General features: G+C 72.7%; 104 protein-coding genes and 8 pseudogenes (2 of these 112 cut by a window edge). 51 read left to right on the forward strand and 61 right to left on the reverse strand.

What is annotated here, in order from left to right:
- The 3 genes from G7070_RS06805 to G7070_RS06815 all read right to left on the reverse strand — a co-directional run.
- Positions 1-101: the 5' portion of a sulfatase family protein gene (locus G7070_RS06805; RefSeq protein ID WP_166232996.1), read on the reverse strand. 1,459 nt of this gene lie to the left of the window's left edge; 101 of the gene's 1,560 nt are visible here — the first part of the coding sequence; the start codon lies at positions 99-101; its stop codon lies beyond the left edge, outside the window.
- Between the two features lie 173 nt (positions 102-274).
- Positions 275-1,123: a sugar phosphate isomerase/epimerase family protein gene (locus tag G7070_RS06810; protein ID WP_166232998.1), complete on the reverse strand. Its 849-nt coding sequence runs from the start codon at positions 1,121-1,123 to the stop codon at positions 275-277.
- 36 nt (positions 1,124-1,159) lie between these two features.
- Positions 1,160-2,326: a Gfo/Idh/MocA family protein gene (locus G7070_RS06815; RefSeq protein WP_166233000.1), complete on the reverse strand. Its 1,167-nt coding sequence runs from the start codon at positions 2,324-2,326 to the stop codon at positions 1,160-1,162.
- Positions 2,327-2,452: 126 nt separating this feature from the next.
- Here G7070_RS06815 and G7070_RS06820 point away from each other — a divergent pair, with 126 nt between their 5' ends.
- Positions 2,453-3,244, forward strand: coding sequence for a maleylpyruvate isomerase family mycothiol-dependent enzyme (locus tag G7070_RS06820; protein ID WP_166233002.1), 792 nt, complete (start codon positions 2,453-2,455; stop codon positions 3,242-3,244).
- A gap of 18 nt (positions 3,245-3,262) precedes the next feature.
- Here G7070_RS06820 and G7070_RS06825 read toward each other — a convergent pair whose 3' ends face one another.
- The 4 genes from G7070_RS06825 to G7070_RS06840 all read right to left on the reverse strand — a co-directional run bounded on the left by G7070_RS06825 (position 3,263) and on the right by G7070_RS06840 (position 8,966).
- Positions 3,263-5,818, reverse strand: a complete 2,556-nt coding sequence (locus G7070_RS06825; protein WP_166233004.1) for a DUF4132 domain-containing protein — start codon at positions 5,816-5,818, stop codon at positions 3,263-3,265.
- 188 nt (positions 5,819-6,006) lie between these two features.
- Positions 6,007-7,047: a Gfo/Idh/MocA family protein gene (locus G7070_RS06830; RefSeq protein WP_206079993.1), complete on the reverse strand. Its 1,041-nt coding sequence runs from the start codon at positions 7,045-7,047 to the stop codon at positions 6,007-6,009.
- A 132-nt stretch (positions 7,048-7,179) separates the two neighbouring features.
- Positions 7,180-8,529, reverse strand: coding sequence for a glycosyltransferase 87 family protein (locus G7070_RS06835; RefSeq protein WP_166233006.1), 1,350 nt, complete (start codon positions 8,527-8,529; stop codon positions 7,180-7,182).
- A 44-nt stretch (positions 8,530-8,573) separates the two neighbouring features.
- Positions 8,574-8,966 (reverse strand): VOC family protein, encoded by a 393-nt coding sequence (locus tag G7070_RS06840; protein WP_166233008.1) that lies wholly within the window; start codon positions 8,964-8,966, stop codon positions 8,574-8,576.
- An 86-nt stretch (positions 8,967-9,052) separates the two neighbouring features.
- Between G7070_RS06840 and cysE the strand changes: the two genes are divergently transcribed.
- The 3 genes from cysE (at position 9,053) to G7070_RS06855 (ending at position 12,365) form a co-directional block, all read left to right on the forward strand.
- Positions 9,053-9,889, forward strand: a complete 837-nt coding sequence (cysE, locus tag G7070_RS06845; RefSeq protein WP_166233010.1) for a serine O-acetyltransferase — start codon at positions 9,053-9,055, stop codon at positions 9,887-9,889.
- 72 nt (positions 9,890-9,961) lie between these two features.
- The gene (locus G7070_RS06850) at positions 9,962-10,792 is read left to right on the forward strand and encodes an NAD-dependent protein deacetylase (RefSeq protein ID WP_166233012.1); all 831 of its coding nucleotides are present in this window, start codon (positions 9,962-9,964) and stop codon (positions 10,790-10,792) included.
- Between the two features lie 202 nt (positions 10,793-10,994).
- Positions 10,995-12,365, forward strand: coding sequence for an MFS transporter (locus G7070_RS06855; RefSeq protein ID WP_166233014.1), 1,371 nt, complete (start codon positions 10,995-10,997; stop codon positions 12,363-12,365).
- 25 nt (positions 12,366-12,390) lie between these two features.
- On the opposite strand, the gene G7070_RS06860 is transcribed toward G7070_RS06855, so the two are convergent.
- On the reverse strand, positions 12,391-13,716 hold the full coding sequence (locus tag G7070_RS06860; protein ID WP_166233016.1) for an MFS transporter: 1,326 nt from the start codon (positions 13,714-13,716) through the stop codon (positions 12,391-12,393).
- A 65-nt stretch (positions 13,717-13,781) separates the two neighbouring features.
- Between G7070_RS06860 and G7070_RS06865 the strand changes: the two genes are divergently transcribed.
- On the forward strand, positions 13,782-14,384 hold the full coding sequence (locus G7070_RS06865; protein ID WP_166233018.1) for a GntR family transcriptional regulator: 603 nt from the start codon (positions 13,782-13,784) through the stop codon (positions 14,382-14,384).
- A 313-nt stretch (positions 14,385-14,697) separates the two neighbouring features.
- Here G7070_RS06865 and ppsR read toward each other — a convergent pair whose 3' ends face one another.
- Positions 14,698-15,807 (reverse strand): pyruvate, water dikinase regulatory protein, encoded by a 1,110-nt coding sequence (gene ppsR / locus G7070_RS06870; protein WP_166233020.1) that lies wholly within the window; start codon positions 15,805-15,807, stop codon positions 14,698-14,700.
- Positions 15,807-16,238 (reverse strand): hypothetical protein, encoded by a 432-nt coding sequence (locus G7070_RS06875; RefSeq protein ID WP_166233022.1) that lies wholly within the window; start codon positions 16,236-16,238, stop codon positions 15,807-15,809. The genes ppsR and G7070_RS06875 overlap by 1 nt, the downstream gene beginning before the upstream one ends.
- A 128-nt stretch (positions 16,239-16,366) precedes the next feature.
- Between G7070_RS06875 and G7070_RS18510 the strand changes: the two are divergent.
- The 4 genes and pseudogenes from G7070_RS18510 (at position 16,367) to G7070_RS06895 (ending at position 21,318) form a co-directional block, all read left to right on the forward strand.
- Positions 16,367-17,189: pseudogene (locus G7070_RS18510) on the forward strand (nucleotidyltransferase domain-containing protein).
- A 167-nt stretch (positions 17,190-17,356) separates the two neighbouring features.
- Positions 17,357-19,597 carry a formate C-acetyltransferase gene (gene pflB, locus G7070_RS06885; RefSeq protein WP_166235069.1) on the forward strand — a complete coding sequence of 747 codons (2,241 nt, stop codon included), beginning with the start codon at positions 17,357-17,359 and terminating at the stop codon, positions 19,595-19,597.
- An 82-nt stretch (positions 19,598-19,679) separates the two neighbouring features.
- A complete protein-coding gene (pflA, locus tag G7070_RS06890) occupies positions 19,680-20,474 on the forward strand; it encodes a pyruvate formate-lyase-activating protein (RefSeq protein WP_166233024.1) in 795 nt (264 codons plus the stop codon).
- Between the two features lie 16 nt (positions 20,475-20,490).
- Positions 20,491-21,318, forward strand: a complete 828-nt coding sequence (locus G7070_RS06895; RefSeq protein ID WP_166233026.1) for a formate/nitrite transporter family protein — start codon at positions 20,491-20,493, stop codon at positions 21,316-21,318.
- Positions 21,319-21,720: 402 nt separating this feature from the next.
- On the opposite strand, the gene G7070_RS06900 is transcribed toward G7070_RS06895, so the two are convergent.
- From G7070_RS06900 to G7070_RS06920, 5 genes are all read right to left on the reverse strand, one after another.
- A complete protein-coding gene (locus G7070_RS06900; RefSeq protein ID WP_166233028.1) occupies positions 21,721-22,302 on the reverse strand; it encodes a carboxymuconolactone decarboxylase family protein in 582 nt (193 codons plus the stop codon).
- 192 nt (positions 22,303-22,494) lie between these two features.
- Positions 22,495-23,148 (reverse strand): hypothetical protein, encoded by a 654-nt coding sequence (locus tag G7070_RS06905; RefSeq protein WP_166233030.1) that lies wholly within the window; start codon positions 23,146-23,148, stop codon positions 22,495-22,497.
- Between the two features lie 161 nt (positions 23,149-23,309).
- The gene (locus G7070_RS06910; protein WP_206079996.1) at positions 23,310-24,191 is read right to left on the reverse strand and encodes a diacylglycerol/lipid kinase family protein; all 882 of its coding nucleotides are present in this window, start codon (positions 24,189-24,191) and stop codon (positions 23,310-23,312) included.
- Positions 24,192-24,502: 311 nt separating this feature from the next.
- Positions 24,503-25,072 (reverse strand): GNAT family N-acetyltransferase, encoded by a 570-nt coding sequence (locus G7070_RS06915; protein WP_166233032.1) that lies wholly within the window; start codon positions 25,070-25,072, stop codon positions 24,503-24,505.
- Positions 25,069-25,500, reverse strand: coding sequence for a VOC family protein (locus G7070_RS06920; RefSeq protein WP_166233034.1), 432 nt, complete (start codon positions 25,498-25,500; stop codon positions 25,069-25,071). The genes G7070_RS06915 and G7070_RS06920 overlap by 4 nt, the downstream gene beginning before the upstream one ends.
- Positions 25,501-25,691: 191 nt before the next feature.
- Here G7070_RS06920 and G7070_RS06925 point away from each other — a divergent pair, with 191 nt between their 5' ends.
- Positions 25,692-26,933, forward strand: coding sequence for a YibE/F family protein (locus G7070_RS06925; RefSeq protein WP_166233036.1), 1,242 nt, complete (start codon positions 25,692-25,694; stop codon positions 26,931-26,933).
- Positions 26,934-26,949: 16 nt separating this feature from the next.
- Here G7070_RS06925 and G7070_RS06930 read toward each other — a convergent pair whose 3' ends face one another.
- A complete protein-coding gene (locus tag G7070_RS06930) occupies positions 26,950-27,417 on the reverse strand; it encodes a hypothetical protein (RefSeq protein WP_166233038.1) in 468 nt (155 codons plus the stop codon).
- Positions 27,418-27,535: 118 nt separating this feature from the next.
- Here G7070_RS06930 and G7070_RS06935 point away from each other — a divergent pair, with 118 nt between their 5' ends.
- Positions 27,536-28,549: a M48 family metallopeptidase gene (locus tag G7070_RS06935; RefSeq protein ID WP_166233040.1), complete on the forward strand. Its 1,014-nt coding sequence runs from the start codon at positions 27,536-27,538 to the stop codon at positions 28,547-28,549.
- A 25-nt stretch (positions 28,550-28,574) separates the two neighbouring features.
- On the opposite strand, the gene G7070_RS06940 is transcribed toward G7070_RS06935, so the two are convergent.
- On the reverse strand, positions 28,575-29,372 hold the full coding sequence (locus tag G7070_RS06940) for a hypothetical protein (RefSeq protein WP_166233042.1): 798 nt from the start codon (positions 29,370-29,372) through the stop codon (positions 28,575-28,577).
- A gap of 173 nt (positions 29,373-29,545) precedes the next feature.
- On the opposite strand from G7070_RS06940, the gene G7070_RS06945 reads away from it, so the two are divergent.
- The gene (locus G7070_RS06945; RefSeq protein WP_166233044.1) at positions 29,546-30,820 is read left to right on the forward strand and encodes an MFS transporter; all 1,275 of its coding nucleotides are present in this window, start codon (positions 29,546-29,548) and stop codon (positions 30,818-30,820) included.
- Here the strand turns inward: G7070_RS06945 and G7070_RS06950 are convergent.
- Positions 30,795-31,325: an alpha/beta fold hydrolase gene (locus G7070_RS06950; RefSeq protein WP_166233046.1), complete on the reverse strand. Its 531-nt coding sequence runs from the start codon at positions 31,323-31,325 to the stop codon at positions 30,795-30,797. The genes G7070_RS06945 and G7070_RS06950 overlap by 26 nt on opposite strands.
- A 115-nt stretch (positions 31,326-31,440) precedes the next feature.
- Between G7070_RS06950 and G7070_RS06955 the strand changes: the two genes are divergently transcribed.
- The gene (locus G7070_RS06955; protein ID WP_206079997.1) at positions 31,441-31,983 is read left to right on the forward strand and encodes a nucleotide-binding protein; all 543 of its coding nucleotides are present in this window, start codon (positions 31,441-31,443) and stop codon (positions 31,981-31,983) included.
- Between the two features lie 65 nt (positions 31,984-32,048).
- On the opposite strand, the gene G7070_RS06960 is transcribed toward G7070_RS06955, so the two are convergent.
- Complete coding sequence (locus tag G7070_RS06960) at positions 32,049-32,399, reverse strand: DUF5997 family protein (protein ID WP_246227462.1); 351 nt, start codon at positions 32,397-32,399, stop codon at positions 32,049-32,051.
- 35 nt (positions 32,400-32,434) lie between these two features.
- Here G7070_RS06960 and G7070_RS06965 point away from each other — a divergent pair, with 35 nt between their 5' ends.
- Positions 32,435-33,163 (forward strand): LysR substrate-binding domain-containing protein, encoded by a 729-nt coding sequence (locus G7070_RS06965; protein ID WP_166233050.1) that lies wholly within the window; start codon positions 32,435-32,437, stop codon positions 33,161-33,163.
- A 775-nt stretch (positions 33,164-33,938) separates the two neighbouring features.
- On the opposite strand, the gene G7070_RS06970 is transcribed toward G7070_RS06965, so the two are convergent.
- Positions 33,939-34,370, reverse strand: coding sequence for a hypothetical protein (locus tag G7070_RS06970; RefSeq protein WP_166233052.1), 432 nt, complete (start codon positions 34,368-34,370; stop codon positions 33,939-33,941).
- A gap of 923 nt (positions 34,371-35,293) precedes the next feature.
- Positions 35,294-35,740: pseudogene (locus G7070_RS06975) on the reverse strand (integrase core domain-containing protein); the annotation flags it as partial.
- Positions 35,741-35,758: 18 nt separating this feature from the next.
- Here G7070_RS06975 and G7070_RS06980 point away from each other — a divergent pair.
- A pseudogene (locus tag G7070_RS06980) lies at positions 35,759-36,168 on the forward strand (transposase); the annotation flags it as partial.
- A 169-nt stretch (positions 36,169-36,337) separates the two neighbouring features.
- On the opposite strand, the gene G7070_RS06990 reads toward G7070_RS06980, so the two are convergent.
- The 6 genes from G7070_RS06990 to G7070_RS07015 all read right to left on the reverse strand — a co-directional run bounded on the left by G7070_RS06990 (position 36,338) and on the right by G7070_RS07015 (position 42,455).
- A complete protein-coding gene (locus tag G7070_RS06990; protein WP_246227463.1) occupies positions 36,338-37,015 on the reverse strand; it encodes a recombinase family protein in 678 nt (225 codons plus the stop codon).
- A gap of 174 nt (positions 37,016-37,189) precedes the next feature.
- Positions 37,190-38,272, reverse strand: coding sequence for an ABC transporter permease (locus G7070_RS06995; protein WP_166233056.1), 1,083 nt, complete (start codon positions 38,270-38,272; stop codon positions 37,190-37,192).
- Positions 38,269-38,922: an ABC transporter ATP-binding protein gene (locus G7070_RS07000; protein ID WP_166233058.1), complete on the reverse strand. Its 654-nt coding sequence runs from the start codon at positions 38,920-38,922 to the stop codon at positions 38,269-38,271. Before G7070_RS07000 ends, G7070_RS06995 begins: the two co-directional genes overlap by 4 nt.
- A complete protein-coding gene (locus G7070_RS07005) occupies positions 38,919-39,938 on the reverse strand; it encodes a peptidoglycan-binding domain-containing protein (protein WP_166233060.1) in 1,020 nt (339 codons plus the stop codon). Before G7070_RS07005 ends, G7070_RS07000 begins: the two co-directional genes overlap by 4 nt.
- A gap of 53 nt (positions 39,939-39,991) precedes the next feature.
- Positions 39,992-40,354, reverse strand: coding sequence for a hypothetical protein (locus G7070_RS07010; protein WP_166233062.1), 363 nt, complete (start codon positions 40,352-40,354; stop codon positions 39,992-39,994).
- Positions 40,355-41,309: 955 nt separating this feature from the next.
- The gene (locus G7070_RS07015) at positions 41,310-42,455 is read right to left on the reverse strand and encodes a PDZ domain-containing protein (RefSeq protein ID WP_166233064.1); all 1,146 of its coding nucleotides are present in this window, start codon (positions 42,453-42,455) and stop codon (positions 41,310-41,312) included.
- Positions 42,456-42,688: 233 nt separating this feature from the next.
- Here G7070_RS07015 and G7070_RS07020 point away from each other — a divergent pair, with 233 nt between their 5' ends.
- The gene (locus tag G7070_RS07020) at positions 42,689-42,916 is read left to right on the forward strand and encodes a hypothetical protein (RefSeq protein WP_166233066.1); all 228 of its coding nucleotides are present in this window, start codon (positions 42,689-42,691) and stop codon (positions 42,914-42,916) included.
- Positions 42,917-43,001: 85 nt separating this feature from the next.
- On the forward strand, positions 43,002-43,253 hold the full coding sequence (locus G7070_RS07025; RefSeq protein ID WP_166233068.1) for a hypothetical protein: 252 nt from the start codon (positions 43,002-43,004) through the stop codon (positions 43,251-43,253).
- Between the two features lie 51 nt (positions 43,254-43,304).
- Here G7070_RS07025 and G7070_RS07030 read toward each other — a convergent pair whose 3' ends face one another.
- Positions 43,305-43,607: a hypothetical protein gene (locus tag G7070_RS07030; RefSeq protein ID WP_166233070.1), complete on the reverse strand. Its 303-nt coding sequence runs from the start codon at positions 43,605-43,607 to the stop codon at positions 43,305-43,307.
- A gap of 347 nt (positions 43,608-43,954) precedes the next feature.
- Between G7070_RS07030 and G7070_RS07035 the strand changes: the two genes are divergently transcribed.
- The 3 genes from G7070_RS07035 to G7070_RS07045 all read left to right on the forward strand — a co-directional run bounded on the left by G7070_RS07035 (position 43,955) and on the right by G7070_RS07045 (position 46,164).
- Positions 43,955-44,236: a hypothetical protein gene (locus G7070_RS07035; protein ID WP_166233072.1), complete on the forward strand. Its 282-nt coding sequence runs from the start codon at positions 43,955-43,957 to the stop codon at positions 44,234-44,236.
- A 32-nt stretch (positions 44,237-44,268) separates the two neighbouring features.
- Complete coding sequence (locus tag G7070_RS07040; RefSeq protein WP_166233074.1) at positions 44,269-44,721, forward strand: hypothetical protein; 453 nt, start codon at positions 44,269-44,271, stop codon at positions 44,719-44,721.
- Between the two features lie 216 nt (positions 44,722-44,937).
- Positions 44,938-46,164, forward strand: coding sequence for an IS110 family RNA-guided transposase (locus G7070_RS07045; RefSeq protein ID WP_166233076.1), 1,227 nt, complete (start codon positions 44,938-44,940; stop codon positions 46,162-46,164).
- A 111-nt stretch (positions 46,165-46,275) separates the two neighbouring features.
- Here the strand turns inward: G7070_RS07045 and G7070_RS07050 are convergent, their stop codons facing one another.
- The 3 genes from G7070_RS07050 to G7070_RS07060 all read right to left on the reverse strand — a co-directional run bounded on the left by G7070_RS07050 (position 46,276) and on the right by G7070_RS07060 (position 49,378).
- A complete protein-coding gene (locus G7070_RS07050) occupies positions 46,276-46,959 on the reverse strand; it encodes a hypothetical protein (RefSeq protein WP_166233078.1) in 684 nt (227 codons plus the stop codon).
- A 222-nt stretch (positions 46,960-47,181) separates the two neighbouring features.
- A complete protein-coding gene (locus G7070_RS07055; RefSeq protein ID WP_166233080.1) occupies positions 47,182-48,891 on the reverse strand; it encodes an ABC-F family ATP-binding cassette domain-containing protein in 1,710 nt (569 codons plus the stop codon).
- 64 nt (positions 48,892-48,955) lie between these two features.
- Complete coding sequence (locus tag G7070_RS07060) at positions 48,956-49,378, reverse strand: low affinity iron permease family protein (RefSeq protein ID WP_166233082.1); 423 nt, start codon at positions 49,376-49,378, stop codon at positions 48,956-48,958.
- Between the two features lie 270 nt (positions 49,379-49,648).
- Here G7070_RS07060 and G7070_RS07065 point away from each other — a divergent pair, with 270 nt between their 5' ends.
- The 6 genes from G7070_RS07065 to G7070_RS07090 all read left to right on the forward strand — a co-directional run bounded on the left by G7070_RS07065 (position 49,649) and on the right by G7070_RS07090 (position 58,303).
- Positions 49,649-49,843 carry an RNA-binding S4 domain-containing protein gene (locus G7070_RS07065; RefSeq protein WP_431977935.1) on the forward strand — a complete coding sequence of 65 codons (195 nt, stop codon included), beginning with the start codon at positions 49,649-49,651 and terminating at the stop codon, positions 49,841-49,843.
- 45 nt (positions 49,844-49,888) lie between these two features.
- Positions 49,889-50,671, forward strand: coding sequence for a phosphotransferase family protein (locus tag G7070_RS07070; protein WP_166233086.1), 783 nt, complete (start codon positions 49,889-49,891; stop codon positions 50,669-50,671).
- Positions 50,665-50,898: a hypothetical protein gene (locus G7070_RS07075; protein ID WP_166233088.1), complete on the forward strand. Its 234-nt coding sequence runs from the start codon at positions 50,665-50,667 to the stop codon at positions 50,896-50,898. The genes G7070_RS07070 and G7070_RS07075 overlap by 7 nt, the downstream gene beginning before the upstream one ends.
- 481 nt (positions 50,899-51,379) lie before the next feature.
- The gene (locus tag G7070_RS07080; RefSeq protein WP_166233090.1) at positions 51,380-52,972 is read left to right on the forward strand and encodes a TROVE domain-containing protein; all 1,593 of its coding nucleotides are present in this window, start codon (positions 51,380-51,382) and stop codon (positions 52,970-52,972) included.
- A complete protein-coding gene (locus tag G7070_RS07085; RefSeq protein ID WP_206079999.1) occupies positions 52,962-53,282 on the forward strand; it encodes a hypothetical protein in 321 nt (106 codons plus the stop codon). The genes G7070_RS07080 and G7070_RS07085 overlap by 11 nt, the downstream gene beginning before the upstream one ends.
- A 218-nt stretch (positions 53,283-53,500) precedes the next feature.
- Positions 53,501-58,303, forward strand: a complete 4,803-nt coding sequence (locus G7070_RS07090) for an Lhr family ATP-dependent helicase (protein WP_206080000.1) — start codon at positions 53,501-53,503, stop codon at positions 58,301-58,303.
- 33 nt (positions 58,304-58,336) lie between these two features.
- Here the strand turns inward: G7070_RS07090 and G7070_RS07095 are convergent, their stop codons facing one another.
- Positions 58,337-58,675 (reverse strand): VOC family protein, encoded by a 339-nt coding sequence (locus G7070_RS07095; protein ID WP_166233092.1) that lies wholly within the window; start codon positions 58,673-58,675, stop codon positions 58,337-58,339.
- A gap of 807 nt (positions 58,676-59,482) precedes the next feature.
- Between G7070_RS07095 and G7070_RS07100 the strand changes: the two are divergent.
- Together G7070_RS07100 and G7070_RS07105 are read left to right on the forward strand one after the other, a co-directional pair.
- Positions 59,483-60,852, forward strand: a pseudogene (locus G7070_RS07100) (L-serine ammonia-lyase).
- Between the two features lie 70 nt (positions 60,853-60,922).
- Positions 60,923-61,828 carry a hypothetical protein gene (locus G7070_RS07105; RefSeq protein WP_166233094.1) on the forward strand — a complete coding sequence of 302 codons (906 nt, stop codon included), beginning with the start codon at positions 60,923-60,925 and terminating at the stop codon, positions 61,826-61,828.
- 41 nt (positions 61,829-61,869) lie between these two features.
- Here G7070_RS07105 and G7070_RS07110 read toward each other — a convergent pair whose 3' ends face one another.
- The 3 genes from G7070_RS07110 to G7070_RS07120 form a co-directional block, all read right to left on the reverse strand.
- A complete protein-coding gene (locus G7070_RS07110; protein ID WP_166233096.1) occupies positions 61,870-63,864 on the reverse strand; it encodes a M3 family metallopeptidase in 1,995 nt (664 codons plus the stop codon).
- A 114-nt stretch (positions 63,865-63,978) separates the two neighbouring features.
- Positions 63,979-64,479, reverse strand: coding sequence for a hypothetical protein (locus tag G7070_RS07115; RefSeq protein WP_166233098.1), 501 nt, complete (start codon positions 64,477-64,479; stop codon positions 63,979-63,981).
- A gap of 8 nt (positions 64,480-64,487) precedes the next feature.
- A complete protein-coding gene (locus tag G7070_RS07120) occupies positions 64,488-65,675 on the reverse strand; it encodes a serine/threonine-protein kinase (protein ID WP_431977936.1) in 1,188 nt (395 codons plus the stop codon).
- A 129-nt stretch (positions 65,676-65,804) separates the two neighbouring features.
- Here G7070_RS07120 and G7070_RS07125 point away from each other — a divergent pair, with 129 nt between their 5' ends.
- Entirely contained in the window at positions 65,805-66,593 is a 789-nt protein-coding gene (locus G7070_RS07125) for an SDR family oxidoreductase (protein WP_246227465.1), read from the forward strand.
- Here the strand turns inward: G7070_RS07125 and G7070_RS07130 are convergent.
- Positions 66,583-67,008, reverse strand: a complete 426-nt coding sequence (locus tag G7070_RS07130) for an EVE domain-containing protein (RefSeq protein ID WP_166233104.1) — start codon at positions 67,006-67,008, stop codon at positions 66,583-66,585. The two genes, G7070_RS07125 and G7070_RS07130, sit on opposite strands and share 11 nt — an antisense overlap.
- 296 nt (positions 67,009-67,304) lie before the next feature.
- Entirely contained in the window at positions 67,305-68,198 is an 894-nt protein-coding gene (locus tag G7070_RS07135) for an EamA family transporter (RefSeq protein ID WP_166233106.1), read from the reverse strand.
- A 47-nt stretch (positions 68,199-68,245) separates the two neighbouring features.
- On the opposite strand from G7070_RS07135, the gene G7070_RS07140 reads away from it, so the two are divergent.
- The gene (locus G7070_RS07140; protein WP_166233108.1) at positions 68,246-68,746 is read left to right on the forward strand and encodes a MarR family winged helix-turn-helix transcriptional regulator; all 501 of its coding nucleotides are present in this window, start codon (positions 68,246-68,248) and stop codon (positions 68,744-68,746) included.
- A 232-nt stretch (positions 68,747-68,978) separates the two neighbouring features.
- Here the strand turns inward: G7070_RS07140 and G7070_RS07145 are convergent, their stop codons facing one another.
- Positions 68,979-70,370 (reverse strand): GntP family permease, encoded by a 1,392-nt coding sequence (locus tag G7070_RS07145; protein WP_166233110.1) that lies wholly within the window; start codon positions 70,368-70,370, stop codon positions 68,979-68,981.
- A gap of 267 nt (positions 70,371-70,637) precedes the next feature.
- On the opposite strand from G7070_RS07145, the gene G7070_RS19545 reads away from it, so the two are divergent.
- The 4 genes from G7070_RS19545 to G7070_RS07165 all read left to right on the forward strand — a co-directional run bounded on the left by G7070_RS19545 (position 70,638) and on the right by G7070_RS07165 (position 73,149).
- On the forward strand, positions 70,638-70,868 hold the full coding sequence (locus tag G7070_RS19545; RefSeq protein ID WP_348981488.1) for an ArsR/SmtB family transcription factor: 231 nt from the start codon (positions 70,638-70,640) through the stop codon (positions 70,866-70,868).
- Positions 70,865-71,776, forward strand: coding sequence for a cation diffusion facilitator family transporter (locus G7070_RS07155; protein WP_166233112.1), 912 nt, complete (start codon positions 70,865-70,867; stop codon positions 71,774-71,776). The genes G7070_RS19545 and G7070_RS07155 overlap by 4 nt, the downstream gene beginning before the upstream one ends.
- 16 nt (positions 71,777-71,792) lie before the next feature.
- The gene (locus tag G7070_RS07160; RefSeq protein WP_166233114.1) at positions 71,793-72,326 is read left to right on the forward strand and encodes a hypothetical protein; all 534 of its coding nucleotides are present in this window, start codon (positions 71,793-71,795) and stop codon (positions 72,324-72,326) included.
- Between the two features lie 67 nt (positions 72,327-72,393).
- Positions 72,394-73,149, forward strand: coding sequence for a phosphotransferase (locus tag G7070_RS07165; protein ID WP_166233116.1), 756 nt, complete (start codon positions 72,394-72,396; stop codon positions 73,147-73,149).
- Between the two features lie 122 nt (positions 73,150-73,271).
- Here G7070_RS07165 and G7070_RS07170 read toward each other — a convergent pair whose 3' ends face one another.
- Complete coding sequence (locus G7070_RS07170) at positions 73,272-73,577, reverse strand: SHOCT domain-containing protein (RefSeq protein ID WP_166233118.1); 306 nt, start codon at positions 73,575-73,577, stop codon at positions 73,272-73,274.
- 3 nt (positions 73,578-73,580) lie between these two features.
- On the reverse strand, positions 73,581-73,916 hold the full coding sequence (locus G7070_RS07175) for an SHOCT domain-containing protein (protein ID WP_206080001.1): 336 nt from the start codon (positions 73,914-73,916) through the stop codon (positions 73,581-73,583).
- Positions 73,917-74,161: 245 nt separating this feature from the next.
- Between G7070_RS07175 and G7070_RS07180 the strand changes: the two genes are divergently transcribed.
- The 4 genes and pseudogenes from G7070_RS07180 to G7070_RS19825 form a co-directional block, all read left to right on the forward strand.
- Positions 74,162-75,325 (forward strand): sensor histidine kinase, encoded by a 1,164-nt coding sequence (locus G7070_RS07180; RefSeq protein WP_166233121.1) that lies wholly within the window; start codon positions 74,162-74,164, stop codon positions 75,323-75,325.
- Complete coding sequence (locus tag G7070_RS07185; RefSeq protein WP_166233123.1) at positions 75,322-75,984, forward strand: response regulator; 663 nt, start codon at positions 75,322-75,324, stop codon at positions 75,982-75,984. The genes G7070_RS07180 and G7070_RS07185 overlap by 4 nt, the downstream gene beginning before the upstream one ends.
- Positions 75,985-76,051: 67 nt before the next feature.
- Positions 76,052-77,161, forward strand: a complete 1,110-nt coding sequence (locus tag G7070_RS07190) for an FAD-dependent oxidoreductase (protein ID WP_166233125.1) — start codon at positions 76,052-76,054, stop codon at positions 77,159-77,161.
- 7 nt (positions 77,162-77,168) lie between these two features.
- Positions 77,169-77,567, forward strand: a pseudogene (locus G7070_RS19825) (sigma factor); the annotation flags it as partial.
- Here the strand turns inward: G7070_RS19825 and G7070_RS07200 are convergent.
- The 4 genes and pseudogenes from G7070_RS07200 to G7070_RS07215 all read right to left on the reverse strand — a co-directional run bounded on the left by G7070_RS07200 (position 77,552) and on the right by G7070_RS07215 (position 79,453).
- A complete protein-coding gene (locus tag G7070_RS07200; RefSeq protein WP_166233127.1) occupies positions 77,552-77,845 on the reverse strand; it encodes a hypothetical protein in 294 nt (97 codons plus the stop codon). The pseudogene G7070_RS19825 and the gene G7070_RS07200 overlap by 16 nt on opposite strands.
- A 185-nt stretch (positions 77,846-78,030) precedes the next feature.
- Positions 78,031-78,612 (reverse strand): pirin-like C-terminal cupin domain-containing protein, encoded by a 582-nt coding sequence (locus G7070_RS07205; protein ID WP_246227467.1) that lies wholly within the window; start codon positions 78,610-78,612, stop codon positions 78,031-78,033.
- Between the two features lie 29 nt (positions 78,613-78,641).
- Positions 78,642-78,959 (reverse strand): annotated as a pseudogene (locus G7070_RS19830) (pirin family protein); the annotation flags it as partial.
- Positions 78,944-79,453: a glycine cleavage system transcriptional repressor gene (locus G7070_RS07215; RefSeq protein ID WP_166233132.1), complete on the reverse strand. Its 510-nt coding sequence runs from the start codon at positions 79,451-79,453 to the stop codon at positions 78,944-78,946. The gene G7070_RS07215 and the pseudogene G7070_RS19830, both read right to left, overlap by 16 nt.
- A gap of 137 nt (positions 79,454-79,590) precedes the next feature.
- On the opposite strand from G7070_RS07215, the gene G7070_RS07220 reads away from it, so the two are divergent.
- From G7070_RS07220 to G7070_RS17680, 3 genes are all read left to right on the forward strand, one after another.
- Entirely contained in the window at positions 79,591-80,208 is a 618-nt protein-coding gene (locus tag G7070_RS07220; RefSeq protein WP_166233134.1) for a hypothetical protein, read from the forward strand.
- Between the two features lie 95 nt (positions 80,209-80,303).
- Entirely contained in the window at positions 80,304-81,062 is a 759-nt protein-coding gene (locus tag G7070_RS17675; protein WP_206080002.1) for an MFS transporter, read from the forward strand.
- The gene (locus G7070_RS17680; protein ID WP_206080003.1) at positions 81,020-81,475 is read left to right on the forward strand and encodes an MFS transporter; all 456 of its coding nucleotides are present in this window, start codon (positions 81,020-81,022) and stop codon (positions 81,473-81,475) included. The genes G7070_RS17675 and G7070_RS17680 overlap by 43 nt, the downstream gene beginning before the upstream one ends.
- 6 nt (positions 81,476-81,481) lie before the next feature.
- Here the strand turns inward: G7070_RS17680 and G7070_RS07230 are convergent, their stop codons facing one another.
- Positions 81,482-82,327 (reverse strand): siderophore-interacting protein, encoded by an 846-nt coding sequence (locus G7070_RS07230; protein WP_166233136.1) that lies wholly within the window; start codon positions 82,325-82,327, stop codon positions 81,482-81,484.
- Positions 82,328-82,405: 78 nt separating this feature from the next.
- Between G7070_RS07230 and G7070_RS07235 the strand changes: the two genes are divergently transcribed.
- The gene (locus G7070_RS07235; protein WP_166233138.1) at positions 82,406-83,122 is read left to right on the forward strand and encodes a helix-turn-helix transcriptional regulator; all 717 of its coding nucleotides are present in this window, start codon (positions 82,406-82,408) and stop codon (positions 83,120-83,122) included.
- 742 nt (positions 83,123-83,864) lie between these two features.
- On the opposite strand, the gene serB is transcribed toward G7070_RS07235, so the two are convergent.
- Positions 83,865-85,067, reverse strand: a complete 1,203-nt coding sequence (gene serB, locus G7070_RS07240) for a phosphoserine phosphatase SerB (protein ID WP_348981489.1) — start codon at positions 85,065-85,067, stop codon at positions 83,865-83,867.
- Positions 85,068-85,339: 272 nt separating this feature from the next.
- Here serB and G7070_RS07245 point away from each other — a divergent pair, with 272 nt between their 5' ends.
- From G7070_RS07245 to ilvD, 4 genes and pseudogenes are all read left to right on the forward strand, one after another.
- Positions 85,340-86,164: a DUF4253 domain-containing protein gene (locus G7070_RS07245; protein WP_166233140.1), complete on the forward strand. Its 825-nt coding sequence runs from the start codon at positions 85,340-85,342 to the stop codon at positions 86,162-86,164.
- 86 nt (positions 86,165-86,250) lie between these two features.
- On the forward strand, positions 86,251-87,090 hold the full coding sequence (locus tag G7070_RS07250) for a DUF4253 domain-containing protein (protein WP_166233142.1): 840 nt from the start codon (positions 86,251-86,253) through the stop codon (positions 87,088-87,090).
- Positions 87,087-87,581 carry a hotdog fold domain-containing protein gene (locus G7070_RS07255; RefSeq protein ID WP_166233144.1) on the forward strand — a complete coding sequence of 165 codons (495 nt, stop codon included), beginning with the start codon at positions 87,087-87,089 and terminating at the stop codon, positions 87,579-87,581. The genes G7070_RS07250 and G7070_RS07255 overlap by 4 nt, the downstream gene beginning before the upstream one ends.
- A 97-nt stretch (positions 87,582-87,678) precedes the next feature.
- A pseudogene (ilvD, locus tag G7070_RS19835) lies at positions 87,679-89,539 on the forward strand (dihydroxy-acid dehydratase).
- 26 nt (positions 89,540-89,565) lie between these two features.
- Here the strand turns inward: ilvD and G7070_RS07265 are convergent.
- From G7070_RS07265 to G7070_RS07285, 6 genes and pseudogenes are all read right to left on the reverse strand, one after another.
- Positions 89,566-90,276, reverse strand: a complete 711-nt coding sequence (locus G7070_RS07265) for a hypothetical protein (protein WP_166233146.1) — start codon at positions 90,274-90,276, stop codon at positions 89,566-89,568.
- Positions 90,277-90,400: 124 nt separating this feature from the next.
- The gene (locus G7070_RS07270) at positions 90,401-91,549 is read right to left on the reverse strand and encodes a cytochrome P450 (protein ID WP_166233148.1); all 1,149 of its coding nucleotides are present in this window, start codon (positions 91,547-91,549) and stop codon (positions 90,401-90,403) included.
- An 88-nt stretch (positions 91,550-91,637) separates the two neighbouring features.
- Positions 91,638-91,796 (reverse strand): DUF6576 domain-containing protein, encoded by a 159-nt coding sequence (locus G7070_RS19840; RefSeq protein WP_431977937.1) that lies wholly within the window; start codon positions 91,794-91,796, stop codon positions 91,638-91,640.
- 77 nt (positions 91,797-91,873) lie between these two features.
- Positions 91,874-92,449, reverse strand: a pseudogene (locus G7070_RS07275) (rhomboid family intramembrane serine protease); the annotation flags it as partial.
- A gap of 30 nt (positions 92,450-92,479) precedes the next feature.
- Complete coding sequence (locus G7070_RS07280) at positions 92,480-92,887, reverse strand: hypothetical protein (RefSeq protein WP_166233152.1); 408 nt, start codon at positions 92,885-92,887, stop codon at positions 92,480-92,482.
- A 75-nt stretch (positions 92,888-92,962) separates the two neighbouring features.
- A complete protein-coding gene (locus G7070_RS07285; RefSeq protein WP_166233154.1) occupies positions 92,963-93,685 on the reverse strand; it encodes a hydroxyethylthiazole kinase in 723 nt (240 codons plus the stop codon).
- Positions 93,686-93,813: 128 nt separating this feature from the next.
- Between G7070_RS07285 and G7070_RS07290 the strand changes: the two genes are divergently transcribed.
- Both G7070_RS07290 and G7070_RS07295 read left to right on the forward strand, forming a co-directional pair.
- Complete coding sequence (locus tag G7070_RS07290; RefSeq protein ID WP_166233156.1) at positions 93,814-95,217, forward strand: DUF2252 domain-containing protein; 1,404 nt, start codon at positions 93,814-93,816, stop codon at positions 95,215-95,217.
- A 69-nt stretch (positions 95,218-95,286) separates the two neighbouring features.
- The gene (locus tag G7070_RS07295) at positions 95,287-96,117 is read left to right on the forward strand and encodes a shikimate 5-dehydrogenase (RefSeq protein ID WP_166233158.1); all 831 of its coding nucleotides are present in this window, start codon (positions 95,287-95,289) and stop codon (positions 96,115-96,117) included.
- A gap of 48 nt (positions 96,118-96,165) precedes the next feature.
- On the opposite strand, the gene pdxH is transcribed toward G7070_RS07295, so the two are convergent.
- Positions 96,166-96,798 carry a pyridoxamine 5'-phosphate oxidase gene (gene pdxH, locus G7070_RS07300; protein ID WP_166233160.1) on the reverse strand — a complete coding sequence of 211 codons (633 nt, stop codon included), beginning with the start codon at positions 96,796-96,798 and terminating at the stop codon, positions 96,166-96,168.
- A gap of 114 nt (positions 96,799-96,912) precedes the next feature.
- Here pdxH and G7070_RS07305 point away from each other — a divergent pair, with 114 nt between their 5' ends.
- Positions 96,913-99,459 (forward strand): PEP/pyruvate-binding domain-containing protein, encoded by a 2,547-nt coding sequence (locus tag G7070_RS07305; protein ID WP_166233162.1) that lies wholly within the window; start codon positions 96,913-96,915, stop codon positions 99,457-99,459.
- On the opposite strand, the gene G7070_RS07310 is transcribed toward G7070_RS07305, so the two are convergent.
- The 6 genes from G7070_RS07310 to G7070_RS07335 all read right to left on the reverse strand — a co-directional run bounded on the left by G7070_RS07310 (position 99,443) and on the right by G7070_RS07335 (position 108,522).
- Positions 99,443-102,283 carry a hypothetical protein gene (locus tag G7070_RS07310; protein ID WP_166233164.1) on the reverse strand — a complete coding sequence of 947 codons (2,841 nt, stop codon included), beginning with the start codon at positions 102,281-102,283 and terminating at the stop codon, positions 99,443-99,445. The two genes, G7070_RS07305 and G7070_RS07310, sit on opposite strands and share 17 nt — an antisense overlap.
- 78 nt (positions 102,284-102,361) lie before the next feature.
- Positions 102,362-103,621: an MFS transporter gene (locus G7070_RS07315; protein WP_166233166.1), complete on the reverse strand. Its 1,260-nt coding sequence runs from the start codon at positions 103,619-103,621 to the stop codon at positions 102,362-102,364.
- Positions 103,622-103,749: 128 nt separating this feature from the next.
- A complete protein-coding gene (locus G7070_RS07320) occupies positions 103,750-104,010 on the reverse strand; it encodes a hypothetical protein (RefSeq protein WP_166233168.1) in 261 nt (86 codons plus the stop codon).
- Complete coding sequence (locus tag G7070_RS07325; RefSeq protein ID WP_431977938.1) at positions 103,992-104,507, reverse strand: TMEM175 family protein; 516 nt, start codon at positions 104,505-104,507, stop codon at positions 103,992-103,994. The genes G7070_RS07320 and G7070_RS07325 overlap by 19 nt, the downstream gene beginning before the upstream one ends.
- Positions 104,508-104,546: 39 nt before the next feature.
- Entirely contained in the window at positions 104,547-107,924 is a 3,378-nt protein-coding gene (locus G7070_RS07330; protein WP_166233172.1) for a pyruvate carboxylase, read from the reverse strand.
- 82 nt (positions 107,925-108,006) lie between these two features.
- Positions 108,007-108,522, reverse strand: a complete 516-nt coding sequence (locus tag G7070_RS07335; protein WP_166233174.1) for a PH domain-containing protein — start codon at positions 108,520-108,522, stop codon at positions 108,007-108,009.
- A gap of 104 nt (positions 108,523-108,626) precedes the next feature.
- Between G7070_RS07335 and G7070_RS07340 the strand changes: the two genes are divergently transcribed.
- Positions 108,627-109,235, forward strand: coding sequence for a hypothetical protein (locus G7070_RS07340; RefSeq protein WP_166233176.1), 609 nt, complete (start codon positions 108,627-108,629; stop codon positions 109,233-109,235).
- On the opposite strand, the gene G7070_RS07345 is transcribed toward G7070_RS07340, so the two are convergent.
- Both G7070_RS07345 and G7070_RS07350 read right to left on the reverse strand, forming a co-directional pair.
- Complete coding sequence (locus tag G7070_RS07345) at positions 109,201-109,806, reverse strand: protein-L-isoaspartate O-methyltransferase family protein (protein ID WP_166233178.1); 606 nt, start codon at positions 109,804-109,806, stop codon at positions 109,201-109,203. The two genes, G7070_RS07340 and G7070_RS07345, sit on opposite strands and share 35 nt — an antisense overlap.
- Before the next feature lie 57 nt (positions 109,807-109,863).
- Positions 109,864-111,552 carry a fumarate hydratase gene (locus tag G7070_RS07350; protein WP_166233180.1) on the reverse strand — a complete coding sequence of 563 codons (1,689 nt, stop codon included), beginning with the start codon at positions 111,550-111,552 and terminating at the stop codon, positions 109,864-109,866.
- Positions 111,553-111,689: 137 nt separating this feature from the next.
- Here G7070_RS07350 and G7070_RS07355 point away from each other — a divergent pair, with 137 nt between their 5' ends.
- Positions 111,690-112,349: the 5' portion of a glycerophosphodiester phosphodiesterase family protein gene (locus tag G7070_RS07355; protein ID WP_166233182.1), read on the forward strand. Its footprint extends 201 nt past the window's final position; the window shows 660 of its 861 coding nt (coding positions 1-660); the start codon lies at positions 111,690-111,692; its stop codon lies off the right edge, out of view.

Here is a 112,349-nt window from a genome sequence, read left to right on the forward strand (position 1 = left end):
CGCAGCGTCGGCATGACGGGACCGGCCTCACCGGCCGCCCACGTGAGATCGGCCCGGTGCTGGTCCGTCATCACCCACACGATGTTGGGTCGCTTCGCCATCGATCGCCTCCCCCTCGATGCGAGGGAGTCTTGCACAGATTTGCAGCGCTGCAAAGGGGTGCCGCCGCACCCCTTGACCCGGGCTCGGATGCAGCCACACCTCGCCGCTCGCCCGGACGCGGGTCGGCCCGCGGCGTCCGGGACGCCGCGGGCCGATCAGGGAGAGGTGTCGGTCAGTAGCCGATCGAGGCCAGGTAGGCGCGCGAGTCGGCGATGCAGTCGAACGGGTCGCGACCGTAGGTGTCGTCCTGCTCGATGAAGAAGAACTCCGCCCCCGCCTTCTCCGCGGCGGGCAGCAGCTGCGGCCAGTTCATGTTGCCCTGGCCGACCTCGGCGAACTGCACGATGTTGTTGAACAGCGACTGGAAGGTCGCCCGGTCACCGGACTCGATCGCGTCGAGGGCCTCGGCGGGCAGCGGCTGCACGCGGAAGTCCTTGACGTGGATGATCTTGCAGACGCCCGAGTAGAGCTCCAGCATGTCCAGCGGCGCCATGCCGCCCCGCTGCACCCAGTGGAGGTCCACCTCGAAGTAGAGGCTCGGCGCGACGCGACGGACGATGTCGAAGATCCGCTCGCCGTCGAACTGCGCCAGGTCCACGTGGTGGTTGTGGTAGCACAGCGTGATCCCCTCGGCGGCCAGCCGCTGCGCGGCCTGCTCGCACTCGGCCGCCCACGCCTCGCAGGCCTCCTTCGAGGCCATCGCGCGGTGCGGCATCATGCCGATCCGGACGAACTTCGTGCCGAGGCGCTTGCAGTCGGAGACGATCTTGTCGAAGTTCTCCTCCAGGTTGTCGCCGGTCGCGGTGGGCCCGGGCTTGAGCGCCACCGAGAGGGCGCCCACGATCATCCCGAGCTCCTTCACCGCGCGCTCGAGGTCGGCGGTGTTCTCCTCGCTCATCGGGATCTGGCTTACCTCGACCGCGTCGATGTCCAGATCCTTGATCCGCTGCAGGACGGCGAACATGCCCTGCTCCGCCACCTGGTTCTTGACCATCATCATCATGACGCCCAGAACGGCCATGGTTGTCTTTCCTTCCGTAGGTTTCGGTGACGGCGCTCAGGCGCGCGTCGGGTACTTGCCCTCGTCGGCGATGCGCTTGTTCAGCTCGGCCATGTAGGCGTCCTCGTCGAAGTTCTCGATGGACACCTCCTGGTCCAGCCAGCTGGACAGGTGGATCGCGTTCGCCAGCCGGACGCCGTGGATGCCGTCGCCGCCGGGCGCCAGCAGTTCCTCGGTGCCCTTGACGGCCTCGGTGAAGTTGCGGAGGACCTCGACGTGCTGCACGCCCCAGACGGTCCCGTAGTCCTTGGTCTCCTCGCTCATCAGGGTGTCCTTGTCGAGCTCGCCGCGGAACAGCTTGCGCACCGTGGAGACGTCCATGCCGTCCGAGAGCGTCCGCTCGTCGTCGGTCAGGCGCGTGATGGTCGCGATCTTGGAGTTCTCCACGACGATCTTGCCGCGGTCGCACAGGATCTCCAGGCGGTCGGTGCCGGCCATGTCGTGGGTGCAGGTGATGAACGAGCCGGTGGCGCCGTCGCCGAAGTCGACCAGGGCGTTCACCTCGTCCTCCACGACGATGTCGCGCCGGAAGCCGTACGCACACTTGGCGAACACCGACTTCGGGACACCGCACAGCCACTGCCACAGGTCGAGCTGGTGCGGGGCCTGGTTCACCAGGACGCCACCGCCCTCACCGCCCCACGTGGCGCGCCAGTCGGACTGCTCGTAGTAACCCTGCGGCCGCCACCACGTCGTGATGATCCAGGAGGTGTGACGCAGGGCGCCGAGCTCACCGGAGTCCAGGAGGGCCTTGAGGTCCTTGTACAGCGGGTTGGTGCGCTGGTTGAAGAACACCCCGAAGGTCAGCTCGGGGTGCTGGGCGGCGAGGTCGATCAGCTCGCGCGCCTGCTTGGTGTAGACGCCGACCGGCTTCTCCACGAGCGTGTGCACGCCGTGCTCGAGGGCGTAGATGCCCATCTCGGGGTGCAGGTAGTGCGGGACGGTCGTGACCACGGCGTTGACGTCACCGGAGTCGATCATCGCCCGGTAGTCGTCGTAGAACGGGACCCCCAGCTTCTCGGCGTCGGCCCGCTTGCTCTCGTCGATGTCGCAGATCGCGCCGATCGTCATGTCGGGCACCTTGCCCTCGGACAGGAAGGTGGCGTACATGTTGCCCTCGGTCCCCAGGCCGATGATGCCCAGCCGGACGTGGTCCGTTGCCATGGAATGCTCCTTTGCTCGCCTACGGTGGTCTCACTCTAGGAAAGCGCTGCCCGCAAGGGGAGCCGGTTGCACGATTAAGCGCCGATTGGCTTCCCCTGGCCTGCAACCTGGTGGCAACATCGGGGAATGCTGGACCTGACCACCGTGATCGAAGCAGAATCCCGCCGATTCGCCGACGCCATCGCCCAGGCCGCTCCGGACGCCGCCGTCCCGACCTGCCCCGGCTGGACCGCCGACGACCTCGCCTGGCACCTCACCGAGGTCCACGGCTTCTGGGCCCGCGTGCTGACCAGCGGCGCCCAGACCGACGAGGAGTCCGAAGCCGTCGAGGCCGCGGGCCCCACCCGCCCCGGATCCCGCGCGGAGACGATGGCCCTGTTCGAGCGGGCGACCGGGCAACTCCTCGAGGCGCTGGCCGGTGCGGAGGACGCCACGCCCGCCTGGTTCTGGCTGGCCACCGACCGCACGGTGGGCGCGACCCGCCGCATGCAGGCGCACGAGGCCACCATGCACCGCGTGGACGCCGAGGCGGCGGCCGGCCTGGACTCGGCGCCCGTCGACCCGAGGCTGGCCGCGGACGGCATCGAGCACGCCTTCGACGTGATGTGGGCGTGGTGGGGCACCCAACCCGGGTGCTCGTTCGCCCCCGGCGCGAGCCGGGTCGAACTCGTGGCCGAGGACACGGGCCACGGCTGGCTGGTCGAGACCGGACGCTGGCAGGGCGTCGGGCAGTCCGGGAAGGCCTACGACGTTCCCGGCGCCCGGCGCGTCCTCGCCGGCACGCCGGCCGCCCGGGTGACCGGCAGCGCCGAGGCGCTGATGCGCTGGCTGTGGGGCCGCGGCGACGAGCCCGCGGCGTCCGGCGACGCCGGGGCGCTCGACCCGCTGCGGGCCGCGCGCGACCAGGGCATGCAGTAGCGCCGGAGCGGCGTCCGCTCAGGCCGGCGTGAGCCGGTCCAGCAGGGTCAGCACCTCCGAGGCGAGGACCCGGTCCACATCCGGCCACGCCACGGGGCGCCCGGCGGCGGTCGCCCCGACCGAGGCGACGGCGACCGGCTCGCCGTCGGCCATGCCCATCGGGTGCACGCCGGGTGCGATGACCATCGTGAGCGTCACCTCGTCGCCCCGCAGCGTCCAGGTGTCGCGGTAGCCGCCCTGCCCGGTGGGGCCGGGCGTCCAGCCGGCCCGCTCGACCGTGGACGCGAAGGTGCCGGGATGGATCCCCACGGGAAGCAGCCGCCCGGGCAGGTCGGCGCCCACGGCGTCCGCCGGGAGCGCCGCGACCGGCCGGTCGAGCTGGTCGAACGGGGCGATCAGGTCGTGCTCGCGCAGGGCGGCCCGCCAGGCGTCCGCGTCCGGGGCGGGCAGGAGCAGCGGGTGGGCGAGCCGCAGCGTCTCGTCGGGCGCGGGCTCCCCCGGGTCGTCGGCCGCGGTGACGAACTCGCCCTCCTCGGTGGCCCGGATCGTGCGCCCGTCGTCGGTGATCCACACCAGCGGGCGCGCCAGCCCCCCGAGCACCGGGTGCGCCAGGTAGGCGCGCAGTTGGTCGCCGGTCCAGGTGCGGCCCGTCACGAGGGCGCGCTCCAGCCGCCGCGTCTGCGCCGACGTGATGCCGCGCAGGGCGCGCCGGGTCGCGGTGAGCGTGGCCTTCGCGTGCGCGACCGCGGCCGGGTCGTCGTCGGCGCGCGGCGCCGGGAGCGACTTCTGCGGCCGGCCGGACGCCCCGGGCAGCGGGCGGCCGTCCGCGGCCAGCTCGCGCACGGGGGTGGACCCGTCGGGGAGCAGCGTCGCCCGGAAGCAGCGGGTGCCGTAGGACAGGTCGAGGCCGCCCCGGGCGTCCAGGCCGCCGTCGGGCACCAGGGTGTCCTCGTAGGCGTCGGGCGTCATGCCCTGGGCCACCGCGGCCTTCGCCAGCGCCGCCTCGGCGCCCTCGCGCACCTTGCGCGTCTTCACCTTGGCGAACCGGTCCGACAGCAGCGTCATGGCGTGCCGGCTGCCGGTCGCGGCGAACGCGGTCAGGACGAGCACGGAGCGCTGGTAGGCGCCCCGGCCGGGCCACAGCATCACCAGGGGGGCGGCGTGGTCGACGAACGCGGGCCCGCCGAGCAGGCCGGCCGCGATCGCGTAGGCGCGCAGCTTGGCGTCCGCCCCGCTGGCCAGGTAGCCGTCGAACAGCGCGATCGCCAGGCGCTCGCGCGAGGACTCCTCGAGATGCTCGCGCGCCGCGGCGACGAGCGGGCGGGCGCGCAGGTCGGGGTCTTTCGCGCCGCGGGCGGCGGCGGCCACGAGCTCCGCGGCGACGTCGGGGGCCAGCCGGTCGCCCTCGGCGGTCAGCACCGGGGGCAGCGCGTCGGGGCGGGCGAACCACGGCGCCTCGCGGGGGGCGCTGAGGCCGCCGCGGCCCGTCGGCTTGGGCGCCTTCTTCTCCGCCGCGACCGCCGCCGCCCACCACGGCGGCGTGATCGCCGGGCGCGCGTCGGCCTCGGCCAACTCGGCCAGGACGCCGCGCAGCACCGGGTCGGACGCCTCCGCGAGGTTCGCCCCCCGGGCGCGCGCCCGGGCGAGGAGCGCGGACAGCAGCGGCCGGTCGGCCTCGGCGTAGCCGACGTACGCGGCGAGCGCGGCGGGGCGCGCCGCCAGCCAGTCGCGGGCCAGGTCGATCGCCGCCGAGGAGCGCGCCAGGGCGAGCACGGGGCCGACCGCGGGGGCCGCGGCGGCGCCGTCGGGGACCGCCGTCAGGGCGGCGAACTCGCGGGCCGCCTCAGCGGCGTCCGTGCGGGCCGCCACCCGCTCGGCGAGCGCGGGGACCGGGTCGATCCCCAGCACGTGCACGACGTCGACGTCGAGGTGGCTCGCGGCCATGTCCGGCACGCCCCAGCGGCGGGCGTGCCGGAGCCGCTCGTCGGGATCGGCGACCGCGCACAGCAGGGCGGCGGCGTCGCGGAGGTGGTGTCCGCGCAGCAGGTCGTCGGGGGCGGCGGCCAGCGCAGCGAGGTGCGCGGCGGGTTCGGCCAGCGCGGCGGAGGCGAGCAGGCGCCCGAGGTCGTGGAGCGCGGCGCGCTCGGCCTCGGCGCGCCACCGGGCGAGCCGCGCCGGGGGGAGCTGCGGCACGACGACGGCCCGAACGGCGAGGACGTGCCCGGCGTGGAACCGGATGAACTCCCCCGGGATCGCGTCCGCGCCCTCCTCGAGCACCACGGTGAGCACGTCGGTGGCCCCCTGGTGGGCATCGTCGTGGTACTGGAGCATCCGGTCGAGCAGCCGCACGGCCTGCAGGGCGGGCATGGTGTCGAACGGGAGGCGCGGGGACCGGATCACCTGCCCGTTGTGGACGCCGTACCGCGCCACCGCGGCCTCGAAAGCGGCCCGGTCGAACGCCGGATCGGGGGTGAGGTCGGGCAACGGCTCGCCCCACGCGTATCCGGCCCACTCGAGGCGGGACGGCGGCACGGGCGCGCAGGGGTTGGGCACGGCGGGGGTGTCGTCGCTCATGGGGTCGAGTCTGGCACGACGGCCGCGCGGCTCGCCCCGGCGTCCGGGCCACCTGGGGCGACGCGGCCCTCGACCGGGGACGCCCCCGCGTCGCGCATGGGGATCTCGCCGCCGGGCACCCAGCGTCGGGCGGCCAGCCGTGGACGCGCGACGGCCCCGGCGGGTCGCCGGGGCCGTCGGAGGGTCGGTCAGGCGATCGGGGCGCCCGGCGCGGTGTGCGCGGCCGCCGCCGCGGCGTCCGCCTCGGAGGAGGCGTAGGTGGCCTTCAGCATCTGCAGCGACTTCAGCGCCTCGGCCGGGCTGATCCAGAACGGCTCCGGATCGTCGACCTTCGCGTAGAAGTCGCGGATCAGCAGCTCGTGCGAGACCCCCCAGTAGGCGCGCCCGCCGGACGCCGCGCGCCGCTCCTCGAACCGCTCCACGCGGCCGTCCTTCCACGCCACGGTCAGCCCGTCGCGCAGGGTGACGTAGGCGTTCTCGCAGTCGAGCTCCAGCTCGACGGGGCGATTCTGCGGGGCCGTCAGGGTCGCGTAGAAGGTCGTCTGGACGCCGTCGGCGTGGGTGAACAGCACCTCCGCGGTGTCCTCGATCTCGGTGACCTCGGCGAACTTGTGCGAGGCGACGCGGCCGTGCACGTCGGTCACGTCGCCGACCAGCCACTGCACCAGGTCGAGGGTGTGGATCGCCTGGTTGATGAGCAGACCGCCGCCGGACTGCTCCTGGCTCGCCCGCCACGGCTTGGCGCGGTAGTACTCGGCGCTGCGCGTCCAGACCACGGACGCGTACGCGCCGCGGATCGCGCCGAGCTCACCCGAGTCGAGCAGACGGCGCAACTCGACCGAGCTGACGTTGTAGCGGTTCTGGAAGCACACCCCGACCTTGACGCCGGCGGGGATGTCGGCGTCAAGCAGCCGCTGCGCGTCGTCGAGGTGGGCGGCCAGCGGCTTCTCCTGGATGACGTGGACGCCGAGTGCGACCGCCTCCAGGGTGGGCGTGATGTGCTGGTCGTGCGGCGTCGCGACGTGGACGACGTCGGGCGAGGCCGCCTCGACCAGTTCCGCCACGGTCGCGAACGCGGGGGCGCCGGTGGCCTGGGTCGCGACCGCGCGGCGCGCGGGATCGGTGTCCACGACCCCCACGAGCTCGACGCCCTCGATCGCCTTGATGGCCTCGTGGTGGATGGTGGCGACGTCGCCCCACCCCACGATGGCCGCGCGCTTCACTGCCATGGAACTCCCTGTTCTTCGGTCGGGCCCGCGTGGGCGTCGGCGATGACCGCCGACGCGGCGCCGGGCGTTCCCGACGCGTCGAGGGCTGGGAAGGTTCGCGGCCGGGGCGTCTTCGCCGACGTGCGGGGCGCGTCAGTCGTCTCGACCGGCGTCCCCATCGGCGTCCTCCTCGGTCCGGAACCGTCTTCCGGCCAACTCTAGGGAACGTGGCCTGTTGCCACGTACGGGTTTACGCGGGTTGCCACCGACCGCGCCCCACGCGGCCTCGAGGCAGCCCACCACGAGGACGACCAGGCCGAGGTTCCGCGCGGTCAGCACGGTGAGGGCCGCGGTGGTCGTCGGTCGGTGCTGCAGGAGCGCGTCGTAGGCGACGGGATAGATGACCGTGGTCAGGACGCACAGCGCCAGGGCCGCCGCCCACGTCGCCGCCGCCCGGGGCCAGGACGGCGCCCCGGCGTCCTGCCGGTCGGCGGTCCCGAGCAGCACCGCGGCGGGCGGCGCCAGCCAGAGGAGGTACTGCGGGCTCAGGGCGGGCGACGTCACGATGAACGCGCCGACGAGGCCGAGCGCCAGCCAGGACGCCGCCCCCACCTCCGCGCCCCGGAACAGCCACACCAGCAGCAGGACGCCGCACGCCAGCGCCGCGGCCAGCGCGGCCGCCTGCGCGGCCAGGAGCCACCCGTCGACCCCGGCGCCGGCCACCTCGTAGGCGTGGAACTCGCTGTAGCCGATGGTCTGGTCGCCGCCCCTGCTCCACGACCACATCGGGACCAGCGCGGCGACCGCCTCGATCTGCAGCCCGCGCTCCCGCTGGTGGGTCAGGGGCGAGAGCAGCCGGTCCCACCCGCCCACCAGCACGCTGCCCAGCACGAGCGTCAGGCCGCTCACCACGAACGTCACGACCGCCGCGGCTCGGCGGCGTCCGGCGAGGATGAGCGGGGCCAGGACGATCGGCCACACCTTGAGCCCGGTGCCGAGCGCGACCATGACGGCGGCCCCCGACCCGCGGCGCTGGACGATGAGCAGCAGCGCGATGCCGGCCGCTGCGGCGGGCAGCATGTCGAACCGGAGCAGGGGGAGGCTGCCCAGCGCCGTGGTGAGCCCGATCCAGCCCAGCACCCCGATCGGGCCGGCGACCCGGCCCAGCACGAGGGCGAAGGCGGCGTCGGCGACGGTCGTCATCGCCATCACGGCGCCGCGGTACGCGACGTAGTCGTGGGCGCCCAGCAGGTAGGGCGCGAGCAGCAGCCAGCCCGCGGGGGTGGGGTACTCGGGCAGCGCCTGGGCCAGTTCGCCGGTCGCGACCGCGGCCTCGGCGGCCAGGAAGTAGTAGTAGGTGTCGCTGAACTCCTCCGGGCGCCAGACCCACCACCAGGCGGACACGTACTTGGCGACGGCCCACGCCAGGACGACGGCGAACACCCCGGCGCCGCTCCACCGCAGCCCGGGCGAGACCGGGGGTGGTGAGGCGCTCGTCGACACGGGAGCATCCTTCCAGACGCTCCCCCGCGCCGGGCCGTTCCGCCTCAGCCGGCGACCTCCTGCCGCGAGCGCAGGATGCAGAACTCGTTGCCCTCGGGGTCGGCCAGCACGACCCAGCCGGTGCCGGGGCCGTGGATGCCGCGGTGGTCCGCGACCTGCGTCGCGCCCAGGTCGAGCAGTCGCGCCAGTTCGGCGTCCCGGGTGCCCTCGCGGGGCCGCAGGTCGAGGTGGAGGCGGTTCTTGACCGTCTTGGGCTCGGGCACCTCGATGAACAGCAGTTCGTGGCCCGTCTCGGGGTCGTGGATCGGGCACTCCTCGTGGCCGGGTTCGTTGGGGTCCTCGGGGTCCATGGCGTAGCCGAGGACCGCCCGCCAGAACTCGGACAGGGCGTAGGCGTCGGCGCAGTCGACCGTGGTGTGCGACACGAAGGAGGTCATGGCCCCAGCCGATCAGGAGCGGGCCCCGGGGCGCAAGGGTTGGCCCGCGTTCTACGCTGGGCGCACCCGTCACGAAGGAGTCCGCCATGACCGAAGCCGTCGGCGACGCCCAGATCTGGTCGACCATCCGCGCCGAGGCCCAGCGCGACGCCGAGCGCGAGCCGTGCCTGGCCGGGTTCCTCTACGAGACCGTGCTGCGCCACCACTCGCTGATGGAGGCCCTCGGGAGCCAGCTCGCGCACAAGCTCGCGAGCCCCACCATGTCGGCGCTCACGCTGCTGGACCTGGCCGAGGAGGCCTTCGAGCGCGATCCGCTGATCGCCGAGTCCGTGATCGCCGACCTGCAGGCGATCATCTCCCGCGACCCCGCGACCCGCGGCTACTCCCAGCCGCTGCTGTACTTCAAGGGCTTCCACGCGATCCAGGCGTTCCGGATCGCCCACCACTTCTGGGTCACCGACCGCACCGCGCTGGCGCTGTTCCTGCAGAGCAGGATCTCGGAGGTGTTCGCGGTCGACATCCACCCCGGCGCCCGGATCGGCCGCGGCATCATGTTCGACCACGCCACCTCGGTCGTCATCGGCGAGACCGCCGTGATCGAGGACGACTTCTCGATGCTGCACGAGGTCACCCTCGGCGGCACCGGCAAGGCGGGCGGCGACCGGCACCCGAAGGTGGGGCGCGGCGTCATGATCGGCGCCGGCGCGAAGGTGCTGGGCAACATCACCGTCGGGGAGGGCGCCAAGATCGGCGCGGGCTCGGTCGTGCTGGCCGACGTCCCCCCGTTCACGACGGTGGCCGGCGTCCCGGCCAAGCCGGTCGGCTACACCGCCGAGCAGTTCCCCGCCCTGGACATGGACCAGACGCTGGAGTGCGAGATCAACCTCGACTACACCGAGGTCCACATCGACCGCTCCGCCTGAGGGCGGGCCACGCGCACCCTCGACGCGCCGGGTCGCGCGGGGCCGTCCGACGCCGCGGGTAGCCTGGCGGGCGTGCCGATCCCCGCCCCGCGACCCGCCGACCTCGCCGCGCTGGCCGACGCCCTGGCCGGACGCACGTGGGCGGCGCTGACCGGGGCGGGCGTCTCGACGGACTCGGGCATCCCGGACTACCGCGGCCCCGACGCGCGCCCCACCAACCCGATCACGTACGGGGACTTCCTCAAGCGACCCGAATCGCGGCGCCGCTACTGGTTCCGCTCGATGATGGGCTACCGGAGCTTCGGGGTCGCCGACCCCAACGACGGGCACCGCGCCCTGGCGCGGCTCGGCGTCCCGGTGATCACCCAGAACGTGGACGCCCTCCACGAGCGCGCGGGCAGCGCCGACGTCATCGACCTGCACGGCCTCATCGACCGGGTCGTCTGCCTGGGGTGCGGCGCGCTGAGCGCCCGCGGCGTCCTGCAGCGCCGGTTGGAGGACGCCAACCCCGGCGTCCACGGCGTGATCCCCGCCGGATCGGCCGAACTGCGGCCCGACGGGGACGCCGACATCGCCGACCCCGACGACTTCGTCGTCCCCGCGTGCGAGCGGTGCGGCGGCGTCCTCAAGCCCGACGTGGTGTTCTTCGGCGAGACGGTGCCCAAGCCCCGCGTCGAGGCGTCCTTCGCCCGGGTCGACGCCGCGGACGCGCTCGTGGTCGCCGGGTCGTCGCTGACGGTGATGTCGGGACTGCGGTTCGCCCGGCACGCGGCTCGCACGGGCAAGCCGGTGCTCATCATCAACCACGGCCCGACCCGCGCCGACGACCTGGCCGCGCTGAAGCTGGACGCCGGCACCTCGGCGACCCTCACCGCCCTCGCGGACGCCCTCGCCCCGGCCTGATCGCCCGGACGCGGCGCCCGACCGCGGCCCGCCGACACCCACGGGGCTTCGTCCCCCCGACCGCGGACCGCCGTCCGGCCGGCGCGGGAGATCTCTCCACGAATCCGCCCGAACACGTTGCGCGCCGACCCCGCGCGCCTTACAGTCGTCCTGATTGTATGACAATCACTGCATCGTCTGACATCAATGGAGAGGTAGGCGCATGTCCACCAAAGAGCCCAGCGGCTACGAGCTCGACGACCTCGATCTCGACCCGGCCGACGACGAGAACCAGCAATCCGAGGAGTATCGGAGGCGCAATCCGGAGAAGTTCGCCACCTACCTGAAGCGCCGCATGGTGGTGTTCGCCGTCGCCTACGTCGGCTACGTGTGCGCGTACCTGGTGCGCAACAACTTCAAGCTGACGAGCAAGATCCTCCGCGACGAGAACGGCTGGGACAACGTCCAGATCGGCCTGATCCTCACGGCTTTCACGCTCACCTACGGCTTCGCCAAGTTCTTCATGGGCATGGTCGTCGACCGGCTGTCGCTGCGTCGCGTCTTCGCCGGCGCGCTGGCGATCAGCGCCGTCATCTGCATCCTGCTCGGCTTCGTGCACGTGTTCTGGCTCATGTTCGCGCTCATGCTGCTGCTCGGCACCGTCCAAGGCGCGTTGGCGCCCGGCTCGATGGCGATGATCGCCAACTGGTACCCCAACAAGACCCGCGGCTCGGGCATCGCGATCTGGAACACCTCGCAGAACCTGGGCGGCGCCACGCTGCCGATCATCATCTCCGGGCTGCTCGGGGTCGTCGGCCCCAGCAACGTCGCCTACGCCTTCTGGGTGCCGGGCGTCGTCGTGCTGCTGTTCAGCTTCGTCGCCTGGAAGTTCGGCGGCGACACCCCCAAGAGCGAGGGCCTGGGCAGCCTCACCGACATCTACGGCAAGGCGGGCGAGCCGCAGGTCGAGGACACCCCCGACGAGCCCTACTGGACCACCCTGCGCAAGCACATCTTCACCAGCCCCGTGATCCTGACGGTCGCGTTCGTCAACGCGATCCTGTACTTCCTGCGGTTCGGCATCCTCAACTGGATGCCGATCTTCCTCGGCGACGAGATGGGCTTCAACGAGGCGCAGTACTCGATGGCGTTCTCGATCCTGGAGTGGATCGCGATCCCCGGCTGCTTCTTCTTCGCGTGGGTCGCGGTCAAGCTGCCCAACAAGCAGTCCATCGTCGGCGCCGCCGGTCTCGTGCTGCTCGCGGGCCTGATCTGGCTCTACATGGGCAACCACGACTACGCGCTGCTGCTGGTGATCTCCGGCCTGATGGGCACGTTCATCTACGGCCCGCAGCTCATCATCAACATCCTGACGCTCAACGTGGTCCCCCTGCGGACGGCCGGCGTGGCGGTCGGCTTCGTGGGCCTGTTCGGCTACATCGTGGGCGAGATGGCGGCCAACCTGGTCATGCCGATCCTGGCCGAGGCGCTCGACTGGACGGCCTCGTTCACCCTGCTGAGCTTCTTCGCCCTCGTCGGCGCGGCGCTCTACCTGTCGCTGCGCAAGCGCGAGCAGAAGATCGTCCAGGCCTAGGACGGAAACCGTGACGGCCCTGGTCTCACCGGGAGGGCACGGTGCGCCGCTCGGCGCGCCGGAGCTCCCAGTAGATCAGGGCCGCCACCGCGCTGATCGCGGCCAGCGCCACGAAGGCCCGCCCCCAGCCCAACTGCTCGGCCAGCGTGGGCATGCCCAGGTTCGCGACCACCTCGCCGACGAGGTAGCCGCCGAGGCCGACGAAGCCCACCGCCACACCCATCGCCCGCGGCGACACGAAGTTCAGCGTCAGGATGTTGATGACGACCTGCGGCCCGTACGTCAGCGCCCCGAGCAGGCCGGCCATCACGAACACCTCGACCCGGTTGTCCGCGACGGAGTAGCCGAGCAGCCCGAAGGCCAGGACGACGAGGCCGGCCGCGCCCGCCATCGCCATCCGGTTGGGCCAGCGGTGCGCCACGAGGGCGAACAGCAGCGCCCCCGGCACGGCGGCCCACTCGTAGACGGCCATGACCAGGCCGGCCTCGGGGACGCTGAGCCCGACCTCCGTCATCGTGTACAGCGGGATCCAGTTCAGGACGCCGAACCGCAGCAGGTACAGCAGCGCGTTCAGGACGGCCAGCGCCAGCAGCAGCCGGTTCCCGACCACGTGGATCCGCACCAGCCGCCAGTAGGAGGCCTCCGTCGATCCGCGGACCTCCGGGAGGGCGTCCGGGCCGTAGCGCTCGGGCAGCGTCGGGTACCCCTCGCGCCACGGCCGGTCGCCGCCCCGCAGCAGCACCCAGACGCCGGCGCCCAGCGCGAGCGCGCCCGGCACCCAGTAGGCCAGCGACCAGTGGTGGACGCCGAGCGCGAGCATCGCGCCCATCACGAGGAGCGGCAGGAGCGCGGCCCCGACGTTCTGCGAGGTGTTCCACACCGCGACGCGGGAGGCACGCTGCCAGGGCGGATACCAGGCGCCGAGCGTCGCCAGCGACGCGGGCGCGCACACCCCTTGGGCCAGCCCGATGACCGCCATCGCCGCGGTCATCGCGACGACGTGGGGGACGAACCCCATCGCCGCGCACACCAGCGCGGAGACGATGAGCGCCGCGCCGTACCCGACCCGCAGGCTGCTGCGGTCGACCACCACGCCCATCACCAGCTTGGCCAGGCCGTAGGTGACGGTGAAGCCGGTCAGCACGAGGCCGACGTCCAGCGGCGTCCACCCCTCCTCGGTGACGAGCAGGCCGCTCGCGACCGCGGTGTTGTTGCGCACCAGATAGCAGGCGACGTAGCCCACGAACGTGAGCAGGAAGACCTCGGTGCGTCGCCGGTCGTAGGAGCCGGGCTGGGACAGCGCGCGAGGGGTGAAGTCGTCCTGCACGACCACCCCCGTCCCCGGTGCCACGGTTCCTGGAGCGCCCGCCGCGCCGGATACAATGGTGAGTCACTATTCCCGCATCGGAGGTCGCCGTGAGTCAAGCCAGCCCGCTGGTCACCGACCTGGCCAAGCATCTGCGCGGGCGCATCCTCGCCGGGGAGTTCCCGCCCGAGGCGAAGGTCACCGAATCGGGCCTCGCCGCCGAGTACGGCGTCGCCCGTCCGACCGTCCGCTCCGCCATCGACGTGCTCGTCGGGGAGGGCCTGCTGGTCCGCTCCCCGTTCGCGGCTCTGCGCGTCCCCTCCCTGCCGGTGTCCGAGCGCGGGGAACTGATCGCGTTGCTCCGGTTCACCGAGGATCGGGCGCTGGCCCGGATCCGGGCGACCCAGCCCGACGTCCGCGAACTCCGGCGCGCGGGCTCCGGAAGCCTGCACGGCTTCCTCGCGACCCTGGTCCGGGTGAGCGGCTCGACGCGGCTGGAGCTCATCCATCGCCGGACGACGTTCGAGCTGGTCCTGCTCACCCAGCAGCACCTCGGCGAGGTGCCCGCACCCGACGACGACAGCGCCCGGCAGGCCATGTGCACCTTCGCGGACGCCGTGGCCACCGAGCGCTGGCCCGAGGCCGAGGCGCTGTTGGAGCGACTGCAGGACGTGCGCGCCGGAGTCGTGACCGCGCCGACGGCCCGCCGCTGACCGTCCGAACGCCTCCGCCGGACCGACTCGGGGCGTCCGGAGACGAGCGGCGGCGGCTCCTTCTGGATCCGCCGGTGGGGGTGCCCGACGTGGGGTGCGCGATCTGAGGAGCCGCCGCACCACCCACGGTGCCCGACGACGCCCCCGCGGACCAGCGGCGGCGCGGAAGTCCGTACCAAGGGCGGAGCGGGGGGCTCACCGAAAGTGCGACCGGCGGGCGCGGGGGATATATACCTCGGCGGGCGGCGCGGACGGCGCTCGGCTCAGCGGGCGGTGCGGTTCCGCGGCTCAGTGGGCGGTGCCGACCCGCGGCTCAGTGGGCGTTGAGCTCCGAGGCCACGTTCGGTGGACGCCGCAGCCGCGTCTGGTGGATGCGGGCACGCTCCTCCACCAGGTCGAGGATCCGCGACGCCGACTCCTCCAGCGCCATCCCCGTGGTGTCGATGACGGGGCAGCGCAACTGCTTCATGATCTGCCCGGTCTCGTCCAGCTCGGCGTAGATGCTGGCCAGGTCGATGTAGCCGTCCTTCATGGTGCGCTTCACCCCGAGGCCCTTGACCCGCTCGGAGCGGATCTGCCGCAGCTTCTCCGGATCCATCGTGAGCCCGACGACCCGCCAGCGGTCGATCTGGAACAGCTCCTCGGGCGGCTTGATCCCGGGCACGAGCGGGACGTTGACCACCTTGTAGCCCATGTAGCCCAGGAAGATCGACAGCGGTGTCTTGCCCGACCTGGACGGCCCGACGAGGCAGATGTCGCAGTCGGTCAGGGCCGTCGGGGCGGCGCCGTCGTCGTTGCGGACGGCGAAGTCGATGGCGGCGATCCGGGCGAAGTAGTCCGCCTCCACGCCCACCGGACGCAGCGGCACCTGGTCGGGCTCGACGCCGCTGACCTTCTCCAGGGCGCGCAGCGCGTCGGTCATCAGGTCGGCGTAGGGCAGTTCGAGCTCCTGGCAGGCCGTCTTCACCAGTTCCGCGAGCTCGGAGTCCACCAGCGTGAAGAACACCGCCGTCGGCGTCCCCTTGCGGGCGCGGATGGTGTCCAGCGCCTTCATGAGCGCCTGCGTCGTGTTCACCCGGCGGTGCCGGACGAGCCGGAACTCCAGGGACGGGAACTGCGCGACCGCCGCCCGGGCGACGCGCGCCCCCGACTCGCCGGTGGAGTCGGCCAACAGGTGGATCTCCAGGGTGGTGTCTCGCTCGGGCTCGGCGTCCGTGCGGGTCTCGTCGGGATCGGCCCGCCCCTCAGGATCGGCCTGTGCGTCGGGATGGGCCGGGGTGTCGGGATGGGCCGGTGCGTCGGGATCGGCGGCGGTGCCGGGTCCGGTCGGCGCGTCCGGGTCCGGGAGGTCGATCTCGGCGCCGGGTGTCGGCTCGGCGCGGTCCTCGACCACCGGCGCGGCCGCGCCCTGGGCGTCGGGCATCAGGCGTTCTTGTCGCGCTCGCGCAGCGACTGGATGAACCCCGCGTCGATCGAGCTGCCGCCGCGCGGCGCCTCGCCCTCGTCGTACTCCTCCGACCCGTCGGGTCGGTTGTCCCAGCGGCTGGTGTCCAGCGAGCGGTCGCGGTCGACGAGCGAGTCGCGGCTGAAGAACGTGCGCGGCTGGTCCACGGCGTCCGGGCGGGCGTCGGCCGCCTCGGCGATGGCGCTGGACCAGCTGTCGGCCTCGACGCCGCCGGCGTCGCCCCGGGACGCGGGGGCGGCCGGCGCACCGCCGGAGATCGGCGGCGCCTGCCGAGAGGCGTCGACCGGCGTGCGGCGGTTGGCGCGCTTGGAGGCGAGGAACAGCACCGCGGCCAGCACGACGAGCACGATCAGGCCGACGATGATGATCGCGCCGAAATTCCCACTCATCTGGGTCGCCTCCTTGCACCGGGGTTCAGTGCCGCCAGTCTAGGACGCCCCTGGAAGCCCGGCTCCACCCTCGGCAGGTTTAGTCTGTCCCGATGGCATCGCTCAGCGTCCGCACCCTGGCGCCCGACATGGACGCCCGCGTCGTCGCGGAGATCGACCGACGCCTGGCCTCGGTCGAGCGCGAGCACGACGTCCGGGTCGCATGGGCCATCGAGTCGGGATCCCGCGCGTGGGGCTTCCCGTCCCCGACAGCGACTACGACTGCCGGTTCCTCTACGTGCGCCGCACCGAGGACTACCTGTCGCCCTGGCCGCGGCGCGACGTGATCGAGACCCCGCTGGACGCCGTGTTCGACGTCAACGGCTGGGACCTGATCAAGGCCGTCCGGCTCGCCACCGGCGGGAACGCGACGGTCAACGAGTGGCTGCGCTCCCCCTCGTCTACGGCGGGGACCCCGCGTTCCGCGACGAATTGCTCGCCCTGGTCGACGCCGTCACCGACCGCGGCCGACTCCGCAGCCACTACCTGCACCTGGGCAGGCGCCAGCGCGACCTGGCCCTGGCCGGCGGCGAGGTGCGGCTGAAGCGGCTGTTCTACGCCCTGCGTCCCGCGGCGGCGCTGGCATGGCTGGACGCCCACCCGACCGGGACGCCTCCGATGCGGCTGCAGGAACTGCTGACCGGGGCGGACGCCCCCGCGGCGCTGCGCGAGGCCGTCGACGCGCTGGTCGCGCAGAAGGCGGTCACCCGCGAGCTCGGCACCGGCGCCGTCCCGACGCTGGTGGCCGACTACGTCGCCGCCCACCTGGACGCCGACCCGCCCACACCCGGGCCTCCCGATCCGGGTGTGCGCGCGGCGGCCGACGAGGCGTTCCGCAGGCTGCTGCGCTTCGGCCCCGGAGACGCAAGCGGGTGTCTCGACGCCGTGGCAACTCGGCAACCTTTGGTCTGACCAATCCCCTACTCGGTGTAGTATTAGTTCCGAAGCGCTGGTTCACCGCGACAGTGGATGGGGCGGACGATCCCCCTCCCCCACTCCTTGCAGCAGCGGGCGACGGCGCACCCAGAGGAACCCGTGTCGAGGAGAATCATGACGGTCGAAGCCCCACAAGGGACGACATCACCAGCAACGATCCCTGGGAGGGCTTCACGCCCGGCCCGTGGTGCAGCACGATCGACGTGCGCGACTTCATCCTGGCCAACTACACCCCCTACACCGGCGACGCCGCCTTCTTGGCCGGACCAACCGAGAAGACCCTCACCGTCTGGGAGACGCTGCAGCGCGACTTCCTCTCCGTCGAGCGCGCCAAGCGCGTCTACGACGTCGAGACCCACATCCCCGCCGACGTGGACGCCTTCCCGGCCGGCTACATCTGCGAGGGCGACGACGTGATCGTCGGCCTGCAGACCGACACGCCGCTCAAGCGCCCGATGATGCCCGCCGGCGGCTGGCGCATGGTCGAGACCGCCATCCGGGAGGCCGGGCTGGAGCCCGACGAGCGGGTCAAGGAGATCTTCACCAAGTACCGCAAGACGCACAACGAGGCCGTCTTCGACATGTACACCCCGCGCATCCGCGCCGCCCGCAGCAGCCACATCATCACCGGCCTGCCGGACGCCTACGGGCGCGGCCGGATCATCGGCGACTACCGCCGCGTCGCCCTCTACGGCGTGGACGCGCTGATCGCGGCCAAGCAGGCCGACAAGGACGCGGTCGCCGACCAGCCGTTCAGCGAGAACTGGGCGCGCTACCGCGAGGAGCACTCCGAGCAGATCAAGGCCCTGAAGAAGCTGAAGAACCTCGGCGAGAGCTACGGCTTCGACCTCGGCCGTCCCGCGCGCACCTACGCCGAGGCCGTCCAGTGGACGTACCTGGCGTACCTGGCCAGCGTGAAGAGCCAGGACGGCGCCGCCATGAGCATCGGCAGGCTGTCGGGCTTCTTCGACGTCTACGCCGAGCGCGACCTGGCCGCCGGCATCATCGACGAGTCCGGCGTCCAGGAGATCATGGACGCCCTGATCACCAAGCTGCGCATCGTGCGCTTCCTGCGCACGATCGACTACGACCAGATCTTCTCCGGCGACCCGTACTGGGCCACGTGGTCCGACGCGGGCTTCGCCAACGACGGCCGCACCCTCGTGACCCGGACCAGCTTCCGGCTGCTGCAGACGCTGCGGAACCTCGGCCCGGCGCCCGAGCCGAACATCACCATCTACTGGGATCCGAAGCTGCCCGAGGGCTACAAGGCGTTCTGCGCGGAGATCTCGATCGAGACCTCGGCGATCCAGTACGAGGCCGACGCCGCGATCCGCGCGCACTGGGGCGACGACACCGCCATCGCGTGCTGCGTCTCCCCGATGGCCATCGGCAAGCAGATGCAGTTCTTCGGCGCCCGGCTCAACTCGGCCAAGACCCTGCTCTACGCCATCAACGGCGGCCGCGACGAGGTGTCCGGCAAGCTGATCGTCCCCGACCACACCGGCGTCGAGGGCGACGGGCCGCTCGACTTCGACACCGTGTGGGCCAAGTACGACCGGATGCTCGACTGGGCGGTGGAGACCTACGTCGAGGCGCTCAACATCATCCACTACAGCCACGACAAGTACGCCTACGAGGCCATGGAGATGGCCCTGCACGACGACGAGATCATCCGCACGATGGGCTGCGGCATCGCCGGGCTGTCGATCGTCGCCGACTCGCTGGCCGCGATCAAGTACGCGACCGTGACCCCGGTGCGCGACGAGACCGGTCTGGTCGTCGACTACGTCACCGCCGGCGACTTCCCGAAGTACGGCAACGACGACGACCGCGCCGACGAGATCGCGCAGCTCGTGGTCAAGACCGTCATGGGCAAGATCCGGGCCATCAGGATGTACCGCGACGCCGTCCCGACGCAGTCGGTGCTGACGATCACCTCCAACGTGGTCTACGGCAAGGCGACCGGCTCGTTCCCGTCGGGCCACCGGGCCGGCACCCCGTTCGCGCCGGGCGCGAACCCGGAGAACGGGGCGGACACCCACGGCATGGTCGCCTCCATGATGAGCGTCGGCAAGCTCGACTACGACGACGCGCTGGACGGCATCTCGCTGACCAACACCATCACCCCTCCGGCCCTGGGCCGCACCGAGGCCGAGCGCGTCACGAACCTGGTCGGCATCCTCGACGCCGGCTTCGGCGAAGGGCTCTACCACGCCAACATCAACGTCCTGAACCGCGAGACGCTGCTGGATGCGATGGAGAACCCGGAGAACTACCCGCAGCTCACGATCCGCGTGTCCGGCTACGCCGTGAACTTCGTGAAGCTGACCCGCGAGCAGCAGCTCGACGTGCTGTCCCGCACCTTCCACGAGGCTCTTTGACCATGAGCCCCGACCGTGGCGCGGCGGTTCCCGGGGGCGACCCCGGGGCCGTCGTGCCGCCCCCTCCCCCGTCCGGGCGTCCATGCTGGGCGGCATCCCCGTCGCGGACCACCTCGGCCGCTCCGAGCTGCTGCTGGCGCAGCGCTCGGGCGAGGTCGGCTCGGTGCACAGCTGGGAGCTCGTGACGGCCGTCGACGGCCCGGGCACCCGGATGACGACCTTCGTGGCCGGCTGCCCGCTGCGCTGCCTGTACTGCCACAACCCCGACACCATGGCGGCCAACCGCGGCGTACCGGTGCTCGCGGACGACCTGCTCGCGCGCATCAGGCGCTACCGCGGCGTGTTCCGCGCCACCGGCGGCGGCATCACGCTCTCGGGCGGGGAGATCCTGCAGCAGCCGGCCTTCGCGGCCCGCATCCTGCGCGGCGCCAAGGCGATGGGCGTCCACACCGCGATCGACACCTCCGGGTTCCTGGGCGCGAACGCGTCCGACGAGATGCTGGACGACGTGGACCTCGTCCTGCTGGACGTCAAGGCCGGCGACGAGACCACCTACCACCGCGTCACCGGACGCCGGCTGCAGCCCACGCTCGACTTCGGCCGCCGCCTCGCCGAGCGGGGCATCGAGATCTGGATCCGGTTCGTGCTGGTCCCGGGCCTGACCGACAACCCCGCCACCATCGGGCCCATCGCCGACTACGCCGCCTCCCTGGCGACGGTGTCGCGCGTCGAGGTGCTGCCGTTCCACCAGATGGGCCGCGACAAGTGGGCCGAGCTGGGGCTGAGCTACGAGCTCGAGGACGCCCGCCCGCCCGAGGCGTCCGAGGTCGAGGCCGTCCGCGCGATCTTCCGTTCCCGCGGCCTGACGGTGCACTGAGGGCGCGGTGATGGGTATGAGCACGCGGGAGGCGTCCGCAGCCGCGGCGTCCGGGTTCGTTCCGACGGTCCAGGGCGTCCTGGACAAGAAGATGGGGCTGCTGGAGGGCGACCCCGTCCGCTACTTCGTCAAAGCCGGGCTGGCGGGCGTCCTGATCTCGCTGATGGTCCTGGCGAACTACCACGTGGCCGGCCTGTTCGCGGCGTCCGGGATGCCGGGCGGGGCCGCGCTGGGCAAGGTCGCCGGCGCGGGCGTGTTCGGGTTCGCGCTGGTGTTCATCTACTTCCTGGGCGCAGAGCTGGCCACCTCGACCATGATGGTGGCCGGGGTCGGTGCGTTCACCCGCCGCCTCAGCCAGGGCCGGTTCTGGAAGCTGCTGGTGGCCTGCATGCTGGGCAACGGGCTGGGCAGCGTGGTGATCGCGGTGCTGGCCCGGTTCTCGACCGTGATGACCGGCTCGACCCTGGACCACCTGGCCCACGTCACCGAGACGAAGCTGTCCTACCTGGAGGCGGGCTGGTTCGGGTACGCCGACCTGTTCGTCCGGGCCATCCTGTGCAACCTGCTGATCAACCTGGCGATGGCCGTGGTCTACAACGGCTCGGTGCGCTCGGGCTTCGGCAAGGCGCTGGCCATGTGGGCCTCGGTGATCGTGTTCGTGGTGATGGGCTACGAGCACTCCGTCGCGAACGCCGGGTTGTTCCTCGCCTACGGCATGGTCGCCCCGATCGACTGGGTCGCGGCCCTGGTCGCGGTGTCCGTCGCCTTCCTGGGCAACACCGTCGGCGGCGCGGTGTTCGTCGGCGTCCCGTACGCCTACCTGGGCACCACGCGCTCCCACTGACCCGGCCCGCCGCTCCCACTGACCCGGGGGCCGCTCGGCTGACCCGTCCGCCCGCTCCCCTGACCCGGCCAGACCCGCTCGCACTGACCGGCCAGGTCAGGTCCCACCTACCCGCTCGACCCGTCCCCCCTCGGGCGGCCCGGCGATCGTCGGTCTCAGCCTGTGCAGGATCTGCACCTCGATGCGGCGGCAGAATCCGCGACACGGGGGAAAGCGGACGCCGCGTCCATCGAGACACCGATCCTGCACAGACCCCCGCCCAAGCCTCGCGCAGGACCCCCGGCCCCGCGCCCGTGCGGAATATGCCGAGATTGAGCATCGACCCGCGTTTGCCCTCGTCGGGATCCTCCGCCGGCAATCTGGACACACGTTCGCACGGTCCCCCTGAAGCAGCGCCGCCGTTCAGGAGCCGACCGGGCGCCCCACCACGAGCGGGGCGAGGATCTCCGGGGCGAAGCCCGCTGCGGTCTGCGGATCGAGCTGCGCACCGAGGCCGTCCAGCACCCGGGTGAAGAAGGCGCGCGCGGCGGCGGCCATCACCACGTCGGCGACGTCCGCGTCGGTGAGGCCGAGGGCGCGGAGGGCGTCCACGTCGTCCTGCTGCACGGAGGCCGCGTCGACGGCCACCTTCGCCGCGAAGGCGAGCACCGCGGCGTCGACTTCCGTCAGGGCCTCGGGGTGGCGGGCGATCGCCTCGACGGTGGCCTGGTCGCCGCACACGTCCCGCAGGAACGAGGCGTGCGCCACCGTGCAGTAGGTGGAGCGCAGGGCTCGGGCGGCGCCGAGGGTGGCCAGCTCGTAGCGGCGGCGGTCCATGCCGGAACGCACCGTCGACGCGAGCGCCGACCAGGCCGCCGCGACGTCGGGCCGCGTGGTGAAGCAGCCGGCGTAGTCGGGAAGGAAACCCCACGCCTTGCGCTCGGACGCGTACCAGTCGGCCAGCGCGCCGGTCGCCTCGGCCTCGGGGATCACAGAGATGAACATGACCCCAGGGTGCGCCTCATCCGGGGCAGGTCCCAGGTGGAGGCCACCCCCGTCCGCAGGAGGCAGGCAGAGGTGGACGGTTCGCGGCCGACGGCTGGCACACTCCCTCCATGAGGACGGCCACCGAGGTGTGATGCGCGGCCCCCGGCGATCGAGCGACGGATTCCGCGCACGCCGGCTGAGGACGTCCGCTCAGTACACCATCGCCCTGAGCTCGGCGAGGGTCTGCTGCCGGGGCGTGTAGTCGACATGCTGCTGGAACAGGACGCCCGGGCCGTAGGCGGCGTCGGCGGCGGCGGGGATGTCCAGCGCGCGGAGGTAGCGCAGCAGCATCGGGCCGTCGAAGCGCTCCCGCTTGAGCCGGGCGGTGTAGCGGTCGGTCTCCTCGAACGGGAACGGCGTGCCGCTCTCGCGCCAGAACCAGCGTCCGTCGGCGGCGTCCGCGGAGATGCTGCGGATGCCCATCAGGGGCGGCCTCCCGCCGGGCCCGTGGACCCACAGCTGGGTGGACTGGTGCCCGGGGCCGTGCCGCGGGGTGTGGATGGCGACCACGCAGGTGATCCCCAGCCGTAGCCCGAGGCCGCCGCCGATCGCCGTGGGGTCGCCGCCGCCGATGAAGTTGTTCAGGTAGGCGGTCCAGCGGCCGCAGGGCAGGATCAGCTCCCGCGTCCAGGGCGCCTCGAACGGCATCAGGGCGTCCAGGGCGTCCGGGAGTCGGCCGACGGAGCGCATGCCGCGCTTCGAGCGGTGCGGGAAGCGCAGGATCTCGGCCTGGACCACGTCGAGGGGCGCGTCCAGGAACTGCACCGACCAGCCGATCGGGTTCTCCCCCAGCAGAGTGCCCATCTGTTCCCTCCCCTCAGTGTGCAGGCGTCCGCCCTCAGCAGTGCGCTGACCGCGTGCCGCACCAGCCTGCCGGCCGCCTGCCGCACTCGCCCGCCTGCCGGCTGCCGCCCCCTCAGCAGCGTGCCGACGGCGCCCCTCCCCATCCTGCCCGCTGCCGCCCCTCAGCACCGGACCCGCAGCGCGCCCGGCAGCACGCGCAGCGCCATCCGGTCCCGTTCGCCGATGGGGTCACCATCGATCTGCGCCTCCACGGGTCGGGAGGCGCTGATCGTGAGCTCGGGCGTCTGCAGGCGCTGCAGCCGGCGGTGGCCGGCGCGGTGCCGGGTGCCGATGTCCAGGAGCACGGCGCCCCAGCCGCGCAGCCCGCGCGGGGCGACGATGATCACGTCCAGCAGGCCGTCGTCGACCTCGGCCCCCTGCAGCAACTCGATGCCGCCCTGCAGGGTGCCACAGTTGCCGACCACGACGGTGCGGGCGTGCTGGTGCACGGCCGGGCCGCCCCCGGTGGCGTCGGCGTCCACGGCGACCCGGAATCCCCGGTCGAACAGGTGCTTGCCGGCGGCCACCACGTAGGCGAGCCAGCCCACGACGCCCTTGAGGCGCTCGTTGGTGTCGGCCATGATCGCGCCGTCCAGCCCGAGGCCGGCCATGACGAGGAAGACCTCCTCCTTTCCGCTGCCGTCGTCGAGCTTCCCGACGTCGAGACGGCGCTCGGAGCCGGTGAGCAGGGCCTCGGTCGCCTCCTCGATCGAGGTGATGGGCAGGTCGAGGTTGCGCGCCAGCAGGTTCCCCGTGCCGCCGGGCAACAGCCCGAGCGCCGCGTCGGTGTCGAGCAGCCCGGCCGCGACCGCGCGGACCGTGCCGTCTCCCCCGAGGGACGCCACCACGTCGGCGCCGGCCTCCGCGGCCGCGCGCGCCTGGCCCTCGCCGGGGTCGTCCTCGGTGGTCTCGACGATCTCGGGAGGCTCCCAGCCGTGCCGGGCGCAGGCGTCCTCGAGGGTGCTGCGGATCGCATCCAGGTCGTCGACCTTGGTGGGGTTCACGACGACGGTGAGTCGCGGGACATGGGGATCGCCTCCTCGGAACGGATGGTCCAACCTGCCACACCGGACGTACCCCCGGCCAGCGTCCCCGCTCGAGAGGGATGTCGTTCTGGTGCCCGGAGTCGGGGCGCGCGGGCGCGAACGGCCTTGTCGCGGGCGATCCGGGTGCGACTGGCGGCACCAGGACGACATCCGGACCGCACGGGGCGGCGGCTCCCGGCGCGCCGCCGGCACGAGAATCACAAGCATGTAGTTTTCCCCAGGACTGTCCCCAGGTGTGGACGACGGGGCGACCCGGGCGCCGATCAGCGTCAGAGCATGCGCCGCATGACCAGGCGCGGCATCCGGCTCGCGACGGCGTCGGTGGTGCCGACCACCGCGAAGCCGGCCCGCTCGAACATGCTCCGCGTCCCGACGAACGCCATGGTCGTGTCCATCCGGCCCGGCGGGTCGACCGGGTACGCCTCGACCGCGGGCGCCCCGTTCGCGCGCGCCCAGCCGACCGCGCCCTCGAGCAGAGCGCCGGTGACGCCCTGACGCCGGTGCCCGCCGCGCACGACCACGCAGATGATGCTCCACACGGGCAGGTCGTCCACCGGGCGGATCAGCCGGGACGCCGCGAGGCGCGGGATGTCGGCGCGGGGGCCGAGGTGGCACCAGCCGACCGGGACGTCGTCGCGGTACGTCACGACGCCGGGCGGCGCCTCCCGGCAGACGGCGCGCATCGCCCGCTCGCGGGAGCCGCCGCCGAGTTCCTCGATCCGACGCGCGGGCAGCCGGTGCGACAGGCACCAGCAGTGCGTCTCCCGGCGGTTGGGGTTGATGACGTCGGCGAAGTCGTCGAACCGCTCGGGGGTGACCGGCTCGGTGCGCCAGGTCATGCCTGCGTGGGCTCCTCCGCGTCCACGTCGAACGCCCACATCACGCCGAACCGGTCGAAGACCTGGCCGTAGTACGCGCCCCAGGGCGCGGGCTCGAAGGGCATGCCGACGCTGCCGCCGGCGTCCACGAGGAGGGCGATGAGGCGGCGCGCCTCGTCGGGGTCCTCCAGCGAGTACATGAGGGAGTAGGCGCTGCCGCGGATCGGGTAGTCCTCGCCCGGCATGGCGTCGCCGCCGACGATGGTGCCGCCCGGGAGGGTCAGGCTCGCGTGCGCGACGGAGGCGGGGTCGAGCGTGGACGGCGCCCCCTCCATGGGCATGTCCGCGTACGTGAACAGTTGGAGGTCCCCGCCGAAGACGTCGCGATAGTGCTCGAAGGCGTCCTTGGCGTTGCCCGGGAAGGCGATGTAGGGGGCGAGGTTCGGCATGTCGTTCTCCTCCGTGGGGGGTCGCTGCCACGAGCCTAAGGACGATCCGACGCGGCGGCAACGCCCCGGCCGCCCCTCCCACGCCGCCCGAGTTTGACGCCGCGACACCGCGCCCAGCACCCTGACCTCGTGAATCCCCTGCTCAGCCCGCTCAACCCCGCGACCTCGCGCCCACGCCCGGGGAGGCGTTCATGAGCCACGGTCATGGCCACGGCCACGCGCACGGCGACGCTCCCGATCTGCGCCTGTCCCGCACGGCGAGGACCGCCACGATGGTGCTGCTGGCCGTCGTCGCGGCCCTGACGCTCGCCGGGCTGGTGTGGTTGTGGCCGGGCGAGCGCCCCATGAACGACGGCTCCTCGCTCACGGCCGCCGGCATCGATCCGGTGCGCGCCCGCATCGTCAGCATCCAGCCCTGCCCCGACAACGAGGGGGCCCCGGACCCGACCCAGCCGGGCGGCCTCGAGCACGCGTGCTCGATCGCCCGGGTGTTGATCGAGGAGGGTCCGTCGGCCGGAAGCCAGGCCGACGTCGACCTCATCGGGGTCACCGCCGCGAGCGGCCTCACGGTGGGCGACCCCCTCCAGGTGGCCCAGGTCCCCGACGCCGACGGCTCCCCCGGCGACTGGGCGCTCATCACCGTCGACCGGATGCCGGTCCTGATCGGCTTCATCATCGCCTTCGTGCTCGCCGTCCTCGCCGTCGCCGGACGCAAGGGCTTCTTCGGGCTCCTGGGGCTGGTGGTCTCCGGCGCGGTGCTGTTCGGCTTCCTCATCCCGTCGTTGACGTCGGGGCATCCCGCGGTGCCCGTGGCGATCGTGGGTTCCACGGCGATCATGTTCGTGGTGCTCTACCTGGCCCACGGCGTCTCGTGGCGGACGACCTCGGCGTTCGTGGGCACCTGGCTCAGCCTGCTGGTCACCACCGGGCTCGGCGCGCTCGGGGTGGCGCTGGCCCGGCTGAGCGGCGTCTCCAGCGAGGAGACGGTCGCCCTGGCGGGCGTGCTCGGCGGCCTCGACTTCCCCGACATCCTCACGTGCAGCCTGGTGATCGCCGGGCTCGGCGTCCTCAACGACGTGACCATCACCCAGGCGTCCTCGGTGTGGGAGATCCGCGCGGCGGGGCCCGGGCTGAGCCGGCGCGAGCTGTTCACCTCGGGCATGCGGATCGGGCGCGACCACATCGCCTCCACGATCTACACGATCGTGTTCGCCTACGCGGGCGCGTCGCTGTCGCTGCTCCTGCTGCTGTCGCTGTACGAGCAGCCGCTGCACATCCTGCTGTCGACCGAGCAGTTCTCCGAGGAGATCATCCGGACGCTCGGCAGCGGGATCGGGCTGGTGCTGAGCGTCCCGTTGACCACCGGCGTCGCCGCGCTGACTGTGGCGGGCACGGCCGCGGCCAGGACCGCCCCGCGGCGCGCCGTCGTCTGACGCGCCCCGGGGGCACTCAGCCGCAGTGCGCGCCGCCGGGGACGCCGACGCTCAGCGAGCCCTGCGCACCCATCAGCGACGTGCGGCCGACGACCTGGATGCACCGGCCCTTGCCGTAGGCGGTCACGGGCCCGGCGTAGTAGGCGTAGTTCCCGGCGTCGGTGCGCGTCGTGAGCGGCGTGCAGGTCCCCGGGCGCGACTCGCGGCAGATCGTCAGGCTCACCGAGGTGTACATCCGCTTGCCGTAGGTCGAGTTGAGGTGCTGCATCGCCGCGCAGTTGTTCCCCGTGGCCGGGTCGTAGTAGACGCGCAGTTCGCCCCGGTCGCCGCCCTCGTGGATCAGCCCGAACCACGGCACGCTGGAGATCAGGTAGCCGCGGCACGGGGCGATCATCGCGGCGTCCGCCGTGGACGCCGACGCGACGGGGATGGCCGCCGTGGCGAGGGCTGTTGCGGCGGCGAGCAGGATGGATCGGACACGCATGGGGTGCTCCTCCCTGAGCAGGTTTCCGTGGGGCGACCATAACCGGGACGCCGTTATCCGTCACCCCCGCGTCCGGGAGCCGCCCGGCCGACTCAGGGCCATCCGGCAGACTGGGGGCATGAGCGAGAGCCGAACCCCCACCCGTCCCCGCGTCACCCTGCGCGGCATCTCGAGCCGCGCCTGGGAGCATCCGGCCGATCGCGGCGCGCTGGTCGCGCTGCGCAAGCTCAAGGGCTTCGACGTCGTCGTGCGCAAGCTGTCCGGCCTGCTGAACGAGCGGGTCGTCAAGATGACACTGCTGGGCTCCAGCGTCCGGGTCACCGAGCGGCAGTTCCCCCGGGTGCACCGGCTGTACGCGGACGCCGCCACCACGCTGGACGCAGCGGAGGTGCCCGAGCTCTTCGTCGCGGCCTCGCCCGTCCTGAACGCGGTCACGATCGGGATCGACCACCCCAAGATCGTGCTGAACTCCGCCCTGATCGACCTGCTGGACGACGAGGAACTCCGGTTCGTCATCGGGCACGAACTGGGGCACGCGCTGAGCGGGCACGCGCTGTACCGGACGCTGCTGGCCTACGTCGTGATGATCGGCCAGAGCGTGAGCGCCATCCCGTTCAGCGGGGTCGGCCTCTACGTGGTGCGGCTCGCGCTGACGGAGTGGGCGCGCAAGTCCGAGCTGTCGGGGGACCGCGCGGGCCTGCTGGCGACCCAGGACGTCCAGACGGCCGTGCGCGTCCAGATGAAGCTCGCCTCGGGCGGGCACCTCGACCAGCTCGACCAGACCGAGTTCCTCGCCCAGGCGCGCGAGTACGAGGAGTCCGACGACCTGGGCGACTCGATCGTCAAGCTGATGATGCTGGACGGTCTTTCACACCCGATGGGCGTCGTGCGGGCCGCCGAGATCCGCCGCTGGGTCGACTCCGGCGCGTACGCCGCGGTGCTCGCCGGGGAGTACCCGCGCCGCGACACCGACGCGGACGCGAAGATCTCCGAGGAGGCCGCCGCGGCCGCGGACGCCTACGCGACCACGTTCCGCGAGAGCGAGGACGCCGCCACGAAGCTCCTGCGCGACGTCGGCGACACCCTGGGCGACTTCGGCAAATGGGTCGGGGACAAGTTCAAGGGCCAGTGACGTCCGGCGGCTCTTCGCGGATCGGTCACCGCGCCGGGATGCGCGCGGCGGAGGGGCACGGCGGCAGCAGGATCAGCAGCGCCCACACCGCGAACAGCCACCCCCAGGCCGGGTGCGGCATCGCGCCCGCCCGGTCGGGGAACGCCAGCGTGGCGTAGGCCAGGACGCCGGCGGACAGCGCGAAGCACCACCGCCACCACCGCACGCCCGGACGCAGCGCCAGCGCGGCCGACCCGAGCGCGAGGGTCAGCCCGAGGGCGGCCTGGACGGGCCAGTGGTCGACCCCGTTGGTGACGTCGCCGACCGTGGGGTCGCGCAGCCACGCCGCGTGGGTGAGCGCCGCGTAGCCCAGCCAGAGCGGGACGCCGGCCGCCGACACCACCAGGGCGGCCGAGAGCGACGGCCGCGTCCGGGGCTGCGGCCGGGCGGCAAGGATCCAGGCGACCGCGACGGTCGCGACCAGCAGCGCGCCGGCGACGACGAGGGGCGCGGGGTCGCGGAACACGGCCGCAGCGACCGCGAGCGACCCAGCGGCCAGCCCCGGCAGGGCGACCCCCTGCGCTGCGCGCGTCGGCGTCCACCCCGCCTGGGCGAAGCCGGCCGCGATCACGAAGGTGAACAGCGCGCCCCAGCTCGCCTCGACCCCGACCTGCCACGTGTACTGCGGGTCCGACAGGCCGAACACCGTGCCCAGGTCGATCAGCCCGAACATGGGGACGGCGGCGACGAGCGCGCAGAACCACGCCAGGACGCGACCCAGCAGGACGCGTCCGGGCCATCCGGGTGCGGGATCCCTGGGCGGGTCGCCCGCCGTGCGAGGCATGGCGTCAGGCTAGGACGCGGCGGCGTCGGAAACGGCGTTGCGCGTCCGCGACGCGCCCGCCCCGCGCGGGGGTCCCGTGGCAACCCGCGGCCACCCCGTCCGCCCGGCCTCGGCGGCGGGGGCCGGCTGCTAGCGTCCTGTGGTCCTGCCCCGCCCATCGTCCGAGGAAGTCCATGCTTGAGCGCCGCCCCGGGTTGTGGTCGACCCTGGTGAACCTGCGCGGCAACGGCCGCGCGTGCGTCTACACCGAGCCCATGTGGGGGCTGTCGATGGCGCTGGTGCTGCCGTACGCGTCGGTGTACATGCTGGCGCTGGGGATCGAGGACCGCTCGATCGGCCTGCTGGCCACCATCTCGACGCTCTCGCAGGTGCTGTTCGGCCTGCTCAGCGGCGCGATCACCGACAAGCTCGGCCGGCGCGCGACCACAGCGGTGTTCGACATCATCGCGTGGTCGATCCCGTGCCTGATCTGGGCCTTCGCGCAGAACTTCTGGTGGTTCCTCGTGGCGTCGCTGGTCAACGGCGCCTGGCAGGTGACGCAGAACTCCTGGGACTGCCTCCTGGTCGAGGACGTCGAGCGCCGCACCATCCCGCACGTGTACTCGCTGGTGAAGGTGGCCGGAGACATGTCGGCGATCTTCGCCCCGATCGCGGCCGTTCTGGTGGCGCAGTTCGGGCTGGTGCCCGCGGTGCGCATCCTCTACCTCAACGCCTTCGTCATCATGACCGCGAAGGTCTACCTGCTGTGGCGCTACTCCTCCGAGACCCGGACGGGTGTGCGGCGCCGGGCGGCGGTCCACGGTGTTCCGCTGCTCACCATCCTCCGGGGGTACCGGGGCGTGCTGGGGCTGATCCTGCACTCGAAGGGGATGCTGTTCTCCCTGGCCATCTCGGCGCTCGTCGCCTCCGTCACCCTGGTCACCGGCACGTTCTGGCAGGTCGCGATCAGCACCCGGCTGGGCGTCCCGGACGGCCTGCTGCCGTACTTCCCGATGGTGCGCTCCCTGCTGTCCATGGGGCTGTTCTTCACGCTGATCCCGTGGCTGCTGGGCGGTCACGACCTCAAGCGCGCGACGCAATGGGGGTTCGGCGTCTACCTGGCGGGCCAGGCGCTGCTGCTCGCCATCCCGGTGCCCGCGGGGGCGGCCGACCTCACCACCTACGCCATGCTCGCCGGCTGCCTGCTGCTGGACGCCTTCGGCGCCGGGATCCTGTTCATGCTGGCCGAGTCGCTGGTCGCGCTGCACGTCGACCGGCACGAGCGGTCGCGGGTGATGGCGATCCAGCGCACCTGCGTCATGCTCGCCGCCGCGCCGTTCGGCTGGTTCTCCGGCTGGCTGTCGGGGATGGACCGGTCGTGGCCGTTCTGGCTCACCTCGGTGCTGCTCGCGTTGGGGCTGCTCGTCAGCAGCACGCTGTGGGTCAGGCACGACGAGGCCGCCGACTGAGCCGACGCCGCCGCGGTCGTGCGAGGGTGTCACCCCAGGAGCCGAACGACAAGCGCTGGGCCTCCAGCGAGTCCGGGTCGGCTTTGCTCGCATTGATCGCGGCGTCCGTGCCGGGCTCCTCCTTCCGGCTGTCCAGCACGGTCGACATCCCTTCGGGATCGGCCTCGACACCGGCGGCACTGACAGCCAGACTGATCAGGACCAGCCGACGCACGTGTTGAGGGAACTCCGCGAGGTAGCACAGGGCAGCTGACGTGCCGGCCGAGTGCGCGACCAGGTCCACCGCCCTGAGGCCCAGCTCATCGCGTGCGGCCTCGATCAGTCGGGGAACCTCGGACGCGGGAATCCGCGGCAGGTGCAGGACCGCCAAGGCACGGTGTGCAGACACTCCGCCCAGGTCTCCCAGGTACTGCCCGTCGAGCAGAGGTCCCCCGGGCACGACCACCGCGGGGTCCTCCCCTGATCCGAGCACGCGGAAGGACGGGGCACGGCGGTCATGCTGCATGAGTTCGAGCCTATTGGTCTCGGGGTCGATCCAACCGGGGCCGCGAGTGAGCATGGCGACGGCCGGCTTGAGGTCACTGACCTCCCTGCGCTTCCCAGGCACGTCACATTCGAGCGTGAGCAATCAAGGGCCACCCCGACTGATCATGATCAGTGGCGCGATCGCGACCGGCAAGAGCACGATCGCTGCCGCCCTGGCCGATCTGCTCCGCAACCAAGGCAAGAGCGTCGCCATGACCGACCTGGACACCGTGGCTGACATGAGCGCCCGCCATGCTTGGGACTGGGCCCACACCGTCGACGGCAGCCTCGTCGCCGCCTGGTTGAACACTCCCATCGATGTCGTGATCGACGAAGGGACCTGCAACCTGACCGAGGTCCAGACGGTTCTGACCCGAGTACCCGACAGCACGATCGTCCAGCACGTGGTGCTGCGAGCTGACTACCAAGCTTCACTGGAAAGAGCCCAGAACGACCCCACCCGTGGGATCAGCCGCAATCCGGAGTTCCTACGTCGAGACCACGACCGGTTCGCCGACGCCTCGAAAGACCTCCCCCGCGGCCTCGAACTCCACGTCGAAGGACGCAGTCCAGCAGACCTCGCCGACGAGATTCACCGACGCTCACAGCAACCGGGCGGAACGCCAGAGCCAATCTGAAGTGGACCCGGGTCCATCGAACTACACGGGTGTAGTTTTCCCCAGGCTGGGGATGGGGCTGTGGATCACTGCTGCTTGAGCCGGGCCTCCTCGGCCAGGACCTCGCGGTGCACCTCGCGCTCGTGGGTCAGCCACTGCGGCGGGTCGGCGAGCAGGACGCCGATCTCCTCGGCGTCCATCGCATCGCTGACGCCGGAGCGCGCCAGCGCCGAACGGGAGATGCCCAGCTTGGCCGCCACCACGTCGCGCGGGAACGGGCCGTTGCGGCGCAGGTCGACCAGCCACGCGGGCGGGTCGGCGCGCAGGGCGTCCACCTCGTCGCGGGTCAGCGCCGCGGACTGGAACTCCTCGGGCGTCGCGGGCAGGTAGACGCCCAGCTTCTTCGCGGCGGTCGCCGGCTTCATGGTCTGGCTCACGCGGCCAGCCTACGGCGTCGCGGTACCCTGCCGGGGTGACCAGCGACCAGCCCGCCGAGCCGGGACGCCTGCGCGTCGGGTTCGTCCCCGGCGTCACACTCACCAAGTGGCGGACGCGGTGGCACGACCGGTTCCCGCGAGTCGACCTGGAGGTGGTCGAGGTCCCCCAGGCCGAGCAGCGCCGCGTCCTGGACGCCGGCGAGGTCGACATGTGCTTCGTCCGGCTGCCCCTGGACACCGACGGCCTGCACCTCATCCCGCTGTACGAGGAGGTCCAGGTGGCCTGGTCCTCCAAGGACCATCCCCTCGAGGCCGTCGACACCCTCACCCTGGCCGACCTGGCCGGCGAGGTCGTCCTGACCGAGGTCACGCCCGACACCCTGCAGACCGCGGCGTTCGCGGACGCCGTGCTGGTGGCGCCGCTGGGGGTCGCCCGGCAGGAGAGCCGCCGCGACATGGTGCACCGGCCGATCACCGACGCCGAGCCGACCCGCATCGGCCTGGCCTGGCACGTCGACGACGATCACCCCTGGATCGACGAGTTCATCGGCGTGGTCCGCGGCCGCACCGCGAACAGTTCCCGCTCGGCACAAGAGCGTTCGGCGCAGGAGCGCGCCGACTCTGAGGGCCCGGGGGCGTCCCGCGGAGAGAGCCCGGCACCCGGACGCGGGGCGGGTCGTCCGGCGCCCGGCCGGGCACCGCGGCACCGCTCGGGTCAGCGTCCGGGACGCCCACCCCGCGGCGGCCGCAGCCGGCGTCGCTGACGGCCCACGGGCCGGGGCAGCCTTCGCTGACCGCGGAGGAGTTCGGCGTCGTCCATGCCGCCCTGAGCAAGTACTTCCGCTGCCTCGTGGTCGACACCGGTAACAGCACCCGTGCCGAGAACGGCAAGCAGCAGTCGCGATCGCCGACGGGATCATCGTCCCAGTCAAACTCCGCCCTGATCACATCGTCCCTGCTGCACGCATGATCCAGGGTCTCCGCGACGCTGGTGAGGACGTGGACGACCGAATCATCCTCGTGGTCTCGTGCGGCCCTGACGATCGCCACATCCTCCCGCTCGAGAGGCAGAAGCTCTTCACCGAGCTGAACCTAGACAGGCTCCCCTGCTCGGCGTCCCCACCGATCCGGTCCTCAATCGAGGATCCGAACTGCGGTGGGCCGACCTCCGCCCCGCGACGCGCGATGCGTACTCCCGTCTTGGTGCTGCCGCACTTCTGACAACCCAGAGTTCCTCGGCGGAGTCCACCGCGGCTCCCAGGAGACGGGTGACGTCCTCCTGCAGCTGGGCCTGGTAGCGGCGGGCGTCCTCTTGGACGCAGGGCCGGCCAAGCAGGGAGGGATCGTGGTCGTCGACGTCGTGCCAGGCTCGCCAGACAGCCACCCTGGACAGCAGGTCACGATTGTCGGCCAGCAGCAGCGCCCAGACGGGCATCTCGTCCTCGGACATGGTGTGGAACTCGCTGCTGAGGCGAGCGGCCTGCGCGTCGACCTGCACGGCGCGGGCGCTCAGGTAGGGGCCCCAGACGGGGTGGGCACTCAGAGCCTTGGGGGACCGCTGAGCCACGGCAGCGGGCCCGCCGCGCCCAGGGTGAGCCTCCACTCCACTACGGCGGCGCGATCGCGCGCGTCGCCGATCGGGCGGGCGTGGGCCGCGTCCTCGAGACAAGCGAGCGGGTCCTGCCCACTGAGCTGGAGCACCGCCAGGGAGCCCTGCAGCCGGTCGCACGACAACTGGTCGGTGATGCCGGGCACCATCAGCTCGGCCGCGCTGCGGTACTGCGCGAGGCGGTCGACGCCGACCTCGGCGGCCGCGCCGTAGAGCAGCGCGTCGCTGAACACCTGCGCCTCGCGGCGCAGCAGCACCTTGGCCGACGCCTCGGTGAGGGCGTAGGTCGTGGCCGACTGCCCGGCCCCATCCCGCTCGATGATCGTGCGCAGCACGTCGTGGCTGGCCAGCGGGCTGACCACCGGCCGGATCCACGATCGGGTTGTCGCTGGGCCCACTCGGGGGCACGTAGACGTGGTTCTCGCACCGTCCTCGGGTCAGCGCGACGTAGAGGAGCTGACGAGATTCCGACCCGCCCACCGCAACGTGGCAGGTGTCCACCGTGGCGCCTTGAGCGCCGTGAACGGTGGTCGCGTATCCCAGGTCGAGTTGCTCACGCACGTACCAGTCAGGCATCCGCAGTGTCGCACCGGCGCGCTCGTGCTTGAGTGTCAGCGTGCCGTCCTCGTGGACGGTCTGCGCGACCCAGCGATCGCCGTTGCGCACATAGTCGTTCGCCGTGTAGCGGAGGACCCGGCGGTTCTTCCTGGTGATCACGACGTCGCCGGCCGACGCGTACAGGCCGGAAGCGAGCTTCACTTGCTGCTTGTCCGGGACGACAGTGCCGCCCAGGCGCAGCGATCGGGCCACCGAGTTCAGTTCGTTGACCCACTCGCGAGAGGGGCAAGCATCAGCGAGGTGCGGCCAGCATCGCGGTCGGCGGCCCACGCAGCGAACACGGCGCCGAGCTGGTCGCTCTCGTCGCTGACGTGCACGCGCCCACGGTCGAGGTAGAACCCCAGCCCGGAGACGTCGCCGTCGCGAATGGCAGCGTCGCGGTGCCATCGGCCTGGTCCTTGAACCAGACGCTCATCATGGTGACCCACGATCCCGCAGCCGCCACATACGCACATCGCCGCCTCGTACTGGCCGACGGGAGACTGGTGGGCGATGAGTCACGAAGTACTTGAGAGCGCCGGGCAAGAACGGAGATCTGGCCTAGCTGTACTGATCGGTCCGGGCCGCCAACTGCAGGGGCCGAGGCGTTTGCGCCACCGTAACTCCAGCACCGGCCGCACGATCGGGGGATTTCCGGGCTGGCGATGCGGCTGGCTGGACCGATCCGTCATCGACTCGCCGGCACGCGAGGCTGGGGTTGGTCACCGGCGGCGCTGTGGGGTCGATGGTAGTTGTAGTGGATCAGCCAGCGGGAGATGGCGTCGCTGCGGTGTTCCTCGCTGAGCCAGGGATGGGCGTAGAGCAGCTCGTTGGCCAAGATTCGCTGGTAGCGCTCGACCTTGCCGTTGTGCCGGGGCGTGTGCGGCCTGGTGCGTTGATGGCGTGAGGCGAACGAGTGAACCGCGCGGGTGAAGTCGTTGGCCCGGTAGCAAGAACCGTTGTCGGTCACGATCCGGGTGAAGCGGGTGATGCCGTGCGCAGCGAACCAGACTTTGGCACGGAACAGGAACCCGATTGCGGTCACCGCCCGCTCATCGGGCAGTGCCTCGGTGTAGGCCAGTCGGGAGTACCCGTCGGCTGCCGAGTGTAGGTAGGTGTAGCCGGCCTTGGCGCCGGCAGTTTTGGCATGTTCTACTCGATGGACCGACGGATGACCTCGACGCTGGCGGTTGACGCCCTCAAGATGTCGGTTGCCAGGCGTGGTGGCCGCTCGAACGTAACCCGCTGCCAGGTACATTCGGACCGAGGATCGCAGTTTCGTTCCCGCCGCTTCGTGGAGGCGATCAGGGCCAATGGCCTAGTCGGATCGATGGGCAGAGTCGGTGCTGCTGGCGACAACGCGGCCATGGAGAGCTTCTTCGCCTTGTTACAGAAGAACGTCCTCAACCGTTGCCGTTGGCGCTCGTTGAGCAACTTCGCCTGGCCATCGTGACCTGGATCGAAGGCACCTACCACCGTCGACGCCGCCAAGCCCGCCTGGGACCCTTGACTCCCATCGAGTACGAACTGGTTCAATCAACCCAGGTGACCATCGTCGCCTGAGAAACCGTGTCAACCAAACGCGAGGCAGACCCGACGTAGGCCACGATGAAGTACGGGGCGGCGCGCTTGAGGGTGGGGTTATCCATGACTCGGCGCTACCGGCCGCGACCGACATTCTTCGATGCGCCCTGGCACAGGTGACCGGCGGAGACATGTCGACGCCGCGTCGTCAGGGCAGTGCGCTGGCGTCGACCAGGTCGGCGTCGTGCTGCAGGGCGTCTCCCTGGGCCAGCCACGCGAGTGAAGCGATCTCGCCGCGCAGGACGCGGCCCACGACCTGACGACTCAGCCCGGTTTCCTCGGCGATGAGCGTCTGTGCGACACCCTGGGCGTGCAGCTCGTGGATCCGCGCGTGCTGCCGGGGCTGGACGCGGGAGGGGCGCCCCAGCGGCTTCCCAGCGGCCCTGGCTCGCTGCAGGCCTGCACGGGTGCGCTCGGCGATCAGGTCGCGCTCGAACGCGGCGAACGCACCAATGATGCTGAACAGCAGTCGACCACTGGGCGTGGTCGTGTCCAGCATCGACTCGGTGAGGGAACGGAACTCGACGCCGCGATCGCCCAGCTCCGAGATGAGGCCGACGAGGTGCGCGAGGGATCGGCCGAGCCTGTCGAGCTTCCACACGACCAGAACGTCGCCCGGCTCGAGCTGGCCAAGGAGCCGGCCCAGGCCGGGACGGTCGCTGCGCACCCCGGACGCGTGGTCGGTGATCAGGTGCTCCTGCTCAACGCCGGCGGCCACGAGTGCATCGTGCTGCAGGCCGGGATCCTGATCGGCTGTACTGACTCGGGCGTACCCCCACATAACCATGCCCGAAAGATAGGCCATCCAGACGGTTTCGAGCAGCAACACACTGAGCAGGGGTTTCGAGCAGGACGTCGCGCCTCACCGGTCCCGACGCGTCGACGTCGTGGGCCGTGCCCGAAAGCGTTCGTCAATGGGCAGCCGGCCCGACTAACCGGCCGGCAGCGAGTACGGCACCAACGCGATCCGCCACGCGATTGAACAACGCCGCAGCCCGAGTTAGGGGATGCGTAGCTCCCTCACTGGCTCCCGGCGGCTGGCGAGCACTGCTGGCACTAGCGACGTGAGCAGTGCTGCTGTCATGGTGAGGAGACTCAGGGCTCCAACGAACGTCCAACCAGGCTGAGAGCCGCCACCGGCAATGAGAAGGGCGCATGCGGCTCCGACGCCGCCTGCGATACCGGCGAGGGTGACGATCAGGGTCTGCAGCAGGACGAGAGTGACGATGAGGGATCGAGTGGCACCCAGTGCGCGCCGTCGTCCGTAGTCCTTGCGCCGCAAAGTGACCAGGCCGGCCTGCAGTGCGCCGATGACGATGGACGCCGCTCCCACGAGGACGATGACGAGCCCGCGAGAGAATGTCGCCAATTGGGTTTCGATGATTGCTCGCAACTCGGCAAGTGCTCGGCTGGTGGTGATGGTGACTTTGTCCGGCTTGTCGGGACTCAGGAGTGAGCTAACCACTTCGGTCAGGGGCGCAACGAGGCCGGGGCGTTCGGCAATGACGACCACGACACTGACGTGCTCCTCTCCCGTGGATGTCGCTGGCATGAGCACCAACGGCTCGAAATCGGCCAAGAACTGAACCTCCGTGGCGGCTGGAACGACACCAATGGTTTCCCCTGTGGTGAGGGAGATCGCTCCTGACCCATAGGGCATGCCGAGTAAACGAAGGGCTGATGGTGAGGCGTAGGCGGTTTGCTCCAGGGGTCGTTCGGGCAGGCCTACCGCGGTGGGGTCGCTGGTGTAGAGCCGACGGAGTGGCACGCTGGGCGCGGAAGCAAGGTCGGCGTTGTGGCCGTCAATGATCTGCGAGAACGCTCCTACCCAGGACACGCCCTGGACGCTGGCCATGCGGTTCAGGAAGGCGGTCGTCACGCCTGAGCCGGGCTCTGCTCGCACCGTGATGGATCGGCTTCCAGCTTGGTCGATGCTGCTGAGGACTTGCTGTTCAGCAGCGATGGAGCGCCCTGATGTGAGGATGACGGCTGCGATCATTCCGGCGACGACCATGAACGTCAGGATCGTGGACGCTGCCTGGCTTCGAAGTGAGGCGATCGCTTCCCGGACGACGGCGATCACAGGCGAACCTCTCGGTCACACTGGGCGGCGACCTCGGCGGAATGGGTGACCACGATGGCCAAGCCTCCGCTGTCGGCGTGCGCCCGCACTGCGTCGATGACGATGCGGCTGGTTTCCGAATCGAGGTTTCCGGTGGGTTCGTCGGCGAGCAGGATCGCCGGCTCACTCAGCAATGCGCGGCACAGAGCGATGCGTTGAGCCTGGCCACCAGACACCTGCCCTGGGCGGCGATCGATCGGGACATCGACTTCCAACTGAGTCAGCAGTTCCACGACCCTCCTCCGTGCCTGAGGCCGGCTGCTCCCGCGGTAAAGAAGCACTTCGGTGATGTTGTCGAGAACAGTCCGGGTCGGGTCTAGGGCTGCGTCCTGGAAGATGAACCCGAAGAGCTGCGCCCGCATCCTTGACCGTTCAGCATCACTCATGGCCTCGGCGTTGCTGCTGCCCACCCACAGTTCGCCACTCGTCGGGCGCAGCATGAGCCCTAGCAGGTACAGCAGTGTAGATTTCCCCCGCCCCGAGCGCCCGGTGATGGCGGTCATCGTGCCAGGTTCAAAGCGTTCCGACCAACGGTCCAGGATCACAGGGGAGTCGCGCTGGTAGGAGAAGGTGAGGTTGCGCACCTCCAGGGTGAGGGCTGAGTGCGTCATTGCTTCTGGATACGGACTCGTAGCCCGCGTTCCACGCCCTCGATGACCGACATTCCACGGGCCGAGGCCACGACGTGAACAGCGCGCATGGCCCCGCCCTCGTCCACCACAGCCACCTCGCCATTGAAGCCAGACACCAAGCTTGATGAGGGGACCACGAGCCCCGATCGCGTGGGAACGGTGATCACTTTCGCCGCCAGGCGCGTCTCGCCGTTCACGGCGAGCGATCCGCACTGATCAGCGCAGATCGAGCTTCCGGTAGCCACCAGTGGCACCACCACCAAATCAGGGCCCTCGCCTGCCCGTGGTGCGCCCGTTACGGCGTCCCATTTCTCCCCTTGTGGCCCGGTCAGTTCCACGACCGTGCCCTCGGGGATCAACGACCGCTGAGACGTCGAGACCGGCAGCTCGAACTCGGGTGCATCACCCAGCACCGACAAGGCCTCTTCGCCACCGGATAGCTGCTTGCCCACGGCGACGGCCTTGGGATCGAGGGCCACCCGCGACGGCAGGTCGGGGAGAAACACGATGTCTCCGGCCTCGACCCTCCCGGTCACTGGCAGCATCAGTCTGCGCTGCCACGCGCGGATCGCTGCCTCCGTTTTGCTGTCCACCCGGCCGTTGATTGAACCCTGGTACAGGCTCAGATCTCGAAGCATTCGCTGCACTTGAGCGACATCGTCTCCACGATCGCCTGGTCCGATCGGGCGAAAGGCCGGCACTGCACCCTCGCCTGCCACCACAGGCCGGAGACCTACCGTGTACAGGGCACTCCCCTGGGTGACATTCGTTGCTCCCTCCGCGATCCGCGAGGTCACGACACCCGAAGCACGGTTCACACCAGCAGACGTAGTAGGCCACCGCGCGATCGCGTTCAAAGAAATGGAGGACCCCACTTCCCCGTCCACCACTTCCACCAACACATGGTCGTTGCTCTCCAGCGGGTTCGCTGCCGGCCTCATCACATAGCTAGCCGCCCACACCGCAGCACCACCCAGAACGACAGAAACCAGCACGGTAGCAACCCACGGCCACCAGCGTGGCCCAGCAGGCGGAAGCCGCGACTCGCCTATCGGGCCCACGGAGGCACTTCTGGACATAGGTCCTTGAACTTCTTGTACACCTCGAACATCTGGTCGTCTGGAACGTCGTCGTATGGCCGCCAAGCGCCCTTGGCCTCCGACCAGGCCTGATAAGACGGCGCGGCAGGAAGATCCACCCCACCGTTCACCAAACACACCCGAGTTTGAACGTAGAAGTCGTAGTACTTGCGCCGGTCCGGCTCGGGCATTTCGTCAAAGGTAGCGCCCTTTGGCGCCAGAGCCCAGCACTCCTCAGAAGCCTTCTCATACTGCTCCTTCTGAGCGTCAGGGACCGGGCCGGACGCGATGCCCCCATCACTAATCTCGACTTGCCACCCCCGCTCAGCCATGCATTCCTTCACCACCTGGAGCGGATCAGTTCGAGAGCCGTCGGGTGTCGTCGTCGCAAGTGATCCCCCTGCGGAGCAGCTGACCAGGAGCAGTACCGGGATCACCACCCCACAGGGGAACCAGCGATTCACAGACCGCACCCTCTCGAGGCAGCCTTGATCTCTTTGCTGGCAGGAGTCGTGACGTTACCCTCCAAGAGGTTAACCCAACCCCAGTTCTTTCCGTGCGTCGCTTCGGTGAATCCGCCGCCTTGCCAGCTCTGGTACCACCAGCCGCTGTAGCCCCGAACCGCATGGGTCACGGTGAATGATGCTGCGGACGCCTGAACGCGCGAAAAGGTGGACGCATTGTAGTTCGGGCAGGTGATGGAGCCAAAACTACGGACATCTGCCGCAGCAGTGGATACGCCGACACTAAGCATTAGCCCAGCGGCGGCAGCCACTGCCAAGCCGGCTCTCGCTAGATTATTCAATGGACATACCTCCTTCCTTGCACCTCGGCGCCATGCGCAGAGTGAACCTCCGCCTGGAGGTGTTTAGGGAGACTATCCTTGGAAGAGGGGACTTGGCTAGGGCTCGTGCAGCCACCCACAAGACACTTCAGATCCCAGGGCTCCAAGAAGTTGCTCGTGCTCTGCGAGGGGAGCTTCGGACGAAGCACGTCTAGGTCACCCGGTGGGATTGGTCGCCTTTTGGACAAAGCCCGTTTCGCGTAGCGGGCATTTCGTCTCTGGGCGATGTAGATCGACGGTGCATCTGGGGTCGTACTGGCACATTCTGTCCTCATGGGGTGTAGGCCACCCTCCAGTAGAGACGGGTCCGCACCAGAAAGCGAATCGCGGGCAGCTGCGAGTGAGCCTGGTGGCCGGGGTCGCCCTCGCCCAGCGGGGTCATCGTGGTGGGGCCTCATCACCGCCCGGCTACGGCCCCGCGTCGCTGTCTCGGCGTCGAGGAGCTAGGCGCGCCCCATGCGCTTCCGCGCGTCGGTAGCTGCGCGGTCGATGCTGCGAAGGTACCTGGCGTCCTTCAAGGTGCGTCCGGAGTACAGCGTCATGGTCCTCCTCCCAGCCATCAAGTCGGTGATGAGCATGTCGCTGAGCTCCTCGGGCGTCAGCATCTCGTCCGACTCGGCCGAGATCGTGGGCAGGCCGGCGACGGCGACCAGGTAGGGGCCGAGGGCGTCCCAGGCATACGACTCGGGCTGCATCGCGGCGACAGCCCCCGCGTAGAGCATGCTGGTCACGAACCCGGGGTTGCCGGCGAGGGGGTTCACCCACGACACCGGGGGCTCGGACTGCTCGTTCTTCGATGCCTCGATCATGGCGACCGCGTGCTCGATGGTCTTGGCTTTCGCCGCCGGGATGGTCCAGTGCCTTCGCGCGAAGGTCGGGTGCTGGCGCGCGAGGGGGTCCAGTCGATACGCGACGGTGGGCCTGTCGGGGTGGGCGGGCTCGCTGGCCCAGACTCCGTCATCGCCGGCCGTTACCACCGTGCGGCCGTCCCCGAGGTACACGGCGGCCGCGATCGTCCGCTGCTGCGGGCCGAGAACCATGGCACAGGTGGCCCAGCCCGAGCGCATACCCATCGCCCTAGCCTGGTTTGAACCATCAAGGGGGTCGACGACCGCGACCCTGCGGCCTTCCCTGAGCAGCTTCCGCAGGTACTCGCCCCGGCGAGTCGGTCCATCCTGAAGCGGCCGGAACTGATCCTCCTCACCGAGGATCTCCACGTTCCCGTACGTGCGCGCCGTGTACTCCATGGCGGTCCACGCGATGATGTCGTAGCCGATGGCAGCCTCGCCCTGGAAGTCCGGGACGCTCTCAGCGAAACCTTCGTAGTAGAGGTCGAGGTTCAGGCCGGACGCCAGCTGATCCTCGCGCTGCACCTTGCGGTTCCGGAGACCCTCCAGCGCGGCATCGACATCGGACGGGGACTGGGCGGCCGCCACGCTGTTCCCCAGGGCTTCCGCCTCCTGGATGTCCCTCCCGTAGGTCTGCAGGAGCTCGGCGCGGCGCACAGCGATGAAGCCGGCGTGGGCGAGCGCGTAGGCGATCCTCTCGTTCAAGGAGGCGTCGTGGTGGAAGCGGTGCAGATCGGACATGGCTCCTCCTAATTACACGAGCGTCGTTGCTCCCGACGAACCCTATCCGTCGCGCACCATGTGTTACAACCCTTCATCACACCTCGACACTCCGTAGCTAGATGTTTGCGCGAACTGGCAGTGGCGCGTACCTTGGTGGCAGCGATGGTGGACCCCATCGACAACAGAAACCCCTAGCCCCGTGCGTCCTCTCCCTCGGAGAGGGCGCACGGCATAACTTTTTGGAGAACCAGATGTCCGTGTCCCGAGTGCTCTCAGTCCGATTCACCGACGAGGAGTACCAGGCGTTGCAGTCGATGAGCATGGTGACCGGCTCGACCACGAACGCCCTCATCCGGCGTGCCGTCAACGAGATGGCCGATCGAGCCCCTGAGGATCCCGACTTCCTGCGCCAGACTGAGGAGCTGAAGAGCCGTCTCAGCGAGGCTGGAGCCGTGCTCCGCGCCCGCGTCTCCGCATAGCCCAGTCCATCAAGGGTGATTCACCCCACGTCGGGGCTCGCGGCGCTCAACGCGCTAGATCCAGTTCGTCTCATAGCGTGGCCTCATGACTCGCAAGGTGTCCGACTTCGGCTCGCTGCAGGACCGGATCGCGGCGCCGCAGTCCCTCAGCGAGAGCCGTGCTGCTCATGTCGACGTCGAGCTGGACGGCGAGTGGACGCCGGGGCTGCTGGCCGGGTGGCGGCGCGCCGCTGACGGAGCCTGGTGGGGCCGGGTCGCCGTCGTCCAGGGCGACGACTTCATCGTGCTGGACCTCATCGCCACCCGCGTGCGGCCCGCGTCGTCGTCGGGGCGCTAGACGCAGACGAGGGGCGATTCCAGTGGAATCGCCCCTCCCCCGCCGCTGGCGCTATGCGTCGCCCTGGAGGCTGGCGTTGATCAGGCCGATGATCTTGGTCTTGCCCGACGCCCCGCCCTGCGGGCTGTGGAGGAACCGACCCAGGAACACCGCGACCTCGGCGGCGGCGTCCGCGCGGCTCGCGTAGGGGCCCGTCCAGGGGGTGCCCGAGTAGAGGACGTTGTAGTGGATACCCGCACGCCACGCCCAGCCCATCGGGATGGGGGCGATCCGGAAGCGGACGTCGTACATGCCAGCCCGCAGCTGGGTGGGCTCGACGCCGGAGGCCTCGGCTGCGTCGCGGATCTCGACCATCCACCGCGGTAGGTCCGCCCCGCGGCAGATGGCGTTGCGCAGCTGAGCGGCTTCGGCGGCCGCGGTGGCGTGCTGGGCCGCGTGCAGCGCAGCTGCCTGCTCGGCGGCCTCGATCTCGCCGAACAGGTCGTACTGGAGGCGGATCGTGATGGGGGGTTCGCCTATGCCCCTCTGTTAGATGATGGAACATGCCACATTCAGCTCTGACGGAGGACTGTCTGAGCGACTTGACAGACTGGTGACCGAACACCCCCGAGAGGCACCCCCATGACTCCCCGCCCCCGTCCATCGCCGGTGTGACCTACACCCGTGGCCAGCGACCGGGGCGGCTGGGAGTGGCGTGGAGGATGTGCTGGTGGGCCCTCCAGGCCTTCGAGGGCAAGGAGGGCGACCTGCCCTCCCAGCTGGCACAGCTCGGCTGGTATCTCCTGGCGTTGATCCTGACGCTCCCGCGCTTCGCGATCTGCTCGTGGTACGTGAGCAGTAAGCGCGCCCGGACCTACCTGACCGAAGACGCGGTGCTGGTCGTCGCGGCCACCGCCCGCGACTGGCAGATCGGCGAGCACGTCGCGCGCAAGAGGGAGCGGGGCAGGGAGCGGCCCTGCGCAGCCTGGTCATCGGACCCCTGATCGCCGCGGCCGACGCCGCCGGGGTCGACGTCGTGGCCACGGCGGCGTCCTGGGAGCTGGCAGCCCGCTACGAGGCCGACGTGCCCGGCCTCACCCCCGTGGTTGCGGCCTGGCCCTACGGGATCAAGATGCAGCGCCGGCCAGGCGGCACCAGCGTTAGTGTCGAGCCGACGCCCCGGCACTCCCCGCGGGAGGTGTTCGACTGGGCCGGTCGCATGCAGGGCTGGACGCTGGTGTCTGGCGTCGGTTGGCTGGCGTTCATGGGGTTCGTGGTCTTTCGCTCCCTCGCCCCGGCATCGAGTGACGGTGAGGCGCCGATCGGGCCCCACGATGCGGTGCTGGCCCTGACCATGGGGGTGGTGCTGCTGGTCAACCACGCCCTCGAGCTGCGGGTGATCAGCAAGGCGAAGGACGCCACCAACACCCGCACCGTCAGCGAGGACGACTTCCGCGCGGCTGTGGCCGCCCCGTTACCTTGCTGGTGACCCCGTTGGTCGGGGTTACGGTCGCTGGGCCCGGCATGACTTACTGCCCCTGTCGTACGAATGATCCGGGGGGTGTTGTCACCGGGCCTGGTGGCGCCAGATGACCGCTGATAGGGACACGGCCCAGCAATGAGGTCTCGTCGTAACGTGGGTGCCGGCAGCTGACGCATCACCAGCCCACGACGACCGTCGCTGCGATGCAAGGATGTGGTCGTCATGGAGAAACAGATCGGCTTCGACATCTGGTGCGGGCTGGACGTGGGCAAACAAGCCCATCACGCCTGCGCGCTGGATGCTGCCGGCAACAGGGTCTTCGACAAGCCGCTGCCTCAGGACCAATCCAAACTCGAGGACCTGTTCGGCAGGCTGTCCGAACACGGCCGGGTGCTGATGATTGTGGACCAGCCCAACACGATCGGGGCTCTGCCGATCGCTGTCGCCCGATCGATGGGCATCACCGTCGCCTACCTGCCCGGGCTGGCAATGCGCCGCATCGCCGACCTCCACCCCGGGAACGCGAAGACCGACGCCCGCGATGCTTTCATCATCGCTGATGCCGCTCGCACCATGCCCCACACCCTGCGCCGGGTCGATGTCGGCGAGGAAGCCTTGGCCGAACTGAAGGTCCTGGTCGGCTTCGACGACGACCTCGCCGCCGAAGCCACCCGCCTGTCCAACCGCATCCGCGGCCTACTGACCCAGATCCATCCCGCATTGGAACGCGTTGTCGGACCACGATTGACCACCAAGCAAGGCCTCGCAGTCATCGAGCATCTCGGCGGCCCCCAAGGCATCACCGCAGCGACGAAGTCACGCCTGCTGCGCATCGTCACCAAGGCGAACCCGCGCGGCGCCCAGTCCTTCGCAGACGCCATCACGACCGCCCTCGCCGAGCAGACCGTCGTGGTCGCCGGCACTGCCGCGGCAGAGAAGGTCCTGCCCAAACTCGCTGCCTCCCTGCGCCAGACCCTGGAACAGCGAGCCGAATTGGCCCTCCAGGTCGAGAAGGTCGTTGATGACCACCCTCTTGCCGAGGTCCTGACCTCGATGCCAGGCGTCGGGGTCAGGACCGCAGCACGGATCCTGCTCGACATCGGCGACGCCAGCTCATTCCCCACCGCCGGACATCTGGCCGCCTACGCCGGCCTCGCGCCAGTCACCCGCCGCTCGGGGACCAGTATCCGGGGCGAGTTCCCCGCCCGGTCAGGCAACAAGCACCTCAAACGAGCACTCTTCCTTTCCTCGTTCGCCGCGCTCAGATCTGACCCCGCCAGCCGCGCCTACTACGACCGCAAACGAGCCCAGGGCAAGAAGCACAACGCCGCCCTCATCTGCCTGTCCCGTCGCCGCTGCGATGTCCTGTTCGCCATGCTCAGGAATCGAGAGCCCTACAGGGCTCCCGCCCCAACACCAGAACCCTCACCCCGACCTCTGGCCACTTGACGAGGAACATAGGGACACCCCCCCGCACCATCATGTGGACGCGCACCCTCGCCCTTGCTCGTGGGCGTGGTCGCGGTCTTCGTTCCGGGCCTCGCGGTCGCCGGCGGTCGCTCAGACGTCGAGCACCAGCGGCTGGCGGTTGTCGTCGGCCACCTTGGCGATGTCGATGAACAGCGCCAGGCCGTAGGTGCCGGCGGCCACCAGATCGGTCATGTCGGGCTCGTCCGAGGACATGATGTTGAGCATCGCCTCATTCATGCCCAGCGCGGTGGCGAGGTTGGCCAGCTCGATCCGCAGCCCGGTGACGGTCCCCATCGTGACCGTGCGACCGTCGGGCGCCTTCGCGGAGAACACCGCGGGCACGCCGGAGATCGGCAGCCACCACTGGACGCCGCTCAGCAGCGTCGCGTACCGGGTCGGGGCGGCGGTGGCCGCCTGGAACGCCGCGGACGCGCCCGGGTCGAGCGGGTCGTCGGTCGGCTTGCGCCGGGAGAACAGTCCGCCCTTCTTGGGCATCAGGTCGGGCTGCTCCTGGTAGGCGGCCAGCAACTGCAGGCCGCCTACCCCCGCCGCGCGCGGCGAGGACGTCCAGTAGGTCAGGTCGGAGCGTTCGGCCCAGGGTTCGCCGCCGCCCAGCTCGGTGAGCAGCGACGCCTGCCAGATCAGCGTCCGCTCCAGCTCCTGGCCGTCGAAGCCGCCGGGGGCGGTCTCGGGGTCGGCCCGCAGTTGCTCGGCGGTCTTCCAGTCGCCGCTGAGGTAGCGGGTCAGCGAGCCCGCGTACAGATCGAATGCCATGGGGTGTCCTCTGCTCGTGGTCGGGGGTCGTCGGAGGGGAGGCGTCGGGACGGCGAGCCGTCCACACCCGGGCAGCGTAGCCGGTCACTCGCCGGCGAGGTCCTGGGTCCGCGCCCCCGAGGTCGCCTGCGCCCCCGGATGCGCCTACGGACGCGCCCCGCTCGCCGCCGGCAGTACGCGACCACCAACGAGGTACGGACGCCCCCGCGTGCGGACGCGGCGTCAGCGGCGTCGCCGGACGCGGGCCTCGTCCCAGACCGGCTCGGGGGCCTCGTACACCTCGCCGTCCGCGCCGAACACGAGGAACCGGTCGAAGCCGCGCGCGAACCAGCGGTCGTGGGTGACCGCCAGCACCGTGCCGTCGAAGGCGTCCAGGCCCTCCTCCAGCGCCTCGGCCGACTGAAGGTCGAGGTTGTCGGTGGGCTCGTCCAGCAGCAGCAGCGTCGCGCCCGACAGCTCCAGCATCAGGATCTGGAACCGGGCCTGCTGGCCGCCGCTGAGCGTGTCGAACGCCTGCTCGGACGCTCGGGCGAGCTCGTAGCGGTCCAGGACGCGGGCCGCCTCGTCGCGGGTGCGTCCGGCGCGGTGGTCGTCGCCGCGGTGCAGGATCTCGAGCAGCGTCCGCCCGTCGTAGGCGTGGTGGTCGTGGGTCTGGGCGAACCAGCCGGGACGCACCCGCGAGCCGAGCCGCGCGACGCCGGCGTGCCGGACGTGCGGCGGACGCACGTCGCCGACCGGCTGCTGCTCGGGCTCCGGATCGGTGCCGCCGCCCGCGAGCAGCCGCAGGAAGTGCGACTTCCCCGACCCGTTCGAGCCCAGCACCGCGACGCGTTCGCCGTACCAGACCTCCAGGTCGAAGGGCTTCATGAGCGCGTCGGCCGCGCCCGCGGCGTCCGGGGCGAGCAGTTCGAGGCGGTCGCAGACGACGGCTCGCTTGGCGGTCCTGCCGCCGCGCAGCCGCATCGACACGTTCTGCTCGCGGGCCACCTTCTCCGGCGGTCCGGCGTCCTCGAAGCGCGCCAACCGGGTCTGCGCGGCGCGGTAGCGCGCCGCCATGTCGGAGTTGTAGGCGGCCTTCTGCTTGTACAGCAGCATCAGCTGGCGCAGCTTCGCGTGCTCCTCCTCCCACCTCCGCATCCGCTCCTCCAGCTTGGCGTTGCGCTCGGCGCGGGCCTCGTGCCAGGTGGCGAAGCCGCCCGGATGCGTCCAGGCCGTGGCGCCCGCCGCGCCTGGTTCCAGCGTGACGACCCGGGTGGCGACCTGGTTGAGCAGTTCGCGATCGTGGCTGACCAGCAGCACGGTCTTGGTCGTGGCGCGCAGCGCCTGCTCCAGCCACCGCTTGCCCGGGACGTCCAGGTAGTTGTCCGGCTCGTCCAGCAGCAGCACCTCGTCGGGACCGGCGAGCAACGCCTCCAGGACGAGCCGCTTCTGCTCGCCCCCCGACAGGGTGGACGCCCTGCGGTGCTCCGCACGGTCGAAGCCGACCCCGAGCGCCGCGGTGGTGACGCCGTCCCAGACGACCTCGTGGTCGTAGCCGCCGACGTCGGCCCAGTCCGCCAGCGCCTGGGCGTAGGCCATCTGGGCGGGCTCGTCGTCGACCTCCATGATGCGGAGTTCCGCGGCGTCCACCCGCCGCGCGGCGGCGGCGATCCGCTCGGGCGCGACGCCGACGAGGAGGTCCCGCACGGTGGAGTCGTCCCGCACCGAGCCGATGAACTGCCGCATCACCCCCACCCCGCCCGACCGGGTCACCGCGCCGTCGAAGTCGGTCAGGTCCCCGGCGAGGATCCGCAGCAGCGTCGTCTTGCCCGTGCCGTTCGGGCCCACGAGCGCGACGACCGCGCCCTCCCCGACCCGGAAGCTCACCTCGTCGAGCAGGGGGCGCCCGTCCGGCAGCGTCACCGAGATCTGGTTGAGGTCGACGTGTCCCACGTCACGCCACCCTTCCACATCGGCGCGTCCGCGGGGCGCTGCGGCGCATGGGGCGTCCGGGAGATCAGTCCGCGGCGTCCGACCCCTCGAACCGCTCCAGACCGACCGCCTTGCGGAGTTCGTCGCGGTCCCGCAGCAGGTCGCGCTCGCTCGCGTCCGGATCGTTCAGGTGCTCCATCAGGTCACCCAGCCCCTGCGCGAGGGCGTTGAGCTTGTGCTGCACCGCCAGATCGCTGCGCGACGAACTGTTCTGAAGGAGCGCCACGAGCAGGAAGGTGATGATGGTCGTCGCGGTGTTGATGATCAGCTGCCAGGTGTCCACGTCGCGGATCAGCAGGATCGACGGCGCCCAGACCAGGATGAGCACCACGCAGAACGCGAAGAAGACGGCGCGACTGGTGAGCCGGCCGGCGAACCCGGCGAACCGGTCGAACGGGCCGATGCGCCGCGACACCTCCGAGGGAAGTTCGGGGACGCGCGCGGCCATCACGCCCACCGCCCGACCCCGGGACGTCGGACCGCACCGCATCCGCTGTCCGATCCCTTCCGCCGCGCAATTGACGATGCCCTCATCAGCGTCCCCCTTGCCAGAGGCCCCACCACGGTGCGGTCAGGCTCTGAGGGCATTGTGCGCCGCGTTCCGTCACGGGGGAACCCTCGCGCCGCCGGATCCAGCGCGGCCCGGCCACGGTAGGCCTTCGTGAGCGCGCACCGAGAGACGGCCGGCCGCGTCCGCCATGATGGAGCCGTGGACACGATCGACGTCGAAGGCACCATCCGTCTGGGCCAGTTCCTGCAACTGGCCCAACTCGCCGACTCCGGCGCGCACGCCCGGGAGCTGATCGCGGACGGCGAGGTGCGGGTCAACGGCGAGGTCGAGTCCCGCCGCGGCCGCCAGCTTCGCTCGGGCGACGTGATCGAGGTCGGACGCATCCAGCTCCAGGTCGCCTGACGGGGTCCTGCCGCGCGAGCATCCCGCCCAGTAGGGTGAGCTTTCATGGCCCATGTGGTGGTCGACGACGTGGTCGTCACGAAGCATCCGGCGTCGCTGCGCACGGCCGACCTCGCCGTCCGGCTGACCGCCGCGACCACCGACCCGATCCGCCCGCTGTACGCCGCGCCGCTGGCCGCGACGCCGCTCGCGGCCCCCGACGGACACCTCATCACGCTGGAACCGCGGCTCGAGCCGCCCGGTGAGCGGCCGCCCTGGCGCGAGATCGGCTCCCTGATCGCGCGGCTGCAGGCCTGCCCGGTCCCCGCCGGGCTGCCCGAGCACGCGGGCCGGGCGCTCCTCACCGACGCCGTCGCCCGCGCCGACCGGCTGCATGCCGGCGGGCCGACCGACATCCTGCGCGAACTCGGACGCACCCTGCTGCGGACCTGGCCCACGGCGTCCGACCCCGTGCTGGTGCACGGAGCCCTGACGCTCGCCACCGTGGGACGCGTGCCCGGCACGCCGTCGTGGCTGCTGTCGGATCCGAGCACCCTCGGCTTCGGCGGCCCCGCATGGGACCTGGGCGCGCCGGCGGGCATGTGGGCGGCGGGCCTGCTGGACACCGCGAGCTGGGAGGCGTGCGTCGACGGGTACGCCGAGGCGGGCGGATCCCTTCCCGACGCCGGCGATCCCTGGGACGCGCTCGACCACCCGGCGCGCTGCTGGGTCTACCTCACGGCCGTGCGCCAGGTGGCGGCCAGCGGGGACTACCCCGACACGGAGTTCTCTCCTCAGACGCAGGCACTCCTGGACGCCTGCGTCCGCATGAACGGACGCTCATGGTGACCACGCCCGAACGACCCGACGCCTCCCCACAGCCGGCCGAGGCGTCCCCCGAGCGCCGGACCGAGCCGGACCTCCCCCGCTGCCCCACCTGCGGCCGGACGCTGCCCGCCTCGATGACCGGCGGCCCCGGCAACCCGCGCCACGAGCACGGCCGTCCCCGCTTCGCACCGCTCTGGTCGCCGGGCCCCGCCCGTCCCGACCCGGACGCCCACGGGCTGCTGCGCTGACCGCCGGGATCGGCGCCGACCGCCCAGCCAGGGGCGGCGCTTGACACCACTGTGTAGTGCACTACACACTTGAGGGAGTGCCGCCCGGTCGGTCCGAAGGTCGTCGGTTACCTCTGGACTGTGGGTTCGGGGTTCGAGTCCCCGATCGCGTCAGCGATTAGCTCAACTGGTAGAGCAACAGCGTCCGGCGATCGCCACCACGCCCGCCCGGGCGGCACGCACAACTGCATGGGGTCCGATCACGGTCGGGCCTCACGAGCGGGCCGGAATCCTTCGGTTACCTGGTGCGTCGCCGGGTTCGATCCCCGGCACCGGAGGAGGTCACACGCCCGCTCACCCACACCGCGACGCGGTGGCGGGCCGGCGTGGGTCGGTCATCCCTCTCCCGGAGGCCCCTGAGCGGGGCAGCCCGGCGGTAGCCGGGTCCACCCGGCCCACACGACACGCCCGCCACCGCCGTTCGCACCGAGAGGAGGAACCCATGGACGTACTTCGACTGATCAGCCGACTGCGGACGCCGCAGGCGGAGCAGGCCGACCCCCGCCAGGTCGAGAACTCGGCGGGCGGCTGCACCTTCGAGCTCGATGACCACGCCCGTCTGCGCCGGTTCCTGACCCTCGGCGTCGACGGGGGCACCTACTACGCGTCCGAGCGCGCGCTCGCGCTGGACAACGCCGAGGTGCTGACCCGGCTGGCCGCCTCCGACCCGGCCGGACTCGTGTCGACCATCGTGGACGTGTCGACCCGCGGGGCCGCGCCCCGGCAGAACCCGGCGCTCTTCGCGCTGGCCTACGCCGCCTCGGTCCCCGACGCCGCCCCCGCGGCCCTCGCCGCCCTGCCGCAGGTCGCGCGGACCGGCACGCACCTGTTCCAGTTCGCCGCCTACGTCGAGCAGTTCCGTGGCTGGGGCCGCGGGCTGCGGCGCGCGGTGGGGGCCTGGTACACCGACGCTCCGATCGAGCGGGTCGCGCTGCAGGCGGTGAAGTACCGGCAGCGCGAGGGCTGGTCGCACCGCGACCTGCTCCGCCTGGCGCACCCCGTGCCGGGCACGCCTGAGCTGAAGGACACCTTCGACTGGATCGTGCGCGGCTCGGTCGGGGAGCACGTCCCGCGCCTGATCGAGGGCTTCGTCAAGGCACAGGCCGCGACCGACGCGCCCACCTGGGCCCGCCTGGTCGCCGAGTACGGCCTCACCTGGGAGATGCTGCCCGACCCGGCCGTCGGCGAGCCGGCGGTCTGGGACGCGCTGCTCGACGTGGGCGTCCCGCAGACGGCGCTGATGCGCCAACTGCCGCGGCTGACCCGGCTCGGCCTGCTGCCCGATCTGGGCGGGCGGACCGGCGAGGTGGCGGCGCAACTCGCCGACCCCGAGCGGCTGCGCCGCGGACGCATCCACCCGGTGAACGCGCTGGTCGCGCAGCGGACCTACGCAGCAGGGCGCTCGGCCCGCGGCGCGGGCACCTGGACGCCGACGCGCGCCATCGTCGACGCCCTGGACGCCGCGTTCTACGCGGCCTTCGGCGCCGTCGAGCCGTCGGGCACGCGGACGCTGCTGGCCGTCGACGTGTCGGGCTCGATGGGCGCGCCGATCTCCGGCATGGCGTTGACCGCGCGCGAGGCGGCCGCCGCGCTGGCGCTGGTGCAGCTGGCGACCGAGCCCGCGGCGTCCGCGGTCGGGTTCGCGGCGAAGGGCCAGATCGGCGGGGCGGCGTCCCTCAAGGCGCTGGGCATCTCGCCGCGGCAGCGGCTGGACGACGCGCTGCGGGTCGTCGACGCGATGCCGTTCGGTGGCACCGACTGCGCGCTGCCGATGCTCCACGCACGGGAGCGGAGGCTCGAGGTCGACACGTTCGTGGTCTACACCGACAACGAGACGTGGGCCGGCCGGGTGCACCCGCACCAGGCGCTGGCCGAGTACCGGCGCGCGACCGGCATCGCGGCGAAGCTGATCGTGGTCGGCATGACGGCGACGCGGTTCACGATCGCCGACCCGAGCGACCCGGGCATGCTCGACGTCGCGGGCTTCGACGCGGCGGTGCCGTCGCTGATCACGGAGTTCGCGCGTGGGCTCTGACGGCCGCACAGGAGGTGGCGTCCCGGGCAGGGGCGCCATCTCCGCACGTTCGGGGGTCCCGGACGCACGCTCGGGAGTCCCGGACGCCCGCTCGGGAGTCTCGGACGCCAGGGCGGCCCGCGCCCGCGAGCTGCATCGCCTCGCGGCCGAAACCGAGGCGCTGGCGTCCCGGCAGCGCGCCGAGCGCGACCGGCTGATCCGGCAGTTGCGTGCCGAGGACCCCCAGCACTGGTCCTACGGCGCGCTCGCCTCGGCGCTGGGCTGCAGCCGCGAACTGATCGCGCTCGTGGTCAAGCGCAAAGACGCCTGACACCACACCTTCCTCCACACAACGTCGTTCTCGTGCCCCGCGTCGGGGATCGCCGCTCGCCGTTTCCACCCCACAAGGCCCGATGCGAGCGGGCTTCGGGACTCGGGGCACCAGAACGACACCCTCGCGCCGCCTCGGCCCCCTCCCGCGGCGCGCCGGCCCGTTCGCCCGGCGCGTGACCCGTGGGAAATGTCGGGGCGGGCTGGCAGGCTGAACGCGTGAGCGCGCCCGCGAGCAACGACGCGCTGGAGCGATTTTCGCCGGCGACCCGGGCGTGGTTCTCCAGCAACTTCGCCGCGCCCACGCCCGCGCAGGCCGGCGCCTGGGACGCGATCACCTCCGGCGACCACACCCTGGTCGTCGCCCCGACCGGCTCGGGCAAGACGCTGGCGGCGTTCCTGGCGGCCATCGACCGGCTCGCCACCGAGCCCGCGCCCGACCCGATGCGGCGCTGCCGGGTGCTGTACGTCTCCCCGCTCAAAGCGCTGGCCGTCGACGTCGAGAAGAACCTGCGGGCGCCCCTGGTCGGCATCGGGCACGCGGCGACCCGGCTGGGGCTGCCGCCGCCCGAGGTGAGCGTCGGCGTCCGCTCGGGCGACACGCCGGCCGACCAGCGGCGGCGGTTCGCCAAGCAACCCGACGACATCCTCATCACCACCCCCGAATCGCTGTACCTCCTGCTCACCTCGCAGGCGCGCGAGGCGCTGCGGGGCGTCGAGACCGTGATCCTCGACGAGGTTCACGCGGTGGCGGGCACCAAGCGCGGCGCCCACCTGGCGTTGAGCCTCGAGCGCCTCGACGCTCTCCTGGACGCCCCCGCGCAGCGCGTCGGGCTGTCGGCGACGGTGCGTCCCCTCGACGAGGTCGCCCGCTTCCTGGCCGGGGGCCGCCCGGTCACGACCGTCGCGCCGCCCGCCGAGAAGGCGTGGGACCTCGCGGTGCAGGTCCCGATCGCCGACATGGCGAGCCTGGACGCCGTCGACGCCGACGCCGACCCGTCGGCCGGCGGAGCGCGGCGGCGGCCCTCGATCTGGCCGCACGTCGAGGAGCGGATCGTCGACCTCATCGAGGCGCACCGCTCGACGCTGGTCTTCGCCAACTCCCGCCGCCTGGCCGAGACGCTCACCACCCGGCTCAACGAGATCGCCGCCGAGCGCGCCACCGGCGCCGACCCGCGCGAGTCCGCCGACGGCATGGCGCCCCCGCCCCACTCGACCGGCTACGGCACCACCTCCTACGCCGCCCCCGCGCCCGCGGAGATCGCGCGGGCCCACCACGGCTCGGTGTCCCACGAGCAGCGCGCCGAGACCGAGGAGGCGCTCAAGGCCGGACGCCTCCCCGCCGTGGTCGCCACCTCCAGCCTCGAACTCGGCATCGACATGGGTGCCGTCGACCTCGTCGTGCAGGTCGAGGCGCCCCCCAGCGTCGCGTCCGGGCTGCAGCGCGTCGGCCGCGCCGGCCACCAGGTCGGCGCCACGTCCGAGGGCGTGTTCTTCCCGAAGTTCCGCGGCGACCTGGTCGCCAGCAGCGTCATCGTGGAGCGGATGCGCGCCGGCGCGATCGAGGCGCTCACCGTACCGGCGAACCCGCTCGACGTCCTGGCCCAGCAGATCGTCGCCATGGTCGCCCTCGACGACTGGAGCGTCTACGACCTCGAGGCGACCCTGCGCCGGGCGGCCCCGTTCGCGACGCTCACCCGCGGCGTCCTGGAGGCGGTGCTCGACATGCTCGCCGGCCGCTACCCCAGCGAGGAGTTCGCCGAGCTGCGCCCGCGTCTGGTCTGGGACCGGGTGGCCGGCACCCTCACCGGACGCCGCGGCGCCCAACGCATCGCCGTCACGTCGGGCGGCACCATCCCCGACCGCGGCCTGTTCGGGGTGTTCATCGCCGGCGACGGCCCCGGCCGGCGCGTCGGCGAGCTCGACGAGGAGATGGTGTACGAGTCCCGCGTCGGCGACGTCATCACCCTCGGCACCTCCACCTGGCTCATCGAGGACATCACCCACGACCAGGTGCTGGTCAGCCCCGCGCCCGGCCAGGCGGCGCGGCTGCCGTTCTGGAAGGGCGACACGCTGGGGCGTCCGGCCGAGCTGGGCGCCGCCGTGGGGGCGTTCGTCCGCGAGGTGGGCGGCCTCGAGGCGGACGCCGCCCGGCCGCGGCTGGCGGCGTCCGGGCTGGACGCGTGGGCCGCCGACAACCTGCTCGCCTACCTCGCCGAGCAGCGCGAGGCGACCGGCACCCTGCCCAGTGACCGGACCATCGTCGTCGAGCGGTTCACCGACGAGCTCGGCGACTGGCGCATCGTCGTCCACTCCCCCTACGGCGCGAAGGTGCACGCCCCCTGGGCGCTGGCCATCGGCGCGCGCATGCGGGAGCGGTTCGGCGTGGACGTCTCCGCGATGCACGCCGACGACGGCATCGTCCTGCGACTGCCCTACCTGGGGGACGCCGACGCCGACACGAGCTCCGGCGGTGGGCTGCCCGCGGACCTGCTGGAGCAGATCCTGCTCGACCCCGAGGACGTCCGCGCGTTGGTGACCGAGCAGGTGGGCGGCTCGGCGCTGTTCGCGGCCCGGTTCCGCGAGTGCGCGGGCCGCGCGCTGCTGCTGCCGAACCGGCGTCCGGGCAAGCGGCAGGCACTGTGGCAGCAGCGGCAGCGGTCCGCGCAGCTGTTGGAGGTGGCCAGCCAGTACCCGGGCTTCCCGATCGTGCTCGAGGCCGTCCGCGAGTGCCTGCAGGACGTGTTCGACCTGCCCGGCCTCGTCGACCTGATGGGGCAGGTGCGCTCGCGCGCCGTCCAGGTCGTCGAGGTGACCACGCCCACGCCCAGCCCGTTCGCGTCCAGCCTGCTGTTCGGCTACGTCGCCCAGTACCTCTACGAGGGCGACTCGCCGCTCGCCGAACGCCGCGCCGCCGCCCTGTCCCTGGACCCCGACCTGCTTGCCGAACTGCTGGGCACGGCCGAGGGACTGAGCCTGCGCGACCTGCTCGATCCGGACGCCCTCACGCGCACCGAATCCGAACTGCAGCACCTGGTCGAGGGCCGCAGGGCCCGCGACGCCGACGAGCTGCACGACCTGTTGCGCGTGCTGGGCCCCCTCTCGGAGGCCGAGTTGGCCGCCCGGTCGGCCAGCCCCGCAGACGTCCCCGCCTGGCTCGCCGCCCTGGCGGAGGCCCGCCGCGTGATCCCGGCCTCCCCCGCGTCCGCCGCGGCCGGGTCGCGGGACGCCTCCGTGCCCGAGGTTCCCGCCCACGCCGTGCCCGACCTCGACGCGGCGTGGACCCTCGCCGTCGCCCCGGGCTCCGGGGCCCACGACGCCCCGACGCGCGAGAACGCCGACCCCCCGTCCCGGCCGACCGCCGAGGCCCCACCATCCCCCGAGCGCCGGTGGGCGGCCGCCGAGGACGCGGGCCGGCTGCGGGACGCCCTGGGCCTCGCGCTGCCGCCCGGGCTCCCGGTCGCGTTCACCGATCCGGTGCCCGACCCGCTCGGCGACCTCCTGGTGCGCTACGCGCGAACGCACGCACCCTTCACGACCGACGACGTCGCCGCCCGGTTCGGGCTGGGCCGGTTCGTCGTCGAGTCGGGCTACCAGCGGCTCGCGCAGGACGGCCGCGTCGTGCAGGGCGACTTCGTGCCGCCGGGCTGGCGGCACCCCGACGGCACCGCGGCGTTCACCGACGGCCGCGAGTGGGTCGACCCGGGCGTGCTGCGGATCATCCGGCGCCGCTCGGTGGCCGCGCTGCGCGCCGAGGTCGAGCCGGTGCCCGCGGAAGACTTCGCCCGATTCCTGCCCGCGTGGCAGGGCGTCGGCGGCGCCTACCGCGGCATCGACGGGGTGCTGCGGGCCGTCGAGCAACTCGCGGGCGTGCCGCTGCCCGCGTCCGCGGTCGAGACGCTCGTCCTGCCCGCCCGCGTCCGCGACTACGCGCCGGCGATGCTCGACGAGCTGTGCGCCTCAGGCGAGGTGGCCTGGCGCGGCCAGGGGTCGCTGGCGGCGTCCGACGGCTGGGTGACGCTGTGGCCGGCCGATCTCGGCGTGCTGGGTGGCCCGATCGCCGAGCCCGAGGGCGACCTGGAACACGCCCTGCTCGCGGCGCTGCGCGACGGCGGTGCCTCGTTCTTTCCGCCGCTCGCGGACGCGGTGGGCGACCCCGGTGGGATCGCGGCCGCCAACGCGCTGTGGTCGCTGGTCTGGAAGGGCCTCCTCACCAACGACACCCTCGCGCCGCTGCGCGCCCGGCTCGGGGGCGGCACCCTCACGCACCGCCGCCGGCCCGCGCCGCCGCGCACCCGCTACGGACGCCCGCGCCTTCCCCGCACCCCCCGCACGGACGCGCCCCGCGCCGTCGGCGGCCGCTGGTCGCTGTTCCCGGACGCCGACGCCCAGGCCCCCGAGGAGCGGCTCGTGCTGGCCTCGGAGCTCCTGCTGGACCGCTACGGCGTGGCGACGCGCGGCTCGGTGCAGGCCGAGGGGATCGAGGGCGGCTTCGCCGGCGTCTACAAGGTGTTCAGCGCCGCCGAGGACGCCGGACGCCTCCGCCGCGGCTACTTCGTCGAGGGGCTCGGAGCCGCCCAGTTCGCGACCACCGGGGCGATCGACCGGCTCCGGGCCACCGGGCGCCCGCCCGCGCTGGGCGCGACGCCCGAGCCGCCGCGGGCCCTGGTGCTGGCGGCGGGCGACCCCGCCAACCCGTTCGGCGCGGCCCTGCCGTGGCCCGAATCCGGGGACCACCGCCCCGGACGCAAGGCGGGCGCGCTGGTCGTCCTGGACGCCGGGCGCCTGGTCGCCTACCTGGAGCGCGGCGGCCGGACGGCGCTGACCTGGCCGGGCGAGGAGGGGGCTGCGGTCCGCGCCGCGGACGGCCTGGCCGACCTCGTGCGCGCGGGCCGGGTGGCCGCGCTGACGGTCGAGCGGGTCAACGGCGAGGCGGCGCTGGGATCACAGGACGCGTTCGTCGCCGCGCTGCTGGCCGCGGGCTTCCATCAGACGCCCCGCGGCGTCCGGCTGCGGCGCTGAGCGCCCGGCTTCGGCCGGCTCCGAGGCCACGCCTCAATGCTGGGCGATGCAGAACTGGTTGCCCTGGGGGTCGGCCAGCGTGATCCAGCGGAACGACGCGTCGCCCCGCTCCGCGACCAGGGTCGCACCGGCGGCCATGAGCTCGTCGCGGGCGGCGTCCAGGTCGGGCGCGTTCAGGTCCAGGTGGACCCGGTTCTTGCCGGGGGTCGGGTCGTCGACCTTCTGGACGGCCAGCAGCGGCGTCGCGTCGATGACGTAGAACCAGCCCTCGTTCTCCTGGCTGATCGGCGCTCCGAGGCGCTCGGACCACCACGCCGCCAGCGGTGCGGGGTCGGACGAATCGATGGTCACCATGCCGAGCGTCAGCGTCATGCGCCCAACCTAATCGCGGCGCCGGTGGGCGTCGAGGGTGCGCCCGGTCTCACGGGCACCCGCGTGCGCCAGCGTGCGACCCGCCGGACACAGCCCCTCCGGAGGCGGCCCTCCGGCGACTACCTCCGGACGCCACGAGGGGCGTGACCGGCTGGTCACGCCCCTCGTGGGTCACTCACCTCCAGATCCCCTGGCGCGGCGTGCGCGACCGGGGCGGAACCCGCCACCATCACGCCTGCCGCCAGCACGAACGACACGATCGCGGCGAGGACGCTCCTCAACCGCTTCGCACCCCCGTGCTTCACACTTCGAGCACTCAAGGCTCCCCTTTGACAGTCAGTCGAACCGGCACCAGGGGGCTTGCACCTCCGGTCGGGACGCGACCCTGTCGTGTGGGGGGCGGCTCCGGGCGGAGGGGTCACAGAGATGACGCCTCGTCTGGCGCAAGCAGACTAACGGAGCACAACGGCGTTCTCCAACATCGTTATGAAGATGAACACACCGTTACACAGAAAAACACAGACCTGCGGGGAAACCGGTTGCATTCAAGTCCCCCTACGGAGGACAAGGGTGCGGCGCTCGAGGGAGGGTGTCAGGAGTCGGCCAGCAGCGGGGTGATGGCCATCGCGACGACGAGGGAGACGGTCAGAAGGACGAGGATCGAGGTGAGGAAGATCATGGCTCAAGCCTGCTCGTTCACCCCGACATTCCACATCGGCTCGGGGGCCCGATCGGCGTCCACCCGGCGGCGCAGGGGAACCCCCCGACCGGCGTGCCACGGACGCACTCCCCGACTACGCTCGGTGTATGGCTCTCAGCGTGTTCGATCTCTTCTCCATCGGGATCGGCCCGTCCTCGTCGCACACCGTCGGCCCGATGCGGGCGGCGGGCATGTTCCTCGACGAACTGGGCGAGCGCCTGGACGCCGTGGCCCGGGTGCGCTGCGACCTGTACGGATCGCTGGGGGCCACCGGGCGCGGGCACGGCACCGACAACGCGGTGATCCTCGGCCTGCTCGGCGAGCGGCCCGAGACCGTCGACCCGCGCGAGGTCGCCGGCAAGGTGCGTGCCGCCTACGCCGACCACACCCTCGATCTGGCCGGACGCCGCTCGATCGCGTTCGACCCCGGCTCCGACCTCATCCTCGACGGCTCGATCGAACTGCCCACGCACCCCAACGGGATGGTGCTCACCGCCTTCGACGCCGCGGGGGCGTCGTGGAGTCCTCCACCTACTACTCCGTGGGCGGCGGCTTCGTCGTCGCCGGGGACGCCGCGGCGTCCGACCCCGTCGTTCCCGACGACGTGTCGATGCCGCACCCGTACCACACGGCCGCCGACCTCATGGAGATCTGCCACCGCACCGGGCTGTCCATCGGCCAGGTCGCGCTGGAGAACGAGCGGGCGCTGCGCCCCGACGCCGAGATCAAGGCGGGGCTGGCGCGGATCTGGTCGGTGATGCAGGAGTGCGTACAGCACGGCGCCGAAACGGAGGGGCGTCTCCCGGGCGGGCTCCGGGTGCTGCGCCGCGCTCCCGCGCTGCACGCCAAGCTCGTCAGCGAGGGCAGCAACACCAGCGACCCCCTGCGCGGCCTGGACTGGATCACGTTTTACGCGCTCGCCGTGAACGAGGAGAACGCGGCCGGCGGCCGGGTCGTGACCGCCCCGACGAACGGCGCGGCCGGCATCATCCCCGCGGTGCTGCACTACTACTGGAACTTCGTGCCCGGCGCCGACGAGAAGGGCGTGGCCCGGTTCCTGCTCACGGCGTCCGCGATCGGGATGATCTTCAAGAACACAGCGTCGATCTCCGGCGCCGAGGTGGGGTGCCAGGGCGAGGTGGGGTCGGCATGCTCGATGGCGGCGGCCGGGCTGGCCGCCGTCCTGGGCGGCACCCCCGAGCAGGTCGAAAACGCCGCCGAGATCGGCATGGAGCACAACCTCGGCCTCACCTGCGACCCGGTCGGCGGCCTGGTTCAAATCCCGTGCATCGAGCGCAACGCCATCGCTTCGGTGAAGGCGGTCGCCGCCGCCCGGACAGCGTTGCGCGGCGACGGCTCGCACATCGTGAGCCTCGACAACGTCATCAAGACCATGCGCGACACGGGGCGCGACATGCAGGCCAAGTACAAGGAAACGGCGTTGGGCGGGCTGGCCGTCAACGTCATTGAATGCTGACCAAATGGTTCTGACTACGTAATTCAGGATTTCAGGGAGCGATTCGGTCCAGATCCGGCAGAATGTTCCTGTGGAACGGGTCATCGAGGGGCAGCCCGGGGACGAGGTCCCCATCTGGATTCAGGACCGCGGTGGCGGTCAGATGCGCCTGCGCGGTCACATCGTCATCGAGGACCTGCGCCCCGTCCTGACGACGATCTCCTCCAAGCAGGGCGCGAACGGGCCCCAGAACCCCGTCACCCAGTACATGCTGTCCGAGGCGTCGAGTTACCTCGCCGACCGGCTGCTCGACGACGCCTTCCCCGGCGACGACGGCCGCTACTCGGTGCCGCGTCTGCTCTCCAGCGCGCTCGGGCACCAGCCCTTCATCGAGACCGTGCTCGGCATGAGCCAGCACCAGATGCTGCGCCGCTGGCCGCTGGCGTCCGACTGGTACACCGACGTCGTCAACTACATCATGCGGCCCGCGCGCTTCAGCGACCCCGCCTCGCCTTTGGGCCCCCGCCTCATGGAGAAGGCCCGCGGGCCGCTCGGGGCGCTCATCCGGTTCTTCATCGACGAGTCCTACAAGGAGGCCGCGGCGTCCAAGACGATCCGCGTGGCCGAGGCGTTGCAGACCCTGTGGCCGGACTACCCACCGGTGCGCAACGCGATGGGGGCCTACCGCGAGGAGTTGCTGGTGCTGCACGTGCCGCTCTACCACGCGCTGCTGGACGCCTACGACCTGCGTCCCCACCAGGACGTCGACGTGAACGCCATCAGCTGGGCGTTCAACGGGCTGCACGCCCGCAACGTCGTGGAGCAGTTGGCGGGGCAGCATCCGATCCACGTGGATCAGCGCGGCCACGAGTGGACGCTCGCCGCGTACAACTGCCTCCTGCTGGTCGCCGGCTCCTGCACGGACGCCGCGGGCACCTCCCTGACGCCCGAGCAGCTCGCCACGCGGGCCCCCGTGCGCCCCATGCAGCTGCCCTGAGCCGATCCCCGGCGGCGGTCGCACGGACCGCCGCGCCGGGGTCAGATCTCGAGGCCGAGGCGGTCCAGCAGCGGGCCGACCTCCGGGTCGCGCCCGCGGAAGCTGCGGTAGGTCTCCAGCGGGTCGACCGAGCCGCCCGGGGCGAGCAGGGTGCGGCGGAAGTGGTCGCCGTTGGCGCGCGTCCCGCCGCCGACCTCGTCGAACCAGGCCACCGCGTCGGCGTCCATGACCTGCGACCACGTGTAGCCGTAGTAGCCCGCGGCGTAGCCCGAGCCCCAGATGTGGTTGAAGTAGGCCGACCGGTAGCGCGGCGGCACCAGGTCGGAGTCGACGCCCCAGCGGGCCAGGGCACGGGCCTCGAAGTCCTCGACCTCCTCGGCGGACGCGGGCAGCGCCTCCAGCGGGGTCTGGTGCCAGGCCTGGTCGAGCAGGGTCGCCGCCATGACCTCCAGCGTGCTGAAGCCCTGGTTGAACGAGGCCGCCTCGGTCAGCTTGGCCAGGAGTTCGGCCGGCACGACGCGTCCCGGCTGCTCGAACCAGTGCTCGTTGACCTGGGAGGGGAACTCCACGAAGTCGCGCGGGGTCGACGTGCCCGACCGCGAGGGGTACTTCGAGTCCGCGAACAACCCGTGCAGGGCGTGGCCGAACTCGTGGAACATCGTGCGGACGCCGTCCCAGCTGATCGTGGTCGTCGCCTGCGTGTAGTTGCAGTTGTTCGTGACGACGGGGAGTTGCTTGAACACGGTGGTCTGGTTCACCACCGGCGTCATCCACGCGCCGCCCTGCTTGGTGGGGCGGGCCCAGAAGTCCATCAGGAACAGGCCGATGGGGCTGCCGTCCTCGTTGTGCACCTCGTACACGTCGGCGTCGGGGGTGTGACCCACGAGGTCCGGGCGCGGCGTGAACGTGATGCCGTACAGGTCGTGCGCGGCGGCGTAGACGGCGTCCAGCACCTTGTGGACGTCCAGGTGCGGCGCGAGCTCCTCGTCGCTGATCCCGTAGCGCTCGCCCCGCACGATCTCGGCGACGTACTCCCAGTCCCAGGGGGCGAACTCGGCGCCGGGCTCGAGCTCGGCGAAGCGGGCGGCGAAGTCCTCGGCGTCCCGGGCGGCCTGCGCCTTCGCCGCGCGGCCGAGCGGCTCCATCAGCGCGTTCACGGCGTCGGTGGTCTTGGCGCAGCCCGACTCGATCGAGAGGGCGGCGTAGCTGTCGTAGCCGAGCAGCGCGGCCTTCTCGGCCCGGAGGCGGGCGATCTCGACGATGATGCCGCGCACGTCGTGCTCGCCCGCGAGCCCGCGGTTCACCGACGCCTCGAAGAGCCGGCGCCGCAGGTCGCGGCGGCGCAGCTTCGCCATCAGCGGCTGCTGCGTGGTGTTCACCAGCTCGATCCGCCACGAGCCGTCCTCGGTCGCGAGGGTGTCGATCTCCTCGTCGGTGAGCCCGTCGAGTTCGGCGCGGTCGGTGACGACGACCGCGCCCGCGACGCGCCCGTCGCGGTTGGCCTGCTGGAACTTCGTACCGAGCTCGGCCAGGCGGGTGTTGAGGGCGCGCAGCTTCTCCTGGTCGGCCTCATCCAGCGCGACGCCCGCGCGGGTGAACGACCGGATGGTCTCCGCCAGCAGCCAGGCGTCCTGCGGGTCGAGCTCGACCTCGCGGGCCTCGGCGCGGGTGGCGAGCTCGGTGAACCGGTCGAACAACGCCCGGTCGAGCAGGATCGCGTCGCTGTGCTGGGCGAACTTCGGGCTGAACTCCTCGTTCAGAGCGTCCAACTCGGGCGAGGAGTAGGACAGCCAGACCGCGTGGAACGCCAGCATCGCGCGGTCGAGCAGTTCCGAGGACGCCTCGTAGCGGTGCAGCACGTTCTCCACCGTGGCGGGCTCGGCATCGGCGGCCACGTCGGCCAGCGCGGCGCGCTGCCGCTCCATGGCGGCGACCATCGCCTCCCGGTAGTGCTCGGGCGTCAGCGCGGCGAAGTCCGGAAGCTGGTAGGGCAGCGGGGAGCGTTCGGCGAGCGGGTTGTCGGCGGAGATCGTCATGCTGCCAACCTACCCAGCGCGCGGGGTGCTGGGGGCGGCGGCGCCCTCACCGCGTCCGCGCGGTCCCGGCCCGGACGCCGCCCCCGCCGGCCTGGCCCGCCGGACGCCGCCGCGCTACAGGGCCGCGCGGACTCCGGAGAGCGCGAACTTGAGCGTCTGGGCCTCGAAGAACGTGAGGTCGCCCTTGGACTCGGCGTCGTCGACCTGACCGGCGAACTTCTCCAGCGCCTGGCTGGGCTTCTTCCCCGCCGTGATGTCGGCCGACGCCGACTGCCACTGCTGCTGCAGCTTGATGACGGGCGGCGAGTCGTCGCCCTGCAGCGCCGAGAAGGCGGCGTCCACCCCCTTGACCGCGCTGGCGATCGCGGCCTTCTTGGCCGCCGAGCCGATCGCGGAGGTGGCCTGGTCGACTGGCGAGGTGGTCCGCGGGGTCGTCGTGGGGGCGGTGGTCCTGGGCGCCGTGGTCTTCGGGGCGGTCGTCTTGGGCGCGGCGGTCGTCGTGGTCGGCTTGGCGCTCGGCGATCGGGTCGCCGAGGTCGGCGAGGCACTGGGGGTCGCGGCGACCGGCGCCACCACCTGGTTGCCGATCGCCCACATGATGGCGAAGACGAGCACGGCCGCGATCAGGACGGCGATCCAGGCGGCGGCCGTCCGGAACCGCCTCGGGTCGGGCGCGCCGCCCCGGCCCCCGGGGTCGGGCGCGAATCCGGCGCGGCGGGCGCTGGGGGCTCACCCCCGTCACCGGCGAACGCGTACGCGCCCGGCATCGCCTCTTCGGCGCCCGCGGGCAGCACGCGCGTCGCGGCCGGCAGCACCGTGGTGGGCTGCACCGCGGGGCGGGGCGTGCCCGCGTCGGACTGGATCGGGACCGGCTGGATCCGGGTCGCGTGCGGGACGCCCACCGGCTCGGCGCGCGTGGTCGCGGGGAGCACCGCGGTGGGGTCCGGCTGCACGGACGCCGCCGCGGCGGGGATCGCGGCCGCGGCGGCCGCGGCGGCCGGCAGCACGGTCGTGGCGTCGGCTCCCGGGTTCGTCTCGAGGTGCGCGAGCGCCGTGGAGACCAGCGCGCCGGTCGGCCGTGCCGTGGCGTCCTTGGCGAGCATGCGCGTGACGAGGTCGGCCACGGTCGCCGACACCTCGGGGCGGCGCGCCCGCACGTCGGGGACGGGCTCGGTGAGGTGCCGGTTCGCCACCTGGATGGCGTTGTCGCCGGCGAAGGGCGGCTTCCCGGTGAGCATGGCCATGAGGACGCCGCCGAGCGCGTAGACGTCGGACGCGGCGGTCGCCCGCAGACCCTGGGCCTGCTCCGGGGACATGTAGGCGGCGGTCCCCAGCGTGGTCGCCGGGGCCGTCAGGTTGACCTCGGCGTCCTTCTGGGCCAGCGCGATGCCGAAGTCCAGCAGCTTGACCGAGTCGCCATCGACCATGATGTTGGCGGGCTTGATGTCGCGGTGCACCACCCCGATCGCGTGCGTCGCGACCAGGGCGTCGGCGACGCGCCGGGCCAGCGCCACCGCGCGGCGTTCGGGCAGCGGCCCGTCCTGCCGCAGGATGTCGGCCAGCGTGCGCCCGGGCAGCAGTTCCATGACGAGGTAGGCGAGGCGTCCGTCGGTGTCGGCGTCGAAGATCGTGACGATGCCGCGGTGGTTGAGCCGTGCGGTGGCGAGCGCCTCCCGGTGGAAGCGCTGGCCGACGGACGTGTCGAGGCTCTGGCTGAGATCGACCACCTTGATGGCGACCTCGCGGCGCAGCCGCTCGTCGGTCGCCCGGAACACCTGGCCCATGCCGCCGCGCCCCAGGCGCGCGTGCAGGCGGTACCGCCCCCGACCAGATCGCCCTCACGCATGGTCGCCAGTCTAGGTGGGACGCCGCTGGCGGCCCTCAGCCCGCGGCCGGAACCCGGGTCCGACCGGGGTCGGGCGATGCGGGAGGATGGCCGCATGAGCACACCACTGACCGAGCGCCGCGTCGCCCTCGTCACGGGGGTCTCCCGGCGCGGCGGCATCGGCTTCGCGATCGCCTCGCGGCTCGCCGCCCTGGGCTTCGACCTCGCGCTGACCCACTACGCGCCCCACGACGAGGGGCTGCCGTGGGGCGGGGACGACGTCGCCGCGGTGGTCGCCGGCATCGAGGCCCAGCTGCTGCCGGGACGCCGCGTCGTCGACCTGAGCGCCGACCTGGCCGACCCGGACGCCCCCGCGCGCGTCGTCGCGTTCGCCCGGGAGCGGCTCGGGCACGTGGACGCCCTGGTGGCCAACCACGCGCGCTCCGGCGGCGACGGCCCGCTGCTCGCCTCGACGGCGGCGATGCTGGATGGGCACTGGGCGGTGAACGCCCGCAGCGCGCTGCTGCTGGCCAAGGAGGTGGCCGCGCAGCACGACGGCCGCCCCGGCGGCCGGATCGTCTTCCTCACCTCGGGCCAGCAGCTCGGGCCGATGCCCGACGAGGTCTGCTACGCCGCCGCGAAGGCGGCGCTCGCCGGCATCACCCCGACGATCGCGCACGAGCTCGCGCCGCGCGGCATCACGGTGAACTGCGTCAACCCCGGCCCCGTCGACTCCGACTCCTACGTCGACGCCGCCCTCCGGGAGCGCCTGAAGGACAGCTTCCCGTTCGGCCGGTGGGGCGAGCCGGACGACCCGGCGCGCCTGATCGCGTTCCTGGTCGGCGACGACGGCCGCTGGATCACCGGTCAGGTCATCAACACCGAGGGCGGGTTCATCCGCTGACGCCGGGGAACTCCCCTAGGGCGGCCGCGGCCTCGGCGTCCAGTTCGAAGAAGCCGAACCGCAGCTTCGAGGTCGGGATCAGGTGGCGCACGTCGGCGAGCGGGATCGGGTCGATCACGCGCAGCCGCGCCGCGCGACGGAAGCCGCCGGGGATGACCGGCGACGGCTCGGGCGCCTCGCCGGTGACCTCCCCGACGATCGTGAGCGCCTTCAAGGGTTCGCCGTTCGGGTAGGTCGTGGTGGGCGAGTAGACGACGACGCGGTCGCCCACCGCCATGCGTGCCAGCGGGGCGCGCTTGCCGTGGTTGGCCATCACGAAGCCGCCGTCCACGCCGCGCCGGGCGTGCTCGAGCGAGGCCACCAGCACCCAGGTGCGCGGCGCGGTGGGTTGGTCCGGGGGTGCGGAGGGTTCCATGGGCGGGACCCTAGCGAGCGGCTCCGACAAGACGTGGGGACGCAGGGGCAGCCGGCACGTCCCGGGTGTCGTTCTGGTGCCCCGAGTGCGAAGCCCGGTTGGCATCGGGCCTTGTCACGGCGATCCGGCGGGCGAGGATCCGCGACCAGTGGCACAGGAACGACACTCATCAGCGAGTGCGGCGGGAGCCGCCGCGGGCACGGGCGCGACGGGCACGGGGCGCAGCGGGCACGGGGCGCAGCGGGCACGGGGCTCGGCGGGCACGGCGGACTGGTGTGCGCGGAGGGAGCGACCTGTCAGCGGGCGCGGCGCCGCCAGGCCGCGCGGGCGGCGTCCATCACGGCGGGTTGGCCCAGCAGGACGCCGGCGAGCACCAGCGCGGTTCCCAGCGCCTGGAAGGGGCCGAAGTTCTCCCCCACCAGCACGACGCCCAGCAGGGTGGCGGTGAGCGGGTTGAGCAGGCCGAGCGTCCCGACCGCGGCGGCGGGCAACAGGCGCAGGCCGCGGAACCAGCACAGGTAGGCCAGCAGGGTCGCCACCAGCGCGAGCCAGACGTACGACCCCGCCGCGGCGGGGGTCAGCACGGGCGGCGGCCCCTCGATCGCCAGGGCGAGCGGCAGCAGGAACAGCCCGCCCGCGACGAGCTGCCAGGCGGTGAGGGTGAGCAGATCGACCGGGGGCGTCCAGCGCTTCACCAGGACGAAGCCGGTCGAGGTCACCAGCACGGACGCGATCGCGGCGAGGACACCCACGGCGTCCACCACGAATCCGGCCCGCAGCACCAGCACCGCGACGCCCACGAGCCCGAGCAGCCCACCCAGGATGGCCGCCCGCCGGGGCGACTCGCGCAGCAGCAGCCAGGCCAGCAGCATGATGGCGAGCGGGCCCGTGGCCTGCAGCGTGGACGCCAACCCGCCCGGCAGGCGGTAGGCGCCCACGAACAGCAGGGCGAAGAAGCCGCCGAAGTTGAGGACGCCGAGCAGCGCCGCCTTCCACCACCAGTCTCCGGTGGGCAGGCGGCGGACCCACAGCAGCAGGATCAGGCCCACGGGCAGGCAGCGGATCATGGCCGAGAACAGCGGCCGCCCCGGCGGCAGCCAGAGCTGGGTGATCGCGTAGGTGGTCGCCCAGGCGATGGGGGCGAACGCCGTCAGCGCGATGTCGCGCCAGGTGACCCGTTTGGCTTCCACGGAAGGAAACCATACCTTCCATGGAAGGAATCGCCTAGGCTGGCCCCATGGACGCTGTGGATCGCATCGTCGAGCAGTGGCGCCGCGAGCGCCCCGACCTCGATCCCTCCCCGATGCTGGTCGTCGGCCGACTGCACCGGCTGGCCTCACTGCTGGAGGCCGAGTTGCGGCCCGTGTTCGCCGACGCGGGCCTGGGCGACGGGGACTTCGACGTGCTCGCCACGCTGCGCCGGGCCGGCGCGCCCTACCTGCTCACCCCGGGTCAGCTCGCCGCCCACACCATGGTCACGACCGGCGCGACGAGCAAGCGGCTGGACCGGCTGGAGGCCCGGGGGCTGATCGCCCGGCAGGTCCGCGAGACCGACGGCCGCGGCCGTCACGTCCGCCTCACCCCCGAAGGCCTGGCCACGGTGGACGCCGTGGTCGCCCGCCACGTCGCCAACGAGGAGCGACTGGTCGCAGCGCTGCCGCCGGACGACCGGGAAGCGCTGGCCAGGCTGCTGTCGCGGTGGCTGCGCGCCCTCGAGCCGGGTGCCGAACAGCGTTAGGATCGGCAGCCCGACCGCAGCCACACCCCGACAGGAGCCGATCATGAACGAAGGCGGCCTCGATCTGACGGTGGTCCTGGGCATCCTCGCCCTGATCATCGTCCTCGTCACCGTGATCGCGATCGTCCGCCGCCGCCGCAGGTAGTCCAGGACGCGCCGCCCACCCACGGGCGGCGCGCCGGCGAGGCGTTGTCACGGACGTTCGCGTCGCGCGGGACGGGCCGGTGGCGCCCTACAGCACCAGCGACAGCAGCCAGATGAACACGATCGACGTGACGCCCATGAGGAGCGTGACGAGGGTCTGGGTGCGGTAGCCCTGCTGCGGCGTCATGCCGCCGAAGTTGGTCACGACCCAGAAGTAGGAGTCGTTGGCGTGCGACACCGTCATCGCGCCGGCGGCGATGGCCATGACTGCGAGCGCGATCTCCACGGGGGTTGCCAGGCCCAGCGCGGGCAGCAGCGGCGCGACGATGCCGGCCGTCGTGACCAGCGCGACGGTCGAGGACCCCTGCGCCGTCTTGAGGATCGCCGAGAGCAGGAACGGGAAGAACAGCCCCACCGACGCCATCGCGGTGGCGTTGGAGGTGATGAACGTGACGATGTCGGTGCTCGCGATGACCTTGCCCAGGACGCCGCCGGCCGCCGTGATGAACAGGATCGGGCCGACGACCTTGAGCGTCTCGTTGGTCACCTCGTAGAACTCGCCCATCCGGTTGGTGACGGCCAGGACCGCCACCGCGATGAGGGTGCCGAGGCCCAGGGCGATGATCGGCGTCCCGAAGAACTTGGCGAGTTCGGCGCCGAAGCCGGTCCACTTCAGCATGGTGGCCAGGGAGCCCAGCGCCATGGCCAGGATCGGCACGATGATCGGCGCGAACGACAGCCAGGTGCTGGGCAGCTTGCCGTAGGACGCGCGCAGCTGCTCGTAGCCGGCCTCGATGTCGGCGTCGAGGTTCTCCTCGTCCTCCGACGAGGACACCCGGCGTCCCACCCACTGCGCGAACAGGTAGGCGACGATCAGCGACGGGATGGACACGAGCGCACCGAGCCCGATGACGAGCAGGAGGTGGTCGCCCACGCCGAGAGTGTTGGCAGCGGCGATCGGGCCGGGCGTCGGCGGGATGAAGACGTGCGAGGTGTAGAGGCCGGCCGACAGCGCGACGGTCATGGCGACCGAGGACGCCCCGGTGCGCCGGGCGAGCGCCTTGCGGATCGGGTTGAGGATGACGAAGCCCGAGTCGCAGAACACCGGGATCGAGACGACCCAGCCCATCAGCTCGATGGCGAGCACCGGACGCTTGGCGCCGACGAGCTTCACGATGGCGTCGGCCATCTTGAACGCCGCCCCCGTGACCTCCAGGATCATGCCGATCAGGGCGCCGAGGATGATGACGATGCCGATCGAGGTGAAGGTCCCGGAGAAGCCCTGCCCGATCACCGTGGCGATGCCGGGGATCGTCTTGTCGCCGACCTTGGCGTCGATGAGCGGGATGCCGCCCACCAGCCCGAAGATCAGCGAGATCGCCATGATCGACAGGAAGGGATGGATCTTCAGCTTCGAGATGGCGAGGATCATCGCCGCGATGGCGACGACGAAGGCGATGATGAGCGGAATGCCGGTCACTGGAGCTCCTTTGCTTCAGTTCGTCCTGGTGGGGCGCTGAGGGCACAGTAGCGATACCCGCAACGGGTGTTGACAGATTGCATGCGTTTGATTCATCGGTTTTCGGCGATATCATCGCCTCATGTCGAATCCGAGCGCCCTGGACGCCGAGCCCACGATCACCGGCCCCCAGCCCGAGGTCGCCACGCTGTTCCACGCGCTGTCCGAACCGACCCGGCTGGCGATCCTGACCCACCTCTCGGGGGCGAGCATCGCGTCCGGGACCTGGTGGAGCACCTCGGCCTGGCGCAGTCGACGGTCAGCCAGCACCTGGCGTGCCTGCGCGACTGCGGGCTGGTCGCGGTGCGGCCGCAGGGGCGGTCGTCCTGGTTCTCCCTGGCGGCACCCGCGCTGCTCGCCGACCTGCTGGGCGCCACCGAGGCCTTCGTCGCGGGCACCGGGATCGGCCCGTCGCTGCGCACCCACCACGACGACGGGGCGATCGGGGACGCGTCATGAGCCACGACCACCGCCACGGCGGCAACCGGACCCGGCTCGCGATCGCGTTCGGGATCACCGCGGCGCTGGTGGTGATCCAGTTCGTCGGCAGCATCGTCACCGGCTCGCTGGCGCTGCTCACCGACACCGCCCACGCGCTCACCGATGCGTCCGGCCTGCTCGTGGCCCTCGTCGCGGCGACGCTGATGCTCCGGCCGGCCACCTCCCGGCGCACGTGGGGGTTCGCGCGCGTCGAGGTCCTCGCCGCCCTGGGGCAAGCGACCGTCCTGCTGGCCGTGGGGCTCTACACCGCCGTCGAGGGGGTCCGGCGCCTGTTCGCGCCGCCCGAGGTACCCGCCGGGGAACTGCTCGCCTTCGGCGTCCTCGGCCTGGTCGCCAACCTGGTCGCGATCGCGATCCTGGCCGGCCACCGGGACGCGAACCTCAACATGCGCGCCGCCTTCCTGGAGGTGCTGAACGACGCGCTGGGCTCGCTGGGCGTCATCGCGGCCGCCGTGGTGATCGCCACGACGGGCTTCCAGCGGGCCGACGCGCTGGCCGGCCTGTTCATCGCCGCGCTGATCGTGCCGCGCGCGTTCCGGATCATGCGGGAGACGTTCGCGGTGCTGATGGAGGCCGCCCCGGCGGGCGTCGACCTGGAACAGGTCCGCGAGCATCTCGCCGAGCTCGGCGGGGTCGAGGCCGTCCACGACCTGCACGCGTCCACGATCGGTACCGGGCTGCCCGTCGTCAGCGCGCACCTCGTCGTGGCCGAGGAGGCGTTCCGCTCCGGCGCCGTGCCGACGCTGCTCGCCGACGCCCATTCCTGCCTGCGCGAACACTTCCCCGTCTGCTTCGAGCATGCGACGATTCAGATCGAGACGGCCACCTTCCGGGCCGACGAGCCGCACGGCGTCCTGCACGCCTGAGGGAAGGAGCGACGCCATGGTGCGAGCCCAGCGGGACGGGGCGGGCCCGGAGGCCCTGCGTGCCGCGACCGGAAGGACGCACGAGGAGTGGCGCGCGCTGCTCACCGACGCCGGCGCTCTCGACTGGGACCACGGCCGCATCGCCGCGCACCTCGTCGAGGAGCACGGCGTCGACGGCTGGTGGGCCCAGGGGATCACCGTGGACTTCGAGCAGGCCTGCCAGGGGCGGCTGCCCGGGCAGCGCGCCGACGGGACGTTCGCGGTGTCCCGCACCCGCACCCTGCCCGGCGAGCGGCTCGACGCCCTCGCGACGCTCGTCGCGGCGGTCGCCGGGGAGGTGGGCGAACCCGCGCGCAGCAACCTGCAGGCCCGCACGCCCGTCGTCCGGTGGCGCCTGCCCGACGACAGCCGGCTCGCCGCCACCGCGCTCGCACCCACCCGCTCGGGCACGCCGGTGAACCTCACCTGGGAGAAGATCCCGGACGCCGCCGCGATGGCCGCGGCCACCGCCCGCCTCGAGGCGATGCTGGGCCGCGCCCTGGCCTCCTGAGCGGCCGCCGGCGGCTTCGTGGCCGTACGGACGCGCGGCCCGGCGCCTCCTCGGTAGGCTGTGCCCCATGGCCAAGCCCGAGAAGCCGAAGCCGGAGAAGCCCCTCGAGGGCGGCAACATGACGCCGGTCTCGCGCCTCGGCGACCAGGTTCTCCGCGAGGCGGGGCCGTGGACGCCGACCATCCAGCGCCTTCTGGCGCACCTGCGCGACCGGGGGCTCGACTGGGTCCCCGAGCCGCAGGGCTGGACCAAGGACGGCCGCGAGGCGCTGTCCTACCTGAAGGGGAAGGTCCCGATCTACCCGCTGCCCGACTGGGTCTACGACGAGGCCGTCCTGCGCGACGGCGCCCGGTTCCTGCGGGCGCTGCACGACGCCACCGCCGACTACGAGGACCCCGAGGCGACCTGGCGCGGCGTCCCCCGGCAGCCCCACGAGGTGATCTGCCACAACGACTTCGCGCCCTACAACATGGTCTTCCGCGACCGGGAACTCGTGGGCGTCATCGACTGGGACTTCGCCGCCCCGGGGCCGCGGCTGTGGGATCTGGCCTACTACGCCTACCGCACGGTCCCGCTGATGCGGTCGGACAACCCCGACTCCCCCACCATCTCGATCGACCTGCTCGTCCGCATCCAGCTCATGCTGGACGCCTACGGCTCCGACGCCTCCGTGCCCGAACTGCTGGCGGTCATCGTCGAGCGCCTCGACGAGCTCGCCAGCTTCACCCACACCCACGGGCTGCGCCGCAAGAACGACAAGCTCCTGGCCGACGCGAAGAACTACTCCCTGGACGCCGCCTTCCTGGGCGGCCTGCTGCGCTGACCGGAGGCGCACTCCCCTCAGCACCACACCGCAGACGCCCGTTGGCAGGCATCACCGCCAACCCGCGCCGGGACGGCAGGGACCCCGCGCGCCGGTGGGCGCGCGGGGTCGGATGGGTCGGATCAGCGGCTCTGCAGCATGCTCAGCCGCTCGAGGTACTCGTCGGGGGTGAGGTCACCCTCGGCGAGCCGGTGCGCCAGGATGCGCTCGGGATCCTGCGGGACGGACCAGCCGGCCGGCGGGCCCCAGGGGGCGGGGACCGACGCCGGGACCTGGCCGGGCGCCGGCGCCGAGGCGGGCGGCGGTCCGGCGAAGGCCGGCGTGTAGTGCGCCGCCACGGGGCGGCGGCGTCCGGCCCACTCGAAGGGGCCGAGGCGTCCCACTTGGGAGAGCACGAACAGGAAGAGCAGCAGGGCGATCAGGAACATGGCTCACTCCTTCCCGGTGGACCCGGCGGTGCCGGTCGGGCCGTTGGGGCCGTGGGGCTGCGAGCCCCGCAGGACGGAGCTGCGCTCCAGGTACTCCTCGGGCGTGATGTCGCCGTTGGCCAGGCGCTCGGCCAGGCGGGCCAGCGCCTCGTCCTCGGCGGACGGCCGCCCGAAGCCGGGGTGGCCGGGATGGCCGGGGCGTCCGGGGGCGAACCGGACCGGGCCGAGCCGGCCCTTGCGCACCAGCACGAACAGCAGCAGCCCCAGCAGAAGGAGCGGGAACAGCATCGGGAAGAAGAATCCATGGCCGCCCATGTGGAGCGGGATCAACGTGGTCATCATGGGTTCCATCGAACGCGGTCGGCGTCTCGCAGCCATCGGGACCAGGGCTGAATCCGCTCCGGCGCCGGATACGCGCCTGAACGTACGCCAGGCTCAGCCCGCTGACGTAGGCCGCTTCCCGCCGTGGTGCTGGACGGCCGCGCGCCGCCTCCGGATTGCCGGGTGCGGAGCCCCGCCCTACGTCGCTCGGCGTAGGCGCGCGGGCCGATCCGCGCGGCCGCCCCGACCCGTAGGCTCGTCGCATGCGCGCCTGGATCGGACACCTCGTCGCGGCGGCGGCGTCCGTCGTCACGATGGGCGCCACCGCGAAGCTGGCCACGCGCATCGACCTCGGGATGCCGCATCAGCGCCCCACCATCGGGCCGCCCGACACCGAGCCGCTGCCGCTCCTGCTCACCGGGGGGATCTGGGTCGCGGCGGCCGGCCTGCTGCTCCTGCGCGTCCGTCCCCGGCTCGGGTTCACGATGGTGTGCGCCGGGCTGGTGCTCTACGGGCTCACCGGTGGTCCCGGCTTCGGCATGTTCGTGCCGGCGAGCGTCGGGGCGGCCCTGCTGGTGGCCCGCTCCGGGCTGCGGTCCGCGGCACCCTTCCTGGCGCTGGTCCCGCTGGCCCTGTGGTCCCCCGACTGGACGCGCGAGGCGCTGGGCACCGGCGACCTCAACACCTGGCGCGGCGTCGTCACCGGCACCGTGTGGGCGCTGCTGCCCGCGCTGGCGGTGTCGGTGGTCGCGTCGCGCCGCCAGGCCGCGGCCCGCGAGCGCGCCGACGCCCTCGAGCGGGCCGCCTCGGACGAGCGGCTGCGCCTGGCGCGCGAGATCCACGACGTGGTCGGGCACTCCCTGTCGATGATCTCGCTGCAGTCCGCGGTCGCCCTCCGCGTCCTGGACGCCGACCCGGGCCAGGCCCGCGCGTCGCTGGAGGCGATCCGCGGCGCGTCGAAGGACGCCCTCGCCGAACTGCGGCACACGCTCGGCGTGTTCCGCGGCGACGAGGACGTGCCGCGCGCCCCCACCCCGACGCTGGCGGCCGTCGCGCGCCTCGTGGCCGACGTGCGGGCGAGCGGCGTGACCGTCGACCTCGCCCCGCTCCCGGACGCCGACGGGCTGGGCGCCGCCGAGCAGGCCGCCGCCTACCGCATCGTCCAGGAGTCCCTGACCAACGCCGTCCGGCACGCGCCGGGCCGCGCCGTCTCCGTGCGGGTGGAGCGCGGACCGACGGGGCTGGACCTGCGCATCGTCAACGACCTCTCCCCGGACGCCGCCGCCGACGCCCCGCTCAGCGAGGGCGGCGGGCTGCGCGGCATGCGGGAGCGCGCCACCGCCCTCGGGGGCACGTTCCGCGCCTCGCGGGAGGGCGGCCGCTTCGTGGTCGCCGCCACGCTCCCCACCGACCAGGAGACCGCATGACCGACCCCGACATCCGCGTCCTGCTGGTCGACGACCAGCCGCTGGTCCGCATGGGGCTGCGCGCCCTGATCGCCTCCGAGCCCGGGATGACCGTGGTGGGCGAGGCCTCCGACGGCGAGGAGGGGATCGCCGCCGTGCGCCGCGAGCGCCCCGACGTGGTGCTCATGGACATCCGGATGCCCGGCGTCGACGGGCTGACCGCGCTGCGCACCCTCAGCGAGGACGCCGACCTGACCGGCACCCGCGTGGTCATGCTCACCACGTTCGAGCTGGACGAGTACGTCTTCGCCGCCCTCGAGTCGGGCGCCGCCGGGTTCCTCATCAAGGACGCCGACCCCGACGACATCGTGCGCGGCATCCACGCCGCGGCGGCCGGGGAGTCGCTGCTGTCCCCCACCGTGACCCGCCGCGTCATCGCGACCTTCACCCCGGGGCGTCGGCGGCCGTCCACCCCGCACCCGGGGCTGGGCGACCTCACCGAACGCGAGCGCGAGGTGCTCGGGCTGATCGGCGAGGGGCTCAACAACGACGAGATCGCGCAGCGGCTGTTCATCTCCAAGGCGACCGCCCGCACCCACGTGAGCCACATCCTGCTCAAGCTCGGCGCCCGCGACCGGCCGCAGCTCGTCGTGATCGCCTTCCAGGCCGGGATGGTCTGAACCCGTCACATTCCGCCCCCCACCGGTGTCGGTTACCCGACGACCCGTCCCCGCCGAAGGAGCGCCCATGACCCCGTCCGCCCCGCCCACCGTCGTGATCGGCGCCGGCTACGCCGGCGTGATGGCCGCCAACCGCCTCGCCGGGCGCGACTCCCCGGTCGTCCTGGTCGCCCCGGGCACCCGGTTCGTCGAGCGCATCCGGTTGCACCGGTTCGCCTCCGGCGACCGTCCGGCGGCCGACGTCGCCCTGGCGTCCGTGCTGCACCCGGCCGTCGGCCGGGTCGAGGACCGGGTGACCCGCATCGACGCGCCCCGGCGGCGCCTCACGCTCGCGTCCGGGGCCGAGATCGGCTTCGGATCCGCCGTGTACGCCGTCGGCTCCGGCGCCGCCGCCCGGCGTCCCGGTCGGCACCGCGTCGACACGCTCGAGCACGCCCTGGCGCTGCGCGCGGCCCTGCACCGCGACCCGGACGCCCCGGTGACGGTCCTCGGCTCCGGGCTCACCGGGGTGGAGTTGGCCGCCGTCCTCGCCGGACGCCGCCCCGTCGCGCTCGTCTCGGCCGACGGCCTGGCGTCCGGCCGCGCCCCGGCCGCGCACCGCCGCGCGCTCGAGCGCCGGGGCGTCCGGGTGCTGCCCCGCTCCGGCTTCGACCCCGAACGGCCGCCCGCCGGCATCGTCGTGGACTGCACCGGCTTCGGCGTCCCGACGCTGGCGCGCGACTCGGGCCTGCCCGTCGACGACCGGGGTCGGCTCCTCGTCGACCGGACGCTCGCCGTCCGCGGCGTGCCGGGGCTCGTCGGGGCCGGGGACGCGGTGGTCGTCCCGGCGCTGACGCACCTGCGTCCGAGCTGCGCCGCCGCCCTGCCGATGGGCGCGCACGCCGCCGACGCGCTCGCCGCCCAGCGGGACGGGCGGGACGCGCCGGCGCTGGACCTGGGGCACCTCCTGCAGTGCGTCGACCTGGGCCGGGGCCGCGGGCGCGTCCAACTGCTGCACCCCGACGACCGGGAGCGCCCGTTCGCGCTGACCGGCCCGGCGGGAGCGGGCGTCAAGGAGGCGGTGTGCCGGATGACGGTGCGCTGGCTGCAGCAGGAGGCGCAGCGCCCCGGGCGCTACAGCTGGCCCGCCGGGCCGCGCGGCACGGACGCCGGGCCGGCCACGCCCGCGGCGGCGTGAGGGCCGCATGGACGCCGACCAGTTCGTCCAGTACCGCCCGGCCATGCTGGCGGCGGCGTACCACATCACCGGCTCGCGGGTCGACGCCGAGGACGTGGTGCAGGAGTGCTGGCTGCGCTGCGCCGACCTGGACCCCACCCGGATCGGCGCGCCGGGCCGCTACCTCGCGGTGACGGCGTCCCGGCTCGCCCTGAACCTGCAGCGCAGCCGTCGACGCCGGCGCGAGTCCTACGTCGGGCCCTGGCTGCCCGAGCCGGTGGTCGCCGACGGCGACCCCGACTGGGCGCTGCTGCAGCGGGAGGGCCTGGGGCTGGCGCTCGACGTCGTCCTCAGCACCCTCAGCCCCGAGCAGGCGACCGCGTTCGTGCTGCGCGAGGTGCTGCAGCTCGACTACGCCGCCGTCGCCGAGGCGGTCGACCGCAGCGTCCCCGCCGCCCGCCAGCTCGTCTCCCGGGCCCGCCGCGCGGTGGCCGGCCGGCCGGTGCCCGCGCGCGCCCGGGACGCCGAGGCGGTGGCGGCGTTGGCCGCGGCGATCCTGCGCGAGGACGCGGCGGCCGTGGTCGCCCTCCTGGCCCCCGACGCGGCGCTCACCAGCGACGCCGGGGGCGGGTCAGCGCGGCCCGCCGTCCCGTGCAGGGTGCCGAGCAGGTCGCCCGCTTCCTGGTGGGGCTCGCGTCCCGGCACGCCGCCACCCTGGAGGCCGCCGTGGTCAACGGCGCCCCGGGGGCGCTCGTGTTCGAGGGCGGCGCGCTCACCACGGTGGTGGGCCTGCGGTGCGGCGAGGACGGGATCGCCTCGCTGTTCCTGGTCCGCAACCCGGACAAGCTCGCCCGCGTGGACGCCGCGGCGGCGCGCGCCTGGACCCGGGCTCAGGCCGGCGAACGGTGCTTGGGCAGCAGCCGGACCGAGGGCAGCGGCGGCGCCGCGACGAGCGAGCCGGGGTCGACGCCGGGCGGGGGCGCGAACGAGGTCGACCCGCCGGCGCGGGCCTCCTCGTAGGCGGCCCGCCACGCGACGACCTCGTCGTGGTCGCCCGCGACGAAGTTCCACCACGGCACGAACGGCTCGGGGACCTCCCCGCCCAGCACCAGCGCACGGACCACGTGCCCCGCGTCCGCCCCGACCGAGACCGACAGAGAATCCTGGCCTGCGACCACCGCCAGGTGGCCGGGCGGCACGGCGACGCCCTCGACCGTCAGCGGCTCGTCCAGCGCGAGGATGCCGAACTCCCAGCCGTCGGGGATCGCGAGTTGGAGCGGGTCGTGCGAGGCGAACCGCACCTCCGCCCCGGCGGCCGGGCAGAACACCTCGACCGGGGAGTCCTCCCAGCCGAGCTCACCGACGAAGATCGCGACCTCGTGGTCGCCGAACCGCACGGGCTCCGGGGCGAACTCCTCCACGGACGCGGCCCGGTGCCGCTCCGCGGCCGGCAGCACCAGCCCCAGCGCCACCCCGCGGGGGGCGCGTCCCCGATCGATTCCTCGGCGTGCACGACCCCGTCCCCGGCCGTCAGCATCAGGACGTGCCCGGGCACGATGTCGGCGCGGGTGCCGAGGCCGTCGGTGTGCCGCAGCGCGCCGTCGAACAGCCAGGTCATGGACTGCATCCCGGCGTGGCCGTGCGGCGTGGCGCCCGCCCAGGGAGCCGAGCCGGTCCCGGGGCCGAAGGCGTCCACGAACCACCAGGGTCCGACGCTGAGGTGCCCCTTCTGCGGGACGGTGCGGGCGACGGCCGTGCTGCCGTCCCCGGCGACGGTGGCGCGGGGTGGCAGGACCGCGGTGCTCACTTCTGCGCCCATGTCAGGTCCACCATGAGTTCGGTGGCGAGGCGTTCCAGGTCGGCGCGGACGGCGTCCATGACCGCCGGGTCGGCGGCGTCCACGACGAGGCGCGCCTCGAACAGGCGCCCGCCGGCCATGGGGGCCTCGCGGGTGTCGGTGGACAGTTCCTCGATCGAGAGTCCGTGGCGGGCGAAGACCCGGGAGACGTCGCGGACGATGCCGGGCCGGTCGTTGCCCAGCACCTCCAGCGTGACCTGCGAGTCGTGCTCCGCGGCGGCGTCCGAGCCGCCCTGCACCACGACCTCCAGGCCCTCGATAGCACGGACCGCGGCGGTGAAGTCGGCGGCGCGGGCGTCGGGGATCTCGGCGACGACGATGCCGGCGAAGGCGCCGGCGAGTTCGGCGAGCTGGCTCCGCGTCCAGTTCCCGCCATGATCGGCCACAACGGTGGCCAGCGCGTTGACCAGTCCGGCACGGTCCGTGCCGATGACGGTGATCACCAGGGTGCTCATTCCGCCACACTACCCGCGTCCCGACCCCGGAGAACCGGCCCGATCGGGCCCCTTTCGCGTCGGCGTCCGGGGAGGCAACCGACGGCCACCGAAGCGGCCCGGCGGGGCCTCCTCACCTAGGCTGGAGGATCGTGGGGATGGTGGTCGTTTGGGGGTGGGTCTGCGCCCTCGCAGGCTCGGTCGTGTCGGTGCCTCAGGTGGTGCGTCTGCTGCGGGCGGGCACCAGTGAAGGCGTGTCGCTGCTGATGTGGCAGCTGCTGCTCGGCGTCGGCATCGGCTGGACGTCGCACGGCCTGCTCGTCGGCCACGCGAACCTCGTCGTCCCCAACGTCGTGAGTTCGATCCTGTCGATCCTCGTCCTGGTGATGCTGCAGCGCGACCGCCGCCTGAGCACAGCCCGCGTCTGGCCGCTCGGCCTCGCCGTGGGGGCGGCGTGCATCGCGGTGGAGGTGCTGGGCTCGGCGGCCTGGTTCGGCATCGTCGCGGTCGTCCCGGTCGCGGTCGGCATGTTCGGCCAGACCCGCAACCTGATCCGCTCCCCCGACATCTCCGGCATCTCCGGCGCCTACCTCCTGGGGGCCTTCGGCCTGCAGGGGATGTGGCTGTCCTGGGCCGCGCTGGCGGGCGACATCTCCACCCTGATCTGCTCGTCGGTCGTCGGGGTGATCTGCGGCCTCAACGCGGCCCTGTGGCTGCTGCGCACCCGCCGTACCGTGGTCATCGGCGTCCCGACCGCCCAGGACATGGCAGCCTAGGGCCATCCCCACCACCTGAAACGTCCCAACGGGGCGGCGACGAAGCGAAGGAAGTGAGCGGTGTGACGGCGGCGGTCACGCGCAGGCGGGAGCCGGTGCCCCGCGAGATCTGGGTCCTCGTCGCCGCGGCGCTGCTCATCGCGCTCGGCTTCGGCCTCATCGCCCCGATCCTGCCGCAGTTCGCCGCCAGCTTCGACGTCGGCTTCGGGGCCGCGTCCGCGATCGTCACGGTGTTCGCGCTGGCCAGGATGGCCTTCGCGCCCGCCGCCGGCGCGCTGATCGCCCGCTTCGGCGAGCGCTGGATGTACATCGCCGGCCTGTCGGGGGTGGCCGTCTCCTCGTTCCTGTGCGCCGCCGCCCGGGGCTACTGGGACCTGCTGCTGTGGCGCGGGCTGGGCGGCATCGGCTCGGTGACCTTCACGGTCTCGTCGATGGGCCTGCTCGTGCGGCTCGCGCCCGTGCACGCCCGCGGCCGGATGTCGGCGCTCTACGGCAGCGCGTTCCTCATCGGCAACATCTGCGGCCCGATCCTGGGCACGTTCCTGTCGGAGTTCGGCTACCGGTTCGCCCTGTTCGTCTACGGCATCTCCGTGGTCGTCGCCGTCATCGTCGTGCTGGTCTTCCTGCGCGACCCCGCCCGCCGCGACGGCGACGACGACGTGCGCCCGCGCGTCCTGCTGTCGGAGGTGCTCCGGCTGCCCGAGTACCGGGCGCTGCTGGTGTCGGGCTTCGCGAACGGGTGGGCGACGTTCGGCGTCCGGATCGCGCTGGTGCCGCTGATGGCGGTGTCCATCCCGTCGATCGGCGCCCCATGGCGGGCTTCGCGCTCACCCTGTTCGCCGTCGGCAACGTGATCGGCCAGCAGTTCACGGGGCGGCTCGTGGACGCCGTGGGGCGGCGTCCGGTGCTCATGACCGGGCTGCTGATCGCCGGGCTGACGACCATCGTGTTCGGCTGGGCGCAGGCCGTCCCGATCTTCCTGGGGCTGTCGATGCTCGGCGGCGTCGGCGCCTCGATGATCCAGCCGGCGTCCCAGGCGATGCTGGCCGACATCATCGGCTCGGACCGCAACGGCGGCCAGGCGCTGTCGGTCTTCTCGATGGCGACCGACCTGGGCACCATCATCGGGACGCTGCTGGCCGGCTTCATCGCGGACGCCTTCGGCTTCGGATGGGCCTTCTTCCTGACCGGCGTCACGCTGCTGCTGAGCATGATCCCGTGGTACCGGGTGCGCCGCCTGGACGCCCCGGACGGCGCTCCCGCCTGACCGGGGTCAGTCCTCCTCGACCGCGTGGTGGTCGAAACCCGCGACGCCGCGGCGCCAGTAGCCGTCGACGTGGAAGGCGTGGCGCGGGTGCCCCGCCTCCCGCAGGACCCGCCGCACGGCCTTCATCGCCTCCGCCTCGCCGGCGGCCCACACGAACACGTCCTCCGGCGTGGGGCTGGTGCGCAGGGCGTCCGCGACGTCGTGGGCGAACAGGGCGCCGCGGTCCGCGTCCAGCGGTGCGACGTGACGACGCCAGTCCACGGTCGCCGGCACCGGCGGCGTCGTGAGCGGGTAGGCCTCGGGGCTCGACGCCACCGCGACCACGGTGACGTGTCCCGACAGCCCGGGCTCGTCCAGCCAGCGACCCAGGGCCGGCAGGGCGGCCTCGTCGCCGGCGAGGATCAGGTGGCGGTAGCCGGGCGGGTAGAGGTGGGAGCCCCGCGGCCCCAGGACGCCGAGGCGGTCGCCGGGGCGCGCCGCCGCGAACCAGCGTCCGGCCGGCCCGTGGTCGTGCAGGACGCCGTCGAGGACCAGCTCGTTCGCGGCCGGGTCGACGAAGCGGATCGTGTAGTCGCGCAGCTCGGGTCGCGGCCCGTCCCAGACGGGGCGGCCGTTCTCGAGGCGGGGCACCGCGACCGCGCCCGCGGCGTCCGGGAAGCTGAGCTTGACGTGGTCGCCCGAGCTCCACGGCGGGAACGGCACCGTGCCGGCCCGGTCGCCGGTGAGGACCACCCGGCGCAGCAGCGGGCTCAACTCCTCGACCCGGGCGACCTCCAGCACGCGGGGAGCGAGCGGGTGGCCGACGGTGGTGACCCCACGGCGGGGATCGAGACGCGCGAGTCCGGACAACATATTGGCAACGCTACCTTTGCCAATTGTGGTTAGGGTTGCCTAATCTGTGGGGAACGACAGCGATCCGAGGGATGCGACATGAACCGAGCGCCGGCGCGGGCCGTGACCCCGCGCGGCCGGCAGGGCCACCCGGACGCGCATCCCGTCGACGAGCTCACCTGGGTCACCTCCGGCAGGGTCGTGCTCACCATCGGGCGGGCCGCCTTCACCGCGACGCCGCAGCGGGCCGTCTACGTGCCCGCCGGCGTCGAGCATCGGGTCCAGGCGTCCGGGAGGTCGGCGGTGGTCCCGGTGTTCCTCCCCTCCCTGCGCCTGCTGGGCGAGCAGCCCCTGGACATCCCCCGCACGGCGGACCTCGACCGGCTCGCGGAACCTCTCGTGACGCCTCAACGCGCCGACGACCTGGTCGCGGCGATGGACGCCCTCCTGGCGCACCTGCGCCCCTGGGCCCGCACGACGATGCCGCCGCTGCCCAGCGAGCCGCGCGCCCGCCGCGTGGCCCAACGCGTGCTGGCCGCCCCGCACGACGCGGAACCGCTCACGTCGCTGGCCGCGGCCGCCGGCGTCAGCGCCCGGACGCTGCAGCGCACGTTCCTGTCCGAGACCGGCATGCCCTTCACCCGCTGGCGGGCCCGCTGCCGCCTCAGCGTCGGGGTGCACCTGCTGCGCGGGGGCGCCAGCGTCGCCGAGGCGGCCCGGGCGTCCGGCTACACGCCCTCGGCGTTCATCGCGCGCTACCGCGACGAGTTCGGCGTCACGCCCGGGCGCGAAGCCCGGCTGCTCCGCGCCCCCTGACCCGGTCAGGTCGCGGCGGGGTCGCCCCCGTTTGCGACAAGTCGCCCCCGCTTGCGGCGAGCCGCCCCGCTTTGTGACGAGCCGCCCCCGCTAGCTACGAATCGCCCCCGCTTACGACGAGCCGCCCCCGCTAGCAACGAATCGCCCCCGCTTACGACGAGCCGCCCCCGCTAGCAACGAATCGCCCCCGCTTACGACGAGCCGCCCCCGCTAGCAACGAATCGCCCCCGCTTACGACGAGCCGCCCCCGCTAGCAACGAATCGCCCCCGCTTACGACGAGCCGCCCCCGCTTGTCTCAGTCGCCCACGTAGGAACGGGGGCAACTGACGTAAACGGGGGCGTCTGGGTATCGGCGGGAGCGATCCCGCCACCACGACGCCCGCGTCTGCGGCGAGCCACCCCCACTGCGACGAGCCGCCCCCTCTTGCGACGAACCGCCCCGGTTCGCAACCAGTCGCCCTCGCTCACGACGAGCCGCCCCCTCTTGCGACGAGCCGCCCCCGCTCACGACGGATCGCCCCCTCTTACGACGAACTGCCCCCGCTTGTCTCAGTTGCCCACGTAGGAACGGGGGCGTCTGACGCATACGGGGGCATCTGGGAAGCGGGGGTGAGGGCCGCGACGCCCGCCTTTGCGGCGAGTGGGCCCGTTTGCGGCGCGTGCGGTTTGCGACGAGTCGCTCCGGTTTGTGACGAGTCGCCCGCGTCGCGCCGGCCCACCACCGCCGACTCCCGCAGTCGGCTACGCGTCCTCCGCGTCCGGGCGCCGCTGGGCGGCGGCGTCCTCGACCTCCTCGCGGCTGAACCCGAGCAGGTAGAGCACGGCGTCCAGGTAGGGCAGGTTGAGCGAGGTGTCGGCCGACGCCCGCACGGCGGGCTTGGCGTTGAACGCGATCCCGAGCCCGGCGGTGGCGAGCATGTCGAGGTCGTTGGCGCCGTCGCCGATCGCGACGGTGCGGCTCAGGGGGAGCCCCTCGGCGTCGGCGAACCGGCGCAGCGTGCGGGCCTTGGCCGCCCGGTCGACGACCTCGCCCGTGACGCGTCCGGTGAGGTGGCCGTCGACGACCTCCAGGGCGTTGGCGTGGACGTGCTCGATGCCCAGGGACGCGGCGAGCGGACCGACCACCTCGATGAAGCCGCCGCTGACGAGGCCGACCGCGAACCCGAGGTCGCGCAGTGTGGCCACCAGCGTGCGGGCTCCGGGCGTGAGGCGGATGTCGGCGCGCACGGCGTCGAAAACCGACACCGGCAGCCCGGCGAGCGTGGCGACGCGCTGGTGCAGCGACTCGGTGAAGTCGATCTCGCCGCGCATGGCGGCGCCGGTGACCGCGGCGACCTCCGCCTGCTTCCCGGCGTGCGCCGCGAGCAGTTCGATCACCTCGTCCTGGATGAGCGTGGAGTCGACGTCCATCACGACGAGGCGGCGGCCCTGCCGCGCCAGGCCGGCGGGCGACACCGACACGTCGAAGCCGGTCTCGGCCGCGGTGGCGGCCAGCGCCGGACGCAGGTGCGCGACGTCGGTGCCCGACACCACCAGTTCCAGGGTGGTCAGCGGGGTGCGCGACAGCCGGCGGATCCGGTCGATGTTGCCGCCGTGCTCGGTGACCACCCGCGACACCGCGGCCAGGTGCGTGGCGCGCAGCGGACGCCCCAGCACCGTCACGACCACCCGCTTGAGCCGGGGCGGGTTGTCGCCCAGGCCCTCGTCGATGGTGAGCCGGTACCCCAGGCGCGCGCAGGTGCCGGCGAGGCGGTCCTGCAGCGTGTCGAGGTCGTCGGGCAGCGATCCGAGCAGGAGCGCGATCGTCACCTGACCGCGGACGACCACCTGCTCCAGGTCGAGCACCTCGGTGCCGAGCCCGGCAATGGCCGACATCAGGGCGTGGGTGATGCCCGGCCTGTCGGGCCCGGTGAGCGTCGCGGACAACGTGAGGCGATCCAGCACGCCCCGATCCTGCCAGGAACCGCCGCGGGCCGCGCGTCCGTCCCGGACACACGGCCCCGGGGACGCCGCCGGCCACCCCGCCCCGCCGCCTCGGCGCCCTGCGGGCCGCGCGACCGGCATCCTCCCCGCGACCTGCCTGGACGCCGCCGGCTCGGCCATCCCCATCCTTCGGCGCGCGTGTCGGCCGGCGCCGCGGCGTCCGTAGGATTCCGCCGAACCAGACGACCAGGTGGAGGAAAGGCATCCGGACGACCTGGGTCTAGCCTGACCGCATGGGACTCTTCGACCGCATCAAGGACTTCCTCGCCGGCGACGCCGGCCCCGCCCCCGCGCCGCTGCCGCCCGTGACCGCCCGCCTCGCGGCGCCCGCGCCGGGCACGGCCGAGACCGTCGCGGCGCTGGGCCTGCCGAACGTCGAGCCGGTGCTCCCCGAGGTGGGCGAGCAACCCGTGGCCTGGCTGATCGAGGCGCCGGCGGACGGCCGGGAGCTGTGGTGCCGGCTCGTCGAGCAGTTCCCCTCGACGGGGCTGTGGCCGCTGATCACGGACGGTCACGACGGCGACATCGACCGCCCGTGGCGCGACCGGGAACTCGACGGACCGGGCACGGAGATCGGCGACGCGCGCGTCGTCCTCACCCGCAGCCTGGCGGACTACGCGGGCGAGGACGACGAGGAGGTGCCCGGCGAGCCGTGGCGGCGCACGCCGGGCGCGCCGGCGTCCGCCACCCGGGAGCAGGGGCCGGTGGACCTGCCCGCCCCGTTCGAGGTCCAGAGCCTGCTGCTCGTCCCCGTCACCCGTCCCGCGGACGCCCCCGCACAGCTCGGCTGGTGGGGCCCCTGCAATTACGGCCTGACCGGCGGCGACGTCTCCGCGGTGCTGCGCTCCTGGGAGGACCGGTTCGGCGCCGTCCTGGTGGGGATCGGCTTCGACACCCTGACCCTGCACGTCGACGCTCCGCCCGCCGGGGAGAACGCCACCCGGCTGGCGCAGGAGTGGTTCGCGTTCTGCCCCGACGCGATCGACCAGGGCGTGGAGTCGATCCAGGCTCTGGCCGAGCTGGCCCACGAGCGGATCTGGTGGTTCTGGTGGGACTGAGCGCCCCGCAGGGATGAGCCTCGCCGACCGGACGCCGCCCGGCGCCGGCCTGTCGCGCCCCGCGGTCGCCCGCTAGCGTGGCCGCCATGGCTGATGAGGAACTGCGCCTCCGGTACCGGGGCTACCCCCCGCCCGTCGGGCCGACGGTCACCACCACCCTGCAGGCGCCAGAACCCGCCCCCACCGACGTCGCCCCGCCGTGCCTGGCGGGCCTGGGCGCCGAACCGGTGCGCGCCGGCGACGGCATCGACCCCCGGCCGATCGCCTGGCTGATCCCGGCGCCCGCCGACGGCCGCGCCGTCTGGTCGGACCTCGTCGCGGCGTTCCCGACGACCGGGTGGTGGCCCGTCATCCTGGACGGCCTCGAGGGCGACGCCGGCGGGCCCTGGCACACCGGGAAGCTCGCCGGACCCGACCAGCAGATCGGCGAGCCGCGGGAGATCCTGGAGCGGACGCGCCTCGCGTTCGGCGTCCCGGACGAGGACGAGGAGGAGTTCGAGGAGTTCGACGCCGACGGCCCCTGGACGCGGCCCATCACCCAGCTCGCCGGCGCGACGACCTTCCCTGGGCCGGTCGCCATCCCCGTGCCGCCGGAGGTGCCCGCGCTGCTCGTGGTGCCCACCGCCCGCCCGGCGGACGTGCCCGCACGGCTCGGCTGGACGGGCGGGTCCGACCGGGAGCTGACCGGCGGCGACGTCACCGCGATCCTGCGGCTGTGGGAGAAGAAGTTCAACGCCGTCCTTCTGGTGCTCGACATCACCGAGGTCGGGGTGTTCGTCCCGTCGCCGCCGACAGGACGGCACGCGGAGCTGATGGCCTGCGAGTTCGCCGCGCTGTCGCCCGAGGACGGCGGGGAGAACTGGGAGACGTTCGGGGAGCTGATGGAGATGGCGCACCGGCGCGCGTGGTGGGTGAGGTTCGAATGAGCGATGTGACGAAGACCTACACGTTGTGGCGCAGGCTGCGGCGGCTGCCCCGCCCGATCGGGACGCGGGTGTTCTCCGTGGCCGCGGCGCTGATGGCGCCGTACTTCCGCACCGTGTTGCCGCACGTCCGCGTCCTGGAGCCGGGGCGCTGCATCGTGACCGCCCCGAAGTGGTGGGGCGTCCAGAACCACATCGGCACGTTCCACGCGATCGCCGCGTGCAACCTCGCCGAGGTGGCGATGGGCATCCTCGCCGAGGCGTCCGTGCCGACCACGCACCGCTGGATCCCCAAGGCGATGGACGCCCGCTACCTCGCCAAGACGACCGGCGGGCTGACCGCCACAGCCGTCCTGGACCCGCTGCCCGACTTCGCGTCGATCACCTCCGGCGTGGACGTCGTCGTCCCCGTCGCCCTGGTGGACGCCGCGGGCGTGGAGTCGGTGCACTGCGACATCACCGTCTGGATCACCCCGGCCAAGAAGCGCCCCTGAGGTCCCGGGGCGGCTGGGCTGGCGCTCCACCGGACGGCTCGCGAGCGGGCGCGCGGGCCGGACTACGCTGGCGCAGATAGCACCAGGAGGAAAAACCATGGGCCAGCTCCGCTCCCGCACCACCACCCACGGCCGCAACATGGCCGGCGCCCGCGCACTCTGGCGCGCCACCGGCATGACGGACAGCGACTTCGGCAAACCCATCGTCGCGATCGCGAACAGCTTCACCCAGTTCGTGCCGGGCCACGTCCACCTCAAGGACATGGGCCAGCTCGTCGCGGGTGCTGTCGCCGAGGCGGGCGGCGTCGGGCGCGAGTTCAACTCGATCGCCGTCGACGACGGCATCGCCATGGGCCACTCCGGCATGCTCTACTCGCTGCCCAGCCGCGAGGTGATCGCCGACTCGCTGGAGTACATGGTCAACGCCCACCAGGCCGATGCGCTGGTGTGCATCTCCAACTGCGACAAGATCACCCCCGGCATGCTGCTGGCCGCGCTGCGGCTCAACATCCCGACCGTCTTCGTGTCCGGCGGCCCGATGGAGGCCGGCCGGATGCTCGGCGACCGGATCGTGTCGGGGGCCCCGACGAGGGCGGCAACGAGCGGCTCGACCTGATCGACGCGATGGTGAAGGCCGTCGACTCCAGCGTCAGCGACGAGCAGATCATGGCGATCGAGCAGAACGCCTGCCCGACCTGCGGGTCGTGTTCGGGCATGTTCACCGCCAACTCGATGAACTGCCTCACCGAGGCGCTGGGGCTGTCGCTGCCGGGCAACGGCTCGACGCTGGCGACGGCGTCGGCGCGCAAGGGCCTGTTCGAGCGCGCCGGGGCGCTGGCGGTCGAGCTGGCCAAGCGGTTCTACGAGGACGACGACGCGTCGGTGCTGCCGCGCGCCATCGCCACCAAGGAGGCGTTCAGCAACGCGATGCGCCTGGACATCGCGATGGGCGGCTCGACCAACACGGTGCTGCACATCCTGGCCGCGGCGCTGGAGGCCGAGGTCGACTTCACCATGGACGACATCGACGCGCTGTCGCGGGTCACCCCGTGCCTGAGCAAGGTCGCCCCGAACACCACCAAGTACTACATGGAGGACGTCCACCGCGCCGGCGGCATGCCCGCCATCCTGGGCGAGCTGCGCCGCGGCGGGCTGCTGGACGAGAACGTGCACGCGGTGCACTCCCCTCGCTGGCCCAGTGGCTCGACGACTGGGACATCCGCGGCGGCCACGCCACGCCCGAGTCGCTGGACCTGTGGTACGCCGCGCCCGGCGGCGTCCGGACGACCGAGGCGTTCAGCTCCACCAACCGCTGGACCGACCTGGACACCGACGCCGAGGACGGCTGCATCCGCTCGGTCGAGCACGCCTACACCCGCGACGGTGGCCTGGGCGTCCTGAAGGGCAACATCGCCCTGGACGGCGCCATCGTGAAGACGGCCGGCGTCCCGGAGGACCAGTGGGTGTTCTCGGGTCCGGCGAAGGTCGCCGAGAGCCAGGACGAGGCGGTGGAGATGATCCTCGGCGGCAAGATCGTCGCCGGCGACGTCGTCGTGGTGCGCTACGAGGGCCCCAAGGGTGGCCCGGGCATGCAGGAGATGCTCTACCCGACGTCCTACCTCAAGGGCGTGGGCCTGGGCCCGAAGTGCGCGCTGATCACCGACGGCCGGTTCTCCGGCGGGTCGTCCGGGCTGTCGCTGGGGCACATCAGCCCCGAGGCAGCCTCCGGCGGCGCCATCGGCCTGATCCGCGACGGCGACATCGTCTCGATCAACATCCCGGAGCGCTCGATCGACGTGGAGGTCTCCGACGAGGAGCTCGCCCAGCGCCGCGCCGAGCAGGACGCCGCGGGGTGGAAGCCGGTCGACCGTGAGCGTCACGTCAGCAACGCGCTGAAGATCTACGCGTCGCTGGCGCTGTCGGCCGACAAGGGCGCCGCCCGCCGCCAGCTCGACTGAGCCCGGGCGCGCCCGGGCGGCGAAGGCTAGCCCGGCCGGCCCATCGCGACCAGGGAGATCAGGAAGGCCCAACCGCCGGTGAGCCGGCGCTCGGTCGGGCGGTGCGCGGTCACGGCCGCCTGGGTCAGGAACGCGAGCGCCACCACCGCGGCGAGCGGGCTGATCAGGAGCCAGAACCACGCCCAGCGGGTGGCGAACCGAGGCTCCGGGCCGGCGATCAGCAGCCCCAGCGTCGCCGCGGCCACCACGAGCGGCCACGCGACCAGGCCGATCGGGACGCGCCAGCCCGCGAGCAGGCCCACGGTGCGCGCGGCGGGCTTGCTGGTGATCTCCAGGTCGGGGCGCAGCGCGCGCAGCGCCTCCTGGACCGACCCCTCGACGATCTCCAGCCGGGTGTCGGTCGGGCCCGTCCCCTGCTCGGGGTCGCCGAGCCTGACCAGGACGTCGGTGTGGTGGCGCCACGGCCCCTGGGTCCACAGCACCACCGCCGCCATGTGACCGACCGCCTCGGGCCCGACGTCGTCGCCCTCCACCGTGACGGCGACCACGTCGCCCGCGCGCACGGCGGCGGTCAGCTCGCCCCAGGACGCCGGGCGCGCCCCCACCAGCACCACGATGACGCCCAGCAGCAGGACCGCCGCGACCAGCACGCCCGCGAACACCCGGACGCCGCGGGCGTTGCGCGTGGGGACCGGCGACGTCGGCGTCGTCGCGGCGGGGGCACCGGGAAGGTCCATGAGCCTCACGCTAGCCGCGCGCGGACGGCTGCGGGCGGCCCTGGGGCGTCTCGTCGGGCCGGCGGCGGCACGCGGCGCGCGGCCGGCGCCTCGGGCGGAGGATCGCCGGCACCGACGGCCGGGTTCAGGTGAGGATCACCGGGACCGCGGCCCAACCGCCGACCGGGTGCACCTCGCGGACGGGGTGGTCCTCGCCGCGGTCGATCCAGGAGGTGGCCTCCAGCAGCGCGCGCACCGCGATCCGCAGCTCCACCGTCGCGAGCGTGCGGCCCGGGCAGACGTGCCGTCCGATGCCGTACACGAGGTTGTCGGCGGCGTGCCCGACGGGGTCGAAGCCGTCCGGATCGCCGAACACAGCCTCGTCGCGGTTGGCCGACGTCCAGTGCAGCTTCACCTTCGCGCCCGCCGGGATGTCGACCCCGGACATCGTGACGGGGCAGGTGGTGACCCGCCGGTTGGAGACGAACGGGTCGTCGATGCGCAGCAGTTCGTCGATCGCCGCGTCCAGCTCGGCGTCCCCGACGCCGGCGCGCAGGCGCCGCTGCAGGTCGGGCTGAGAGGCCAGGTCGTGCAGCAGGACGCCGACGCACAGTGCGATCGAGCCCAGGTCGCCGCCGGTCCAGTTGCGCAGCACCGAGACGATCTCCTCGTGCCGCAGCGGCCGGCCGTCGACCTCGACCCGCATCAGCGCCGACGTCAGGTCGTCGCCGAGCACCTCGCCCCCGGGGCCGCGGCGCGGCGCGAGCACCGACTCGATGAGGGCGTCGAACTCGGCGGCGACGGCGGCCAGCCGGTCGCGGTCGCCGGCGCGGCTCGCCGCGTGGTTGGCGCTCACCCAGGCCACCAGGGGATCCTCGAGTTCCGCCGGCCACCCGAGCCACGCGCTCTGGGCGCGGACGGCGAAGACGGCGCCGATCTCGTCCACGGCGTCGATCGCGTCCCCCCGCGGCAGCTCGGACGCCAACCGCGCGGCCAGTGCGGCGAACAGCGGCTCCGCGGGCGCGATCGCCTCGGGTGTGAGGAAGGGGTCGAGCGCGGCGCGGAACCGGGTGTGCTCGTCGCCGTCCAGCCCGTTGGGGATCTGCAGGTGCGCCGACACCGCGCTGGAGAACGTCGCGTCGTCCAGGGCGGCGGCCTTCACGTCCGCGTGGCGCAACAGCACCCACTCGTCGCGCACGTTGTGCACCACCGGGTTGCGGTGGCGCAGCGCGTCGGTGAGCGCGCGGGCGTCGCGCCCGGCGGGGGAGATCTCTTCGGGGAGATGGTCGGTCATCCGCGGCAGCCTTCCTCAGGGAGGATTCCACCCTAGGACGGTCACGGACGGCGGGGGCCGCCCGCGGAAGGTTCGCGGGCGGTCAGCCTCAGTTGGACTGGCGGCGCTGGCGCAGCTTCTCCAGCTCGCGGCGCTCGGCCGGGCTGAGGCTGTGCAGCCCCTGGGTGCCGATCTTCTCCAGCAGCTCGTCGATGCGTTCGGCGTCGGACGCGCGGCGCTGCGCCACCCGCTGCTCGGCGCGGGGCACCTCGGGGCGCGCGGCGCCTGCTTGCGTCCGGGGAGGAACGACAGGTCGCTCAGCAGCCCAGCCCGACGCGCCATGACCGCGGTGAACAGCAGCGCGCCCACCAGCGTGATGAGGTCGGCCCAGCGGGCGCCGGCGAGCATGAGCAGCAGTTGCAGGCCCAGCAGCACGGTCCCCACCACCCAGGCGCGGATCCCGAAGAAGAACGGCCGCTGCGGGTACTCGGCGATCCACAGCAGCAGCACGATGAACTGGATGAGCCCCAGCCCGTACATCTGGCCCGACCCGCTGACGAGGTGCACGACCAGGGAGATCACCGTGAGCGACGCCCACATCCCCACGTAGAGCGTCGCCATCGACCGGCGGCCGACCTGCGCCTCCAGGTCACGGCCGAAGTACCACAGCAGCACCAGGGACAGGATCGTCCACAGCGACAGGGAGTCGACGAACGGCCAGGTGAACACCCGCCAGACCTGGCCGGCCAGGACCGCGCGCGGGTCCAGGAACAGGGCGCCGGCGAGCGTCGGGGCGAAGGTCGAGGCGATCGTGCCGACCGCGCCGAGCAGCGCGAGCAGCAGCGTCGTGTTCACATCGAGGCGGCCGATCCGGAACCAGGCCTCGCCCGAGTTGTCACGGGACACGTTGAAGGGTGGCACTCCTCCAGAGTGCCAGATGGCGGCGCCGGATCAGGCCTGCGGGGCCGCCGAATCCGGGGCGGAGGCCGGCTGGCGCATCGCGAGCACGAACAGCGACAGCGCGCCGAGCACGATCAGGACGCCGAGGATGATGTGCACCATCGTCACGTGCATCTCCCCCAGGGCGTACTGGACCAGCGACAGCCCGAAGACGCCGAACGCGTGCCCGATGCCGCCCTTGTTCCCCGACAGCTTCGCGTAGCGCAGCGCAGCGAGGCTCGCCAGCAGGGAGGTGACCACGAACAGCATCGCGAACCCGGCGTGCGCCGGGCGGATGCCGCCGTCGCTGGTCAGGAGGGAGCCCAGGATGCCGAGCACGAGGGCGACGGCCGCGCTGATGCCGGACGTGATCCGGTAGAGGCGCTGCCAGGTGTTCAGAGCAGGATTCGCGTTAACCACGCCCGCCAGCCTAGTGCGGCGTCCGGACGCCGCCGCGGAGGCTGGCGGACACCGTCCCGGACCCCGGCCGGCGTCCTAGACCTTCAGGTACTCCGCGATCTCGTCGCCGCGGACGGTCCACAGGGCGTCGATGAGCGTCGTGCGGAACGACGCCGGCCCGCGGGCGTGCTCCTCGGCGCGCTCCGAGGCCAGCGCCAGCCAGGCGGCGCCCGCCAGGGACGCCTCGAGCGGCCCCGTCATCACCGCGCACGCGCCGATCAGCGCGGAGACCGCCGAGCGGACGCCGGGGATCTGCGCCAGCATCTCCGAGCCGCGAGGCACGTCGACCTCGCGCCCGCCGTACGTCACGCGCTCCGCCGACTCGCCCCACACGATCGCGGCGTCCACGCCGTCGCCGGAGAAGCCGCCGATCTCCTCGGGATGGACGCGCACGATGGTCGGCCGGTGCGCGAGCAGCGCGTCCACGCGGCCGCGATCCAGGGGCAGCGAGCCCAGCGGCGTCAGGTCGAGCACCCACGGCTGGCCGGCCTGGTCCAGGCGGGCGGCCGTGGCGACGATCGCGTCGTTCCACTCCGAGCTGAGCGCCGCGAGGTCCATCACGACCGCCTCGGCCCCGCCCGCCGCCGCGAGGGCGTCGGGGGAGGTTCCGGTCACCAGCGAGCGCGCGCCGACGCCGTGGAGGGTGTCGGCGACGAAGGGCGTCGCGGCGCGCGGGGCCACGCACTGGATGTGGGGCGCGCTCTCGCGCACCGCCTCGGCGGCGAACCCGATGGTCAGGGCGAGGCCGGAACGGGACATCGAGGTCCTCCTCAGGTGGTGGTGCTGGCTCGCCTGCCAGTATGGCCGAGACCGCCGCCCGGCACACCCCGCAACCCGCCAGGGCCCCCTGGTTTCCTCCCCGCGGGCGCTGGTCCAAGATGGGCTGCATGCAGCAGGCCTCGACCGCCGAGCACTTCTCGGACGCCTTCAGCTCGTTCCGCATCCCCGCCACGGACCGGCGCGAACGGGTCGACCACGGCAAGTCGCTGCGGGAGGCGACGCCGCACGCGGCGCTCGGCGCCTGGGCGCCGGCGGACAACCGCCCCGGCGTCATCGACCTCATCGAGGCCAGCGCGTACGGCCGGCTGCCCTGGCTGTTCGGCGTCCGGAACGCCCGGATGGCGGCGTCCCCGTTCGGGATGCTGCGCGGATCCGCGGCGATGATGGCCTGGGACGTCGCGAACCTGCCCGCCACCGGCGTCCAGACCGTGGCGTGCGGCGACGCGCACATCGGCAACATCGGCTTCTACCGCAGCCCCGAGGGCAACCAGGTGATCGACCTCAACGACTTCGACGAGGCGCACACGGGCTGCTGGGAGTGGGACCTGCGGCGGCTCACGGCGTCCATCTGGGTGCTGGGGCGCGACAACGGCGCCACCGAGGAGCAGTGCGAGGAGGCCGTCCGGCACTGCGTGGCGGCCTACCGCGACGAGGTCAGCTTCCTGTCCAAGCAGCCGCTGCTGTGGCGGGCCTACGACCAGCTCGACCTGGAGAACCTGCACTCGACCGTCACCGAGGAGGCGCTGCGCGACGAGATCATCCGCGCCGCGACCGCCGCCCGCAAGCGCACCTCCGACCGCAAACTGCCCAAGCTCACCGGCGGTGCCACCACGGCGTCCCGGATCGTCGACGACCCGCCGCTGGTGACCCACCCCGACCCGGCCGAGGTGGAGGCGCTGGCCCAGGGGCTGGACGCCTACCTGACGACCCTGACGCCGCAGTGGCGCCGCATCGTGGGCGGCTACACGCTCGTCGACATCGCCCACAAGGTGGTCGGGGTCGGCTCGGTGGGGCTGCGCGCCTGGGTGGCCCTGCTGGTGGGCTCGCGCGAGGACGACGTGCTGTTCCTGCAGCTCAAGCAGGCGCAGCGCTCGGTGCTGGCGCCGTTCGTGCACGGCGAGCGGGCCTGGCACGAGCACCAGGGCCAACGCGTCGTGGAGTACCAGCAGGTGCTGCAGACCGTCTCGGACCCGCTGCTGGGCTGGACGACCGTCGGCGAGCACCAGTACTACGTCCGCCAGTACCGCAACATGAAGGGCGGCGTCCCGCTGGACAACATGCCGCCCGCCTCGCTGATCGACTACTCGGGCATCACCGGCCACCTGCTCGCGAAGGGCCACGCCCGCACGTCGGGCGCCTCGATCATCTCGGGCTACCTCGGCAAGAAGGAGTCCGCCGTGGACGCCTTCGTCGCGTGGGCGCGCGCCTACGCGGACCAGACCGAGGCCGACCACGCCGAGTTGGTGGCGGCCATCGCCGCCGGACGCCTCCCCAGCGAACCCGGGGTCTGAGCCACCCACCGGCACCCGCCCGCCTGCCTCCCGTTAGGGTGGCGCCACCGACATCCCCGGGAGGGAACCATGCGCGAGATCGCCACCGGCCTCACCAAGGACACGACGCTGTGCATCTCGCTGTCGGGACGCCCCGGCAACACCGGCACCCGCTTCCACAACTGGCTCTACGACGCCCTGGGCCTCGACTTCGTCTACAAGGCGTTCACCACGACCGACATCGCCGCGGCCATCGCCGGCGTGCGCGGGCTGGGCATCCGCGGCTGCGCCGTGTCGATGCCGTGGAAGTCCGACGTGATCGCGCTGGTCGACGAGCTGGACGCCTCCGCGCGCGCCATCGACTCGGTCAACACCATCGTCAACACCGACGGTCGCCTGGTGGCCCACAACACCGACTACGTCGCGGTCGCCTCGCTGCTGGCCTCCCACCGCGTCCCGGCCGACCGCGCGGCCGCCGTGCTCGGCTCGGGAGGGATGGCGAAGGCGACCGTCGCCGCCCTGCGCGACGCGGGCTTCGGCGACGTCACCGTCGTGGCCCGCAACGAGGCGAGCGGGGCCGCGCTGGCGCAGCGCTACGGCTGCGCCTGGGCGCCGGAGCTGGGCGACGTACGCCCGGCGACGCTGGTCAACTGCACCCCGGTCGGGATGGCGGGCGGGCCCGAGGCGTCCGACCTGCCGGTCCCCGTGGACGCCGTCGCGGCGGCCGACGTGGTGTTCGACATGGTGCCGATGCCCGCCCGGACGCCGCTGATCGAGGCCGCGGACGCCCGCGGCAAGACGATCATCACCGGCGCCGAGGTGATGAGCCTGCAGGCGCTGGAGCAGTTCGTGCTCTACACCGGCGTCCGGCCCGACCCCGCCCTGGTCGCCGAGGCGACGGCGTTCTCGCGGCTCAGCTGACTGTCCCGGACCCGTCCGGGCCGCATCACAGCTGCCGACGGGCCGGGATCAGGGGGCGAGGCGCTCGCGCACCCAGTCGGTGCCGTGCAGGCGGTAGCGGAGCCGGTCGTGCAGCCGGGAGTCGCGGCCCTGCCAGAACTCCCAGGTGTCGGGCAGCAGCCGGTAGCCGCCCCAGGACGGCGGCCGCTGCGGGTCCTCGCCGTGGCGGCGCTCCGCGTCCGAGGCCGCCCGCTCCAGCAGCGCCCGGTCGGGGATGACCGTCGACTGCACCGCCGCCCACGCCCCGAGCCGGCTGCCCAGCGGCCGGGACCGGTAGTACGCGTCGGACTCCTCCGGCGACACCCGCACCACCTCGCCCTCGATCCGCACCTGCCGCTCGAGCGGCGCCCAGAAGAACAGCAGCGCCGCCTGCGGGTTCGCGGCCAGATCCTCGCCCTTGCGCGAGTCGTAGTGGGTGAACCACACCAGGCCGCGCTCGTCGAACTCCTTCAGCAGCACAGTGCGCGCCGAGGGCCGGCCGCGCAGGTCCGCGGTCGCCAGGCTCATGGCGTTGGCCTCCACCCCGTCCAGCGTCCGGGCCTCCTCGAACCAGCGCGTGAACAGCGCGAGCGGGTCCGCGCCCGCGGCGTCCTCGTCGAGCGCGCCCTTCACGTACGCCTGCCGCAGCCCCGAAACGTCCATGCCGACACCCTAGAACGGCGTCGGGGTCCACGGGCCGGGATGCGGGCCGCCCGCCCCTCGGACGGCCCCACCGTCGCCCGATAACTGCCCTCACGCGGTGGAATACTGACGGGCATGAGCGCATCGGGGGATCTTGGCGGTAAGGGCGCCAACCTCGTGATCCTGCGGGAGGCCGGGCTGCCGGTCCCCCCGTTCGTCGTGCTGCCCACCGGCGAGTACGACACCTTCGTGTCCGAGTCGGGCCTGGAGGCCCGGATCGCCTCCGCGCTGCGGCGCGGCGCCGCGGCCGCGTCCGACGAGATCCGGGCCGCGTTCACCGGGGCCACCATGGGCGCCGAGCAGCGCGTCCGCGTCCTGGACGCCGTGGCGCACGTCGCCGACGGCCCGGTCGCGGTCCGCAGTTCCGCCACCGCCGAGGACCTGCCGGGCATGAGCTTCGCCGGGCAGCAGGACAGCTTCCTCAACGTCGTGGGCGCGCCCGCGATCCTCGAGGCCGTCGTCGCCTGCTGGGCCTCGCTGTGGACCGAGCGGGCCATCGCCTACCGCGATCGGCTCGGCTTCGACCAGGCCGAGGTCAGCCTCGCGGTGGTCGTCCAGACCATGGTGGACGCCGACGCGGCGGGCGTCCTGTTCACGGCCAACCCGCGCACCGGACGCCGCGACGAGACGGTCGTGGACGCCGCCTTCGGGCTGGGCGACGCGCTCGTCTCGGGCGCCGTCATCCCCGACAACTACGTCCTCGACCCCGAGACCGGCGCGCTGCGCGAGCGCGTCCTGGCCGGTTCGCGCGCGGCGCTGAACGCCACGCAGCTGGAGGCGCTGGTCGCGCTCGGGCGGCGCATCGTCGAGCTCTACGACGTCCCCATGGACATCGAGTTCGCGACCCAGGGCGACGAGCTCTTCGTCGTGCAGGCCCGCCCGATCACCGGCTTGTACCCCCTGCCGCCGGCCAACCCCAGGCCGCACCCCACCCCGGAGGTGTGGTTCAGCGTCGGGGCCTTCCAGGGCGTCCTGGAACCGCTCACGCCGCTGGGGCAGGACGCCCTGCGGATGATGCTGTCGGCGGCGCCGCGCGTGATCGGGCGCCGCGCCGACTGGCGGAGCAACCGGGCCGTGCAGGTCGCCGGGGAGCGGCTGTGGCTGCGCGTCGACCCCCTGCTGCGCACCCGCGCGACCCGCACCCTCCTGGGCCGGTTCCTGCCCTTCGTGGAGCCGGGCTCCCTCGGGATCCTGAACGCCCTGGGCGAGGAGCCGGGACTGCGGCCCACGCACGCGGCGCCGCCCGCGGCCATCATGGCCGCGCTGGCCGCGTTCGGGTCGCGGGTCGCGTCCCGGGCGCGCATGAACATCCGCAACCCCGAAGCCGGGCGCCGTCACGTGGACCGCGCCGCCGCGCGGCTGGTGGCGGGCGTCCAGGCCGAACTCGCGCGCGCCGCGGGCGCCGCGACGCCGCAGGAGCGGCTGACGGGCCGCGCGCACGCGCTCGTGTCCATGACCGACCAGGCTCTGCCGGCGCTGCTGCCGGTGTTCGGCCCGATCATGGTGCCCTCGATCCTGCAGCTCACCACGCTGCGCGAGCTGGCGGCCAAGACGGGGCTGCCGAACGCCGACGCGCTCGCCCTCAACGTGATGCGGGCGCTGCCGGGCAACGTCACCACCGAGATGGACCTGCGGCTCTCCGACGTGGCCGCCACCATCAAGTCCGACGCGAACGCGTGGGGCTGGGTCGCCGAGACGTCCGCCGACGACCTGGCGCGCCAGTTCCTCGCCGACGGGCTGCCCCGGGTGGCGCAGCGGGCGCTGGGCGACTTCATGGCCGACTACGGCATGCGGGGCGTCGCGGAGATCGACCTCGGCGCCCCCCGCTGGCGCGACGACCCCGCGCCGGTCATGCACACGGTGAAGTCGTACCTGACCCTCCCGGCGGACGCGCAGCCGCGCGCCGTCCACCTGGCCGGCCAGCACGAGGCCGGCCGGTCGATCCGCGCCCTGATGGACGCCTCGACGCCGGGCCGCGCGGACAAGATCCGCCGCGCCGCCAAGGCGATCCGCGGGCTCGCCGGGGCCCGCGAGACCCCGAAGTTCACCATGATCCGAGCGTTCGGGCTGATCCGCGACGGCCTGGACGCCTCGGCGGCCGAACTGGTCGAGCAGGGGCGGCTCGGGGCGGCGTCCGACCTGGTGTTCCTGCGTTTCGACGAGATCACGCGCGCGTTCTCGGCCGACTGGCACGAGGTCGTGGCCCAGCGACGCGAGGCCTACGAGACCGAGAGGCGCCGCACCCAGGTGCCGCGCGTCCTGGTGGAGGACGGCCGCGCCCTGTACGACGGCCTGTCGGCGGGTGAGGGCGACCTGCACGGCGCCGGGGTGTCCCCGGGCGTCGCCGAGGGGCCCGTCCGCGTGGTGCGCGACCCGCGGACGACCCAGCTGGTGCCGGGCGAGATCCTGGTGTGCCCGGGCACCGACCCGGCCTGGACGCCGCTGTTCCTGACCGCGGGCGGGCTCATCACCGAGGTGGGCGGGCTGATGACGCACGGCTCGGTCGTGGCGCGCGAGTACGGCATCCCGGCCGTGGTCGGCGTCCACGACGCGACGACGCGGCTGACCGACGGCCAGCGCATCCGGCTGGACGGCACGTCCGGCGTCATCGAGTTCGTCTAGGCGGGCACCGGCCGGGTGGGCAGCGGGACTCCCGTGGGCGTTCGCCATCCCGGGGCCGGCGATCAGCCCTATCCGCCTGGGCGATCGGGGGTCGGCGACCCGCCCTACCCGCCTGCCACGATCGCCCCCGGGTCGGCAGCTCCGCCCTACCCCTCCTGGGCGGCGAGGTCGGCGCGCAGCATCTCGGCGAGCTGGCGCACCTCCTCGTGGTCGGGGTCCGAGGACCAGTCCTCGGGGTCACCGAGCGCCGCCAGGGCGTCCGCGTACCGCTCGGTCGAGCCGAGCGTGCGGGCGCGGGAGGACCGGAACGCGCGCCGGAGCTGGGCGAAGTCCCCCTCCTCCAGCGGCCGCGCAGCCCCGGCTCGATCAGCGCGTCCGCCTCGAACCGGTTCAGCGCGACATCCGCGGCGTCGAGGGCGGCCAGCGCCTCGTCGAACCGCCCCAGCGTCGTGAGCGGCTTGCTGCACCACCAGTGCGCGAAGGTCTCGGCGTGCGGGTCATCCATGAGCCGCGCCTGCCCCAGTGCCGCCTCGAACGTCGCCAGGGCGTCCGCGTCGTCGTCCTGGCGCCACTGCAGGTGCCCCAACTCCCCCAGCGCGGCGAACGCGCTGCCGGAGGGCCCCAGGGCCGCGTGCTCGCGGACGGCGAGCGCCGCGAACTCCCGGGCGCGTCGCAGGTCGCCGATGTCGGCGTCGTACTCCCCCGCCTGCCCCGCCGCCGACGCCCGGTCGACCGGATCGTCCAGCAGACCCAGCGCCCGCTCGGCGATCTCGGCGGCCTGCACCGGCCGCCCCAGCGCCGACAGCACGGCCGCCTGGTTGAGGATCAGCTGCCCGGCGGGCTGCCGCTGCCGCGCCTCGGCGGCCGCGGCGGACGCCTCGGCGAGCAGCGCCTCGGCGGCGGCCAGGTCGTCGCCGGCCGTGGCGGCCTGCGCACGGTAGGTCAGCGCCTGCGCCCACAGCGTCGGGCAGCCGGCGTCCCAGGCCAGCCGGCCGGCCTCCACGACGGACGCGCTGGCCTCGGCCGGTCGCTCCAGTTCGTCGAGCAGGACGCCGCGGGCCAGCAGCAGGCCGCCGCGTTCGTCGGGCAGTTCGTCGGGCTGCAGCAGGCCGAGCGCCTGCTCGACCGTGGCCAGCGCGAGGAGGGGATCCTCCTCGACCCGCTCCGCGGACGCGGCCGCGATCAGGGCGCGGATCCGCCACGACTCCCGCGCGGCCGGCGCCATCGACGTGAGCGCGTCGGCCAGCCGGGACGCCTCGTCGGAGTCGTCGGCACCCCGCAGCGCCATCAACTGGGCGCGCATCACCTCCTCCAGCGTCCCGATCCGGTCGATCTGGCCCACGATGGCGCGGATGCGGTCGCGGTCGCCGGCCGCGGACGCCATCCGCTCCTCCACCAGCAGCGCCTCGCCCGTCAGGCCGGCGCGGCGATACAGGTCGCGGGCGTGGACCAGCCGCTCGTCGGCGGGGTCCTGCGCGCGGAGGGCCACGTAGCCGCGTACCTCCAGCAGCGCCGCCGCGGTCAGTTGCCAGGAGTCCTCCGAGGTCGCGAGCGCGGCGAGCCGCTCGGCCCGGATCACCTCCCAGGCGGCGGTGATCCGCAGCACCTCGGCCTCGCCGCCGAAGTGGTCGGCGGCCTCGATGGCCGCGGCGAGCGCCCCGATGTCGGTGAGGTCGAGCGCGCGCAGGTCGGGCGAGCCGGGCATGGAGGAGCGCTCCGGCACGGGGATCTCGCTGAGCGGGTGGCGGCCGACCGCGCCCAGGTCGACCGGCCCCAGGTCGGGCGCGGCCAGGATCGCCTCGACCACGTCCCCGATCGCGCCGGTGCCGTTGCGCCGGTCGAACTGTCGCGCCAGCTCGCGGGCACGGGCCTGCAGCCGGTCCGCGGCGTCCCGTGCCCTCTCGCCCGGGACCAGCGGCAGGTCGGCGTGCCCGGCCGCCACGAGCGCGCGGCAGAGCGCGGACGCGTGCGCGCAGAACTCCATCTCCGCCTCGGGCGACGCCGGGTCGGTCAGGTCGCGCCAGCGCGCGCGGAGCAGTTCGACGCCCCGGCCCAGGTTGTGGGTGCGGGCGCAGAACCCGATCAGCCGGCCCGCGATCGAGGTGGCGGCCGACCGGTCGCGGACGGCCCGCCAGGACAGGGCGTGCAGTTCGGCCGCCTCCTCGCCGCGTCCGACGGCCACCAGGGACGGCAGCAGGACCGAGATCGCGTCCTCGGGCTCCTCCGCGCAGCCCAGTTCGCCGGCCAGGACCCGCTCGGCCGCGGCGACGGCCTCCGCGTGCCGCCCCAGGGCCGACAGGTGGCGGGCCATGGTGGTCGGCTCGCAGGCCTCGCAGTCGGACAGGTCGGTGCGCTCGGCGCCGACCCACGCGGCGTAGGCGTCGGACGCCTCCGCCTCGCCCAGGACGTGCGCGTCCAGGATGTACTCCGACTTCAGCACCGGCTGCAGCGCGCGCCGGTGGCGCCCGTAGCGCGCGCGCATCTCGGCGACGGCCTCGCGCGCCCGGCTCAGGTCGGTGTCGGGGACGTCCAGCAGGGCGCCGACGAGCCACTTGTTCATCCACAGCACGGCGTCGACGTCGGCCTCATCGGTGATCCGTCCGGCGTCCAGCCGGTCCAGGAGCCAGCCGAGCGTCTCGGGGAGCCGCTCACCGTCGCCGAAGGTCTGCGCCTGCGCCAGCCCCATCCGGACGGCCACCTGCGCGGCCTCGTCGCCGGAGGCGTCGGCCAGTTCGAGCGCCGAGAGCAGCAGGGGGACCTGCTCCTCGTAGGGGAGACGGTCGGCGTCCTCGATCAGCGCGGTGAGGCGTTCCTTGTCGTCCATGGCACTCCTGGGTTGTGCGGCGGGTGCCCCAACCCTAGGCGCACACCGGGCATCGTCCCGGTCGGCCCGGGAATCCGCTCAGGATCGGGCGGCCGCGGGGCCGAAGACGTCGGTGCGGGCCAGCCGGGCCGCCAGCCCGAGCAGGGCGCACGCCAGGCCGAGCACCACCGGCATCCCGAGCGCCGTGTGCGGGCCGGACGCCTCGATGAGGCCGCCGGCCAGCGACGCCCCGAGGCCGACCCCGGCGGTCATCGCGGTGGACAGCAGCGTCAGGACCAGGGTGTTCCCGGCGCTGGCCAGCCGCTCGGCGGCCGCGTAGCTGGAGACGAGCAGCGGGGCGACGCACAGGCCGGCCGCGAGGCAGGCGGCCGCCAGGGCGACCGGGGTGGCCGCCAGCATCAGGGCCGCGCCCGCGATCGCCAGCAGCGTCCCGGCGCTGATGACGCGGGTCGGGAGCGACCAGCGCGCCAACAGGTGCGTCAGCATGCCCGAGACGGCGCTGCCGACGCCCAGGAAGGCGTAGACGACCCCGGTGAAGCCGGCGGCGGGCGTCTCGGCGAGCGAGGCGGTGACGCCGGTCTGCACCGATCCGAAGACCAGGCCGACGCACAGCGCGACGGCGACCCAGGGGGCCAGCAGGCCGCGGTGGTGGATCCGGCCGCCGACGTGCGCGACCGGCGCGTGCCCGCCGCGGACGCGCGCGGCGAAGCCCAGTTGGGCCACCAGCAGGAGGGCGAGGGAGACGCCCAGCGCGACGACCGGCGACACGGCGGCGGCCAGCGTGGCGCCCAGCACCGGGCCGACGACGAACGAGATCTCGTCGGCGACGGTCTCGTACCCCATCGCGACCTCGACGCGGCGGGACGAGTCGGGCCGGCCGGCGAAGCGGGCCGACCAGGACGCGCGGGCCATGGCGCCGACCTGGGCGTTGGACGCGCCGACGAGGGCGGCGAGCGCCAGCGCGACGCCCAGGGGCGCGCCGGTCCAGGTCAGGGAGATCAGGCCCAGGATGCCGAGCGCCGACGGCGCCGTCAGCCAGATGAGGGTCCGCCGGTGCCCGATCCGGTCGGCGAGCGCGCCGACGAGCGGGGCGCCGACGACGCCGCCCAGGCTCAGCGCGCCGACCATCAGGCCGGCGGCGGCGAAGGATCCGGTGAGCACCCGGCCGTAGACCAGGAGCGTGAGGGGGAGCATCGCGACGGGCAGGCGGGCCAGGAACGCCAGCGCGAGCCAGGACCAGCCGGCGCTGCCGGCGAGCAGGGTGAGGGTGCCCTCGCGGGGAGCGGGGACGCTCGGTGCGGGGGTGTCGGTGGAGAGGGGCTGTCGGGTGAGACTCATGGGTACTCCGTGCGCGCGGATCGGGGTGCGCATCCCCCACCCTGACGCGCGCATGCCTAACAACCGTGAACCAGGATACCCCGCCTGCACCCCTTTCCGCGAGACCGTCCCGCCGAAGGGGGCTCTGGTCAGGGGCGATGCTCCGCCTTGCCGGGCAGCGCCCGGCGGATCAGCCGCTCGGCGGGGCCGACGAGGAACATCAGGAACATGGGGAAGTAGCTCACGCCGGGGACCGTCAGCGCGATGAGCAGCGCGACGCCGAACAGCAGCACCATCGCGAGGTCGGCGGCCAGCCCGTGCAGCACCTGGTCGCGGTAGGCGCTGCCCAGCTCGGGGTGCCGCAGCAGCCACGTCCGCTGCAGCGCCGACATCAGCCCCACCAGCGCCATCCCGCCGATGTAGACGCTCTTGGCGATGGGGTCGCCCGTGGGGCCTGCCCCGACAGCGCGGTGGCGACGGGCAGCCACACGATGCTCAGCAGCCACCCCATCGTGAACCACATCAGCGGCGTGTCGACCCGCTCGACGCGGCGGAACATCTGGTGCTCCCGGACCCAGAACATGGCGATGAGCGCGAAGCTCATCACGAAGCTGAACAGCTGCTGGGAGTGGTGGCCGAGCCAGGCGCCCGCCGTGACCTCCTCGGTGCCGAGTTCCCCGGCCGCCTCCATCAGCGGGAGGATCAGCAGCGTCATCGCGATGGCCACCACAGCGTCCACGAAGGCGGCGGTGCGCTCGGCGCCGAACCTGCTGGGCGGCGCCTCCGGGCGCGCCGCACCCTCCTGCGCGCCGTCGGCGGGCTGCGGCGCGGCGGGCGGCGTCCGGGCTGGTTCCTGGGGGCGGACATCTGCGGCTCCTGACCGGGGGCGGGGGCGTCCCCGAACCAGGTTATGCCCGGTCGGGGTCCCCGCCCACGATCCGGACGCCTACGCGACGACCACCAGCAGGTCGCCGCCCTCGACGGTCTGCGACGGTTGGACGGCCAGCCGCTCGACGGTGCCGGCGACCGGGGAGGTGATCGCGGCCTCCATCTTCATGGCCTCGATCGTCGCGATGGGCGCGCCCGCCTCCACGGTGTCGCCGGGGCGGACCGTGACGGTCACGACGCCGGCGAACGGCGCGGCGACCTCGCCGGGGACGTCGGGGTGCGCCTTCTCCGCGACGGCCTCGACCGCGCCGACGGCCTCGTCGCGCACCAGGACCTGCCGCATCTGGCCGTTGATGGTGGCCAGCACGGGTCGCTGCCCGCGCTCGTCCGGCTCCCCGATCGCCTGCAGGCTCATCAGCAGCGTCTTCCCGCGCTCGATCGGCACGTCGTGCTCCAGGCCGGGCTCGAGCCCGTGCAGGAACTGCCGCGTGGTGAGCACCGAGAGGTCGGAGTACTTCTCGGTGGCCTCCAGGTAGTCCCGGGTGGGGCCGGGGAACAGCAGCCGGTTGAGGGTGGCGCGCGGGTCGGAGTCGAGCGCGGCCGCGTCCGCGTCCGACAGCTCGGTCTCGACCGGGCGGGTGCGGCGTCCGGCCAGCGCCTTGGTGCGGAACGGCTCGGGCCAGCCGCCGGGCGGGTCCCCGAGGTCGCCGTTGAGGAAGCCGATCACCGAGTCGGGGATGTCGTACTTCTGCGGGTCGGCCTCGAACGCCGCCGGGTCGATGCCCTGCCCGACGAGGGCCAGCGCCAGATCGCCGACCACCTTGGAGCTCGGCGTGACCTTGACGATGTTGCCCAGCATGGCGTTCGCGGCCGCGTACATGTCCTCGATCGCCTCGAACCGGTCCCCCAGGCCGAGCGCGATGGCCTGCTGCCGCAGGTTGGACAGCTGGCCGCCCGGGATCTCGTGCCGGTAGACGCGGCCGGTGGGGCCGGGCAGTCCGGACTCGAACGGCCCGTAGAGGTGGCGGACGGCCTCGAAGTACGGCTCGAGGTCGGACGCCGCGTCCAGCGACAGCCCCGTGGCGCGCCCGGTGTCGTCGGTGGCCGCGATCAGCGCCGACAGCGAGACCTGCGACGTGGTGCCCGACCAGGGCGCCGCGGCGGCGTCCACGGCGTCCACACCGGCGCCGATGGCCGCCAGCAGCGTGCCGAGCTGCCCGCCCGCGGTGTCGTGGGTGTGCAGGTGCACCGGCAGGTCGAAGTTCTCGCGCAGCGCCGTGACGAGCCGGGCGGCCGCCGGGGCGCGCAGCAGGCCCGCCATGTCCTTGATCGCCAGGATGTGCGCGCCGGCCTCGACGAGCTGCTCGGCCAGGCGCAGGTAGTAGTCGAGGGTGTAGAGCCGCTCGCCGGGCGAGGTCATGTTGCCCGTGTAGCACAGCGCCGCCTCCGCGACGCCGTGGTCGGTGGCCAGGACCGCCTCGATCGCCGGCCTGATCTGCTCGACGTTGTTGAGCGCGTCGAAGATCCGGAAGATGTCGACGCCCGAGCGGGCCGCCTCCGCGACGAAGGCGTCGGTGACGGCCAGGGGGTAGGGCGTGTAGCCGACGGTGTTGCGCCCGCGCAGCAGCATCTGGATCGGGATGTTGGGCAGCAGCTCGTGCAGCGTGTCGAGCCGGGCCCACGGATCCTCCTTGAGGAACCGCAGCGCCACGTCGTAGGTCGCACCGCCCCAGGCTTCGACCGAGAACAGCTGGGGCAACAGCCGGGCGATGTGGGGGGCGACGTTCATCAGGTCGCGGGTGCGCACGCGGGTGGCGAGCAGGCTCTGGTGCGCGTCGCGGAACGTGGTGTCGGTGACCGCGACCGCCTCCTGGGCGCGCAGCGCGCGGGCGAACCCGGCGGGACCGAGCTCGAGCAGCCGCTGCCGGCTGCCGGCCGGCGGCGGGGCCTGCACGTCGAGCGGCGGCAGCTTGTGGCGCGCGACCACCGGCGTCCGGGGGTCGCCGTAGGGCTTGTTGACGGTGCGCTCGGCGAGGTACTGCAGCAGCTTGGTGGCGCGGTCGGCGCTCTGGCGCGGGTGCAGAAGTTCGGGGCGCTCGTCGATGAAGGACGTGGTGGCGCGCCCGGCCTGGAAGTCCGGGTCGGCCAGCACCGCCCGTAGGAAGCCGATGTTGGTGCTGACGCCGCGGATCCGGAACTCGGCCAGCGCGCGGGCCGCGCGCCGGGCCGCGGTGGCGAAGTCGCGGCCGCGGCAGGTGAGCTTGACCAGCATCGAATCGAAGTGCGCGCCGATCTGGGCGCCGGCGAACACCGTGCCGCCGTCGAGCCGGATCCCGGCGCCGCCCGGCGTCCGGTAGACGCCGATGGTGCCGGTGTCGGGCCGGAAGCCGTTGGCCGGGTCCTCGGTCGTGACGCGGCACTGCAGCGCGGCGCCGCGGACGTGGATGGACTCCTGGGTCAGGCCGAGGTCGGCCAGCGTCTCGCCGGCCGCGATCCGGATCTGGCTGCTGACCAGGTCGACGTCGGTGACCTCCTCGGTCACCGTGTGCTCGACCTGGATCCGCGGGTTCATCTCGATGAACACGTACCGGTCGTCGGCGCCCAGCAGGAACTCCACGGTGCCGGCGTTCACGTAGCCGATGTGGCGGGCGAAGGCGACGGCGTCCGCGCACATCCGGTCGCGCAGGGCGGGGTCGAGGTTGGGGGCCGGGGCGAGCTCGATGACCTTCTGGTGGCGGCGCTGCACCGAGCAGTCGCGCTCGTAGAGGTGGATGACGTCGCCGGTGGCGTCGGCGAGGATCTGCACCTCGATGTGGCGGGGGCTCTCGACGGCCTCCTCCAGGTAGACGCGGGCGTCGCCGAACGCCGCGTCGGCCTCGCGCATGGCCTCGGCGAGGGCGGGCTCGAGGGCGTCGCGCGACTCGACGCGGCGCATGCCGCGGCCGCCGCCACCGCTGACCGCCTTCACGAAGACGGGGAAGCCGATCTCCTCGGACGCCGCCAGCAGCGTCGCCACGTCGGTGGACGGCGCGGAGCCGCGCAGCGTCGGCAGCCCCGCCTCCCGCGCCGCCGCGATCGCCGAGGCCTTGTTGCCCGTCAGCTCCAGCACGGCCTGCGGCGGGCCCACGAACGTGATGCCGGCCGCGGCGCACCGGCCCGCCAGGTCGGGGTTCTCGCTGAGGAAGCCGTAGCCGGGGTAGACGGCGTCCGCGTGCGCCTCCTGCGCGGCCCGCAGCACCCCGTCGACGTCGAGGTAGGCGCGCACCGGGTGACCCTTCTCCCCGATGACGTAGCTCTCGTCCGCCTTGAGCCGGTACTCCGAGAGCCGATCCTCGTACGGGAAGACGGCGACGGTGGTGATGCCGAGCTCGGTGGCCGCGCGGAAGGCGCGGACGGCGATCTCGCCACGGTTGGCGACCAGGATCTTGGCGAACATGGCGGCCAATCTAGGTGACGCGACCCGTGCCGGTCACGGGGGAGGCGTGCCGCCCCCGCCCGGCAGGTGCCGCAGCGGCGCCTCAGTCCTCCAGGGCGGCGGTGCGGGCGGCGCCGTCGGCGTCCCCGAAGAGCAGTTCGGTCATCACGACGTGGACGCGTTCGACGTCCGGCACGTCGGGCAGCGTGACCGGTGCCTCGGCGGCGGTGGTGAACCGCAGCGTCCCGCAGCCGAGCAGCCGGTCGGTGAGCGAGCGGTCGTAGGTGACGTTGTTGATCCGGCTCAGCGGCAGGTCGTGGCCCGCCTTGTTGAGGATGCCGTGGCGGGTGATCACCCGCCGGTTCGTCAGCGTGTAGGTCGAGGTCCGCCAGCGCAGGTACGGCAGCAGCACGAACGGCACCACCATGATCGCCGCCACCGCCGAGATGCCCCAGCCGATCCACGGCTGCGCCGTCGGGGGCATCAGCGTCCACCCGATGAGCACCGCGAGCAGCAGGGCGAACAGCATGATGCCGGGCAGGATCAGCGCCTTCGGGTGGGTGCGCAGGTGCAGCACGACGGACTCGTCGGCGCCGAGGAGCTTGCGGGGCAATGCCATGCAGCAATGGTGGCACGGCACGAAACGCCGTCCCATCCGGGTCCGCCCGGGGCAGCATCCGCAACCCCCCTCGCGAGGGCCCCACGTCTCGTACCCTGAGGCGTATGGAGGCCCGCAGCTACGTGGAGAACATCGCCAACCGGACGACGATGCGGGGCGTCGTGCACGACATGACCCGCATCCTGATGGTGGCCGCGCTCGTGGCCGGTCCCACCGTGATGCTCGCGACGTCCTTCCACCCGCTGGCCATCATCATCGGGTCGCTGCTCCTGATCCTGGGCGTCGTCCTGATCCGGGACGCCGTCGTCGTGGGGCGCCGGCTCCGGGAGGAGCCCCTCGACCTGGCGTTCGAGCCCGCCCCGGACCGCGGTCCGGTCACGCCCGGCGTGCTGCTCGGCGTCGCCGGCGGCATCGGGCTGTTCGCGGTCGTGCTGCTGCTGGTCGCGTCGGTGATGGGCGACATGTCACTGGGCATCAGCTGGGGCGCCATCGGGCTGGGGCTCGCGCTGGTGATCGCGGCGATGTCGCTGCCGACGTTCGGCGTCCAGAAGAAGAAGTGGGCGGTGCTGTCCCGCGTCCTGGACGCGCACCCCGACCAAATCCCCTACCTGCAGGACGCCCGCCGGCGGTTCCCCCAGGACGCGCCGTTCCCGTTCGAGGCCCCCACCGACGTGGTGGTCATCCCTCCGGAGGCGGCGGCGCGTCGCGGATGAGCGGCACGAAGACGTAGCCGCCGCTGCGCGAGATCGCCGCGCGACGCTCCCCGTCCAGCGCGACCAGGACCATCGCCCCGTCCACCGGGACCACGAGGCGACCGCCGGGCGCGAGCTGGTCGATCAGGTCGGCGGGCAGCTCGTCGGCCATCGCCGAGACGAGGATCCGGTCGAACGGCGCCTCCTCCGGCGCCCCGAGGACGCCGCGGGCCGCGGCCCGGATGCGGGCCCACGGGCGCGCCACGGCGTCCAGGTTCGCGGCGCCCCACCGCACGAGCTCGGGGACGCGCTCCACCCCGAGCACCGCGCCCGTCTCGCCCACCAGGTGAGCCAGCAGGGCCGTGGTCCAGCCGGAGCCCGCGCCGACGTCGAGGACGCGCTGGCCGGGGCGGGCGTCCAGCAGCGTCAGCATCGCCGCCACGGTCCGGGGCTGGCTGTTGGTCTGCCCCCACCCGATGCTCAGGGCGCCGTCGAGCCCGGCGAGCGCCCGCTCGGCCGGCCTCAGGAACCCCGGCCGGGGCGTCTCGTCGAAGGCCCGCGCCACCCGGGCTCGGGCGTCGGCGTCCGTCATGGCCCCAGGCTAGCCCCGGGGTCGGCTCCCGCCGATGCCCCGCGGGAGGCCGGCCGCTCAGCGACGCTGCAGTTGCAGCACCGGCTTGGTGACCTCGGAGAAGAAGTCGTTGCCCTTGTCGTCCACGACGATGAAGGCCGGGAAGTCCTCGACCTCGATCTTCCAGACCGCCTCCATGCCGAGTTCGGGGTACTCCAGCACCTCCACGGCCTTGATGCAGTCCTGCGCCAGCCGGGCGGCGGGCCCGCCGATGGAGCCGAGGTAGAAGCCGCCGTGCGCGTTGCAGGCGTCGGTGACGGCCTTGGAGCGGTTGCCCTTGGCCAGCATCACCTTGGAGCCGCCGGCGGCCTGGAACTGCTCGACGTAGGAGTCCATCCGGCCGGCGGTGGTGGGCCCGAACGAGCCCGACGGCATGCCCGCCGGGGTCTTGGCCGGCCCGGCGTAGTAGACCGGGTGGTCCTTGAGGTACTGCGGCATGTCCTCGCCGGCGTCCAGGCGCTCCTTGATCTTGGCGTGCGCGATGTCGCGCGCCACGACCAGGGTGCCGGTGAGCATGACGCGGGTCTTGACCGGGTGCTTGGTCAGCTCGGCGAGGATCTCGTCCATCGGCTTGCCCAGGTCGATCCGCACCGCGGCGCCCTTGCCGGTGCCGGAGACGCCGTGGGAGTCGTCGTCGAGGTCGGCGTCCACCACGTCGGGCAGGTACTGGCCCGGGTTGGTCTCCAACTGCTCGATGAAGGCGCCCTCGGGGGTGATCTTCGCCAGGCACTGCCGGTCGGCCGAGCAGGATACGGCGATCGCGACCGGGAGCGACGCGCCGTGGCGCGGCAGCCGGATCACGCGGACGTCGTGACAGAAGTACTTGCCGCCGAACTGGGCGCCGATGCCGAAGTCCTGGGTGAGCTTGAGGACCTTCTCCTCCATCTCCAGGTCGCGGAAGCCGTGCGCGGCGATCGAGCCCTCGTTGGGGAGGTCGTCGAGGTACTTCGCGGAGGCGTACTTGGCCGTCTTGAGCGCGAACTCCGCCGACGTGCCGCCCACGACGATCGCGAGGTGGTACGGCGGGCAGGCCGCGGTGCCCAGGGCGCGCAGCTTCTCGTCCAGGAAGGCCATCATGGCCTCCTCGTTGAGCACCGCCTTGGTCTCCTGGAACAGGAAGCTCTTGTTGGCCGAGCCGCCGCCCTTGGCCATGAACAGGAACTTGTAGCCCTCCTCGTGGCCCGGCGCGGTGTCGGCGTACAGCTCGATCTGCGCCGGCAGGTTCGAGCCGGTGTTCCTCTCCTCCCACATGGTGATCGGCGCGTTCTGGCTGTAGCGCAGGTTGAGCTGGGTGTAGGCCTCGTAGATGCCCTTGCTGAGCGCCTTCTCGTCGGGGCCGTCAGTGAGGACGCGCTGGCCGCGCTTGCCCATCACGATCGCGGTGCCGGTGTCCTGGCACATCGGCAGGACGCCGCCGGCGGCGATGTTGGCGTTCTTCAGCAGGTCCAGCGCGACGAACTTGTCGTTCTCCGACGCCTCGGGATCCTCCATGATCGCCCGGAGCTGGGCCAGGTGCGCGGGGCGCAGGTAGTGGGCGATGTCGTGCATCGCCACGGCCGCGAGTTCCTCCAGCACCTCGGGCGCGACCTTCAGGAACGTCGTTCCGTCGGGGCCCTCCACGGTCGTAACACCCTCGGTGGTGACGAGGCGGTAGGTCGTCCCGTCGGGCCCGATGGGCAACATGTCTTCGTAGAGGAAATCGGCCATTTCTCGCTCCTTCTTCGCGGCCGAACCATCGTCCCACAGGGGCACCTACGGTTCAGGCCGCACGGGGAATCTCACCCGGGTAGACTGCCGTGGGTCACGTCATCCACGGACGTATGCCGCTGACAAGGAGAATCGGTTTGTTCGGAGCCACACCTCACGCCGAGACCAACGCGTTGCTGAACCGGCTGACCCAGCACGCGCGCCCGCTCGTCGTCTCCCACGGTGGCGTCGCCGTCGGCGTCGTCTCCAGCAACACCACCCTCGCGGTCCGCGGCGCGCTCCTGTCCGGCGCGGACGCGGTCAAGATCGACGTCTCCAGCAGCATCGACCACATCTTCTACGCGTTCCACGACGGCACCGAGCCGGAGTCGCTGGGAGTGGAGCAGAACATCCAGACCATGTCGGCGGCCACGATCAACGGCCTGTCGTACCAGCACCGCAACCGGCCGGGACGCCCCGCGCGGGTCGAGCGGCTCACGAACGTGCTGACGGCCTTCAAGGGCCGCGAGATGGTGTTCGCCCTCGATCGCTCGTGGTGGCGCTGGCCCACCCTGCTGAAGGTGCTGGACGGCCTGCAGATGGCCGAGCAGTGCCTGCTGAAGGTGCCCGCCTGGGAGTTCGACGCGATCGACAAGCTGCGCGCCCACCGCACCAAGTACCCGGTGCTGGCCATCTGCTCGACGCTGGAGGAACTCCGCGCGCTCCCCCACGACGACGCCGAGGTGAACCTCGTCGGCATCGAACTCATCGCCCTGGACGAGGAGAGCCCCTGGTTCGACGCCGAGGTGCTGGCGGCG

Origin of the sequence: Propioniciclava coleopterorum (genome assembly GCF_011393335.1) — a bacterium.
GTDB lineage: Bacteria > Actinomycetota > Actinomycetes > Propionibacteriales > Propionibacteriaceae > Propioniciclava > Propioniciclava coleopterorum.

Excerpts from the sequence above, each read along its gene's own strand:
- G7070_RS06810 (WP_166232998.1), bottom strand. The coding sequence starts at position 1,123 with ATGGCCGTTCTGGGCGTCATGATGATGATGGTCAAGAACCAGGTGGCG.
- G7070_RS06815 (WP_166233000.1), bottom strand. The coding sequence starts at position 2,326 with ATGGCAACGGACCACGTCCGGCTGGGCATCATCGGCCTGGGGACCGAG.
- G7070_RS06820 (WP_166233002.1), top strand. The coding sequence starts at position 2,453 with ATGCTGGACCTGACCACCGTGATCGAAGCAGAATCCCGCCGATTCGCC.
- G7070_RS06825 (WP_166233004.1), bottom strand. The coding sequence starts at position 5,818 with ATGAGCGACGACACCCCCGCCGTGCCCAACCCCTGCGCGCCCGTGCCG.
- G7070_RS06830 (WP_206079993.1), bottom strand. The coding sequence starts at position 7,047 with ATGGCAGTGAAGCGCGCGGCCATCGTGGGGTGGGGCGACGTCGCCACC.
- G7070_RS06840 (WP_166233008.1), bottom strand. The coding sequence starts at position 8,966 with ATGACCTCCTTCGTGTCGCACACCACGGTCGACTGCGCCGACGCCTAC.
- cysE (WP_166233010.1), top strand. The coding sequence starts at position 9,053 with ATGACCGAAGCCGTCGGCGACGCCCAGATCTGGTCGACCATCCGCGCC.
- G7070_RS06855 (WP_166233014.1), top strand. The coding sequence starts at position 10,995 with ATGTCCACCAAAGAGCCCAGCGGCTACGAGCTCGACGACCTCGATCTC.
- ppsR (WP_166233020.1), bottom strand. The coding sequence starts at position 15,807 with ATGCCCGACGCCCAGGGCGCGGCCGCGCCGGTGGTCGAGGACCGCGCC.
- G7070_RS06875 (WP_166233022.1), bottom strand. The coding sequence starts at position 16,238 with ATGAGTGGGAATTTCGGCGCGATCATCATCGTCGGCCTGATCGTGCTC.
- pflA (WP_166233024.1), top strand. The coding sequence starts at position 19,680 with ATGCTGGGCGGCATCCCCGTCGCGGACCACCTCGGCCGCTCCGAGCTG.
- G7070_RS06895 (WP_166233026.1), top strand. The coding sequence starts at position 20,491 with ATGAGCACGCGGGAGGCGTCCGCAGCCGCGGCGTCCGGGTTCGTTCCG.
- G7070_RS06900 (WP_166233028.1), bottom strand. The coding sequence starts at position 22,302 with ATGTTCATCTCTGTGATCCCCGAGGCCGAGGCGACCGGCGCGCTGGCC.
- G7070_RS06905 (WP_166233030.1), bottom strand. The coding sequence starts at position 23,148 with ATGGGCACTCTGCTGGGGGAGAACCCGATCGGCTGGTCGGTGCAGTTC.
- G7070_RS06915 (WP_166233032.1), bottom strand. The coding sequence starts at position 25,072 with ATGACCTGGCGCACCGAGCCGGTCACCCCCGAGCGGTTCGACGACTTC.
- G7070_RS06920 (WP_166233034.1), bottom strand. The coding sequence starts at position 25,500 with ATGCCGAACCTCGCCCCCTACATCGCCTTCCCGGGCAACGCCAAGGAC.
- G7070_RS06925 (WP_166233036.1), top strand. The coding sequence starts at position 25,692 with ATGAGCCACGGTCATGGCCACGGCCACGCGCACGGCGACGCTCCCGAT.
- G7070_RS06930 (WP_166233038.1), bottom strand. The coding sequence starts at position 27,417 with ATGCGTGTCCGATCCATCCTGCTCGCCGCCGCAACAGCCCTCGCCACG.
- G7070_RS06935 (WP_166233040.1), top strand. The coding sequence starts at position 27,536 with ATGAGCGAGAGCCGAACCCCCACCCGTCCCCGCGTCACCCTGCGCGGC.
- G7070_RS06940 (WP_166233042.1), bottom strand. The coding sequence starts at position 29,372 with ATGCCTCGCACGGCGGGCGACCCGCCCAGGGATCCCGCACCCGGATGG.
- G7070_RS06945 (WP_166233044.1), top strand. The coding sequence starts at position 29,546 with ATGCTTGAGCGCCGCCCCGGGTTGTGGTCGACCCTGGTGAACCTGCGC.
- G7070_RS06950 (WP_166233046.1), bottom strand. The coding sequence starts at position 31,325 with ATGCAGCATGACCGCCGTGCCCCGTCCTTCCGCGTGCTCGGATCAGGG.
- G7070_RS07000 (WP_166233058.1), bottom strand. The coding sequence starts at position 38,922 with ATGACGCACTCAGCCCTCACCCTGGAGGTGCGCAACCTCACCTTCTCC.
- G7070_RS07010 (WP_166233062.1), bottom strand. The coding sequence starts at position 40,354 with ATGGCTGAGCGGGGGTGGCAAGTCGAGATTAGTGATGGGGGCATCGCG.
- G7070_RS07015 (WP_166233064.1), bottom strand. The coding sequence starts at position 42,455 with ATGTCCGATCTGCACCGCTTCCACCACGACGCCTCCTTGAACGAGAGG.
- G7070_RS07020 (WP_166233066.1), top strand. The coding sequence starts at position 42,689 with ATGTCCGTGTCCCGAGTGCTCTCAGTCCGATTCACCGACGAGGAGTAC.
- G7070_RS07025 (WP_166233068.1), top strand. The coding sequence starts at position 43,002 with ATGACTCGCAAGGTGTCCGACTTCGGCTCGCTGCAGGACCGGATCGCG.
- G7070_RS07030 (WP_166233070.1), bottom strand. The coding sequence starts at position 43,607 with ATGGTCGAGATCCGCGACGCAGCCGAGGCCTCCGGCGTCGAGCCCACC.
- G7070_RS07035 (WP_166233072.1), top strand. The coding sequence starts at position 43,955 with ATGTGCTGGTGGGCCCTCCAGGCCTTCGAGGGCAAGGAGGGCGACCTG.
- G7070_RS07045 (WP_166233076.1), top strand. The coding sequence starts at position 44,938 with ATGGAGAAACAGATCGGCTTCGACATCTGGTGCGGGCTGGACGTGGGC.
- G7070_RS07050 (WP_166233078.1), bottom strand. The coding sequence starts at position 46,959 with ATGGCATTCGATCTGTACGCGGGCTCGCTGACCCGCTACCTCAGCGGC.
- G7070_RS07060 (WP_166233082.1), bottom strand. The coding sequence starts at position 49,378 with ATGGCCGCGCGCGTCCCCGAACTTCCCTCGGAGGTGTCGCGGCGCATC.
- G7070_RS07070 (WP_166233086.1), top strand. The coding sequence starts at position 49,889 with ATGGCCCATGTGGTGGTCGACGACGTGGTCGTCACGAAGCATCCGGCG.
- G7070_RS07075 (WP_166233088.1), top strand. The coding sequence starts at position 50,665 with ATGGTGACCACGCCCGAACGACCCGACGCCTCCCCACAGCCGGCCGAG.
- G7070_RS07080 (WP_166233090.1), top strand. The coding sequence starts at position 51,380 with ATGGACGTACTTCGACTGATCAGCCGACTGCGGACGCCGCAGGCGGAG.
- G7070_RS07095 (WP_166233092.1), bottom strand. The coding sequence starts at position 58,675 with ATGACGCTGACGCTCGGCATGGTGACCATCGATTCGTCCGACCCCGCA.
- G7070_RS07110 (WP_166233096.1), bottom strand. The coding sequence starts at position 63,864 with ATGACGATCTCCGCCGACAACCCGCTCGCCGAACGCTCCCCGCTGCCC.
- G7070_RS07125 (WP_246227465.1), top strand. The coding sequence starts at position 65,805 with ATGAGCACACCACTGACCGAGCGCCGCGTCGCCCTCGTCACGGGGGTC.
- G7070_RS07130 (WP_166233104.1), bottom strand. The coding sequence starts at position 67,008 with ATGGAACCCTCCGCACCCCCGGACCAACCCACCGCGCCGCGCACCTGG.
- G7070_RS07140 (WP_166233108.1), top strand. The coding sequence starts at position 68,246 with ATGGACGCTGTGGATCGCATCGTCGAGCAGTGGCGCCGCGAGCGCCCC.
- G7070_RS07155 (WP_166233112.1), top strand. The coding sequence starts at position 70,865 with ATGAGCCACGACCACCGCCACGGCGGCAACCGGACCCGGCTCGCGATC.
- G7070_RS07160 (WP_166233114.1), top strand. The coding sequence starts at position 71,793 with ATGGTGCGAGCCCAGCGGGACGGGGCGGGCCCGGAGGCCCTGCGTGCC.
- G7070_RS07165 (WP_166233116.1), top strand. The coding sequence starts at position 72,394 with ATGGCCAAGCCCGAGAAGCCGAAGCCGGAGAAGCCCCTCGAGGGCGGC.
- G7070_RS07170 (WP_166233118.1), bottom strand. The coding sequence starts at position 73,577 with ATGTTCCTGATCGCCCTGCTGCTCTTCCTGTTCGTGCTCTCCCAAGTG.
- G7070_RS07175 (WP_206080001.1), bottom strand. The coding sequence starts at position 73,916 with ATGACCACGTTGATCCCGCTCCACATGGGCGGCCATGGATTCTTCTTC.
- G7070_RS07180 (WP_166233121.1), top strand. The coding sequence starts at position 74,162 with ATGCGCGCCTGGATCGGACACCTCGTCGCGGCGGCGGCGTCCGTCGTC.
- G7070_RS07185 (WP_166233123.1), top strand. The coding sequence starts at position 75,322 with ATGACCGACCCCGACATCCGCGTCCTGCTGGTCGACGACCAGCCGCTG.
- G7070_RS07190 (WP_166233125.1), top strand. The coding sequence starts at position 76,052 with ATGACCCCGTCCGCCCCGCCCACCGTCGTGATCGGCGCCGGCTACGCC.
- G7070_RS07215 (WP_166233132.1), bottom strand. The coding sequence starts at position 79,453 with ATGAGCACCCTGGTGATCACCGTCATCGGCACGGACCGTGCCGGACTG.
- G7070_RS07220 (WP_166233134.1), top strand. The coding sequence starts at position 79,591 with ATGGTGGTCGTTTGGGGGTGGGTCTGCGCCCTCGCAGGCTCGGTCGTG.
- G7070_RS17680 (WP_206080003.1), top strand. The coding sequence starts at position 81,020 with ATGGCGGGCTTCGCGCTCACCCTGTTCGCCGTCGGCAACGTGATCGGC.
- G7070_RS07230 (WP_166233136.1), bottom strand. The coding sequence starts at position 82,327 with ATGTTGTCCGGACTCGCGCGTCTCGATCCCCGCCGTGGGGTCACCACC.
- G7070_RS07235 (WP_166233138.1), top strand. The coding sequence starts at position 82,406 with ATGAACCGAGCGCCGGCGCGGGCCGTGACCCCGCGCGGCCGGCAGGGC.
- G7070_RS07245 (WP_166233140.1), top strand. The coding sequence starts at position 85,340 with ATGGGACTCTTCGACCGCATCAAGGACTTCCTCGCCGGCGACGCCGGC.
- G7070_RS07250 (WP_166233142.1), top strand. The coding sequence starts at position 86,251 with ATGGCTGATGAGGAACTGCGCCTCCGGTACCGGGGCTACCCCCCGCCC.
- G7070_RS07255 (WP_166233144.1), top strand. The coding sequence starts at position 87,087 with ATGAGCGATGTGACGAAGACCTACACGTTGTGGCGCAGGCTGCGGCGG.
- G7070_RS07265 (WP_166233146.1), bottom strand. The coding sequence starts at position 90,276 with ATGGACCTTCCCGGTGCCCCCGCCGCGACGACGCCGACGTCGCCGGTC.
- G7070_RS07270 (WP_166233148.1), bottom strand. The coding sequence starts at position 91,549 with ATGACCGACCATCTCCCCGAAGAGATCTCCCCCGCCGGGCGCGACGCC.
- G7070_RS07285 (WP_166233154.1), bottom strand. The coding sequence starts at position 93,685 with ATGTCCCGTTCCGGCCTCGCCCTGACCATCGGGTTCGCCGCCGAGGCG.
- G7070_RS07290 (WP_166233156.1), top strand. The coding sequence starts at position 93,814 with ATGCAGCAGGCCTCGACCGCCGAGCACTTCTCGGACGCCTTCAGCTCG.
- G7070_RS07295 (WP_166233158.1), top strand. The coding sequence starts at position 95,287 with ATGCGCGAGATCGCCACCGGCCTCACCAAGGACACGACGCTGTGCATC.
- pdxH (WP_166233160.1), bottom strand. The coding sequence starts at position 96,798 with ATGGACGTTTCGGGGCTGCGGCAGGCGTACGTGAAGGGCGCGCTCGAC.
- G7070_RS07305 (WP_166233162.1), top strand. The coding sequence starts at position 96,913 with ATGAGCGCATCGGGGGATCTTGGCGGTAAGGGCGCCAACCTCGTGATC.
- G7070_RS07310 (WP_166233164.1), bottom strand. The coding sequence starts at position 102,283 with ATGGACGACAAGGAACGCCTCACCGCGCTGATCGAGGACGCCGACCGT.
- G7070_RS07315 (WP_166233166.1), bottom strand. The coding sequence starts at position 103,621 with ATGAGTCTCACCCGACAGCCCCTCTCCACCGACACCCCCGCACCGAGC.
- G7070_RS07320 (WP_166233168.1), bottom strand. The coding sequence starts at position 104,010 with ATGGCGCTGGTGGGGCTGATGTCGGCGCTGCAGCGGACGTGGCTGCTG.
- G7070_RS07330 (WP_166233172.1), bottom strand. The coding sequence starts at position 107,924 with ATGTTCGCCAAGATCCTGGTCGCCAACCGTGGCGAGATCGCCGTCCGC.
- G7070_RS07335 (WP_166233174.1), bottom strand. The coding sequence starts at position 108,522 with ATGGCATTGCCCCGCAAGCTCCTCGGCGCCGACGAGTCCGTCGTGCTG.
- G7070_RS07340 (WP_166233176.1), top strand. The coding sequence starts at position 108,627 with ATGGAGGCCCGCAGCTACGTGGAGAACATCGCCAACCGGACGACGATG.
- G7070_RS07345 (WP_166233178.1), bottom strand. The coding sequence starts at position 109,806 with ATGACGGACGCCGACGCCCGAGCCCGGGTGGCGCGGGCCTTCGACGAG.
- G7070_RS07350 (WP_166233180.1), bottom strand. The coding sequence starts at position 111,552 with ATGGCCGATTTCCTCTACGAAGACATGTTGCCCATCGGGCCCGACGGG.